This window comes from Paraburkholderia sp. RL17-380-BIE-A, from assembly GCF_046028085.1.
Lineage (GTDB): Bacteria > Pseudomonadota > Gammaproteobacteria > Burkholderiales > Burkholderiaceae > Paraburkholderia.
In genome coordinates this window covers 57,672-173,014 of the sequence record NZ_JARESQ010000013.1, presented here as the reverse complement: position 1 = coordinate 173,014, position 115,343 = coordinate 57,672, and the positions used below count along the sequence as shown (strand labels likewise).

The window sequence follows — 115,343 nt, the reverse complement described above, 5'->3', positions numbered from 1 at the left end:
CGGCTCGCTGCGCCCAGATATAGTCGGAAAGCGAAGTTCGCTCCGCAGCGAATAGACGATTGAGATGTCGCACTGAAACACCGACTTTGACCGCAACGTTCGTAGGCGTCAGTTGTGTGTCACTCAAATTCTGGGCGATATAGCCCTTCGCCTGCAGAACATAAAACACGGATGGCTCGAGTGCAGATGCTCCGTTCCTGCTCGATTTCACCATCGAGCGCAGCAGCATATGGGTGCGTGCCGGCAACGACTCCGCACTTTCGGCTGCCGGGTCCCGCAGATAGCTGGTCAGGACCCGCCGAAACTCGGCTCCCACAGCGATACCGACACCGGGCGTCGGCGCAATTTTGAGCGGTAACTCGTCAGCCCGGATGTCCCACTGTTCGGCCAGTTCGGTCACGGGAATATCCACGAGTAGCTCACGCATATCCGAGAGAAAGCCAAACGTAAAGGGACGACGTGTGTCGTAGATTATTGTGTCGCAGACGGTCAGAGACTGACTTTGGCCGCCCTGAATGAAGTATGCGTTTCCTTTAACCAGGTGACACGCAAAGATCGATTCCTTGGGAAACTCCTTCACGAGTCGCGGGTTCCGTTCGATCACATGATCGTTTCCTTCGATCTCGGCAACGCGCATGGTGTCCAGAGTACCGTTCGCCTGCCGCGCAGTCAGCCCTGACTCCGATAGCGAAGACGTGCGCAATCCGATCAGCGCCGCGGCGTTGTATTTATCCCAATATGCGAGCCTTTCTTCGATCGCCACGGGATCCGTCGATGCGTACGTGAGTAAAGGGGGATAAGTATTCACCGGTTTTGTCTCCAATTTTGCGGTCGCTTCTGCGGCGACCGTCGTCTGATTTCGGCTTTCTAGAAAGCTACCACTTATAGGGACGCCTGTCAGGCGTCGTCGAAATTGAGGTGATCTGGTGTCCCGCTCAGTCAAATCCCACGTCCTCAGGAATCAAACCGACCTCCGCCATTGACGATAAATTGTCTTCACGATTTCAAGGAGACGATGATGGTAGATAGAGCAAAGAATGAATTCTGGCGCGACCTCAGCCCGATCGCCAACCCGTTCAAACCGCACGCGTTGCCGGAGGCGTACATCGCCGGCGCGGCGTCGGAAGATGACCGGCTTTACGTGCCGTTCACCGAAACCGTGTCATCCCGTCCGTTGTGGATCTCGCCGAGCGAAAACAGGTGGTGCGACATCCTGATGGCGAAAGAAGCGGGCCTCGTCAATCGGCACTACCACCCGCATGAAGTTTTTGCATACACCATCTCCGGCAAATGGGGATACCTCGAACATGACTGGACCGCCACAAAAGGCGACTTCGTTTACGAGACGCCAGGCGAAGGCCACACACTCGTTGCCTTCGAACATGAGGAACCGATGCGGGTTTTCTTTATCGTGCACGGACCGCTGATCTGGTTAGACAAGGATGGCAAGTCCGACGGCTATTTCGATGTTCACGACTACATCGAGATGTGCGAGAAGCACTACGATGCGATGGGCTTCGGTGCTGACACGATCAAGGGCTTGTTACGCTAAAGGCGTCTGCAGAAGCCAGAGAATGCCCCTGCATAGGAGACAACAGCATGACATTCCTCAAAAACACCTGGTATGTCGCGGCGCTCGCCAGCGAAATCACCACCGCACCGATGGCTCGCACAATCTGCGGCGAATCGATCCTGATGCTTCGCAAGGAAGACGGCACTTGCGTCGCGGCGGGCAACCGGTGCCCGCATCGATTTGCGCCGCTGCATACAGGAACTGTCGTAGGCGACGGCATCATCCAATGTCCGTATCACGGCCTGCAGTTCGATGGCACATCGGGTCAGTGCGTCCACAATCCGCACGGCGACGGCAAAATTCCCCATGCCGCGCGAATCCCGACTTATTCCGCCGTTGAGCGCCACGGGTTGCTCTGGTTGTGGCTGGGCGATCCAGGCAGGGCTGACCCATCCGCCATTCCAGATTTTGGTTTCATGACGTCACCCTCGTTTCGCACTTTGTCCGGCTCCATTTATGTGCGCTCGCACTACGAGTTGATTGCTGACAATCTGATGGACCTCTCTCATGTCGAATATCTGCACGCAGGTGGCCTCGGCAGCGAAGCGATCAAGAAGGGGAAAACCGAAGTTACTCAGGACGGGGCTACAGTGCATTCGAACCGTTGGTGTCCGGACGGTATGGCGCCGCCCGTGTGGGACGCCATATTCGACAACTACGGAAAGCCCGTCGATCATTGGCTGAATATGCGCTGGGATGCGCCCGGGGTTCTGCGGCTCGATGTGGGCGTTGCGCCAGTCGGCGAGTCTCGTGAAAAAGGGGTGTGGGCGTATTTCAACCATTTTCTGACGCCTGAAACGCAGACGTCAACGCACTACTTCTGGTCGGTAAGCCGGCCGTTCAAGCTGGACGACGAGTCTGTCGACAGGAACATTGAGGAAGCCGTACACGTTGCATTCGTCGGAGAAGATGTACCGATCATCGAGCGAGTCGAGCTGATGATGGGCGGCAAGACTTTCGACCAGATGCGGCCTGTTTTATTGACCGCAGACGCCGGTGCTTTGCGGGCGAGGCGCGTGCTCAAGCAATTGATCAGTGACGAGCAGGAACCTCAGCCAGTCGTGGAGGCAGCAGCGGCATCATGACTACCGACAAGCTGCTCAACCTCATGGTTGCAAAACGCACGGATGAAACTGGGGACATTCTGTCCGTCGAGTTAGCCGATCCCGATGGCAACTGCCTCCCGCCTTTCGAGGCGGGCGCCCATATCGACATACATGTCGCTGAGGGCCTGGTTCGCCAGTACTCCATTTGCAACTCGCCATCAGACCGCTATCGATATCGCCTGGGGATTCTGCGTGCATCACAATCTCGCGGTGGGTCCTCCTCGCTACACGCAGCATTGAAGCCTGGCACACGGTTGGCCGTCGGCGCACCGCGCAGCGCCTTCCGGCTACGCGAAGGGTCAACATTCGGTGTGCTGGTCGGTGGCGGGATAGGCATCACGCCGTTGATGTCGATGGCCCATCGGCTGCACGAGCTTGGCACGCCTTTCGAGTTGCACTACTGCGTCAGATCGCAGGCGCAGGCCGCCTTTATCAGCGAGCTTGCTTCCTGCAAGTTCAAGTCGGCCGTGCAGTTCCACTTCGATGATGGTGACCCCAAGCAACGCTTCTCCCCAGCGGTTTTTGCGCAGCGAACGGCGGCGGATCTCTACCTCTGCGGGCCGGCCGGCTTTATGGAGTGGGTCACATCGTCGGCTGTTGCCGCGGGTCTGGCAACAGGACGAATCCACTCAGAGCGATTCTCGGCGGCACCGCTTGCGGGCGGATGCACCTTCACGGTCAAGGCGGCGCGAAGTGGCGTCACTGTGGACGTAACCGACAAGCAGACTATCGCCGACGCGCTGCACACGGTGGGCGTATCGGTCCAAATGTCTTGCGAACAAGGCGTTTGCGGGACCTGTCTGACCCGTGTTGTCGAAGGTGTCCCTGACCACCGCGATCTTTTTCAAAGCGAGGCTGAAAAGGCCGCTAACACTCATATCGCGCCGTGCTGTTCGCGCTCGCTATCTGGTGTGATCACACTCGATATCTGACGGATTCGCAATGGAGGTTGCGCGGCATCAGACAAAGCCTACCGCGCAGCACCCGCTCTTCGCGTGGTGACATCGGGTTGACCATGATTCAACGGGTTACGCCAGTTCGAACGGTCCGACTTGCCACGCAATCGGGTTTGACCGCAAGGACGACAAAAGAAGGCTCAGTGCGTCGCGGAATTCGGACGGGCGAAAACAGGTGTGCAGCAGATCCAAGTCTGTTTCTTTCGTTTCAACGTTCTCGTCCCCGCTCATGGGGATCATGCGTGTACCCAAAAGCCGCTCTGCCAGCCGGCCCAGCTGTGCATGTCGATCAGGGGAAACGGTCTCGTTAAGTACGCCTGCCAGCCTGCAGCATGACGCGTAGGCTTCCATGCGAAACGAAGCGGTTCCGCGCTGAGTTGGCGTGCTTTCGTTAGGTACGACCCGGTCGTTTGCGGCCGCCGCCACCATGCGCTCGGTTGCGCGGGCAATTTCTGCCAGCCCCCCCGCATGTCCGGTCTTGACCACGATCTGAAAGGCCCGTGTATAAAGGACATCGCCGAGCAGGACGCCCGCGGCCGTTCCGAGCGTCAACAATGGATTTGCTGGTGTACCGGCCGTTGCGTCGGATAGCTGCGCATGTGCCCCGAGCGACAACACCATCAACTCCATCGCTGCGGCAAACGCATAAAGGCACCCCTCCCTACCGTCCTGGACGCCGATCGCACGTGCGCAAAGCATCAGCACGCTGCTCGCGAGCAACCTTTCGTTTGCGATTGCACCGTCGATGAACGGGCGTGCAAAGGCAAGGTGACTGCTTTGTTTGTCGCCGACTTGGTTGAGAATGGCGGTGAGATCGGTGGAAATTGGGGCTTGGAAGTCGTACAAAACATCGTGTCTCATCGTGTGACTAATGGCGGTGCGATCTGTTGTCCAGCGTTGACCAGTATTTTGCCAAGCATCCCTTTGAACAGATCGATCTCTTCAACCGTGAAGCTTAGCAGGAGACCCTTCAGCGTCTCCGTAAATATGGCGGGAATCTGCGCAGCGGCGCGCTCGCCTTCCGCACTCGGCCAAAGGAGAAGTACGCGCCGGTCCGTTGGAATACGGCGGCGCACAACGAGTCCTACCTTTCCTAACCGGTCAACCAGCCGCGTTACTGCACTGGCGTCTATGCCGAGCTCGCGTGCAAGTTCTGCCGCAGAGCATTCACGAGCAATAGCAATGGCTAGCAAGATGGCGGCTTGCGATGTTGTCAGACCAAGCGTGGAAAGCGTGCGTTGCGTGGCGGCATCCCACAACACAGCACGCGCACGGCAAATTAAATTGCACAAATGTATCTTTTCGTCGGCGACGAGAGAAGGATAGGCGCTCATCGCGTCTGCTGAACATTGACCGTTAAACACTGGGGAAGAATCGCAAAGGTAACTTGCCGCACAGCGCGGAACAGTGTGCCGTGCGTTGAGGCATATTTTCTATCGGCACCAAATGGTAGGTGCAGCGCAAGTGCAACAGCTAAAGGCTGTTGTGACGCAGTCATTGGAAGGGAAACGAGCGCATTAGATTCGCTTTGCTCCTGGAAGCAATGTTACGCCACTCCTTGCGTCGGAACTGTTGCAAATCCAGCAAATTATCTTTCAAGAATCGCTGATCTCCTGCTCGGAGTCTTGTGGTTGGCCTGCCGGAAGAACGCTTTGAATCGACCCAGCAAAAATATTTCTATAGTTCTGGCAAAGGTGCATTGAAAGAAATGCGATTTCATCTGAGCACCAACAATCCTAAACTCGCTACGGCCCAACACAATGCGTTGGCAATCCAACCAGGAAGGGAAGTGCTTCGTATGAAATTGCCCGTCATATCCATCGCTATTGCAGTCATTCTGGTTGCGCCAACGACCTCCTTCGCGCAGTCCGCCGAACCAGACATGCTCACAAATTTTGAAAGCGAATCCGTCGACTCCCTAACGGTACGTCAGGGCCAACTGGAACAAACTTCCTACCCAGACAGATCAAAGGCAACCGATAGGTCCATAGCGCGGAGCGGCGCAAGCGAGCAAAGCGCGTCACCCTCGGACCTGCGAGTCAGCTCGTACTCGCCGCCTGTCCACATTGCAAGATGATATGGCGTGTCAACTTGCGGGACGGCAGACGAAACAGAGGCATATCCGGATGCAAAGGTCGCGGCGATGAATGCCAGCCTTCCTTGGCGATAGTTTGGGAGTTCAGTTTGCTGCTCGAGATGCACGGGATCTCATTCTGCGACTACTCGCTTGATCCGCATGCCGCACGCGCTTCTGTCCTCGTCAGTCAACTGCACGGCAGCATTTCGAATGACGGATTGTCGGTTCGTAGGTCAACTGGTGTGCACGAAAAATCACCTGGCGCGGCGCGCGTCGCAGAGCGACTGCTTATCACGGTCCATAACATATAGGCACAGTTCCATAGCGATACACGATTTATGTAATGTTGAGTACCGTCCAGCTTTTTTTTGCGAATTCAGTCGGTTTTCGCCAGCACACTTTCGTGTGCCGAATAGGTCGCCATTAACCAGGAAGATGGACGGCTCAAAATGTCGCGTTGACGAAAGAGGAAAGTCGTGCCTTGACGCGCAAAAAGCTGTTGGCAGCTGCGGCCGAGGTCTTCGCCCGAGAAGGATTCGGCGGTACGTCAATCGACCGCATCGTTGATGACGCCGGTTTCACTAAGGGTGCGTTCTCTTCTAATTTGTCATCGAAGGAAGACATTTTCCTTCAGCTGGTCGAGGGTCCTGCGCTCCATGCCCAGCACGATCCTGAAGAAAAGCCGATGAATTTCGATGAACCCGAGGCAATTGTCGAGGCCATCTGCGAATGGGCGACGCTTAATTCGCGCGAAGTTGACCGGCGATCGTTGATCCTGGACCTTTGTACGGCATGCTCAACGAGACGCGGTTCTCACGAAGCGACACACTGAGCTGTCCACTGCGAACTCGATAGAAGTAGGGTCGCTCGTCACGAAAAATTTTCCGGACGACAAAGCGCCGGCAACGCCACTAGAAATGGGCGCGATGGTTAGGGCGCTGACGTCTGGAGCCGCCACGCATTTCCACGGCGGACCTACGACTGGCGACTTAATACGCCTCGCCTTGCGTGGTCCGATGGCATCAGCGCGAGAAAGCGAGAAAATGCAGACTGACTCTTCAAAGCATCCAGGGCGTGCATCGCAGCGAAACCGGTGACGCCGGGCACCCAGTGTTGTTAGTTCTGAGGGCCTTGCCGGGAAGCCGCGGGCGACATCTTCCGGGCAATGTTTGAAAACCAGGACGTGGATACATTGCAATTAGACGCGCACGTCGTTGAGAGCAGAAGCTTCACCGGGACCGCGTGCATGATCCTGCACGCAGCTAGGATGACGCTCTCGTCGAGGTCGCTGCCTCTTGCGAATGCGCTAGTACGCCCGCTGAATGCCGCCGTCGTCGGCTTTACGCGATATTGCAGGCTCAGGAACGAGTATCTTCAAACGTCCGCAAAGGCCGATGACGAAGCATTCATCTTCGACAATCGGATGGCTGGTTGCGAGGCGAAGCCGACGCCTGAACGTCTGATCGACGACGCATGTGAACGGCGGGTTGTGGCCGAACCGGGTCCGATGCGAACCGAGATCGATCACCGATCGCAACGGGGGATGCGAAAGGCGGAGACCGACCCATGTGCTCGACACTGTGGGCGAGGCACCTAACACTGCCTGGCTGCGGTATCATCGCGACCCATGCTCAAGGGCTCCTGGATGCAGCCACCAATGTCCTACCAGAACTATCAAGCGATCCTCGAACAGATCCATCGCGACATCGAGCCGTGGCGCACCGCGGGCCGCGCCGCAGACTACATTCCCGAACTCGCGAATGTGCCCGCCAACAGCTTCGGCATGGCCGTTGTCACGACCTCGGGGGACGTGTATCGCGTGGGACAAGCCGATACGCGCTTTTCAATTCAGAGCATCTCCAAGCTGTTCGCGTGCACGATGGCATTCAGGCTGCTGGGCGATGCGTTGTGGCAGCGCGTGGGCCGTGAGCCGTCGGGTACGGCCTTCAATTCGCTCGTGCAACTCGAGGCCGAGAAGGGCAAGCCGCGCAACCCGTTCATCAACGCAGGCGCGCTGGTCGTCACCGATGTGCTGTGCCGCCGCTTCGTCAACGCGGAGACAGCGCTCGTCGAATTCATGCGGCGGTTGACGGGTGAATCGACCATCGACTATGACATGCGCGTGGCTCAGTCCGAATTGCAGCACGCACACCGCAATCGCGCGATGGCCCATTTCATGGCGAGCTTCGGCAACCTGGAGATGCCGCCCGAGGCTGTCGTCGATGCGTATTGCCGTCAATGCGCGATATCGATGAACTGCGTCGAACTGGCGAAGGCCGCGCTCTTTCTCGCCAACGGCGGCGTCGCGCCGATCTCTGGCGAACGTATCCTCGACGCGAGTTCGGCCAAACGCCTGTCCGCTCTTATGCTGACATGCGGCACGTACGACGCGGCCGGTGACTTCGTGTATCGCGTCGGCTTGCCAGCGAAAAGCGGCGTGGGCGGCGGCATCGTCGCGGTGCTGCCGGGGGAAATGGCCGTCTGCGTCTGGTCGCCCGGACTCGACGCGAACGGCAACTCACTTGCGGGCGTTCAGGCGCTTGAACGGTTGACCACGCTTACCGGGCGGTCGATTTTTTGAAAACACCGGAGTCCAGGTCATTCGGCAAGCGTCGACTCACACTGAGCGAGCGCCAAGTGAAAGGCTGGGACCGACCCGTTTCCGTCAGTCAGGTCATTGCATTAGTTGTGGCCGTTCTCGAATTACCAACGGTCACTTGCCCGTCGTGCGCACTGCGCATCGGCAGGCGCCGCAAACAGCGTCCCGACTGTCGGAGGAAAGCCTCTGCAAACGAGCGGGCCGGCTGCAGCCGGCCCAAGGCGGTGGTGCTATCGGCTTGCAACGGCCTGAGGATCGGCGGGTTGCCACCCTCCGCCGAGTGCCTTGAATGCAGCGACCGCTGCGCGGGCGGATTCCGTTTGCGCCTGCACCCGCTCGTCGGATGCGCGCAGCAAGTTTTGATCGGCCTGCAGGACTTCGATCAGGCTGACGACACCTTTCTGGTAGGCCGCAAACGAGGCGGCTCGCGCCCGGCCTAGCGAATTCACACCCTGCGCGAGAACGGCAGCCTGCTCCTCGCGCTTCACGAGCGTAGAGAAAGAATTCTCGACGTCCTCCGTTGCGTGCAGTGCGGCAAGCCGGTACGCGGCGAGCATCTCGGCATCCTGGCTTTTGGCCTCATTGATCTGCGCATTGATGCGGCCGAAATCGAACAGACGCCAGCGCAACCCCAGCACGCCAGCGCCCTGACTGGCACCGCTGCTGAACAGGTTGCCGCTGGCCACTGAGGTGGCGCTCCCAATCAGTCCACTGAGTGACAGCTTGGGGTAATACTCAGCGACTGCCACGCCAATACGCGCGTTGGATGCAGCAAGGCGACGCTCAGCCACGATCAGATCGGGCCGACGCCTGAGCAACTCGCGAGGCGAGCCGGCGCCCGCAATTCGCGGGGCGGCTGGGATACCAGCACCCTCGAACAGTTCCGCCCGATGTGTGCCGGGCTGTGCGCCCAGCATCACGTCCAGCGCGTTCATCGCCGCATCCAGGCCGGCCTCCAGGACCGGGATGGATGCCTGCACCTGCGCCAGCGCGCCTTCAGCCTGGCTCACCTGAAGATCGGCCGCCAGGCCTTTCCCATACAAAAGCTTGATGGTCGAGAGCAGATCCTGCTGCGTCTGAAACTGCTTGCGGGCCACCTGCAAACGAGCCTGCAATCCACGAATGGTGATGTAGATGTCGGCCGTCTGTGCTGCCACAGCCAGGCGCGTGGCCACCTCGCCGGCCTCTGAAGCCTGATAATCGGCGACTGCCGCTTCCCGCTCGCGACGCAGGCCACCAAACACATCCAGTTCCCAGCTCGCGTTGAAATTGGCCTCGTAGTCGTTGCCGTAGCGATCGAAACCAGGCGTTGAGTTCAGGACGCGTCCCAGCGGAGTTTCAACCGACTGGTAGACCCGGGCCATCTGGCCACTGACATTGCCAGAAGGAAGCAGCGCGGCGTTCGCCGCGCCGAGTCCCGCACGCGCCTGCACGACGCGAGCGGACGCCTGCGCGAGGTCGAGGTTCTGATCAAGCGCAAGCGCGATGAATCGCGTCAGTTGCGGATCGCCGAAACCCGTCCACCACGTGACCAGGTCTGCGCTCGCCGCCGCCTCCCGGTGATCTACCGCGGCCTGGCCATGGAAATGGTCCGGCATTGCCACGTCGGGCCGGACGTAATCGGGGCCCACAGCGCAGGCTCCAGAGAGGCTGGCGACAATGACCGCAACAAGGAGGTGTTTGGGTAGCATGAGCGTCTTCACAAGGTTCCTGATGTGACCATAATACCAAATGGTCACTGGTTGTCCATTCCTGTATGCTATGGCCATGAAAAACACCACCACTCCCTCCGTCCCCGTGCGCGGCCCGGTTGACCACGAGGTGCGGGACCAGATCGTTGCCGCCGCCACGGAGCACTTCAGCCGGTATGGCTACGAGAAAACGACGGTCTCCGACCTTGCCAAGGCGATCGGGTTTTCCAAGGCCTACATCTACAAATTCTTCGAATCCAAGCAGGCCATTGGCGAAATGATCTGCGTCAATTGCCTGCGGGAAATCGAAGGCGAGGTCCGGACAGCCGTCGCAGAGACCGATCTGCCGCCGGAGAAGCTGCGACGAATGTTCAAGGTCTTTACCGAAGCGAGCCTCAAGCTGTTCTTCCGGGACCGCAAGCTATACGACATTGCCGCATCAGCCGCCACGGAAAACTGGCAGGCGGTGCAAGCCTATGAAGCACGCGTGCAGAAGCTGCTCCAGGAAGTCCTGCAGGCGGGCAGGCAAAGCGGCGACTTCGAGCGCAAGACGCCGCTGGATGAAACTGCAATGGCGATCTACCTGGTGCTGCGCCCCTATCTCAATCCGCTACTCCTGCAATACAACCGCGACACCACCGACGTCGCACCTGCACAGCTATCCAGCCTGGTACTCCGAAGTCTGTCGCCCTGATGCGCCTCGCTAGTGACGCTTGACTGAAATAGTCACTAGAACCATAATGAAAGTCGTCATCACTTTATCGATGGGACTTTCATGTTCTCGCCACATCCGCACTCGCCTGTGCGCTAGCGCTTGCGCTAGCGGCCTGTGGCGAAAAAGCACCGCCCGATCCGCGCACCGAGGTCCCGCTGGTGCGCACGGCCATCGTTCACAGCGCCGTCCCCGCAGCCCGTTCGTTTACGGGGACTGTCGCGGCTCGCGTGCAGAGCGACCTGGGTTTTCGTGTTTCCGGCAAGGTGCTGGAACGGCTTGTGGATACCGGCCAAACCGTCAAACGCGGCCAGCTGCTGATGCGCCTCGATCCCATCGATCTCAAGCTTGCCGCGCAGGCCCGGCAGGAGGCGGTCACCGCCGCGCGGGCGCGGGCGCAGCAGACCGCGCAGGATGAGGAGCGCTATCGCGACCTGCGCGGCACGGGTGCGATCTCGGTTTCGGCCTACGACCAGGCCAAGGCGGCCGCCGATGCCGCCAGGGCGCAGCTCAGCGCGGCCCAGGCCGACGCCGACGTGGCGCGCAATGCGACGGACTACGCCAATCTGGCCGCGGACGGCGATGGCGTCGTGATGGAAACGCTGGCCGAACCGGGCCAGGTTGTCAGCGCCGGACAGCCCGTAGTGCGCCTGGCCCATGCCGGGCGCCGCGAGGCCGTGATCCAGCTACCGGAAACTCTGCGCCCCGCCATCGGTTCGGTCGCCCATGCGACCCTGTTCGGCAACAGCGGCGTCAGCGTGCCGGCCACGCTACGCCAGCTCTCGGATACGGCGGATCCGCGTACCCGCACCTTCGAAGCTCGTTATGTGTTGCAGGACGCGCTGGCCGGCGCGCCGCTAGGTGCAACCATCACGATCGAGATACCGGACGCACGCGTGGCGCTCCAGGGCGGCATGCAGGTGCCGATTGGCGCCGTGCTCGACGCGGGCAAAGGGCCCGGCGTGTGGGTCGTCGACGGCAAGCCGACCAGGGTTGCATGGCAGCCGGTGACGGTTCTTCACCTGGACGACGGCAGCGCGCGCGTGTCCGGTACGTTGAAGCAAGGCGATCGCGTCATTGCGCTCGGTGCCCAGTTGCTGCACGAAGGCGAACAGGTCCGCGTGTCCGGCGAGGCCGTCGCAATGGCGAACGAAGGAGCACGTCCGTGAGCGAAGGCCGATTCAATCTGTCGGCGCTCGCGGTGCGTGAGCGCTCCATCACCTTGTTCCTGATCTGCCTGATCTCGCTGGCCGGGCTCCTGTCCTTCTTCAAGCTGGGGCGCGCCGAAGATCCAGCGTTCACAATCAAGGTGATGACCATCGTCACCGTATGGCCGGGGGCCACTGCGCAGGAAATGCACGATCAGGTCGCAGAGAAGATCGAAAAGCGCATGCAGGAGCTGCGCTGGTACGACCGGACCGAAACTTACACACGACCTGGCCTGGCCTTCACGACGCTAACATTGCTCGACAGCACACCACCGTCGGAAGTGCAGGAGCAGTTCTACCAGGCCCGGAAAAAAATCGGCGACGAAGCAGCCAACCTTCCGGCTGGCGTGATCGGGCCGATGGTCAATGACGAATATGCTGACGTCACGTTTGCGCTCTTCGCACTGAAAGCCCGGGGCGAACCGCAACGGCTGCTCGTGCGGGATGCCGAGACGCTGCGTCAACGGCTGCTGCATGTGCCGGGCGTGAAGAAGGTCAATATCATCGGCGAGCAGGCCGAGCGCATCTACGTCCAGTTCTCGCATGACCGGCTCGCAACGCTCGGTGTCAGCCCGCAGGACGTATTCGCCGCGCTCAATGGCCAAAACGCCCTGACGCCAGCCGGCTCCGTGGAGACCAAAGGTCCGGAGGTGTTCATTCGCCTGGACGGCGCCTTCGACAATCTGCAGAAGATCCGCGACACGCCAGTCGTCGTGCAAGGTCGCACGCTGAAACTGTCGGACATTGCCACCGTCGAGCGCGGTTATGAAGATCCGGCGACATTCATGATCCGCAACAACGGCGAGCCCGCGCTGCTGCTGGGCATCGTGATGCGCGACGGCTGGAACGGGCTCGATCTCGGCAACGCACTGGACAGCGAGGTCGGCACAATCAACGCCGGGCTGCCGCTCGGCATGAGCCTGACAAAGGTCACCGACCAGGCCGTCAACATTCATTCGGCGGTCGACGAGTTCATGCTCAAGTTTTTTGTCGCCCTGCTGGTGGTCATGTTCGTGAGCTTCGTGAGCATGGGCTGGCGCGCAGGCCTGGTGGTTGCCGCCGCTGTCCCGTTGACGCTGGCCATCGTATTCGTGGTGATGGCCGCGACAGGCAAGAACTTCGATCGCATCACGCTGGGATCCCTGATCCTTGCGCTGGGCCTGCTGGTGGACGACGCGATCATCGCCATTGAAATGATGGTGGTGAAAATGGAGGAAGGCTACAGCCGTGTGGCCGCCTCTGCCTATGCCTGGAGCCATACTGCCGCACCCATGCTCGCGGGCACGCTGGTGACGGCCGTGGGCTTCATGCCCAACGGCTTCGCGCGGTCCACCGCGGGCGAATACACCAGCAACATGTTCTGGATTGTCGGCATTGCACTGATCGCATCCTGGGTCGTTGCCGTGTTCTTCACGCCCTACCTCGGCGTGAAGATGCTGCCCGACTTCAAAAAGGTCGAAGGCGGGCATGAGGCGATCTATGACACGCCGCGCTACAACCGCTTCCGTCAGCTGCTCACGCGCGTGATCGTGCGCAAATGGCTGGTCGCCGGTTCGGTCGTTGGCCTCTTTGCCATCGCCATCCTCGGTATGGGCGTGGTCAAGAAGCAGTTCTTCCCGATCTCCGACCGTCCCGAAGTGCTGGTCGAAGTGCAGATGCCCTATGGCACATCGATTTCACAGACCAGCGCCGCCACGCAAAAGGTGGAGGCATGGTTGTCTGAACAGAAGGACGCCAGGATCGTCACCGCGTACGTCGGACAAGGTGCACCGCGCTTCTTCCTGGCGATGGGGCCGGAACTGCCCGATCCGTCGTTCGCGAAGATTGTGATCCGCACGGACAGTCAGGAGGAACGCGATGCATTGAAGGCGCGACTGCGGCGAGCTATCGCCGACGGTCTTGTGCCCGAAGCGCGCGTACGCGTCACGCAACTCGTGTTCGGGCCATACTCGCCATTCCCGGTCGCCTATCGCGTCACCGGTCCGGACCCGGACAAACTGCGTGGAATCGCGGCTCAAGTCCAGCAGGTGATGGAGGCCAGTCCGATGATGCGCACGGTCAACACCGACTGGGGCACGCGCTCGCCGACACTGCACTTCGCCTTGCAGCAGGATCGCTTGCAGGCGGTGGGACTGACGTCCAGCGCCGTCGCGCAACAGTTGCAGTTCCTGCTCACCGGCGTGCCTGTCACCGCCGTACGTGAAGATATCCGTACCGTGCAGGTGGTCGCGCGTTCGGCCGGCGATGTGCGTCTCGACCCTGCCCGGCTCGGCGACTTCACGCTAGCCGGCGCCAACGGGCAGCGCATTCCGCTGTCGCAGGTCGGCAAGGTCGACGTGCGACTGGAGGAGCCGATCATGCGCTGGCGCGACCGCGTGCCGACGATCACGGTACGCGGCGACATTGCCGACAACCTGCAGCCGCCAGATGTATCAACGGCAATCACCAGGCAGCTTCAGCCGATCATCGCGAAGCTGCCCAGTGGCTATCGCATCGAGCAGGCGGGCTCCATCGAGGAATCGGCCAAGGCGACGACCGCCATGTTGCCGCTGTTCCCGATCATGCTGGCGATCACGCTGGTCATCATCATTCTCCAGGTTCGGTCGATCTCCGCAATGGTGATGGTGTTCCTCACCAGCCCGCTTGGCCTGATCGGCGTGGTGCCGACGCTGATCCTGTTCAGGCAGCCGTTTGGCATCAATGCGCTGGTCGGCCTCATCGCGCTTTCGGGGATCCTGATGCGCAACACGCTGATCCTGATCGGGCAGATTCACCAGAACGAACAGGCCGGGCTGGATCCATTCGATGCAGTCGTCGAGGCCACTGTGCAACGGGCGCGCCCGGTGATCCTCACGGCTATGGCGGCGATCCTGGCCTTCATACCGCTGACGCATTCGGTGTTCTGGGGAACCCTCGCCTACACGCTGATCGGCGGTACATTGGCCGGAACAGTGCTGACTCTGGTGTTCCTGCCGGCCATGTATTCGATCTGGTTCAGGATCCGGCCCGGCAGCGCCGCGGGTTCACACAAGAGCCTGGGCCACCACTCATCGCATCCCGAACTCATGACGCAGGATGCGCTCGACGCGCGTTGAAACACGATCAATTCACCAAACGGAGCTGTTCATGTCGAATTCCACGGTCGTTATTGTGACCGGCGTGTCATCGGGTATCGGACGCGCCACCGCCGAGAAGTTCGCGAGGCGAGGTTGCCGCGTGTTTGGCACAGTGCGCGGCATCGCAAAAGCGGTGCCTATCTCCGGAGTCGGGCTCATCGAGATGGATGTTCGCGACGATGCTTCGGTCCAGGCTGGAATCCAGTCCGTCATCGAACGCACCGGGCGAATTGACGTACTTGTCAATAATGCGGGAGCGAGCCTGATGGGTGCCGTGGAGGAAACGTCGACTGCCGAGGCCTTGTCGCTGTTCGATACCAACGTCTTCAGCATTCTGCGCACGACGCAGGCAGTACTTCCCCATATGCGTGCACAACGCGGCGGAAGGATCGTCAATGTCAGTTCCGTGCTCGGGTTCCTGCCAGCCCCCTATATGGGACTCTATTCGGCGTCCAAGCATGCCGTTGAAGGGCTGACCGAGACCCTGGACCATGAGGTGCGCCAGTTCGGCATCCGGTTAACGCTGGTCGAACCATCCTTTACCAGGACCAATCTGGACATCAACGCCCCTCTGGCAAGCTCGAAAATCGCCGACTATGATCGCGAGCGTGCCCTTGCATCGAGCGCAGTCGTCAACAGTGTCAAAGGTGCCCCCGCGCCCGACGGCGTGGCGAAGACAATCGTTGAAGCGGCGCTCGGCGCCTGGCGTATGCGTCGCACACCGGCCGGCGAAGCTTCCCTGTTGCGCAAATTGCGGCGCTTCATGCCCTCCGGCCCGGTGGATGCAAGCTTGAGGAAAACATTCGGGCTCGCGTGAAGTCCTCTCTCCCGCCGCAACGTACATCACGTTCGCGGGCCCGCCCCGCGCCGACGGTGGTTAGTTTCAGGCGTCCATGGTCATGACAACTTCGGCGCCTTGCCACGACCCGTCTGCGGCAGCACGGAACTCTTTGCAACCCACTCCCCACGCATCCGGAACCGCAGATATGGAAAGTCAGAATCGCGAGTCGTCGATGCCCGCGATCGGAGAGATCTCCGCGCTCGCGCTCAACCACTTTTTCGCCCAGCGCGCAATGCGAGCTTTCTGGGCTCATTTCGACGAAGCACTGCGGCATACGGAGGTGACCGAAGGCCGAAAAGCTGTGGCTTCAGCAATGATCCCCTGGATGCGTGCCTATGAGGATACCTTCGCGTTTGTGAGACTGATTGATCTCGATTCAATGCGCGATCTTTTCCACGCGATTCGGGATATGAAAAGGCTCGATGACCTGAACGACGCCAGCGGCGTTTCTGCTCGCCCGGAAGCTCGACTGCTGCTGTGCAATGACGCGTGGCCGTCCGTCGTCTCAGCGAGATGAAAGGACCGCCGTCCAAACCGGGGGCGCAGCGGTATCTTTGAGATGCAGCTTCATCAGGTTGAACTGGCCTTTGCGAATGCGATGCATGAGCTCGAAGCCGGAAATGGTTGTTGCCGCAGTCCTGAAGCCTTTAAAGCCGAGCATCACGTTCACCCGTGCTTTGAGGTTGCGATGATCCTGTTCGATCAGGTTATTCAAGTACTTCGACGATCGCAACGTTGTGCTTTCGGGCAGCAATCTATCGATCTTCATTTCGCGCACTGCGCGGTGAGACGCTGCGTAGCCGTCCAACCTGATTGACCTGGGTGCGAGCCCTTGACTCCTGATCGCTTTCTCGAAGAAGGCCTTGGCAGCAGCAACATCGCGCCTGGCGCTGAGCCGGAAGTCAATCGTCTTGCCAGCCCGGTCAACTGCTCGGTAAAGATAAACCCACTTGCCACGAATCTTCACGTAAGTTTCGTCGACTCGCCACGACCTGCAGGCTGCCGTAGCAAAGCGGTTCCAGCGCTTAACGAACTCCGGCGTGAACCGCTTCTCCCCAGCTTACTCATCTGTTTGCCCTGCGTGCGCCAAAACCCTGAGCCCAACCCATCGGCCTTCATATTTGCACCAGAGCCGCGCCGAGCAGGCCGACGCCTGTCCATCGAGCCACCATGAATCACGCCCGACAATCTGGTTCAGCTCGCGCAACTACGCGCCGCCCCTCGGCTGATCCTCGACTGTCGGTGGCGAAGGAACACACACAGCCCTCATTCGTAAATCAGCCTCTTGACCAATACTTCGCTTTACGAATGGATGGCGAATTTAATTCGTATATTTGCGAATTGAAAGATTTGCTTCGCTTTACGGCTCGCGGGCAGAAATGGGGAGATGGACTTCAAGGCGTTAGCATCCAATAAGGCCATCGTTAACAGTAGGTGGCTTTATTGGATGCTAGCGCCGTTCGCGATGCCGTTATTCAGATCCGGCGACGCTCCGGAACGATCAACCGCACGAGAAGCTGGCCGCCGAATTCGCGTCACCTCCTTTGTATCGCGCGACCTTGGGATAGGGGCACAGCGGCCGTGTACGTCCCGCGCCCCACTCCGCGGGCACTTCGCTGTTCGGAATCGCGTTGCCGGCGTCGCGTGCGGTTGCGATAATGCTGTCGGGCGCTTTGCCCTGTTCGACCCAGGCGACCAACGGCGTGAGCATGTCGAACTGGTCCGCAGTCGGCCCGCCCGAACAATGGTTCATGCCCGCCACCGTGTAAAGACGCGCGAAGTTGCTCGCATCGCCGCCGTTCGCCGTCATGAGACGCTGATACCAGTCGGTCGTATCGTTCGATGAAAACACCGGGTCGCTCGTGCCGTGATACACCATCAGCTTGGCGCCGCGCCGCTTCAACGCGCTCAGATCGGTCTCATCCGGCGGCGTCATGAACGACCACGACGCCTCGGTGTAGACGCCGCTCGTTGCAAAGATCTTTGGCGCATCGTTGTCCATGCTGAAGTTCAACGCATATGACGTCAACTGCGTAAGCAGCGAAGCGCTTTGCGGCGGCGTCGTGAACGTGAAGGCAGCGGCGGCGGGATCCAGCGTGATGGAATTGGTTTGCTTCCACAATGACCAGTTCGCGCCATTGATACCCGCATCGTACGGAAAGCTCGCGTACAGTGCCGTTCCCGCGCTGTTGCGCGCGCCGGAGAAGACGTTGCCGATTGCGTCCTTCTGCGCAGTCGTCAAGCACGAGCCATCGCGTACATTCCCCGAGCAGGTCGGCACGTCGTTGGCGAGGCTAAAGTTCGCCTGGCATGCCTTGATGTCTTGCACCATGCCGTCGGCCACGCCATCGAGCGAGTCGCACTTCGCAATGATTCGCGCCGCAACCAGCTGGCGCTCCGCTGCGGTAAAGCCCGTCTTGATGTCGGGAAGGCCGCTCGTGGTATTCGCCGTTGCCACCTTGGCGAGTTGCTGTGCGCTCCACATCTCGCTGATCGCCGCTTTCGGCAGATGAAAGCCCGGATCGCCCGCGATGATGCCGTCATACTCCGCCGACGAGCGCGCCGCCGCCACCATCGCATGCCGGCCGCCGTTCGAGCAGCCGTCGAAATAGCTCCGGTCGGGGCCCTTGCCATAGGCGGTCCTGATGACCTGCTTCGCCATCGGCGTGAGCGTCGCGACCGCGTTATACCCGTAGTCGATACGGGCCTGAGGATCGAGTCCGAACAGCGGGTTTTGCGACGACGAGTGGCCGGCGTCCGAGCTGATGACGGCGTAGCCCATGTTGAGCGCATCGTTGAGCGGACCACCGCCGCCGATCTCACCGGTCGCGGTCAGCACGTTTCCATCGAGGCCACCATTCGCCTGATAGAAGAAGCGTCCGTTCCACGCGACCGGCAGGCGCATCTCGAAGCCGATCGCGTAGGTTTTGCCGTCGACGGAACTCACTCGTTGATTCATTTTCCCTTCGATCACGCAATGTTCCGCGATCGGCTTGCCGGCTACCGTCAGCGTACCCGCCGGCACGTCCTGCACCGACGTGAACGTCGTGTTCGCAAACGAGAGCTTCGCGGCAAGCGCGGTACAGGTGCCGGAGAGATTCGCGGGCGTGGCCGCACTGAGCTGCGGCAGGGATGACGATGTGTCGTTCGGTCCGCCACCGCACGCGGCGAGCGTCAGCGAACCCAGTATTGCAATTGCGGTTCTGTTCATCTCATGTCTCCTAGAACATGTGCCGTACGCCGACCATCGCACCCGTCTGGCCCATGCCCGCGGCCGGCGTCGTGCCACCACCGCCGCCGCTGACCGAATAGCGTGCTTTCGCGCTGTTGGCGAGATAGGAGCCCTGCGCGTAGACGGCTGTGCGCTTGCTGAGCAGATAGGTGGTGCGCAGCGTGCCCATCGTGGCGCGTGTGTCGTGGTCGCTGTTGACGATGTGGAACACTTCGCCATCTACGAGAAACGCCGGTGTGACGGCATACGAAGCGCCGACGAAGAACAGATTCGAGCGCACGTTCGGCACAGCGGGAGAATCGGTGACGACGCGCCGACCGACCCAGCCGAGACCGATCTTCGCGCCGGCGTACTGCGCGTAGGCGCTCACGTGAGCGCGCGCGTCTTTGTCGGCGGCATTGATGAGCGTGGTGGGCGCAACGCCGTCGAAGAAGTTCGCCGCGGCGGTGGCGCCGCCACGCTCTTCTTCGTACGACGCCGCCACGCCGAAGTACTGCGCATCGTATTTGAGCATCACGGACCAGTCGCGGCATTCGGTGGCGTGCCCCGCCACCGAGCCGGTACAGGTGCCTTGTCCGGGCGAGTTGTTGCCGGCGTCACGTCCGAATGAATAACCGGCGCCGAGGGTGACGCCCTTGTATACGCCGATGTAGGTGACCGAGTTGTCCGCGCGGGCGTTGGGGACGTAGGCGTCCAGCGAACCGAGGCCATAAATATCCGGGCCGATGATGTCCGCGCCCATCAACGCAAGGTACGTCATCGTGTACTGGCGGCCGAACGCGACGGTTCCATACGGGCTCTTCACGCCCACAAAGGCTTGTCGGCCGAACAGGCGGCCACCCTGGCCGAGCGTTCCGTCGCGCACGTTAAAGCCGTTCTCGACGGTGAAGACGGCGCTATAGCCGCCACCCAGGTCTTCCAAGCCGCGCAGGCCCCAGCGCGAGGGCAACTCGCCCGTCACCGCGGGCATGCGAAACAGGTGGTCGCCCGCCGCATTGGCGTGCGAAACGTATTCGATACCGGTATCGACGATTCCGTAGAACGTGACGCTCGATTGCGCGGCGGCCACGGTGCTCGTTGCGCAGAGGGCGCCGCTCAGGAGAAGGCGTGTTGATGCTCGCATGATTGAAGTCTCCAAACCGTTATGTGTTTTTTTGAAAAACCATCAGTCGGTCGCGCGCGGGCGACGGATGAGCAAGAGGGCCGCGACTGCGGCGATCAGCGTCACTGGAATGCTCGCGCCGATCACGACCGACGAGCTGCGTCCCATCGCGAGCAACTGGCCTACCGCGAGCGGCCCGACAACCGAACCGATACGGCCCACGGCGACGGCGGCGCCGACGCCCGTCCCGCGCATCGCCGTCGGATAGAACGCCGCGGAGAGCGCATACAGCACCGACTGCCCGCCAATAACGAACATGCCCGCGAAGAATGCCGAGCCGGCGAGCGCGCCGAATCCCGGCGCTATCGACAGCGCTGCAAGCGAGGCGATGATCCCGATGTACATGCCCGACACGACCACGGCGCCGCGCAGCCGGTCCATCAACATGCCGATGCAAAGCGCGCCGATGCCGCCGCCGACGTTGAAGGCGATCTGCACATAGCCGATTTCCGGGCGCGAGAGACCGCGCGCGGCCATCAGCGAAGGAAGCCAGTTGAGCAGGAAATACAGAACGATCAGCGTGCAGAAATAGCTGATCCAGATCTGCGCTGTCGAAAGAGCACGATTGCCGCCGAACAGCACATTGCCCACGGCGGCGGGCTGCACGTTCCCTTCATGCGATGCGCGCCGAAATGCCTTTGATTCGGGCAGGAAAGCGAACAGGAGCGGCACCAGAAGCAGCGGCCCTGCACCGCCTACATAGAAGATATGGCGCCATTCGGTGTCTCCCATGTTCACGATGCCGATGATCGACGCGATCACGCCGCCAAACGGAATACCGCAATACATGATGCTCACGGCGGTATTGCGCGCCTTCGGCGACACCGCTTCGGACGACAGCGCGATCAGGTTCGGCAGCGCACCGCCAAGTCCGATACCGGTCAGCACGCGCACCAGCACGAGCATGTCGAAGCTGCTGACGAGCGCGGTTGCAATCGAAAGCAGGCCGAACAGACATGCCGAGAGAATCAGCACACGTTTGCGGCCAATGCGATCGGCAAGCCGTCCGCCGAACATTGCGCCGGGCAGAAGGCCGAAGGTTCCGGCACTGAATGCAAGGCCCATTTGTGTCACCGACAGGCCGAACTCGCGCGCCATTCGCGGCGCCGCGACCCCGACCGATTGAAGGTCGAGGCCTTCGAGCAAAGCGACGGCAAAGCAGAGGCTCAGGGTTACGGCGGCAGCCGATCTGGCGACTGGTTGCGTCATCACTGCGTCTCCTGGTGCTGCTGTTCTCATTGGCTTCATATCGATCACCTGGTTGTCGGGTCCGCCTGAACCACATGTCTCGCCGAGTCTTCACAATATCAGGTGCCCTGATATAAAGATCGCAGGAAAGCGCTTCAGCGAGAAAGCATAAGAGCGTAGGGGTACGGAGAAACCGAAGCTGTTATTGCCTGTTATTGCGCTATGGCGAGACAACGGCCGTTCTAATCGCGGAAGATCCTTCGCGGCAGAAGAATCGATCCGTGCAGCATTGCCCGAGCGGCGCAGTCAGTTTGAAAACATATCCGCCCGGTGATGCGTATTTGATCTCAGGCGACCTGATAAGACAAGATAAAATTCTTCGGTGAATACCCCAGGCCAAAGTCGGGTTGACCGTATCGGCCGTATTGATACACATTGCACGTGATCGAGATTGCGCCGCGCCGGAGGCGCGCCAATCCGAGTCCCTTTAGGATCACCAAGGAAAGATAATGGACATTGCGAATCTGGTTGCTATCGATACCCATGTGCATGCGGAGGTCTCCTGTTGCCAGCCGCCGGATCTGTTCGGCAAGGAGTTCGACGACGCTGCCGACAAATACTTCGGTACGGTGCTCAAGCAGGGGCGGCGGCCGACGATCCCGGAGACGATCGACTACTATCGCCAGCAGAAAATTGGCATGGTGATGTTCACGGTCGACTGCGAGGCGCAACTCGGGCGCCGCCGCATCCCCAACGAGGAGGTCGCGCAATTCGCGGCGGACAACAGCGACATCATGATTGCCTTTGCGAGCATCGATCCGCACAAAGGCAAGATGGGCGCGCGCGAAGCACGGCGTCTGATCGAAGATCACGGCGTGCGGGGATTCAAGTTTCACCCGACGCTGCAGGGCTGCTATCCGAACGACCGGATGGCCTATCCGATCTATGAAGTGATCGCCGAATACAACTTGCCGGCGGTATTTCACAGCGGCCATTCCGGCATGGGCAGCGGCATGCGCGGCGGTGGAGGGCTGCTGCTCAAATATTCGGAGCCGATACACCTGGACGAAGTGGCGGCGGAATTTCCTGACATGAAGGTGGTGATCGCGCATCCGTCGTGGCCGTGGCAGGATCAGGCGTTGTCGATTTGCCTGCACAAGCCGAATGTCTACATCGACCTCTCGGGGTGGTCGCCGAAGTACTTCGCGCCACAGCTGATTCAGCATGCGAACACGCTACTCAAGCACAAGATGCTGTTCGCGTCCGATTTCCCGCTGATTCGCCCGGATCGCTGGCTGAACGATTTCCAGACAGCGGGCTTCAAGCCCGAGGTTCATCCGTTGATTCTGAAGGAAAACGCCATCAGTCTGCTTGGATTGAGTCCGACGTGACCTGATCGAAAGTGTGTAGATTGCGCAGCAGCATGCGCAATGAAGCATGCAGCAGATCGGCGTTCGCGGGCTCGATACCGTTCATCATGCCTGCCTCGAGCCGCTCGATCGACGCTTCGCACTGGCGCACGAGCGCGGCGCCCGCGCGCGTGAGTTGCAGCACGACGATGCGGCCGTGGGAGGGGTCGGCGGCGCGTGTGACCCATCCGCGCGCGACCATCACCTTGATGACCTCGTTGGCCGCCTGAGGCGTGATCAGCGATCGCTCAGCCAGCCTGGCGTTCGACGAGTGTCCGCGCGCTTTCAACACCGACAGGGCGGTGAACTGCGGCAGCGTCACGCCATGTGGCGCGAGCGTTTCGATGAGCCGGCGTTTCAGCACACGGTCCACGCTGCCGACCAGGTAGGTGATACGCAGCGGCTTTTCGGCCATGGCGCCCGAAGGTCGGCCGGAATGATCGGTTGGCTTCATCGTATCTGATGTTCGAGGGTTTTCACTAAGCACCGGGCGCTTGTTTATCAGGCTGCTTGATAATAGACTCTGTATCAGGATGCCTGATATAAAAATCTCAGGCAAGTTGATACTACAGCAGTTCAACGGAATTTCCACCTTATCGCGCGGTCCGCGCGCAGGAGTTACGAACATGGCAAGTTACGACGGTCGCTGGAAGACGGTTGACGTGAAGGTCGAGGCAGGCATCGCGTGGGTGACGTTGAATCGCCCGGAGAAGCGCAATGCGATGAGCCCGACGCTCAATAGCGAGATGCTGCAGGTCCTGGATGCCGTGGAGCTCGACGACGACGCAAGGGTTCTGGTACTGACCGGCGCGGGCGCCGCATGGACCGCGGGTATGGACTTGAAGGAGTATTTCCGGGAAGTCGACGCGGGTCCGGAAATTCTGCAGGAGAAGATTCGCCGCGACGCGTCGGAATGGCAGTGGCGCCGTCTGCGCATGTATGCAAAGCCGACCATCGCAATGGTCAACGGCTGGTGTTTCGGCGGTGGTTTTTCGCCGCTGGTGGCGTGCGATCTGGCACTTGCAGCGGACGAAGCGGTATTCGGGCTGTCGGAAATCAACTGGGGCATTCCGCCCGGCAATCTGGTCAGCAAGGCGATGGCGGATACGGTCGGCCATCGTCAGGCGCTGCACTACATCATGACTGGTGACACCTTCACCGGCCCGCAAGCTGCGGCGATGGGCCTCGTCAACAAGAGCGTGCCGCTTGCGCAGCTGCGCGACGAGACCATTGCTCTGGCAGCGAAGCTCCTCGAAAAGAACCCGGTGGTGTTGCGCGCCGCAAAGCACGGCTTCAAGCGTTGCCGTGAACTGACGTGGGAGCAGAATGAAGACTACCTGTACGCCAAGCTCGATCAGGCGCAACTGCGCGACCCGGAGCACGGACGCGAGCAGGGCCTGAAGCAGTTCCTCGACGATAAGTCGATCAAGCCGGGTTTGCAGGCGTATAAGCGCGCTGAATAAAGCATGAGTATCGCAGCCACAGTCCGGCGAAGAGACTCGGCGGTGGCATCCGCATCAGGACACGCAGCACAGTGAGGAGACAACAATCGTGACCGAAGTGAGCATGTTGATCGGCGGCCAGGACCGTCCGGCATCCAGCGGGGCGACGTTCGAGCGCCTGAACCCGGTAACCGGCACCCTCGCCTCACGCTCGCCTGCGGCCACGCTTGCCGACGCCGATGCGGCAGTCGACGCCGCCGCCGCCGCATTTCCTGCGTGGGCCGCGCTTCGGCCCACCGAGCGTCGCGCGCGGCTGCTGAAAGCGGCCGACATGATGGATGCACGGACCGGCGAGTTCATCGCGGCCGGCGTGGCCGAAACAGGCGCGATGGCGAACTGGTACGGCTTCAATGTTCATCTCGCCGCCAACATGCTGCGTGAAGCGGCCGCAATGACGACGCAGATCGACGGCAGCGTGATTCCGAGCGACACACCAGACAATCTGGCGCTTGCCGTGCGTCAGCCGTGCGGCGTCGTGCTGGGCATTGCGCCGTGGAATGCGCCGGTGATTCTCGGCACGCGCGCACTCGCGATGCCGCTCGCGTGCGGCAATACGGTGGTACTCAAGGCATCGGAGGCGTGTCCGGCGGTACATCGGCTGATCGGCACGGTATTGCAGGAAGCCGGGCTCGGCGACGGCGTCGTGAACGTCGTGACGAATGCGCCCGAGGATGCGGCGGCAATCGTCGAACGCCTTATCGCACACCCGGCCGTGCGGCGGGTGAATTTCACCGGCTCGACGCATGTGGGCCGCATCATCGCCATGCATGCGGCGAAGCATCTGAAGCCGGCGTTGCTGGAACTCGGCGGCAAGGCGCCGGTGCTGGTGCTTGAAGACGCCGATCTGGACGCGGCCGTTGCCGCGATCGCGTTCGGCGCGTTCTTCAACCAGGGGCAAATCTGCATGTCCACGGAGCGGGTCATCGCACACCGCAGCATTGCGGATGCGCTGGTGGAAAAGCTGACTGAAAAAGCGCGCAAGCTGGTGGCAACCGCGCCGACCGACGACGGCGCGGTGCTCGGCGCGCTCGTCAACGCACAGGCCGCGCAACGCGTGGCGGCGCTCGTCGAAGACGCGCGCCGCCACGGTGCGACGGTGCTGGCCGGCGGCGCGATTGACGGTGCGATCATGCAGCCGACCATTGTCGACGGCGTGCGTCCCGAGATGAAGCTCTATGCGGAGGAGTCGTTCGCACCGGTGGTCACGGTGCAGCGTGTGGACAGCGACGACGAAGCGGTGCAAGTCGCCAACGACAGCGAGTTCGGGTTGTCGGCGGCCGTGTTCAGCCGCGACATCGCGCGGGCATTGGGTCTGGCGAGGCGTATCGAATCGGGCATTTGCCACATCAACGGGCCGACCGTGCACGACGAAGCACAAATGCCGTTCGGCGGCGTAAAGGGCAGTGGCTACGGACGTTTCGGCAGCAAGGCTTCGATTGCCGAATTCACGGATCTGCGCTGGATCACCATTCAGACCGGCCCGCGCCACTACCCGATCTAACAGCGCCGCACGAAGACGAGTGCGTCGAAACACGGCATCCTCTGTCGAATGACAGAGGGCTTGCGTTCGTCCACGAGTCGCCGCGCCGGCAGCCCATCAAGGAGACAAAACGTGAATGCAGAGCCGACTCAGCCCCGTGTCGAACCCGTGATTCGAGAGACGTCCGTGCCTTATCGCCGGGTGCGTATCGGATCGGCAGCGGCCAGCGTTCGTCGACAGGGCGACGCCTGGTACCTGCAAGCGAGCGAGCCGATCGGCGCTTATCCGGCACGTCTGACCGACCGGCTCGTGAGCGGAGCCCACGCGCATCCCGACCGGTGGCTAGTCGCACGCCGCGGTGCCGACGGCGAATGGGTGGGCATCAGCTATGCGCAGATGCTCGAGCGTGCCCGTTCTATCGGCCAGGCGCTACTCGAGCGCAAGTTGTCGGCCGAGCGGCCGGTTGTCCTTCTGTCCGGTAACGACCTCGAGCATTTCCAGCTCGCACTCGGTGCGATGTGGGCGGGCGTTCCTTATGCGCCGATCTCGCCCGCCTATTCGCTCATTTCCAGCGACTACGGCAAACTGCGCCACGCGATCGAACTGCTGACGCCCGGTCTCGTGTTCGCCGCCGACGGCGATGCGTTCGCCGCCGCAATCGACGCCGTCGTATCCGACGATGTGGAAGTGGTGACGGCTTACGGTTCCAACCCGCGCGCGCAGACATCGTTCGCGGAACTGTTGAACACGCCCGCAACGACGGTCGATGCCGTGCACGCCGCGATCGAACCCGATGCAATCGCGAAGTTCCTCTTCACCTCCGGCTCCACCAAACGTCCGAAAGCGGTTCCGACGACGCACCGCATGCTGTGCAGCAACCAGCAGATGCTACTCGAAACGTTCCCGGAATTCGCCCACGAGCCGCCGGTTCTGGTCGACTGGCTGCCTTGGAATCACACGTTCGGTGGCAGCCACAACGTGGGCATCGCACTGTATAACGGCGGCACGCTGTATATCGACGACGGCAAGCCGGTAGGCAAGAAGTTCGACGAAACGCTGCGCAATCTTCGCGAGATCGCGCCGACCATTTATTTCAATGTGCCAAAGGGTTGGGAGGAGCTGGCGAGCGCGCTCGAAGCGGACGCGCAGCTTCGCGCAACCTTCTTCTCTCGTGTCAAAGTCTATTTCTTTGCTGGCGCGGGACTCTCGCAAGCGGCGTGGGATCGCCTGGAGCGGGTGACGGAGCAATACTGCGGCGAGCGCATTCGCATCATGGCCGGATTGGGTATGACCGAAACATCGCCCTCCTGTCTGTTTACGACCGGGCCTGTCATGGGTGCGGGCTATGTCGGAGTGCCCGCACCCGGCTGCGAAGTGAAGCTCGCGCCCGTATCGGGCAAGCTCGAAGCCCGCTTTCGCGGGCCGCACGTGATGGCCGGTTACTGGCGGATGGACGAGGAAAACGTCGCCGGGTCGTTCGACGACGAAGGTTACTACTGCAGCGGCGACGCGTTGAAGTTCGTCGATCCCCGTAAGCCGGAACTCGGACTGTTGTTCGATGGCCGGATCGCCGAAGACTTCAAGCTGAGCTCGGGTACGTTCGTGAGCGTCGGGCCGATGCGTGCCCGGGTGGTCTCCGAGGGCGCGCCGTACGTCCAGGATGTGGTCGTGACCGGTATGAATCGCGACGATGTCGGTGCGCTAGTGTTTCCGCGCCTCGACGATTGCCGGCGGCTGGCGGACTTGCCGGCATCGGCGAGCGCCGCTGAGATCGTCGCGGCGCCTGCTGTGCGCGCGTTCTTCACCGGCTTGCTGGCCCGTCTGAACCGCGAGTCGACCGGCGGCGCAACGACGATCGCGCGCTTGCGCCTGCTCGACGTGCCCCCCTCCCTCGATCTGGGCGAGATCACCGACAAAGGCTCGATCAACCAGCGCGCGGTACTGACACATCGCGCGAATCTGGTGGAGGCGATGCATGACCCACGTCAGGCCGATCCCGCGGTGATCTATGCGTGCAATGACGGGCTCTGACATGTCTGCTTGCTACGTGGCTCCACTGCGCGACATGCGCTTCGTGATGGAAGAATGGCTCGACGCCGAAGCGTTCTGGCGGCAGATTCCGGAATGGTCCGATATCGATGCGACGACCGCGCGAATGGTCCTCGAAGAAGCCGGCCGCTTTGTGTCGGAGCAGCTAGCGCCGCTCAATGCCAGCGGCGACCTTGAAGGCTGTCAGTTCGTCGATGGCGAAGTGCGTATGCCGCGCGGCTTCAAGGCAGCGTATCGCGCCTATGTCGACGGCGGCTGGCCGACGCTCTCGGCAAGTGCCGGCCATGGCGGCCAGGACTTGCCGCAACTGCTGGAAGTGGCGCTTCACGAAATGCTGGCGGCGGCGAATCACGCGTGGCTCATGTCACCCGGATTGACGCATGGCGCAAGCGTCTGCTTGCAGACGCATGGGTCGGAGAAGCTGAAAGCCGACTACCTGCCAAAAATCGCGAGCGGCGAGTGGCTCACCACCATGTGTCTGACCGAGCCGCAGGCAGGGAGCGACCTCAGTCTGCTGCGCACGACCGCCATCCCGGACGAGTTGAGCGAGGGTTATCGAATCACGGGCAGCAAGATCTTCATCAGCGGTGGCGATCACGATCTGACGGACAACATCGTCCACCTGGTACTTGCGCGTTTGCCCGATGCGCCTCCCGGAACGCGCGGACTCTCGATGTTCCTCGTGCCGAAGTGGCGACCTCACAGCGGGGTGGCGATTCGCAATGGCGTTCATTGCGAGGGCATCGAAAAAAAGATGGGGCTCAAGGCAAGCCCCACATGCACGATGCGTTTCGAGGACGCGTTAGGTTGGCGAGTAGGCGAGCCGCATCGCGGGCTGGCGGCGATGTTCGTGATGATGAACGCCGCGCGCTTGCAGGTCGCAATGCAGGGATTGGGTCACGCCGAGAGTGCCTGGCAACGCGCAACGATCTATGCGCGCGAACGGGTGCAAATGCGCGCGCCCGGTCTGGAGGCGAAAACGCAGGGGGCGTCGCCCATTTCGCTGCATCCCGCGATACGGCGCACGCTGATGGATCTGCGTTGCGTCGTCGAGGGCGAGCGGTTGATCGGCTATTGGATCGGCCAATGGCTCGACATCGCCGCACGCCATCCCGATGAAGCGAAGCGTGCCGAAGCAGATCGTTTCGCCGCGCTCCTCACGCCGGTGGCGAAAGCATTTTTCACGGCCAACGGCTTTCTTGGGGCTTCGAGCGCGCTCCAGGTGTTCGGCGGCTACGGTTACATACATGAATACGGCATCGAACAAACGGTGCGCGATAGTCGTGTCTCGCTCCTGTATGAAGGCACAAACGAGATTCAGTCGATCGACCTGCTGGTTCGCAAAGTAATCGGCGACGGCGGAGGCAAGCTGCGAGCATTGCTTGCCCATATTCGCGCGGAAGCCGCGGAGCACGCCAATGCCGCACCGGATTTGCCGCAGGTCGCGGCGCAACTCGAGACATTGTGCGCGGATGCGTGGCATACGACCGCCGCGATCATCGAAGAGAGCGCGCGCGACGTGGAGTTGCCTTATCGCGTCGCCGACGATTACCTCGCAATGATCGGCTGGCTGCTCCTCGCCTATGCGTGGGCGCGCTCGCTTCGGCTTGCCGCTCCGAAGGCGGATGAAGAAGATTTCTATCGTCAGAAAGTGGCCACGGCCCGCTATTTCTTCGACTACCGATTAGCCGAATTCACGCACCGCAGGCGCCTGGTCGATGCCGGAATTCATGCCGATCTTCCTTTCATCGGAGCGACAGCGGGCACTTCGTAGCTGTTCGATGCTCCATGCACTGCAACCTCATTGGATAACGCAATGAAAAATCTGCTCAGGCTTTTTCTCGTCTCGACATTTGCGGCACTGGCTTTCAATCATGCTCTCGCCGTGGAACCGGAGGCGGCGGCCCACACCGAATTCGAGCCGCCCAAACCGGAACTCGCCTACATGGGCCGCTTCTCGGTCGACCTGACCGCGCCGATCTGGGAGTTGGGAAAGACCGCCGATGCCGGTAAGCGTCGGATCATTCCGATCACCGGCGGCAGTTTTCACGGTCCCATGCTGAACGGCGAGATTCTGAATAACGGTGCTGACTGGCAGGTCGTCACACCCGACGGACTGGCGATTATCGACACCCGATATCTGCTGAAGATGGATGACGGCGAGCTCGTGTATCTGCAGACGAGAGGGTTGCGGTACGGCCCCGCGGATGTGATGGCGGACGTGGCGAAGGGCAAATCCGTGGACCCGGGGAAATATTACTTCCGCCTCTACATGACCTTCGAGACCGCCTCGAAGAAATACGCGTGGCTGAACCGGGCAATGGCCGTTGGCTACGCGATGCGGCTCGGCAACGCCGTGGTCTACGACGCCTACTTGCTGAAGTGAGTGAACGTGGCGGACGGGGGGGCGTAGCGTGCCGCCTCGCGGTTTGGCGGACCGACGGTGAGATGGTCGCGGGAAGCGCGGATGAACGCGGTAACATTGCTGCTTTCCGACGAGCAAAGAGCCGACGCGATGACGAGCAAAGCCCCAAAAATGACGACCCCCGGCACCGCGCGCCCCGCCCGCGCGCCATCGGCGCGGCGCAAGGCCACGCCTGCGCCACGTTTGACCTACGTCATTGGGAGCCTCGACAGAATCCTGCGGCGAAAAATGACGGAGGCGCTGGCGCCTCTCGGCCTGACGCTGGCGCAATTCACCGCGCTTTCCGTGCTCGATGCGCGTGGACAGGCGTCGAATGCCCAGCTTGCGGAATGGTCGTTCATCACGCCGCAGTCCGCCAACGAGGTGATGATTGTCATGTCATCGCGCAACTGGATCACGCGCGAGCCCGATCCGAATCATGGACGCATTGTCGTGCTGCAACTCACTGACGAAGGCCGCGACGTCCTGCGTCGGGGCATGGATATCGTGCGGCTGCTCGAAGAACAGATGCTTGCAGGTATCGATGCTGATAATGCCGCTACTGTGCAAGCCCACCTCGAATTGTTTGTACGTAATCTGCGCAGCTGATTGGCTATTCGGGCGCGAAGGCGGGAGAAGCTGCGCCCGCCGTATGGAATGCGGTCCTGTCAATTCGATAAATGATCCTTCCTATAGGCAACCTCTCAAGCTGCCTTCCTATTTGCACCAGAACCGATTGGAACATCAACGGTACTGGTAACAGAAACATTTCTGAAAATCGGGCACTCCGAGACGATCTATACGGTGGTATCGTCAGGTCATGCTTTCTTTCATCTCGCTCCTCACGGGCCCTGTCGACGTGTCATCGCCTGATTGCGCCACTCGCGCGGCGACGTCTCGAACCGCTCCCGAAACGCGCGGCTGAAATGCGACATGTCGTTAAACCCCCACCGTAACGCGACATCGGAAACCCTCAGCACCGCGCAGTGCGGATTTACCAGATCCTCCGCGCAGCGTTCGAGCCGCAGGTTCCACACATATCGCATCAGCGACGTGCTCTCCGCCTCGAAAAGCTTGTTGATATACCGCGAAGAAATCCCGATCGCCTGCTCGATCAACGTCGGATTCAGATCCGGGTCGCGCAGGTGCTCGAGCAGATGTCGCTTCACGCGCGTCAACGTTAGCGCCTTCATCCTCGATTGCGCGACGTCGTTGCGCCGCAGGTTCCCAAGCGTCATCGCAATCAACGAGATCGCCGTGTCCGACAGTTGCAGCATCTCGTCCTCGGAGACATGGCGGATCTGTGACGACATCTGCTCGAGGAAACCGCGCATCACGCTGCCGACGCCCTGCGCCGTTGGAATTGGACTCGCGGTGCGGTGCTCCATGCCGACGACGAGCTGATTCAAAGTCGTGCGCGGAATGCTGACGACGATCTCGCGCCACGGCTGGCCGAACTGCAGGTGGTGCGGCCGTGTCGCGTCGTAGATCGCAAAATCCCCGGGACGCAGCGTGACGATCTTGCCGTCCTGCTCGACCGATTGACTGCCCTCAAGCATCAATACCGCAAAATACTTATCCTCATACTCGCTCCGCGCTTGGCGATAACGCCGGATCACTGCCTGCTCGCTTGCGTGGATTTCTGAGATCCGCATCTTTTCGCATTTGCGTTGCCGTACCCGCCCGAAGAAATCAGCCTTCTGCACGTCCGCTATCTGCACGTCCGCGAACAAACGCAGAATCGTTTCGCGCCAAAACTCGATGCGCTGGCTGACCGAGCCGTCGGTCGCCACCTCGATCGCCGAATTCGTCCATTCGGCCGGCGGGTGATCGGACTCGAAGCCGGAAAAATCTCCGCTCGTGGCGCGAGGAAAAAGTTGCGTCGTCATTATCATGTCCCAAATGGATTGCGAACGAGCAGCCAGTACCCTGCACGGGAAAAAAGGCGTTGTCCAATCGACTCTACCGCTTGCACCGCGAGACCTGTCGGACAGACTCGCGGCGCAGCGGCAGCCCGCTACCGTTCCGGGCAAGTCATGCGAATGACGTCTGACGCCAATCGGATGATTGTTCATAAGCATACGCGCAGCGGTAGATCGTGGCCTCGTCGAAGCGGCGGCCGACCAGTTGCAGCCCGATCGGCAGATCCTCCGCTACCCCGCACGGGAGCGACATTGCGGGATGCCCGGACACGTCGAACGGTGCGGTGTTCGCGAGCATCTCGAACGCGCGCGTCAGCGATTCCGACATGGTGCAACCGGGGTCCGGCAGCTTCGATGCGCGCATCGGCACCGTCGGCATTAACAAAAGATCATACGATTGAAGCGCCGAGTCGTAATCCGCCCGCAGCCGCCGCGCGAGGTTCTGGCTTTTCGCGTAGTAGCGACCACGATACCGGCTAGTGAAGTATTCGCCGAGCAGCATCGTCACCTTCACGGTGTCTGGCAGTTCGTCGGCGCGCTCACGCCAACCCGCATGGTGATCGATCATCCCGGTCACGTACAGACCGCCCCAGTTGAAGCCGTGGCTATTGCCCTTCATCATCTGCTGCGTCGCGCCCTCGGCTGCGATCGGCAGCCAGATCGCGGTACCGGCTGCATGCAGGGGTACCGACACCTCGTCGACGCTCGCGCCGAGCTTGCGTAGCCGATGCGCGGCGACAAGTACCGCCTCATCGACGACCGATTCCGAGTTCGCGAGCCCGAAGCCTTCGCGCAGGATCCCGATCCGCAACCCTGCTATGCCGTCGCGAATCGCGCCAAGAAAGTCGGCGCGCGGCGGCAGCGCGCGTTGGCGCGGATCGAGCCCGTCGTCGCCGGCGATCACGTCGAGCAGCAACGCGTTATCGTGCACACTGTTCGTCAACGGTCCGAGGTGATCGACGGTCGCCTCGATCGGCATCGCGCCGGTGTATGGCACGAGCCCGTGCGTCGGCTTCATCCCGTAGACACCGCAATACGCGGACGGAATCCGCACCGAGCCGCCCTGATCGCTGCCCAGCGCCATATCGACCTCGCCGCTCGCGACGAGCGCACCGCTGCCGGACGACGAGCCGCCCGTTGAATGTCCTGGCTTGCGCGGATTCTGCACCGGCCCGGACGCACTCGTATGCGAGCCACCGGAAAAGCAGTAGTACTCGCAGGTGGACTTGCCGGCAATCGTTGCGCCGGCATCGAGCATGCGTGAGATGACAGTCGCGTCGACGTCCGGCACGTAGCCCTCGAACGTGCTCGCGCCGTTACGCATCGGCACGCCGGCCACGCAGATGTTGTCCTTCACGGCGACCGTCTTGCCGCTTAGCTTGCCGTCGGGCGCACCGCGAATCGTGCTCTTGCGCGCCCATGCGCCGTAGCGATTCTCGTCACCTTCCGGGCGATAGCCGGGCGTGCGCGGGTAAGTGACAAGCGGCAGATAGTCAGGCAGTGCGTCGATCGTATCGTATGCGTCGAAGTTCGCCTGCAGCGCTTCGTCGTAGTCGGCGAGTTGCCGTTGGTCGACATGAAAGCCGAAACCGGCTGCGATGCCGGCGAGTTGTTCACGGGTCGGGCGCTTGATCGCCATCGATTTTCTCCAGTTCGGTAAGACGGCGCCGCACGTGCGGCGCGCGGATCATTCAGCGGGCGGCGTCGCGCATCATCCCGGTTTGGGGGTGGCAGTTCACGTACTCGTACACCTGATGTTTCGCGTCGAATACGGACACCTCGTGGTACAGCCGCAGCTTCGACAACCCGGCGACAACGCGGAAGAACGTGACGAAGATCCGCAGATGCGTAGGGTGCGACTCGGCCCAGCGTTCGAGCCGCTCGAGCGAGCGCCAGTGACCGATGTTGTAGCTCTCGTCGAGCAGGTTGCCGTCCAGATCGATCGACTGCACGTAGCGGTTGCTGTAGCAGCCGGCGGCGGCGCCGTTGTCGCGCAGGAAGTCCATGCCCGCGCGCAACGTCGGTTCGATCTCGTCGAGATAGAGACGACGCTCGTCACTTTCGGCCGCGCGCCAGTCCTGCCCGGATCGGATCAGCGCGATGTTGTCATGCGCGTGCACCACGACGCGGCCGCCTTTCGACGGATCGCCATGCACGATCCTCAACTCGCCGTCCGCCTGCATCCAGTCGATCTGCGAGATCGGAAAGCGGTCGCGCATCGATCCCCAGTAGCCATGTTCCTCGACCTCGCCGCTGACGCCGTCCATGATCGCGCCGACGCCCGGAAAAGCGTCGGTGAACGCGTACAGCGTTTCGAACTGCTCGGCACGCGGCGCCACGATCTCGCGGAAATAGCCGACTCCGTCGGTGAGACGTTCTTCGGATTCCCACCATTCGGCGAGCGCGGGCGACGTGACCCAGCGTTGGTACGCAGCCGGGTCGCGCCAATAGCCAACGACGATCAGGTTGTCATAGCCCTCGTTGTCGGTATGCTGCGTCAGATCGTGATTCGCGGGCCCGTCCACCGCGCCGAAATCGGCGACTATCCGGCGCAGCGCGGCCAGCGCGGCGGTACGCTTGCCGGCGCCGCGATACTGCACACCGAAGTAGCCCATTACGACCTGCTGCAGGTCCTCGGCCGCGCGGGCGACGTACATAGGGAACGGCGGCTGGTAATCGTCGTCGACGCGGCGCGACAATCTACGCGGACAGACCAGGTGTTTGTCGATGGCGGATTCCATGAGTGACCTCGCTATAAAATGAAGGACATGTTGAGAAACAAAAGGTAAGGATGGCGAACAGGTGTGACCCGAACTCGACGTCAAAAGATATGGGCGTAGCGCAGCCCGACAAGGAGGCTATCCTTCGTCCCGTTACGCACGCTCAAGTCAGTGCCGAGCTGAATCTGCACCTGGTCAGCCTTGGTCACGAACTTCGCCGCGGTCAGCCGCAAGCGCGTCGTGCGCAGCGCGTCGTGGCTGTCGATCCCGTCAACGCTGGTCTCACCGCCCCAAAACTGCGTGACGCCAAGTCCGAGTGACGTGCCCGCATCTGGCATGTAGCGAACCATTGCCTGTGCGCTGTAGCCCATGCGCTGATGCAGCGTCGCACCGCTCGGGCCATACGACGTGTTGTTGCCATACCAGATCGCGTCGCCGACGAGATCGAGCGCCCAGTGCGGCGAGAAGTGCTTCACATATGCAGCCTGGAAGTCGAGCGACCAGCGGTTCGCGCCGAAGTTGAGACTGCGGTTCTGGTCGTAGCTGCCGGTAGGCGCGTACAGATAGACGGTTGCGGCCGCAACGTCCTTCGCGTCGTTCAGGCGAAGCTTGAGCGGCGCAGTCAGGATCACATCGCCGACACCCGTTGTGGTGCCGAGCGCGCTCGCGTTGCCAAAGCCGCTAATGTGACCGAACGGCAGCAGGATCTGCGGATCGATCGTCAGGCGGTCGGTCAGCTGGAACACGTGCAGCAGACGTGCGATACCGACGTTCGACTGCAGGTCGAAGTTCGAGGTCTTGCTGCCGTTCGAATAGACCGCGTTTGTCGTCGAGTAGTTGTAGTACAGCACGCCGATCGTCGCGCCGACCGGGTACTGCTCGTAATCGCCGGGATCGACCTCGACCGCCCCCGCATAGTGCGATGCAACCAGTATCAGCGAGGCGCCGATCCAGCTCGCGATCCGCTTCAGTTTCGTTCTGTTGCCGTTGTCCATCATTCCCCTCCCCTGGATGAGCAGACACCATCGCACCCGACGTGCGAGGAACGTGCGCCGTTGCCGGGCGCCGGTATCGTGATGTACTGCGTGGTTTCTATCCAGCGGCGCGTGGGCTGCGCCGCCGATTCGCGACGACCCGTCGGGCCATCGCTCGAGAGAGAGAATAGGAAGGCAAAATCCGCGGTTCTGTCTTCTGACGGAACAAGAAGTTGGCTGGGGCGGGCTTGCGCGCCTGGCGTCACGCGCCAGCAACATAACGGATGCCATTCGCCGTCATTTGCTGCCGATGTAAAGCCGGCGCATAAGCGGGTCAGCCCCGTACACAGCAGGTTTCGCCGCCCACGTCACGATCTGCGGCCGATCGCGCGCGCGGATCCGTCCCAGCACAGTTTCCGATCCGCGCGGACAAAGCACCGCGCTTTTTCTCTTCTTACCCTGTTCGTCAGGACGTGACCGGAAATGCCGGCGTCTTCGCCCGGACACGGCGGCGGCATCGACGCCGCGACGGTCAGTTATCCCCTATCCATCACAAGGAGTCCCACCATGAGCGCGAACCCATTCGCGGAAACAACCTCGACGCCCGGCGAACGTGCCCGGGCACTATTCCGGGTCATGAAGGAAAAGAACCTGATCCCGGACGGCTATATCGAGGGCCTGACGGAACTGATGTCGACGACCTGGGATCCGGCCAACGGCGCGCGCATCGTCGCGCGTGCGTGGGTTGATCCGACGTTTCGCGAACTGCTGCTGAAGGACGGCACGGCCGCGTGCGCGCAGTTCGGCTACACGGGCCCGCAGGGCGAATACATCGTCGCGCTCGAAGATACGCCGACGCTGAAGAACGTGATCGTCTGCAGTCTGTGCTCATGCACGAACTGGCCGGTCCTGGGTCTGCCGCCCGAGTGGTACAAGGGCTTCGAATACCGCGCCCGGCTCGTTCGCGAAGGGCGCACCGTGCTGCACGAACTCGGCACCGATCTACCGGGCGACGTCGTGGTCAAGGTCTGGGACACCACGGCCGAAAGCCGCTATCTGGTGCTGCCGGTGCGCCCGCAAGGCAGCGAGCACATGAGCGAGGCCGAGTTGCAGACGCTTGTCACCAAGGACGTGCTGATCGGCATCGCACTGCCGCGCGTGAGCTGATTCGCGCCGGGCTCTCCCATCGACATTCATTTCGGAGTAAACACATGGACGGCTTTCACGACCTCGGCGGCTTCCAGGGCTTCGGCCGGGTTCCGCATTCGATCAACAGCCTCAGCTACAAGCCGGTTTTCAAGGAAGACTGGGAACATCTCGCGTACAGCCTGATGTTCGTCGGTGTCGATCAGCTGAAAAAATTCAGCGTCGACGAAGTGCGGCACGCGGTCGAGCGGATCGATGTGCGCCAGCACGTCGGCACGCGCTACTACGAGCGCTACGTGATCGCGACGGCGACGCTGCTCGTCGAAACCGGCGTGCTGACGCAAGACGAACTTGACCGCGCGCTCGGCTCGCGGTTCAGACTCGCGAATCCACCGCATTCGCCGGGGCGCGCCGCCCGCGCCGGCTCGACACAGTTTGAAGTCGGCGACCACGTGATCGTCCGCGACGAATACGTGAGCGGACACGTCCGCGCGCCGGGCTACGTGCGCGGAAAAGAAGGTGTCGTGCTGCACCGGACAAGCGAATCGTGGCCGTTCCCGGACACGATCGGCCATGGCGATACTCAAGCCGTGCACCAGCCAACCTATCACGTCGAGTTTCGCGTGAAGGATCTGTGGGGCGATGCGGCGGACGACGGCTACGTGGTTGTCGATCTGTTCGAAGGCTATCTGGAGCGCGCGCCGGCACGCGCCGAGGCCGCCGCCGTGCGGGGCGGGAAACATGCCGATGGTGTGCCCGCATGAACACGCTTGCGTCATTACGCGCGCCGGACGACCCGGCGGCACGGATCCCGGTCACCGTGCTGTCCGGGTTCCTCGGTGCGGGAAAAACGACGCTGCTGAACTACATCCTGCACAATCGCGCGGGGCTGAGGGTCGCGGTGATCGTCAACGACATGAGCGAAGTGAACATCGACGCAGACGACGTGCGGCGTCACGTCGAACTGCATCGCGGCAATGACGAACTCGTCGAGATGAGCAACGGCTGCATCTGCTGCACGCTGCGCGCCGATCTGCTCGAGCAGATCAGCGTGCTCGCGCGGCGGCGCCGCTTCGATTACCTGCTGATCGAATCGAGCGGCGTCTCGGAGCCGATGCCGGTCGCGGAGACGTTCGCGTTTCTCGACCAGCGCGGCTTCTGCCTCAGCGAACTCGCGCGACTCGATACGCTCGTCACCGTCGTCAACGGCGAGACGTTCGAGGCGATGCTGGCATCGACGGAGCCGGTCGCAGCCGGCAACGAAAACGGCGCCGAGACGCGCAAGCTCTCGGATCTGCTGATCGAGCAGGTCGAATACACGAACGTCATCCTGGTCAGTCGGCTCGACCGGATCGGTGCAGCGGGTTTCGACCGGCTGCGTGCGGCGCTCGCGTTGCTGAATCCGTCCGCGCGGATACTGCCGATGGCGAACGGCAACGTCGATCCGTCGGAGGTACTGAATACCCGCCGGTTCAATCTGCCCGCGCTCGTCGAATCGCCGGGCTGGATGCAGCGGATGCAAGCCGACGAGCGGCCCTCGGAATCAGAGTCGTATGGGATCGCGTCATGGGTCTATCGCGAGCGCGCGCCGTTTCATCCGGCGCGTCTCCTCGCCTGGTTACATCGAACGTGGAGCAACGGCCGCCTGCTTCGCTGCAAGGGCTATTTCTGGATCGGGCATTGCCATGTCGATATCGGCATGCTTGTGCAGACCGGCGGCCGCTTTCAGTGGGGCTACGTCGGCCGTTGGTGGCGCTTCGTTCCGCAACCGGACTGGCCGCGCGATGACTATCGCCGTCAGGGCATACTCGACAAGTGGGAGGAGCCGGTCGGCGATTGCCGGCAGGAAATCGTGTTTATCGGACAGGCAATCGACCACGACCGGCTGCGGCGGGAACTCGATGCATGTCTGATAAGCGTTTCCGAAATCGACGCGGGCCCGTATGAATGGGCGCGTCTGCCGGGTGCCGAGGCGTTCGACGCGCAAGCGCTCGCGGGACAGCTATGACGTTTGGCAACACCGGCCCTTCACGCGGCGCCGCCCTTTCGCGATCCGTACCGATACGAGGACATGTTTCGCGCAGTACTTGAACACGCCGAGAAGCAAAAGCGGCTGCGGGCAAAGGGAAGCTGAGTGAGCAGCGGATCTGGCGCGTCTTCACCGTGAATTGGCGACAGTCACGCTAAAAAGCGACATGCCAATCGCCAATCCGTTGCTATTCTCTGCCGGCGATCACGCCAGCTCGACAGCCAGCGCGGTGGCCTCACCTCCGCCGATGCAGAGTGACGCGACGCCCCGCTTCGCGCCATGTTTTTTGAGCGCTGCGAGCAGCGTCACGATGATCCGTGCGCCCGATGCGCCAATCGGGTGACCTAAGGCACACGCGCCGCCATGAACATTGACCTTCTCGTGCGGCAAGCCGAGATCACGCATGGCGATCATCGTCACCACGGCGAATGCTTCGTTGATCTCCCACAGGTCGACCTGATCCGGCCTCCAGTCAAGCTTTTCCAGCAATCCCTTGATTGCTCCAACCGGCGCGGTGGTAAAGAGGGACGGCAGCTGAGCAAAGGTGTTATGCGCCCGAATCGTGGCGATGGGACTCAAGCCGCGTTTCTCGGCTTCCGAGCGACGCATCATCACCAACGCAGCGGCGCCGTCCGATATCGAAGACGAATTGGCCGCCGTCACCGTACCGCCGTCCCGGAAGGCCGGCTTCAAGTTCGGTATCTTGTCCGGCTGGGCCTTGCCGGGTTGTTCGTCGACGGCAACCACGGTATCGCCCTTGCGCCCTTTCAGCACGACAGGTGCGATCTCATGGACGAAGCTGCCGTCGGTACTGGCCTTCAATGCCCGCGCCAGCGAGGTCGTGGCAAACGCGTCTTGCTCCTCACGGGTGAACTGATAGGTCTGCGCGCTATCCTCGGCAAATGTACCCATCAGACGGCCCCGATCATAGGCATCCTCCAATCCGTCCAGGAACATATGATCGATGAGCTTGCCATGACCCATGCGATATCCGCTACGCGCTTTGTCCAACAAGTACGGGGCATTGGACATGCTTTCCATGCCGCCCGCCACCATCACACGGTTAGTCCCGGCCAGCAGCAGATCGTGTGCGAACATCGCCGCCTTCATGCCCGAGCCGCACATCTTGTTGACAGTTGTGCATCCCGCCGAATCGGGAATGCCAGCGCCGCGCGAAGCCTGGCGCGCCGGCGCCTGGCCGAGGCCGGCCGGCAGCACGCAACCCATAATCACTTCCTCGACCTGATCAGCCGCGAGGCCGGCACGCTCGATTGCGGCGCGAATGGCGACAGCGCCGAGTTCCGGCGAACTGAGCGATGCGAAATCTCCTTGCAGCGCGGCCATCGGCGTGCGCGCAGCTCCAACTATCACGACAGGATCTTGTGTAGACATTGCTTCTCCGTAAGTGCTCGAGTTCGAGTGCCGGTAGCAACTTCATCAACGCGGCGCCAGCCGCAGAGCGCCGTCCAGACGGATGACTTCGCCGTTCAGCATGGTGTTTTCGCAAATGTGCATGACGAGCGCGGCGTACTCGGATGGGCGGCCCAGCCGCGCAGGGAATGGCACGCTTTGGCCGAGGGAATCCTGAACCGCTTGCGGCATGGCCGTCAGCATGGGCGTCTCGAAGATACCTGGCGCGACGGTGACGACCCGCACCCCGTGCCTGGCGAGTTCGCGCGCAACCGGCAAGGTCAGGCCAACCACGCCGGCTTTGGAGGCGGCGTAGGCTGCCTGGCCGATCTGTCCGTCGAATGCAGCGATAGAAGCCGTATTGACGAGGACGCCCCGTTCGCCGTCGGGACCAGGCGCTTCTTTCACGATGGCCGCGGCGGCGAGGCGGATCATATTGAAGGTCCCAACCAGGTTGATTCCAATCGCCTTGACGAAGCTGTCGAGCCGGTGCGGTCCCTCCCTGCCAAGCACTTTTTCGCCGGGCGCCACGCCCGCGCAATTGATCAAGCCGTGAAGATGTCCGAAACTTTCAAGCGCTGCGTCGACTGCGGCCTGGCCGTCGGCCTCGCTGGTGACATCGGTGGTGATGAAGCGAGCCTGGGCGCCCAATTCCGACGCGACGCGCTCTCCGGCCGCCTTGTTGATATCCGCGCAGACAACATAAGCGCCGCTGGTCACGAGCTGGCAAGCCACGGCAGCGCCCAGACCGGACCCTGCGCCAGTCACCAGAAAAACATGGTCCTTAACCTGCATATTCCACTTCCGTATTCTCAAAGCATTGATCGAACCCGCACGGCGTAACAACTCACTCCGCGGTCTTTACGGCGGCTTGAGCCCTCTCGTTATTGCGGAGAATGAAGCGCTGGATCTTGCCGCTGGGTGTCTTGGGCAATTGCTCCACAAACGAAATCTCGCGCGGATAAGCATGCGCCGACAGCCGTCGTTTGACGTGCTGGCACAATTCGTCCGCGAGGGAGTCGGACGGCTCGATGTCGGCTCTCAGCACCACGAAGGCCTTGACGATCTCCGTGCGTTCCGGGTCCGGCTTGCCGATCACCGCTGTCTCCACCACCGCCGGGTGCTCTATCAACGCGCTCTCGACATCGAACGGACCGATTCGGTAGCCAGACGACGTGATGACGTCGTCGTTGCGTCCAACGAAGCTGATATGTCCATCAGCTTCCAGTTCGACTGTATCGCCCGTCCGGTAGTACCCGCCTTCAATCGCGGGGGTCGGCTGATTCAGGTAGCCGGTAAACCACATAAGCGGCGAGCGCGCGATATCCAACGCAAGAGTGCCCGGCACGTTGGGCGGAAGCTCGCGGCCTTCGTCGTCGAGCACCACAACGTGATGACCGAGCAAAGGCAAGCCGGTCGACCCCGGATGGACGGCATGGTGCAGACCGTGATGGTTGCTCACCACCATGCCCAGTTCAGTCTGGCCGTAATGATCGTATATCGGCGCTGCGAGATGTTCGTCGAACCAGCGGATCACTTCCGGGTTCAGCGGCTCACCCGCGCTGCTCACTGCGCGCAGGGTTCCTTTCACGGCGGCTGCGGCCGCCTCGCCTGCCGCGATGAGCAGACGGTAGGCAGTCGGTGCGCCGGCAAGATTCGTTATTTCGTGATTCTTGATGATCCGATAGGTGCTTTCAGCGGAAAAAGGACCGTCGTAAAGCGTGGTGGCATGCCCCAGCAGCAATGGTCCGGTCACCGCATAGTAAAGACCGTAGGCCCAACCCGGATCGGCAATGTTCCAGAATTTGTCGCCCGGCCGCAGGTCGACTGCATCGCGCATGTAGACATAGAACGCGAGCAACGCCCGCAGTGGCACCGGCACGCACTTGGGCAAGCCGGTGGTGCCCGAGGTCGACATCATCATGAACAGGTCCGTGCCGCGCCGCATGACCGGTTCGAAATCTTTGCCCTGGCGCGCCAGTTCCGCATGGAAATCGGCGTCGCCCGACCGCACAGTCTCGTTGCCGTCCAGACGAGTCACGACGGCGGCCGCAGGCGCGTCGGCGACTTCATCCAGTTTTAGCCGGTTGTGTGGATCGGTAACGACCAGCCTGGCCCCACTCATCCGCAATCGATGTTCAATGGCCTTGGGCCCGAATGCGGTGAAGAGCGGTTGATAGACAGCACCGGCCCGCCACGTTCCCAGGATCGTGATCACCAACTCAGGGGTGCGAGGCAGCAACCCCGCGACCACGTCACCGGCGCCTATGCCGCGAGAGGTCAGGAAGCCGGCGAACCGGGCTGAGTGTTCCCGCAGTTGCTCAAACGTATAGGTCGCGCGGCGGCCATCTTCGCTTTCCCATTCCAACGCTATGCGCCCAGGCGCGACGTGCCGGTCGCAGCATTCAATGCAGGCGTTGATTCCGTCCTCCAGACTCCCTTCCAGTGCAGCCGCCATGTCTTCGACCCGAAAGCCTTCTCGTGCGTCAGCGTAGGCGGTCAGGCTTTCGCTCCATCCGTCTTTGCAATCACTCATACCGTCTCCTTCATACCATCTTTCGAATTTTTGGGCGTCACGCCTAGCCTTCAAATCCACTATACAGCGGCAAGATATGGCAATCTATGACCAAAGAGGCCGAGTTTTTCGGCCGATATTGCCATGTGACCCAAATACGAAATAAGGACGGCATGAAACTGCGCACCATCTCAGCGTCGTTTGTCCACGAGGCACTGGAATGCGCACGTAGCTACGGGACGCCCACCGAACCGTTGCTAGCCGCGGCTGGCCTGCCACCTTCGGTGCAGGAGCCCGTGTCAGCCGAACACTACGGTGCCCTCTGGTTAGCCATTGCGCGGGCGATGGACGACGAGTTTTTCGGATTGGGCGAGCGCCCAATGCGGGTCGGCAGCTTCACGCTGCTGTGTCATTGCGTGCTGCACGCCGGCACGCTGCAGCAGGCGCTGCAGCGTGCGTTGCGCTTTCTTCGCGTGGTACTGGACGATCCGTTCGGCAAGCTGGTGACGGCAGATGGTCTTGCGCAAATTGTTCTGACCGATTGCGGTGCGGCACGTTCGGCTTTCGCCTATCGAACCTACTGGATCATTCTGCACGGCATAGCGTGTTGGCTGGTTGGGCGCCGGATCCCGTTACGTCTGGTCGATTTCCGTTGTGCCGAACCGGGTCGTAGCGCTGACTATCGCGTATTTTTCGGCGCACCTGTCCGGTTCGATCAACCAGTGAGTCGCCTCACCTTCGACACGGCTTTTCTTAAACTGCCGACTATCCGGAACGAGCGCGCGTTGAAGCAGTTTCTGCGCGGTGCGCCGGCCAACATCCTCGTGCGGTATCGTTATGACGCGGGTCTTGTCGCCGACGTTCGCGGGCGTCTGCAGCAGCTATCGCCCGCCGCATGGCCAAACTTCGAGGAAATGGCGCGGCAAGTGCGCTTACCGGAATCCACGTTGCGTCACCGCTTGCAGCAGCAGGGGCAAACGTACACCTCGATCAAAGATGAGATCCGCCGGAGTCTCGCGATCGACTGGCTGGTGCATAGCACGCGAAGCGTCAGCGAAGTAGCCAGCGAACTGGGCTTTACCGAGCCAAGCGCGTTCCATCGCGCCTTTAAAAAGTGGACGTCCAGAAGTCCGGGTGCGTACAGGCGTGATGCCGGTCGTGCGTCATGACCTCGACTGACAAGGGTCCGTAGGCGCTAGGCCGTCACAGCATCGGCTTGGCCGCGAGCGGGCCGATGTTGCCGAGGCTAAGCACGGCCGTGCCGTTCGTCACGACGCCTACGAGGTTGGCGCGCGAGGTGTACTGCTACGCAAGATGTCCATCACGCAGGGCGTGGATGCCGGCGGCGAGAATCTAAACGTGCAGCAGAAATTCGCCTGCCGAAAAGACGGATGCGGGATCTCGGCATGCCATGCGCCGGACCCTGAGATACAACTTCACGGCCGGCGAGTGCGAATCAAGCGAACATCGCTGCTGCTTCATTCAATGGGTTCATATGGCAAACCAACGTAGTTTTCCGCGATCGTCTTGAGCCCTGCGTCGGAAGTCGTATAGTAGTCGTAGTCGGTACGCTGCATGCGCTTGTCGAAGGCGTCGCGCTCTGAAAACTCGTGCAGGAGGTTGGTCATGAACCACGAGAAACGCTCCGCCTTCCACACGCGGCGCAGCGCGATCGGCGAATACTTTTCCAGTAGATCGGTACGGCCGTCGCGGTAGACACGACTCAAAATCCGATACAACGTGCTCACGTCGCTTGCGGCGAGATTCAAGCCCTTCGCGCCGGTCGGCGGCACGATATGCGCCGCGTCGCCAACGAGAAACAGCTTGCCGTACTGCATCGGCTCAACCACATAGCTGCGCAGCGGCGCGATACTCTTCTCAAGCGACGGGCCGGTGACAACCTTCTCCGCCACGTCCTGCGGCAGGCGCGTTTTCAACTCTTCCCAGAAACGTTCGTCGGACCAGTCTTCGACTTTCTCGGTCAACGGCACTTGCAGGTAGTAACGGCTGCGAGTCGTCGAACGCTGGCTGCACAGCACAAAACCGCGCTCGTGATGCGCGTAAATCAGTTCGTGATTGACAGGCGGGGTATCGGACAGCATGCCGAGCCAGCCAAACGGATAGACGCGCTCGTAATGCGTGAGCACTTCCGCAGGGATCGTCTTGCGCGAAACGCCATGAAAGCCATCGCAGCCCGCGACGTAATCGCAATCCAGACGGCATGTCTCACCGTCCTTTTCGAATGTGACGTAAGGCGCTTCGCCTTTCACGTCGTGCAACTGAACATTAGCCGCTTCGTAGATCGTGGTCGCGCCGCTTGCCTCGCGCGCCGCCATCAAATCGCGCGTCACTTCGGTCTGGCCATACACCAGCACCGACGAGCCGCCAGTGAGCTGCTTCAGGTCGATCCGGTCACGTCGCCCACCGAACACCAGTTCGATGCCGTCGTGAACCAACCCTTCCGCGTCCATACGCTCGCTCACGCCCGCTTCGCGCATCAGGTCGACCATGCCCTGCTCGAGCACACCCGCACGGATTCGGCCGAGCACGTATTCGCCGCTTTGACGCTCAAGAATGACGTTGTCGATGCCCGCCTTGTGCAACAACTGTCCCAAAAGCAGGCCGGACGGCCCGGCGCCGATAATCGCTACTTTGGTCTGCATAACCTATGTCTCCTGTTTCCTCTACACCGTGACTTCTAATTTACTCTTTGAGCCCCAATAACTGGCGCTACGGTTGAATTGCATTTTTCTAGAAATACGCAGCGCTGATAAGGCAATTTTTTCGATTAAAATTGGACTTTTAGAAAGTCCTATGCGGGCCGATACCTCGGGGATGAATTCATGAAGCATCCGGCGCAGCACGACATCCCCGTCTTCAATTTATACGGCGAAGGGCCTGACTGGAGCACGCTCGATTTGCTGCACTGCGAGTCGATACCCGAGCGAAGCAGTTTGCACGACTGGGAAATCCGGCAGCACCGGCACGCGGACCTCGCCCAAATCCTGTACGTTCAGAAAGGTGTGGCACAGCTCGACATTGAGGGCGAGAGGACAACGATAGACACGCCATCGGTCCAGGTCGTCCCGCCGATGTGCGTGCATGGCTTCCATTTCTCTCCGGAAGTCGACGGATACGTGGTTACTATCGCCGCGCCGCTGATGAACTGGCTTCAGCAGCAGATCGATGCGCCGCGCCGCGTGCTTGAGCGCCCCGGCTGTTATTCGGTCGGCAACGACCTGCCTTACATGAACACGCTATGCGACCGGTTGAATCAGGAATACAGCCTTCCCGCGCCCTCAAGGGACCTGATGCTCCGGTCTCTCGTGAGCGCGCTCGTCGTATGGGTCAGTCGTCAGGATCAACAAGGCGAGGAAAGGGGCGAACCTCAGGATCGTGGCCAAGCCTATGTGAGGGCATTCTCCGGCCTGATCGAAAAACATTACCGCGAACATTTTCCAATCAGCCGCTACGCCGAACGCCTGGGCGTGACGCCGGTGCATCTGAATATGGTATGTCAGCGAATAGCCGGCAAAAGCGCGCTCGCCCTCGTCCATCAACGATTGCTGCTAGAGGCCAAGCGCAGTCTCACCTACACCGCACTCAATATCAATCAGGTATCCGATTTTTTGGGCTTTACGGAGCCCGCGTATTTCACCCGGTTCTTCAAGCGATTCACTGGCGTGACGCCAAACGCTTTTCGCAAGCGAAGATGATTTCACCGTTGCCAGCATCCGGCTGCTGCACGGCAGGAAATGAACCAACGTTGTCCAAGCGCCTCCGAAAGCGTCGTGCCCCTTGTCTGCACCCGACGTAATTTCTACGTTCGCCCCCTGTGGCATGATCCTCGGCCGTCCACCTTCTATGTCCGCTTCGTACATCTGGTCGAACAGTCGATCCATCTTCGCGAGCGCTTCATTCGCCATCACGCGGATCGAACGTAGTGGATGCGGCTTCGGGACGAAGTCGTCCAGCTTGCGCAGTAAAAACAGACTCTCGGTCAACGTATCGCCGCCGCGCATATTCTCGATCGGGCAAGTGATAGGCCATCTATCAAGCCTCGATAGCTCTGCGCGACGACGTGTTTCAGCGATACTTCAGCAACCTCCAGCAAGCAAAGACGCTGATGAAGCCGCACATCTTTATGGGGCCGCGCCAAAGCCGGGGCTCTATGCCGCGATATGGCACGCGTGATCGTTGACCGCGAGCGCCGGATAGCTGTCCCCGCCGTTGCGATAGCGCAGGTCCGACAGATCGAGCCGTCGCTGGTTCGCGAATGCATTGCGCTCTAGCGCTGCGATCTGCTGGTCGTACAGCAGGCAATCTGCGAGCAAGCAATGGGGAAGAATGAATAGAAATTCAGCGAATCTCATGCAGGTCCGTCAGCTCGCTCATTCGCGCTCCCGCCTCCTGCATCTCAAGCGCGTTGACTGTCGGCCAACCGCGTACCGACAACGCAATTCCGGCCCATGGCTTTTGCGGCGTATAGCGCGGCATCCGCTTTTCCCAACATGTTCGCCAATGTGTCGCCTTCCTGGTACTCATCGACGCCGGCACTGAAGGTGTAGGTGACTTCGCCTGACGCAACAGCCAGACGTGATGCTGCAATACGGACGCGAAGCTGGTCCATCAGGCGAAAGGTGTCGACCTGCCCGGTGGACTGAGACAGGATTGCGAATTCCTCTCCGCCGAGGCGGCCGAAGACGTCCCCGCGGCGCAAGCCGCTTGACACGGTGGAAGCGAAATGCGCAAGTACCTGGTCGCCGCCGGCATGCCCGTGTTCGTCATTGATTGCCTTGAATTTGTCGAGGTCCAGAATTGCAATAGACAGCCGCAAGTTCGAGTTCCTGGCTTCAGCCAGCAATGACTCCGCCCGGGCAAGGAAAGCACGGCGCACAAGCGCACCCGTGAGCCCGTCGACATTTGCCAGGCGTTCCATACCCTCAGCCATCCGGTCGTGAGCAAGCATGACCACGCCAATCGAAAGACACGGCAGCGCTAATATGGCAAGACCGATGAATGCAATGTTTATCGGCGTCGGCGCCAGAAAGGCGGTCTGATGCTCCCATCCCACTACACAGGCGATACTGCGTGATGCGTGGACAGCCGCGCCGAGGAATGCCGCACCCGCCAAAAACTGATAGCAATATTTCGGTCTGCCCGGCGGCCGCAACCTGAACACAATCCAGCCAATGGCGAGACGGGCATACGCAAGAAACGCCGATAGCAAAGCAATTCTGGCATTGACGTCTGGCGACAGGTATCCCCAATAGATAATACCGAGCAGCACCACACCGTACGCGACGTACTCCAACGAGTGGGCAGGCCGAAGACCAAAGAACTGCCGACAGCCTTGCAACATCAAAAGCGCCGCGGCCCCGAGCAATGCACTTGCGACAACTATGGCCAGCTGTGCAGGCGCGGGTGCCTGCAGTGCGAGAAGGACGAGCGCTACGACTACGACGGCGTTTGCGCCAATCCAGCGACGCAACCCTTGTATTCCCACGTGCAGCAGCGAACCAAACACCGCCATGCTCACCAAGCAGGACATGATTGCAACAACCAGGAGGCTGACGAGGCTGAACATACCTATTGGCGCGAAGTCGAAACTCACAGCGATATGGATTAGAGGGCATCAAAGCGCGCGGCCATGTAAAAGCGCTCCACGGGGCTTTTCGCCTTGAGTCGCAGAGCAAGGGCCCCCTCATGCGTTTACGGCAGGCGGCTGGCGTTCTTGAATCCTCCGCGGATTTCCATATCGGCGAACAGACTTCCCACGGGGTGAAACTTCATGGATACGGGCATCTTCCGCAGCACACTAGCCGTCAACGCTCTTTAGCGTATCGCAGCTTCAAAATCGACGAAATGTCACATTGGAAAGAGCGGCGCAGTTGCCTTCACAAAGCTCGGCACGACGTATGTCGCGGCGATAGTATGGAATGCCGCTCAACGTCGGGAAAGTTTTCCTGAGGCACCGGCGAAGCAGCGACGACATCCGAAAAATCACCGCCAGCGGTCAGCCATGCCGGCCGGGCGGGCCCAAGTGCAGCTATGCATTGCGTGTCGGGCGGCCGCGTATCGGCTCTCCCTCGGGGATAACGGCTCGCGAAATTCGCCATGACCCTCGGTTCGCAATTCGCACGGGGTTAGAACCACCCCAAGCTTGTCAGGACGGTGCCTCCTGGCGGTTTCGCCGGTAGCGTTCAATCGTCTCCAACAGAGTTTCGAATAGCATCGCATCGGAGTTGGAAATCGAACCCGTGCGCGTGTGCAGCACCAGACCGGAGCGCTCTACCTCCGCGAGTACGAGGAGTATGAACGGCATGTCACTCATAGCCAGGTCGCTGTAGGACCCAAGATTCAGCACGTCGGCAATTGATACGAGGTTGACGAAGCGCTCGACGGAAAGCGTCTTGACCTGGTCAGCCATGACGGCGAAGTAAGTCCGCCAGTTCGCAATGAAAGTATCGCGATTCCTGCCCTCAACTTCGATATTCCGTATCCCTCATGCGAAGAGTACTGGGGGCTGAATATTGCTCGTCGTGAGTGGGCACGGTGATAACGAGAAATGCTGTCGATGGAGAAACTGAAGTCCCTGCTCCCCTGCATCTTCCACAATCATCATCTCGCGACGACAGAATGGGCATCGCGCCATTTGCCCGTCAGCATCGTGTAATTTGAGTTCCTCCAGGTACGAGGCAGCATCCACATATCGTTCCTCCTGATGATGCACTGCAAGTGACAAGTGAATCTTTGGAATTTTCAAAGTTGGGGGCTGCGGCAGCATCGACGCAGCCCTTATGTTCCACAGCGTTGTCATGTCACCTACTGCGCACCGACCCGGTATCCGTCGTTCAGCGTCTTCAGAAAAGCGATGATGTCGTGAATATCGCTGTCAGTCATCGCCGGCTTGTCGCCAGGTTTCCGGTCGAAGGGGGCGTCCTTATCGTCGATGTTCGCATGAAACCGCATCGGCAAGTCATCGTACTGACGAGTCTTCCCATCCGCGCCGCGCGGATAAAACTTCTGCGGAGCGGTATTACGTTCGTTGTAGAACGCCATGACGTCCTCAAGCGAGGTATACACACCATTGTGGAAAAATACCTTGCGCGTCGACACGTTCCGTAGCGTCGGCGTGAGGAACATCCCGCAATATTGCGTCTGGTCTTTCAGGTCCGTTCGGAAAGGACCGCAGATGCCCATGTCGAAGAAACTCTGGTCTTTGTTGGCCGCAAGATGGACGTTGCGGGGCACACCGAGCGCTTCATACTGGTAGTCGGTAAACATTGGCGGCAGGCCGTCAGCGCCCGGTTTCGAGAGGTGGCAACCCGCACAGTTCGCCTTGTCCGGGTCGTTGAACAGACGCAGTCCATGCAGTTCCGCCTGACTCAGCCGAGCCTTCCCTTCCAGCCAATAGTCGTACTTGCTGGTGTACGGATGAAACGACTGCTCTTCAACCTGATAACGCGCTACTGCAAACATCGCCTCGGACATCGCAAGCGTCGTGTTCTCAAACACATGCGCGCCGAAAAGCTGGGTGAAGTCGTCCTTGTACGGCGTCCGCTCGAGCTTCGCCATGACATCGGCGATGTTCGCGTTCGCCATCTCGACCGGATTAAGCAGTGGGCCTGATGCCTGCGCCTGGAGCGTATCCGCGCGGCCGTCCCAGAACATCCCGCCCTGCGGAACCATCGCTGGCGCCGCCGGAGCAACACCCGCGTTCTTTTGCGCCCGCGCGACGCCTGCAGCCTGACTCGCAATCTTCGCCAGGTCGGGAGCGTTGTCCGCGTCTCCGGCGTCGGGGCCGATGCTGAAATTCGGCTGCCGGTAGAGGTACATGAGCGACTGTGGCGGCCGGTAGCCTTCCTGCGACAATGAGGCACCACCTAACTGGACAGCCAGGTTATTGGCGGGCCCGTATGCATGCTCCGGGCTATGGCAGGAGGCGCATGACTGGCGGCCCGACGCGGAAAGTGTCGGGTCGAAGAATATCTTCTTCCCAAGTTGCGCCGCTGCACTCAATTGAGGTGGCGCAACAGGACGCTGAAGCTCGATGGGATTCGGGTTCGCGCCAGTGAGGTTTTCCACAACCAAGCCGACTGCTGCAGGCACGCGTGACGGATACAGCAGCGCCCAGCCGCAAAAACCGACTGCGGCGACAGCCGCCGCTGCGACAACCCGTTTAAGCGTGCGTCGAATGCGGAACTGCGGCTGTCTCTGAGGACTTGTTTCCGTAGAAGGAACTGAGGAGGCGGGCATATGAGCAACGACGAGGAAATCTGAAAATGAAAAATGTTGCCAACCCAAAGGGCTGGCAACACCGAAGTACTCTTCCGTTTCGCATCGGTGCCAGGCACCGATGCGAAGGGCGGAGTTCAGATGGCAGGTACGGAGGAGACGACCGAGCCCAGGTTCGGGTCGACGAACACCGTCGGGTTGTTACCCGCGCCGCTGAAGTTGAACAGACCCATGATGCTGCCGGCCGTCGCATCGAACGAACCGCCGCCGATGCGTTGGCTGCCCAGCCAGTTGTCTTCGATGAAGCGAACCACGGATGCCTGGCTAATCGGCGTGTGGTCAACGTAGTTCACCTTTGCCCACGGCGAAATCACGAGGAACGGAATACGCGTGCCCGGGCCGCAGCGTCCATTGACCGCCGCACCATTCACGCCGTTCGGAGCCGTTCCCGTACCGCACTTGCCGGCGCCGTTCAACTGGTCCGCCTGAGCGTCGAACGACGGGCTCGTGGGATTCGCATAGGCATGGTCGTACCAGCCATCCGAATCGTCCCACGCTACGATAACCGCCGTGCTCTTCCAGTCAGGCTGCTGCTGCAGGAAGTTGACTACCTTTGCCGTGAAGGCCTGTTCGTCGAGCGGGTCCGAGTAGCCAGCATGGCCATCCTGGAATGCCGGGGCCTTGATGAAGCTGACCGACGGATAGTTCCCGGCCTTCACCGCGGCGAAGAAATCGTCAGAGTCGTACTGGTGGTTTGCCGGGTCAACTGTCTTGCCGTCGGACTGGAGCGTATAGCCGATGGCTGCTGTCGCGCTAGGACGCAAATGCTGCGGGTTTGACGTCGACGCGTAGTACTGGAACCAGTTGTGGTGCGGGATGTAATCGGCAGTCGCTTGACCGACCGCCGGGGTCACTGTACTGCGTTTGCAGCCGGTCGTACCGTTGCTGTTGGTCGTCGACAGGTTGAAGCCGCCCATGAAGCCGCCCCACGTGATGCTCCTGGCGTTAAGCAGGTCGCCGATGTTCTTGCCAGACATCAGAATCTGGTCGGTCGTGCTGGAGCACAGGTCGTTTGCCGGGTCGACGTCATTGATGAGGGTAATGCCCCCTTGACCGTCGTTGACGTAGTAAGAATGCGAAGCCGTCGTGAGATTGAATGGCTGCTGGCTTGTCTTGACCAGTTGCACGCCGTTGGTCTGGCCGGCGATAACTTCCAGTGCACCCGGCGTCGACGGTCCGAACGTATCCGTGTAAGCGTTGTCGCTCATCGCAAAGTGCTGAGCATAGTTCCACATGGCAGTAACGGTGTTGCCATCGTAGTAACCCATTACCTGTCCAGTTGTACCGAAGGCGCCTGCGCCACCACTCGAACCCTTACCCGTGAACTTCGGGAACAGGTCCGCCGCGCCATTGTTATACGCTTGCTGTTCCGCCGTATAAGCGTGGTTCTGGTCGGCCGTTGCCGCCTGCGTCCGGTCCAGCCGGAACGGATTCGCAGCGCCCGTGCCGTTCAGTGTATTGATGAAGTTGGGGTTATTGGTCAGCAGTGTGCCGCTCAGACCATTCACCGACGGCGTGCCTGCGGCAGCCGTGAACGCGGGTTCACCCGACGGATTAGTCGCATTCGGGTAGGTTGCGAAGTAGTGGTCGAAAGAGACGTTTTCGTTGTAAATCACAACGACGTGCTTGATGGGTGTTGCCGTCGTCAACTGATTTTGTGCGCTCACGGGCGTCAGCCCATTCGAGCCGCTGCCACCGCATGCGTACAGTGAGACCGCCATTGCGATGCCTGATACACCAAACAGGAAAGCTCGGGTAAACATTCGAGTTAACTCCGGATATCGTTTTGCTATTTATTTTTCGTCCGCTGTTTCATCGCGAAATAAGCGGGCGCGCGGGGAACGTCAAAAACCACGCTTATTGAAACATCCAGTCGTTACCGGGAAATGGCGTTTTATTTACCCAACCCTTACGCCTTGGCAGCAGCGAAAGAGTATTGAATGGTTCCTTGCGCACGGCGGAGAACGACGCTCGGGTGGTCAGGTTCATCGCGGAATTGCGCTCAGCTTTCGCAGACAAGACCGTTGACGACGAAGCAGGCGCAGTAAAGCTGGCAACCCGGGTTTTATGCCAAAGAAAACGGCCGCGCTGATGGCGCGGCAAGCCCAGTGACCGAAAATGCCTGGCGCGTCACCGATGACATACCGGACAGGCGATATTGCGGCGGCTGCGATGGTGGATGCGTCGGACAGGGTGTTGGTTGCAAAGAGTGGCTGCAACGAAAGGCATCAGGGAGAACTTGTGAAGAGAATTGGATTGGCAGTTAACGATGATGCTCGCGCCGCCGCGTTTGCGGCCGGAGTCTATACCGAGGTTTGGAATCCGCCAGAGGCACGTGCGACAGCCCCACACAGGGTCAGTGCTGCACACAAGGTCGCAGTTCATCGTCATGCCGTTTCCCGTGCAGTGAAAGTGCACACGCGGCGGATGCCTACATCTGCACCTGGGCTCGTGGCGAAGCAAAACAATATGCAAAAGACTGTGCGAGCAGACGAACCAGACATTGCGGAGATTCCGCGGCAAATAGCGCCTGAGGGCAATGTGCTTCGCATTGATTCCCGCGGCATTTCCGCCGAGGTAACACGCTAATCGAGTCGGCGAGCCATAGTTGTTAAACGGAGTGGCGGCACGCAATCCTTCCACAGGAAGACATTTGGGCGCCGGAACGTCATGCGACAAGCGGCGAAGGTCGCCGGGTAAGTCCGCTCTTCGCAATTTTTTGCGGTGCCAACTAGTCGTCGGGACCAAGGATGACGTCGATTGACGCCTGACCAGCGATCTCCGCGACGAAGTAAGCCCAACGGCGCGAAAACGGTCCACCGCGAACCTTGATACGCACGCCTAGCGCCGCTACTCCGCGGGCGGGCGTCGGTCCCTGTATGCGAAACCACGCGTCAAACATATCTTCGGAAGTCGGCACCAGGTCAACGTCGATCTCAAACCCGCGATAGTTCACCGTTCTCTGCATACTGATCCTTCACATTCCACAATACGGCTCAGTCTGCTGCTTCACAGGCTCTGCACCGCACCCACGTAGCTCTTCGTCGCGTCTTTCAGTTGCTGTGCCGCGGCCTGCACAGGCGTTGGCAACTCGCTCAGCGCAAGTTGGGTGACAACACCATCCAGCCTCCTGCGAAGCTCTATCACGAGATCCATGACACTGGCGTCGCCGACACGGCGACGATTGCTCTGCCGGGAACCTACCAGCGAGCAATCGACAAGACGGTCAACCTTGCGAAAGTAGGCTTGGGCTGCCAGACGGTGCCTTGCATGGAGCGATGCGATGTTCGACTTTGAAAGGCAATCTCTCACGACATCGACATGCATGCCGAAATGAATCTGCAAAGCGTCCGAGGCATCCGCCCGGTGAAAACATGCCACCTGGTCGAACAGCGTTTCGCCATCTCCGTCGATCAGATCAATCCAGACCTCACCGTCTTCGAGTGCCTGTCCCGAGGGATGAATCACCCGTTCGTCCTCATTGGCGGCGGCGAGCATCCGGTGGCCGTCGACATCATCAACCGTCATTTCGAAAACTTCGACCAGCTCCCCGCTTACCGCGACCTGCATGACCAATAACGCCATCTCTGCTCCTTGTGTTGCGATTGACGGGAATAGCGTTGTGTCGATCAGGCGACCGAATCCCGTGATTCGGTCGAGTGGCGCCCTGACGGGCGCGAGCTTGAGCAGCCTTGAGGCGCTTCATTGCGACGTTGTGTGATGAGTATGATTTGCGCAGATGCGACAGGCATGGCGTGCTTTCACGCATCATGCGGTGGGCATCCGTACGACATCTATATCGTACAAGCGAAATAAACTGAAAATGAAGCGAGACGGATCGTGTCGAAAAGACAAATGACGCGCACGTTGAAACGCGGCGATCAGATCGGGAGCGCATGGCTCCGCGAGGATACTAGTCAGGCAGACATGCAAAGGGCCGGTAGACCGGCCCTTGAAATACGTTACTGCGGCGAGATATTTGCGGCCTGCATACCCTTCGGGCCGCGCTTTGTCTCGTAGCTCACCTTCTGATTTTCCGCGAGCGTCTTGAAACCGTCGCCGCGAACTTCCGAGAAGTGAGCGAAGAGATCGTCGCCGCCAGCGTCAGGAGTAATGAAGCCAAAGCCTTTGCTATCGTTGAACCACTTAACAGTACCGGTATCCATGAGAATTCCCTGAGATAAAAACAACAGCTCCATTGCGGAGCGACATAAACTTCAAGGAAGAAGAGAGGATAGCGAGTACCGCGCAGAAGAGGCGGAAAATGATGATCAGCAATCGAGCTTCTTGAATATTTCGAGGCCCACGATACCTCGGCAAGCCGGTACTGTCAACGCATATCGTGAAGCGCGCTCGCTATCGAGCGACGCGTCCACTTGTCGCGAGGTCCGTTCGGTAAGGTTGTGATTAAGATTACTAACGTGTAAGTGCTGCGTCCGTCCGTTGGCCCAAGCCCATCGGCGGGACCTTACCACTTAGCGGCCATCCAAAGTGAAATGCAATGAATGACCGTAACGGGTCGAGGTCGTGTGAAAACGTATCGCTGGCACGACTGCCCAGACAGGGTGCGGAGAGGAACGTGGCGGCGATGCCACGTTTCATCCAACTGCATTGATAACACCTGAACATCAATGCTTCAAGAAAATGCACTTATCGCGTAGTTCCTTTTGCGTGAGTATCTGTATTCAAGATTCCAGCGACATTGGAACGAAAGTAAAACGCATTGGAGACACGACTATGCACAACGCACGGCGCAACTTGCGCGGCTGACGCGCTGCAAGACATTCCTGCGACCCGCCTTGTTAGGCCGTGCAGTTCCGCGGTCCAGTCGGTTCAGGCATCCGACAAAAAAACACGCCATAGCCCGGCCAAGCCGAACTCCAACGGCGTTACGGCAGCGTTTCACACCTATCGCTTACGACTGAAGCGCGTCAGCGTTGAGTCGACAGCGCCGATCGGCCTGTTTGTTTTCTATCGCAATGACCTTCAGGAGCCATTTCCATGCAAATCACCGGTATGTTGTACGGCGCACGCCTGTTGCAATTCGTCGGATTCCCAGCGAGTGAGATCCTCGGCCCGAGCGCCAGCGAGGACGAAATCAAGACGATGATTGATCGTCATCGTCAGGTTTTCATCAAGCCCGTCTTCAAGGGTGGAGTCGGAAAGAAGGGGAAGGCGGGCTTGCTCGGCCGCGCGGCCGATCTCAAGACAGCGTTGGCCGAAAAAGAGCGGTTGTACTTTGCCGAGCATACCGTCGGCCACCTGAAGGCCAAGGCAAATGGCGTGACGTTTGAAGCCGGCGTTCCGGCCCAGCATGAGGTGTACTTTTCGATCACCGATTCCACCCGCTTTCGTGCGCCCATGATGACGCTCTCGCACAAGGGCGGCATCGATATCGAAGAGGTCGACCCGAAGCATGTGGCGATGGTGCCCTTCGACGCGTTGACGGGGCTCAAGGCGTTCGTCGTGGCGAACGCGCTGAGCGAAATCGGTGCGCCGAAGGAGATCATCTCGCCGCTCGTGCAGCAGTTGCCGAAACTCTGGGAGCTCTTTCACGATTTCGGCATGACGACACTGGAGTTGAATCCGATCCGCATGCGCGAGGACAGGAACGGACGACTCACGCCGGTTGCCTGCGACTTCAAGTGCGGCTTCGATCGCGATGATCCGCGATGGACGCGCCTCGGACTGCCGCCACACCTGTTCGCGGCGGATTACTCCGATTTCGAGCAGGAGATCAATCAGTTGCGCACGCACCAGGGCCAGAGCGACGTGTATGTGATCAACGAGAAAGGCACGATTCTCGCACCCACGTTCGGCGGCGGCGCCAACTCGCTCGTCACCGAAATGCTGGGCGACGCCGCGATCATCTCGTCGGATTTCGGCGGCAATCCGCCTTACGCGAAGATGAAAGAAGTGGCCCGCATCTGCTTCAGGCACTGGCTCAAGCAGTCGAATGTGCTTTTCATCATCGGCGGCAAGTCGAATAACACCGACATCTTCGAGACGCTGCGCGCGATGGCCGATGCTCTTCGCGAACACTTCAGCGAGCATGGGCCGACGCCCCTTTACGTGGTGCTCGGCCGCGGAGGGCCGAACCTCGTGCGAGGGATGGCCGCGCTGAGAGATACATGCGATTCGCTCGGCCTGCCCTACCGGCTGTTCGGATTCGATTCCGACATCAGTGAGGTCATCCAGTACGCACGGCAGGCGGATACGTGGATGCGCGCCGGTGGCCGAGCCGAGGTCGCAGCACGGATCGGTGCATCCGCGACCGAAGCCGAAATGGCTCAAGCCTGAGGAGAGCGACATGTACAAGCAAACCAGCAACCCGTTCAAGTATTTCGTTGGCGTCAACTCGCTCGCGCAGATAGCCACGCGCGACGATCGAGTGTGCGTACTTAACATCCTGGGCGGTGAGTCCTCAGACGTGACGCCCGTCAGTCACGCGTTCTCGGGCGGCAATATTGTCTTCGGCACGGCGCCGGGCAAGGGCGGCCAGGTGCTCGCCACATCTATCGGCGATATCGCGGTGTACAACAACGTCCGCGAGGGGCTGGAAGCGGGACACCGCTTCAACTGCGGCGTAGTTTATCTACCGCCATCGGCGGCTCGCGACGGCGTCGCCGAACTGATCCGCGTCAATCCCGATCTGACGAAGATATTCATCATCACCGAGAAGATCGCCGTGCACGACGCTCGCGAAATTCGCGCGATGGGGCAGCAAGCGGGCATCGACATCTTCGGTGCGAACGGGCTCGGCGTCGCCGACTCGTGGAATCGCGTGAGAATCGGCGGAGCACTCGGCGGTGATAGTCCAGACGATTCATTGCGCAAGGGATCCATCGCCATCTTCTCGAACTCCGGCGGCTTCAGCACGACAATCGCGCAGTACCTGCGCATGAGCGGCTGGGGCACGTCGACGGTCATCTCAAGCGGCAAGGACGTGTACATCCACTACGCCGCACCGGAATTTGCGTTTGCGCTCGCCAATGATGCGCGCAGCAAGGCTGCTGTGCTCTATTGCGAACCTGGTGGCTACTACGAAGCCGATGCGGCCTTCACGAAGCCCGTGGTCGCCTGCGTGGTGGGCCGATGGAAGAGCTGCCTGACGCGAGCGGTCGGCCATGCGGGCGCGATGGCCGGCGGCTCCGACGACGCGCAAGCCAAGGAACGCTGGTTCATGGACCAGTTCGGCGTGGACCGGCTCTTCACACCCGAGGATCCATGCTGCTCGGCCAAAGGCGCGGTCGTCACGAACATCGCGCATATCCCGGCGGCGCTGACCGCCGTGATGCGCGCCAACGCGACGATGCCCGACTTCGCGCCCGAAGGCAGTCTCGCGCTCAAGCCGTGGTTCGGCTCCGACCAAGGTATCCGGCTTCCGTCCGGCCTGGCGATTCCTGTGGTCGGTGCGGTTGCCCCCTATGACGAGCAGGTCTTGCAGGTCAATCGGCAAGTCGGGTCGATTGCGCCGCGTCAGGCGCTCAAGGACGCATCGGGCGCTTCGCAGATGGATGCGAAAACGCAAGTCAGCAGCCTGCATGGCGCCTCGATGCTCGACGCAGCGACGCGTTCGCTCGAAGCGAACGTCAGCCTTGCTCTGCTTCACGAGTTCGGCGGCGAGAACGACGAGAAGCTCATTAATGTCGCGATCGCCTCGTTCGTCAATCTGCACGGAACGCCGGAACTCGCGGCGGCGCACGCCGCTCGCGAGGCCGGAAACGCGCCCAACGCGATCCTGGCCGCCGCGGCGTCGATCATCGGCCCGAATCGCCAGCGAGCGGCTCGGGATGCCGTGAAATGGATGATCGATCGCTTCTCGGCAGCCGGCCTGACGAGCGCGCTCGATGAGAACTTCGACATCGCCAGGATCGACGCGGGCGGCAGCGAGCCGTTTTTCGCAGACTCAAGCGATCCGCGCGCCGAGGCGATGCTCGCGGGACTCGCCGAGCGTGGGGCCCAGTCGGTCCTCGTCCGCTGGCTCGCGTCTCAGCCTGATCACCCGACGGCCGACGCGGTGCTGGCCGCGATCACCACGACGCTCGCGTGGGGACCGCTGATGCGCAAGCGCATCTCGCGCGTTACGGCCGAGAGCCTGCCCTGGTGGACCATGCTGTTCGGCACACTGATCGGCGCATCGGCGGACGCCTCGCGGCACCGTCCAGACGGCTTCTGCGGCTTTACCACGCAAGCTTTGCTGAACGAACTCAGCCTCACCGAAATCTGCTTTGCCGCGCTGCTCAACCTCGAGCCCGGGCCCGACGATCTGTTCGCCTTCAAGACGCTGGTCGGTCTGCTGCTCACCAACGGTCCAGGAGCCATCTCGGCGCAGGGTGCGAAAGGCGCGGTATCGGCCGACGGTCCGGAAAGTCCAGAGCGCGTGCAACTCAACAAGGCGCTGGTCGGCTTTCTCACGCATACCGGCTATACGCATGGCGGCAACGGCTATGAGGGCATCGCGTTCCTGATCGAAGCGTTCCGGGACAGCGGCCTCGCCGATCCGTCCGACCCTGTACATGGGGTTGACCTGCGCTCGCTGGCCGAGCGCTCGGTCGAGCGGTATGCGCAATACAAGGCCCGGCAGAAGCATGCCGGCAGCCTCGACATCGCGAAGCTGCCGGGCGTGAACCACCCGGTCTTCAAGGACAGGCCGGTCAACCACGATCCGCGCGAAGTGTTCATCGCGGACCTGTGCGAGAAGCGCGGCGAATACAACGTGTTCCATACGTTCTATCGCGAACTTGTGCAGGCGTTGTTCGATGCCGGCGTGTCCCGCAACGTATATTGCGTCAACGTCGATGCGGTGATTGCAGCGCTGCTGCTGAAGATGCTGTGGCAGCCGCTGCGACGTGGTGAATTGACCGAGACCGATCTGGAAACCGCCGCGTTCACGATCTTCCTCTATCCCCGCATGCTCGGATGCGCGGCGGAAATCGACGATCACCTGAACCGGGGACGCAACATGGATACCCGCACGCCTGCCTCCCAGTGCCGGTTTGTGGCCTGAGCGATTCGCCGGCTGATAACCAGAGGACATCAATCGTTCCGAAAATTGCACTTATCGTTTCGTGCCGTTCGGGCGAGTATTCGACAAACAATGATCCGCCCGAACATCACAAAGTTCAAAATTGTCAGGAGACACCTCGATGCATCCCTCCTCAAGCACCCTGCCCCCTGGGCAGTCCAAGACAACCGCCGTATTACGCGTAACGGCAGGCAACTTCCTGGAGCAGTTCGACTTCTTCCTGTTTGGCTTCTATGCAACGCAGATCGCCGCTGTTTTTTTCCCGGCAGCGAGCGAGTTCGCATCGCTGATGATGACCTTCGCCGTCTTCGGCGCGGGTTTCCTGATGCGGCCGCTCGGTGCGATCATCCTCGGCGCGTACATCGACGATGCCGGCCGCCGCAAGGGCCTGATCGTCACGCTGTCGATCATGGCGAGTGGCACCATCCTGATCGCGTTCGTGCCCGGCTATGCGACGATCGGACTCTTCGCCCCGGCGCTGGTTCTCATCGGTCGTCTGCTGCAGGGCTTCTCGGCGGGAGCTGAACTCGGCGGGGTTTCGGTGTATCTCGCCGAAATGGCGACGCCGGGCCGCAAGGGCTTCTTCACGAGTTGGCAGTCGGCGAGCCAGCAAGTGGCTATCGTCATCGCCGCCGCGCTCGGCTTCGCGCTCAATCAGTGGCTCGACACGGCGGCGATCGCCGCGTGGGGATGGCGCGTGCCGTTCTTCGTAGGTTGCATGATCGTGCCTTTCATCTTCATCCTGCGGCGCAATCTCGAGGAAACAGAGGAGTTCAAGCAGCGCCAGCATCGCCCGAGCATGAAAGAGGTCTTTGCTACACTCGTGCAGAACTGGAGTGTCGTGATCGCTGGCGTGCTGCTGGTGGCGATGACCACCACGACTTTTTATCTGATCACGGTATATGCGCCGACCTTCGGCAAGACGGTCCTGCATCTGAGCACTGCCGACAGCCTGCTCGTCACGCTGTGCGTGGGTGTCTCCAATTTCATCTGGCTGCCGATTGGTGGTGCGCTGTCGGACAGGATCGGACGCCGTCCGCTCCTTCTCGCGATGACGATCCTGGCAATTGCGACCGCCTACCCGGCGCTGTCGCTGCTGGCCCACGCACCGAGCTTCGTCAACATGCTGCTTGTGCTGCTCTGGCTCTCGTTCATGTACGGCATGTACAACGGCGCGATGGTCGTCGCGCTCACCGAGGTGATGCCAGTGGAGGTACGCGTCGCCGGATTCTCACTCGCCTACAGCCTCGCGACGGCGGTCTTCGGAGGTTTTACGCCCGTCATCTCGACCGCGCTCATTCATATGACGGGTGATAAAGCCGCGCCAGGCTACTGGATGAGCTTCGCCGCGGTGTGCGGACTCGGTGCAACACTCGCACTGTACCGGCGCCGTCGCGTTCCGCTGCACGCGGCTCCCTGAAGCATCGCACGCTTCCTCGAACATTAGACTGACATTCTATCGCCCCATGAAATCCTTTCTTCTGAAACTCTGCACCGCGGCGCTGCTCGGCTCCTGCGCCGCGGCGGCGAATGTGCAGGCCGCAGATCTGCATGTGATGAGTTCGGGCGGCTTTACCGCCGCCTACAAGCTGCTCGGCCCGAAGTTCGCGGCGTCCACCGGCAATACGCTCGATACCGCGCTCGGCCCGTCGATGGGCAAGTCGCCGGAGGCCATTCCGAACCGGCTTCAGCGCGGCGAACCTGCCGACGTGGTGATCATGGTCGGCTATGCACTCGATGATCTGATCAAGCAGGGCAAGGTGATCCCCGGTTCGCGCGTCGAGCTTGCGGATTCGCGGATCGGCATGGTGGTGCGCGACGGCGCGCCGAAGCCCGACATCGGGTCCGAGGCGGCGCTCAAGGCAACCTTGCTGCATGCCCGGTCGATCGCTTACTCGGATAGCGCGAGCGGCGTCTATATCGAGCGCGAGTTGTTCAAGCGGCTCGGCATCGAGGAGCAGGTCAAGACCAAGGCGAAGATGATCCCCAAAGTTCCGGTGGCGTCCGTTGTTGCGACGGGCGACTACGAAGTGGGATTTCAGCAGGTGAGTGAGCTGCTTCCAGTGAAGGGCGCGGCGTATGTCGGCAAGATTCCGGAGTCGATGCAGTCCGTCACGCGCTTTGCGGCCGGCATTCCCGTCGGCGCACAACACCCCAAGGAAGCCAAAGCGCTGCTCGACTATCTCGCGTCACCCGCCGTGCAGCCGGAGGTGACATCGACCGGGCTCGATTCCGTCGCCACGCATTGAGACGAAGGCTACGATTCAGCCCGTCAGGTCTACGGGCTGATCGAATGCATCCTCACGCTCATGCGCGAGGCTCAATGCGTTCTTCAGGCGCACCCGGTCGCAGGAACGCTCCCACATCGATACGAAGATCACCGCGCAGGCATTGCTGATCACACTCGTCAGGGCGCGCGCTTCGGACATGAAGCGATCGATGCCGACCAGCAGCGCGACACCTGCAGGCGGCAAGTCGGGAATGACGGCCAGCGTCGCGACGAGCGCAACCAGTCCGCTGCCCGTTACGCCCGCCGCGCCCTTCGACGTGAGCAGCATGACCGCGAGCATGGTCGCGATCTGGCCGCCCGAAAGGTGAACATCGCACGCTTGAGCGATGAACATGGAGGCGAGCGTCAGGTAAATCGCCGTGCCGTCGAGATTGAACGAATAGCCGGCAGGCAGCACGAGTCCCACGATGCCCTTGTCGCAGCCAAGCGCTTCGAGCTTGATGATGAGGCGCGGCAGCACCGGTTCGGTCGACGACGTCGCGAGTACGATGACGAGTTCTTCGCGAATGTAGCGCAGCAGTCGCCAGAGCGAGAAGCCATGCAGCCGTGCGAGTGGACCGAGCACGCAAACGATGAACAGCAGGCACGCCGCGTAGAACGCCACCATCAGCATGCCGAGCGAGCCAATCGAACGAATGCCGAAGCGGCCCACCGTGAATGCCATCGCGCCGAATGCGCCGACGGGCGCAAGACGCATGATCATCGCAAGGATGCGAAACAGCACGTGAGCGATGCCGTCGATGAATTCCTGTACCCGCCGCCCGGCGCTTTGGTTGGCATTCAATGCGAAGCCGAACAGAAGGGCAAGCAGCAGCACCGGCAGCACCTCGCCTTTCTCGAAAGCGCCGACGAGCGTCTCAGGGATCACATGCAGCGCGAATTCGACGAATCCGTGCGACTGCGAGCGCGTCGAATACTGCGCGAGGACCGCCGCATCCAGATGATGCGCGTCGATGTGCAGGCCCGCGCCCGGGTGCAGCGCAAACGCGGTCGCCAGCCCCAGAACGAGCGCAACAATGGTGAGAAAGTAGAACAACGCCAGCGCCTTCAGAATCGTCCGCCCGATCTTCGAGCCGCTCGCAAGCGACGTGATGCCGGTGACGATCGTACAAAAGACGATCGGGGCGATCATCATGCGCACCAGGGCGACGAAAGCATCGCTGAGTGGTTTGAGCGACGCGCTGGCCTGCGGCCACAAGTAGCCAACGGTCATGCCGAGCCCCATTCCAAGCAGGACCTGCACGTAGAGCAGCCTGAACGGCCTCGCCAACGTCATTTCGGCGCCTTCTTTCCCGCGGCGCCGACCGTGCCGCTGCGCTTCGTGTCGAGGATCGTCTGATAGAACTGTTGTGCGGCCGGTGCGAGCGGACGTCCGCGGCGCCTGACTATGCCGACGCGTCTCGTCACGACCGGATCGACGAGCGGCACGCTTGTCAGAATCGGATGGTCGCGCATGGGCATGGCCATTGAAGGCACGGCGGCCACACCGAGTCCTGCTTCGATCAGGCCAAGCATGGTAGTGACATGACGGGTCTCGCAGACGCTAGGCATTCTCGGCGCCACGGCGGTCAGCGCCTGATCGAGCAGCAGGCGGTTGCCAGAAGTCTTGTCGACGGAAACGTATTCGTGTTCATAAAGCTCGCTCCAGGTCACCTGCTTTTTCCGAGCAAGGGGATGATCGCGGCGGCACGCGGCGACGAACCGTTCCTGCAGCAAGATCTTGAACTCGACATCGGTCTCCTGGCTGCCCATGAAGCTGACGCCGAAATCGGCTTCGCCGCTGATCACCGCGCCGAGCACTTCGTTGGCGCTCGAGTCGAGGAGCTTGACCCGGATGCGCGGATAGCGGCTGTGAAAGGCTGCAATGACGCTCGGCAGGAAATAATAGGCAACGGACGGCACACATGCGATGGTCACATGACCCAGGCGGCTCGTGGAGACGTCGCGGATACCGAGCAAGGCGACATCGAGATCGTCGAGCAGTTGTTCCGCGCTCGGGGCGAAAACGCGCCCTACGGTCGTGAGCGTAACGCTTCGCGTTGTTCGCTCGAACAGGCGCACGCCGAGCGCCGCCTCGAGCTTCTCGATGCGGCGACTCAATGCCGGCTGCGAAATGTTGACCGCCTCCGCGGCTTTGCGGAAGCTACCCAACTCCACGACAGCTCGAAACGCCTGCAAATCGTTCAGGTCGAAGTTAACGCCCACGAACCATCCTCCGAATTTTAGTGCGGCTATTTTGCATGATGCGGGCGAAAGCGCCCATCGAGAGCAACACTCGGTAAATTCAGCCCAAGGGATCGCACCGAAGTCGGGGGGCGGTTCCGTGGTGTCAGCGGTCATTCATGGCCGAGAGGTGGGTGTCGCTTTATGGCCGACGACCAGTCGCACACAACAAGAGAGCTCATTCGCCTTAGCCCAAAAGTTCGACGATCATCACATCCGTATCGTCATGCGCTATCAAATCTAGCTTCGCCTCATCCCGGACGGCTGCACCGTCGCGCGGAGCGAGCTGGATAGATCCCACATTGAGCCGCCCGTGATCCGCAACAAGATACGCTGAGGCGGGCATCGGCAACTCGTGCTTTATTGTCATGCCTTCGTGCAGCGTCGCGATACGCACGCGTGCGTCGGCATTGATGGGCAGCGCGCGCGGACGTCAGCCGTGCATATACGCCGGCTTGTAAGCCGCTCGCAATTTGCTGAGGAACACGGTAAAGCATTGGTGCACCGACTGTTCCGGGCAACCCTGGCGATGGCGATACTGCGGGATAGCGTGAACTCAGCACGTTTTCCGCAGCGCAGTTTTTCCAAAACCACAAGATCGCATCGTATTTTCGGCGGTCTAAGGACTATCCCCAGGACAAGGAGTCCGATATGAAGAATCGATATTTGACCTTGGCGCTGATTGCCGTCGCGGCATTCTGCAACGCCGACGGCTGGGCCGCACAGCCCGATTATGCGTATTCGACGACTGTGCAGCTTTCCAACGGCAAGACACTACGCTGCGCGGTCAACGAGCCCGCGAGCGTGCTGCAAGGCGCCAACATGACCCTGAGTATCCGGGAGCAAACGGAAGCCGACGTGCTGGCGACGCAGCCTCTGCGCCTGCTAAGCGGTCCCTCGTCAGACTATCCGACCCCGTATACCGCACCTAACGTGACATGCGGCGCTGTCGGCTGATGCCGCTTCACCGCCTGATTACCACCGCTGCCGCGCCCGGGGTGCAATGAAGCAAGGAGGGACCCGGGGAAGTCGGCAAATTTGGGCGGCACTTTTCGCAGTTCTCTTATCTGGACCGCTGACCGTTCGACGGGTTGCGTGGCGGCGGCATGGAAGATCAGCTGGTCCAGTTGTTCGGCACGTGCCGGCTCCACCACCGTCCACTGCGGATCAACCGTTCTGGCGTGCTCACTCCGAAAAATAGGCGGCAAGCGGATTGTTACGCCGCCGCCAACCGCCATACCTCGATCAGAAGATCCGCTACTCGGATCTGATACGCCGATCAGAAGCGCGTGCGGATGCCCGACGTCACTTCGATCTGATTGGTCGCACCAAAGGTCGATCCCACCGTGTAGCCGCCATGCAGTTTCATATAGTCACCGGCCAGGTACACTTCCGTGCGCTTCGACAGGTGGTAGAAAATCGAGCCGTACAGGGTTTCCTTAAAGCCATTGTGCAGGCCCGACGTCGGGTCAAAGGCACCAAGGTTGGCGTTCGGGATATCCCCGTCGGCGTTGTACGCGGCGTTGTGCACGCGCATTTGCTGATAGCCCAGCTCATAGTCGAGCGCACCCTTCGGGGATAGCTTGAACGACACGGTCCACGCATTGTCCTGGCGTTGACCTAGCGAGCCCTGGTTGCCCAGATAGCGGAAGTAACCGGCGTTGGCGCGCAGGATGCCGAACGAGTAATTGCCACCGACCGAGAACGACTGGTTGGTGTTGCCGACGCGATTTACATGGTTATAGAAGCCCGAAATCGTGAACGGGCCGCCGTTATAGCCGAGGGCTGCCTGGTAGTTGGCGTTGTTACCGAAGCTCGTCGAGTTGCCGAATGCATAGCCCGCAGCAGCAAAAATGCCGTTGTCGAACACCTTCTTCCACGCCAGACCATTGTTGTACCGCGTGCCGGTCGCGCTGGCTGAGTAGAAAATCATCTGCTTGAAGTTGTTCGCATTGGTCCAGCCGCCTTCCTCAGTGGTCAGCCTCGCGTTGCCATACGGGTCGCCGTAAATCGCAGAGGCGTCGCGCGCAATCGTGTTCTGGAAGCCTGCGGTGAACTTGCCGAATGTGTCGTTATCGATTCCAACCCACGCGTCGCGGTCGAAGATCTGACCCGGGTCTTCCATCTGGCCGTTGGCAACCACGTATTCACTCTCCAATCTGAAAATGATCTTGGAGCCGGCGCCAATGTCTTCCGCGCCCTTCAATCCCCAGCGGCTACCGCTAAACCAAGGTTCACCTCCCAGCCCCATGCCGATGACGTGATTACCGTTCGCGTCGGCGTGCGACTGATACGTAGGCACGCTCAGGTCCATCAGGCCGTACAGCTGGACGCTCGACTGAGCGTGTGCACCGGTCGCTGCGAACGCACTCGCTGCTACAGCCAAGGTCAGGTATTTCTGCTTCAAGATTGTCTCCTCAGAGTTGTGTGATGAAATTCCGATTTTTTTCCGCGACCGGTTCCTGAGTTCTGAAAACCCAGTTACTGTTTAGGTCCGCGGCTGAGAACAATCCTAATTACCTCAATCCTTCACGCTCCTTTCGCGCATCCGCTGTACAACTAAGTGAAACCACCGATATCCGTCATTTAGTCGTTTTTTTCCCTATTGCGACGCTTCCCTGCTCTTCAGGATGTAGCCGAGCCCGCGCAGCGTCATGATCTGCGCACTCGAAGTAGCCAGGTGCTTGCGTAATCGATGGATGTAGATGTCGATCGCATCCGCGCTCGGCTCGTCGTCGAGACTGAAAACGCTGTCCATCAAGGCAGCCTTGGAGACTGTCTTGCCCTGTCTCAGCATCAAGGTCTCGAGAATCGTATGTTCGCGGCGCCGTAATGCCAGCGGCGTGTCGTTGTGGCGAAACTCGCGTGTGTCGGAGATGTAGTGCAGATCGCCGCAATTGAGCGAAATCGACTTGCCGCTCGACTGCCGGCGGATGAGCGCCTTAATACGCGCCACCAGCTCGCGCGTGTCGAATGGCTTGACAACATAGTCGTCCGCGCCTGCGCTCAAGCAGTCGACCTTATCGTCGATCGAACTGTGCGCCGTCAGCATCAACACCGGCACGTTGTCGCCGCGACGACGAATTCTCGCGAGAACGTCTTTGCCGCTCATGCGCGGCAATCGCATATCCAGCAGGACCACGTCGTAGCGGTGCGTGGTTAGCACTGAATCCGCACTTTCTCCGTCAGGAACGCAATCCACCGCGAAATTCTCGCCGCGTAGCAAGTCGACGATCCAGTGTGCAAGTTCAACATTGTCTTCCACAAGCAGCAGCTTCATCGTCCTCTCCTCAACCGCGCCACGACCGCATGCGGAACGTGGCAACGAGGCCAATACGTCCCGCACCATGCGCCAGGCTAACCGTTCCACCATGGGATTGTGCAATCTCCCGGACGATGGACAAGCCAAGCCCGGTCCCCTCGACATCCGTTGGCCCGCGATAGAAGCGCTCGAACACATGCGCGCGTGTCTCCGCGGGAATGCCCGGACCGTTGTCGACCACCTGCAGCACGACGTCACCCCCCTCCTGCCGGCAAATTGCTGTTACACGCCCGCCGTCCTGCGTATAGCGGATGGCGTTGTCGACCAGATTCGTCACGAGCGCGGTCAGAAGACTCTCACTGCCCGTCACGTGGACGTCGTCGGCCACTTCGGCGCCAAGATCGATCTGGCGCCGCTGCGCGGCCGTCACCAGATCCTCCAGCACCGACGAAACAACCGCGGCCATGTCGACCCTGACCTGCGCACGTTGTTGCGGCGCCGAGCCTGCCTGGGCAAGCAGTAACAACTGGTTCGTCATCTCGGCCATCTTGCGACTGCTGCGGTGTATGCCCGCCAACGCCTCAGCCATCGACGCATCGCAGTGCTCTCGCCGGTACGCGCACTGAATCTGCGTGTCGAGCAACGTGAGCGGCGTGCGCAACTGATGCGCTGCGTCCGTAATGAATTGACGCTGAGTCGCAGTGTGCAGCTTGAGCCGCGCAATACATTGATTGATCGCGTCCACGATGGGCCGCAATTCAGTAGGCAATCGATCCGCTCGAATCGGCTCGAGTTCCATCGGCTCACGGTCGGCAACATCGTCCTTGAGCTTTATCAACGGGCGCAATTCGAAAGTCAGGCCGAGCGGGACGAGCGCCACGGCGAGCGCTAGCATTAGCCACTGACGAATCAATTGCGGGCGCCACAACTGTGCAAGCATCGCCTGTCGAGATGCCTGCGTCTTGGCCACCACGACGGTGACCGTTTCCTCCCTGCCGGAGTCGTACAGTTGCCGCTCATAAGCTATCGCACGGATCGGCTGGCCGGCAAGCGTCGTGTCGTAATACGCCGGGAGCTTCGATATGCGCCCCGGCAGCGGCAGATCGGGGTTGCCGCCGAGCAGTCGTTCGTGGCCAGCGATGACCTTGTAGAACACCTGGTCCCGGTACGGCGACTCGAATATCTCCAACGCGGCTGGTGGAATGTTCGCGATCAGCGCGCCGTTTTCCCAATCGACATCCTCGACAATCGTTCGCGCCGACGACAACAACGCATTGTCCTGCACCAGGTCGGCCGTCTCCCGTGCCGTATCGTACGCACTCAGGCCGGTGAAAAACACAAACGCAGCGAGTGGTAGCAGTAACCACCAAAGCAAGCGTGCACGCAAACTAAGCGGCATGGCGGTGTCCCTGATATGTGCTCGTTAAGTGCAGACGGAGTGCAACGGCTATCGCGTTGCACTCCGTGCGGGCATGGTCTCGCTGGTCCGGGTCTTCGTTATTTCCGTCGACCCTCAGAGCGCGGTCGGTCTCCACTTGAGCAGACGGCTTTCCACTGTTGTCAACAGATAGTCCGCCGCCAGGGCCACCACCGCCAGAACGATCATCGCTGCAAACACGCCGCTTGCATTGAACGCGCCCTGCGCCGTCGAGATCAGCAGGCCGATGCCCTGCTTCGACCCCAGGAACTCGCCCACCACCGCACCGACCAGCGCGAAGCCGAAGCTCACATGCAGGCTCGCCAGAATCCAGCTCAGTGCCGACGGGATCACCACCGAGGTTGTCACCTGACGGCGCGACGCACCCAGAATCTGCGCGTTCGCGATCATGTAGCGATCCGCTTCACGCACACCCTGGAACGCATTGGCGAACACCACGAAGAACACCATTACCACCGCCAGCGCCACCTTCGAGGCCATCCCCAGACCCAGCGCGATTACGAACACCGAACCGAGCACCACGCGCGGAATCGAGTTGGCGATCTTGATGTACAGGCTGAACACATCTGAAAGCATCTTGTTGCGCCCCAGCAAGATGCCGGAGAACACCCCTGCCACTGAACCGATGATGAAGCCCATGCCGGTCTCTTCGAGCGTCACCCACACTTGCGTGAGCAGCGGTCCCTGCGCGGTGCCGTTGACGAACCAGTCGACGATCTGCGCGAAGATCGCCGAGGGCATCGAGAAGAAAAACGGATCGATCCACTTGAGCCGCGCGGACAATTCCCAACCGCCGAGCACCACGACTAACACCACGATGCGCAAGCCAACCACCAGCGCCTGACGCTGACGGATGCGCTTTTGCGCCACACGCTCGACCTGCGCGAGCGTGGCGGGATCGATACCTGAAGAAGTACCCGCTGTGTCTCGCGGCATTGTTTGTTGAGGGGTAGACATGAATCTCTCCGCTTTGCCTGATTAACCGATCTGCACTTCTTCACGCAGGTCGTGCCAGATGTCGCGCGAGATTTCGATGAAGCGCGGATCGATGCCGTCGACCGGCGCGCCCATCACCCGCACCTCGCCCTTCGCAACCGACATGCTGAAATCGCGCAACGCAACCGTGGCCTTGCCGTCCGGGCTGACAAAACGGCACGACACGGAGCGGAACTCAATGGCCGGCGTGCCTTCGGAAACAACGTGGTTCATTAATTAACGAACATCCATGGAAGTGGCCGAGGCTGCTAAAGCGGCACCGGAAGCGCAACGAATTCAGGCTAAGCTGCGCCGCGAGGTCCGCGCGGTGGCCTATTTCGAATTCACGAAGTCGTTGGTGTAGGTCTTCGCGAGGTCGATATGCTTGCCCTTCACCGAAGGATTGAAGGACGACAGCACCTTCAGCACCGTCTCCGGACCTTCGGCCGGCATCTTGCCGTCCGCCGTGAACATCGGCAATGACGCTTTCAGCGCGCTCACGTAGAGCGGTTTGTCTTTCTGATAGTCGGCGGGCATCTTCGCGGCGATCTCTTCCGCGCTATGCGTGTGGATGAACTGCATCGTGCGAACGAACGCATGCGCAAGCTTTGCCGCGTCAGCTTTGTGCGCATCCGCCCATGCCGCCTGCACATATAGGCTCGACGCCGGATAAACGCCCCCCAGAGCCGCCCGCGTGCCGTCGACCGAACGCATGTCTACCAGCACTTTGGCATCGCCGGCGTTCTGCAACGCGGACACCGTCGGTTCGGTCGTCATCCCCGCGTCAATCCGTCCCTGTTTGATCGCCGCAATGAAACTGGCGTCGGCGCCCACTGGCAGCATCGTGTATTCCGTCGACTGAATGCCGTGCTGGCCGGCAAGATATTGCGTCAGGAAGCTCGTCGACGAACCGAGGCCGGTCACGCCGAGCGTCTTGCCTTTGACGTCGGCCATGCTCTTCAAGCTCGGGGCAGCCTTGGTCGAGACCATTTCAACCTCGCCGGGCACCTGGCCAAACACGACGATCGCCTTGACCTCCTTACCCTTGGTCTGCAGATCGATCGTGTGGTCATAGAAGCCCACGACCGCCTGCACGGCGCCGGCCAGCAACTCGTTTTCGGCATCTACGCCAGCGGGCTGCGACAACAGTTCGACGTCAAGCCCTTCGTCCCTGAAATAGCCAAGCTGTTCCGTCAAGCGTGCCGGCAGATAAATCAGTTTCGTAATGCCGCCGACCATGATCGTGATCTTGCCGCCCTCCGCAGCCGTCACCCGCTGCGATGCAGCGCAGAACAGTAGGCTGGAAGTAAGAACCATATGCCCTATGGCGCGAAAGGTCGGTTTCATCGATTGTCTCCGTTATTGTCGGCGGCAGCGGGATGCCGCCGGTCTGGATCGATGGCGCGATTTTATGAGAAACAACCCTTCTCCCGGCTTTCACGGCAGTGTGTACACCATACGGGATTTCCATGAGAGGAGTGACCGCTCGTGGAACCGTCCGGCTGCCGATATTCCGGAGGGCAATCCGGATTGACAACGTGTCTGTAGCAGGTACTTCCATTCACCCCGAACCTTCACATCGTGGTGAGTAGACCTTGGGAATTGGGCCCGAAGTCTCTCGCTGAACCACACGTGACAGGCGCTTCTCCGCTGCCGTCAACTACTCCCTTCGACGCCCTTCTAAGGGTTAAGTAGCAATTTGAATCTGCGCGATCTGGCGGTTTCGCTGCCGAATGAAGTAGTAGACCTCCAGGGCGATATAGCGCTTGAGACAACGAATCGCTTCAAGCTCGGAGTGTTCCTCGCTGACGCGTTCGGCGGCATACGCCTTTCTACGCGCGTCAGTTCGAAGTCGACCGATGGCAATGACGTGCAGTGCACTATTGGCAGCGCGGTCGCCGCCGCGATTCAGCCGATGCCACGTTGCCTTTGCCAAAGGCGCCGAAACGGGGCTGATGCCGCACAATGCAGCGACGCTGGCCTCAGACTGAAGCCGGCTGCTGTTGTCGCCAGCTGTCAATGACAGCTGCGATGCAGACTCATAGCCGATTGAATTGCGCGAGACCAGATCAGGCGCGAGCTCGTCGACGAGCGCCGCTATCATGACATTGAGGATGGCAATTTCGTCATGCAGTTCCAGATAGCGACGTCCCAAGCGTGATCGGGTAAGCAGTAGCCGGGTTCCGGTAGTCGAGAGATCCGGCCGCCACGCACCCAACGTGTGAATGAGCCGCACACGGGTCATTGCGCGTAGTGATTCACGCAGTTCGTCGGGTGCGCAGACAATCGTATGGTGGATCAGCTATAAGGCAATTCGACGGGCGGCAATCGCCGTCTTGCGACACAGTTTCAGCACGCGCAAGGATTCGATCATGCCGTAGCGGCTTTTGCGAGAGACTGTGCGGACACCAGCGAAACCAGCGTGGGCGGCGGTCTGTGAATCCAGCGTATCGTCTCTTCCGCGCTTGAGCCGGTCGCTCTTATCCGGCGTGGCACCCTCCAGCACTGTCACATGAGCCTGCTGCAGGTAGCGAAGCAGCCCCGCGCCGTAACTTCCAGTGCATTCGACGCCGTCCCGTGTCAGTTCGCCAAATGACCGCATCTACAACAACATCTGTTTATTGCCGTGCCGGGTAATCGGGAAGCATTCATTACCCGCGCGCGATCATCATGCGCGTCGACGACACCCACGACATGCAGATCCTTGTGGGTATCAACTTCGCCCCTGACACTGCGGCGGCCAACTGTAGCCTGTTCGTCTCTCATAAGCCTCGCTCCGGTTGTCGATATTGGTTTGGGTGATTTCACCGGCATCGCGTACACGGACGAGACAGCAAATTGACAGAGCGTCGGGCCCTTCTCGAATCACACGTATCGACCAGGCAAAATCTCGTCGTTCGACAGTTCCGGATGACTGACAGGTCAGGCGAAAGACAGTCAGTCGATCGGAGTGCGGGTCAGGTCGCCCGGAACGCTTTACCGCACGAGCGCCACCGCAAAAGCCTGTCGTCATCACCACAGATAGGCCGGAAACAACTGATACCTATACTCTTACTGTCAGAGTGCGCGGCCTCTACCCCCGCTGAAAAGGCGCAGGATGGCAAGCAGAATAACGGCCCCAATAAGAGCTGTAATCAGTGACCCGATTATGCCGCTACCCAGGTGTAATCCTAGCGCTCCACCCAACCAGCCCCCGATGAATGCACCCACAATTCCCACGATGATATCGACCACAATCCCGAAGCCGCCGCCGTCGACGATGCGACCCGCCAAAGCGCCGGCAATGCCACCAATAATCAGCCAGAAAATAATTCCATGCGAAACCGGGTCCATATTCCTTCTCCAGTGAGGTCGAGTCCGCGTTAGCGGCGTGCAAGCATTCCGATGATGAGTCCGCCGATGAGCGCCATCGTGACCGCTTTCCATGGCGCTTCATGAACGTAATCGTCGGTCGATTCAGAGACGACGCGGTACTTCGTTTTGACCGCCTCCTGTGCAGAGGCAATCTTGTCCTTCAGGTCTGTTAGCGTCCGGGTGGGCGCTTCGTCGTTGCCCTGCTGGGATGACCCAGAGGAACTGGGCCGGTCAGATGCGACCGGTGGGGGTACCGCTGCGGCAGCGGTGGGTTGCTGGAACTCGGTCATTCGAACCTCCAATTTTGTTTGAATGCCAAGAGGTCGAGCAAGTCTCGTGCCTCACAAAAACGGGGAGTCGATTGAAGTCATCAGCCCGAGGGTTCTCGGCAATTCGGACTTGCGCAGAGTTGAGGCGTTGCTCGCAACGACGCCGGAGACACTCGAAACAACCCAGGCGATGGCGGAACCGGCCGGCGAAAAGTACGCTCAACCGCGGCCATCACTCCAGGCCGAAACGATGGGTCGACAGTCCGATGCGGCCGCGCATTTCCCGCCGAAAGAGCACAACGGACCAAGGGTGCACTATGGCCTCAGTCTGTTAATCAGGTCGATCGGTCCATTCGTGCCTGATTTCTTGCGCAACTATCGGTGCACCGGCAGGTTGCGCAGCACATGAACGACGGAAAGAAATCACGGGAACGTGGGCTAGCCATGGTGCTGCGCAAAGGGCGCTCGAAAGCCACATGCGGTCGATGGGGGCATCACGACATCGACCACGGCAATGTCCGTGTAGAGGAACTCGATTAACTGCCGGAAAATCAACCAAACAACTTCCGGGATCGGCCACTTTGAAACCATAAAACTTCCGCCGTGCCGGAGAACGCCCGACCTGGCGATCAGCCTTATCGCCGTCGCCATGCATCAGCGCATCCGAGCTCGCAGCGTCACTGCGCGCTTCGCCACGAATCATGCGTAGTACCCAAGGATCGACTTTACCTCCATGTACTCTTCCATGCCTTCGATCCCGTACTCGCGTCCATTCCCAGACTGCTTGTACCCGCCGAACGGCGCCTGCGGATCCCATGCCGGGTAGTTCAGATGCACCTGGCCTGACTGGATGCGAGCGGCGACCGCGTGCATGCGTTCCCTGTCCTTGCCCTGGATATGCGCGCCGAGGCCATACACCGTGTCGTTCGCGATGGTGATCGCTTCTTCGACCGTATCGTAAGGAAGAATCGCGAGAACCGGCCCGAAGATCTCCTCCTGTGCAATGGTCATATCGGCGCGGACATCCGAGAAGATTGTCGGGCGCGCGTAAAAGCCTTTGCTGAATCCGACCGGTCTTCCGGTGCCGCCCACAATCAGCTTTGTTCCTTCGTCGATACCTGCCTCGATCATCTGCTGCACCCTGCCGAACTGCGCGCGATTGGCGAGCGGGCCGTGGGTCGTCGCTTCGGCGAACGGATTACCGACGATCATCTGTTCCGTCGCCGCGACCGCCAGCGTTTCGACCTCGGCCGCGATGCTGCGCGGCACGATCATGCGGGTCGGCGCGCTGCACGATTGCCCCATATTGCGGAATGCCGCTGCGACGCCAAGCGACACGGCACGCGGCAGATCGGCATCCGGCAATACGATGTTGGGGGATTTGCCGCCAAGCTCCTGGGCCACGCGCTTGACAGTAGGCGCGGCTGCCTGGGCGACCAGCACACCCGCCCGCGTCGAACCTGTGATCGACACCATATCGACTTGCGGATGGGACGCGAGCGCCGCTCCCACTTCAGGGCCCGTGCCGCTCACGAGGTTGAATACGCCAGCGGGAATGCCCGCGTCGGCGATGACCTCCGCAAACAGCAAGGCGCTCAGCGCAGACAACTCGCTGGGCTTCAGCACCACGGTACAGCCGGCTGCAAGCGCCGGTCCCACCTTGGCCGTGATCTGATAAATCGGCCAGTTCCACGGCGTGATGAGCGCGCACACGCCGATCGGCTCGCGCACGACCGCAGTCGTTCCCCGCTGGACGCGGAAAGGGTAACTTGCCAGATTATCCCGCGCGACACGGATATGTTCGGCCGCGAGCGGCACATGCGCGCCGCGCGCGTAATTGATCGGCGCGCCCATTTCCATCGTCAGCGCCTGGGCGAACAGTTCGGCACGCTCGATGATCAACGCATGAACGCGGTCCAGCAGCGCAGCGCGCTCCTTCGGTGACGTCACGGACCATCGCACGAACGCTTTGCGCGCGGCTTGCACGGCGCGGTCGACGTCACGTGCGTCGCCAAGTGGAATCTCGCAGAGCGTGTCTTCGGTAGACGGGCACACGACCGCCGCATGCGCAACACCTGCGGGGGCAATCCATTCGCCGTCGATAAAGAGCCGGTCCAGCCGGCCTGCTTGCTTCAGGTGAAGAACAGGTGAATTCATTGCAACGTGTCCTTGAGTAGTACCGTGCGCTCACAAAAAGGCTAAAGCCGCGGCTTAACGAGGTGGCAAGGGATGGCAGCCTGATTAACGTTCGTGGCTGCGGTCCGAGCCGGTTTACTCCGTCGGGCAGGTGATAAATCCGTTCTTAAAAGTCGGCGACCTTTCCCCACACCGACTCTTCGAATCGCTCCGGACGATAGGGTTCGGGATCAACGATCGGCGGCGCGCCTGTGACCATATCCGCGACGAGATGACCGCACCCGGGCCCAATGCCGAAGCCGTGGCCGCTCAGGCCAGCGGCCAGCACGAACCCCGGCAGTTTCTTCGCTTCGCCGATAGCGGGAACGCCGTCCGGTGTCATGTCAATGTAGCCTGCCCAGGATGCGGTGACCCGGCTCTCTCGGATCACCGGACACAGATCGATTGCCCGCTTGCGAATCTCCTTGAGCGTGGCTTCATCGACGCAGGGGTCCAGCACCCGCATGTTTTCCATAGGGCTCGGGCAGTCGAGTCGCCAGCGCCCGGCTCCTTCATGACCGGAGCGCACGCCTTCCAGATTACCCGGACTGAGGCTGCGCCAGCGGCGTCCGAACATCGGCATGAAGTCCTTTGCGTAGCGGATCTTCTGCAGCGTGGGATCGAGCTTTGCCAATCCACTGATTGCGAGCGAATACGCTTCGTCACCGCGTCGCGTGACGGTAATGCCCGATGTGTGCAGCGCATCCGGCAACGTGCCCCGGCGCAGCGAGACCGCCATGACAGAAGATCGAATGGTCGCCTGCGGCAGACGGATGCCCAGTTGCCGGCAAAACGTGGAAGCCCATGCGCCGCCGGACAGCACCGCGATCTTCGTGCGTATCGTGCCATGCTCAGTGACCACACCGCTGACCCGACCGCCTTCGGTTTCGATCCCCCGCGCGGCGCAGTTCTGATGAACCGTTCCGCCCAGCCTCATGATGCTGCGAGCCACCGCCGGCGCAGCGTTGGCCGGATCGGCGGTGCCGTCGGTCGGCGCGAACACGCCGCCTTTCCAGTTGCGTCCGGTCGCAGCAGCCCGTTCGGTTGCCAGTTTACTGCCGAGCACCTCCGTCCTGACACCCGCCGTGCGTGCGAATTCGCACCAGCGCGTCCAGGTGGCGAGTTCGCTGTCATCGTTGCTCAGATACAGCAGGCCGCTGCGGCGAAAACCGGTGGTCTCACCAGACTCGGCTTCAAACTGCTCCCATAGCCGCAGGCTTTCGGTCGCAATCGGCAATTCGCGCGCATCGCGGTTTTGTTGACGGCACCAGCCCCAGTTCCGGCTGGACTGCTCGCCCCCGACTATGCCTTTTTCGATGAGCGAAACCTTCACGCCCCGCTTCGCCAGAAACCATGCTGTGAATACACCGACGATGCCCGCACCGATCACGACAACATCAGCGCTGTCGGGCAAGCTCGGGGTGGTATCGACGCGGGTCAACGGTACGCGCATCTGCTAGAGCTCCTTCCTGAGTCGTATATTCGGTGAATCGTATATTGGCGAGTGTCGAACACCACAAAGCTCAGGTTGTCGAATGTTGAATTGCTGGTCGCTAAAGCAGACTTAACGGTCAGCGGCGCGAGGCGGCAAGCGGGCTCATCTGCCAAGCATGTGCGTTCGCAATCGAGCCGCTTATCGAGCCAGCCCGGTGGCTGCATGCCGGGGTTGCTATCCATTCCCAGCGCAGGCTCGTGCTACGCCAAGCTGTTGCGGCGAGGCCTAGAACATCGCCTGACTAATGAGGCCATACAGTCGCCATACCGGATCGGGCTCACCTGTATGCATGTCAGCAGGCGCATTGCGGACCATCTTCACGACGGTATCCACCCGCTTCAATCCCTGTCCGATCAGCCAGTCGGGCAGACTCGTTCCCGAGGGGACATCGACACGAACGAACTCGCCTGCGCGACCCGCCAGCCAGTAGCCGATCAGCGCTTTCGCCCGAAGGTCGTCGTGAGAACGGAGTGCGAGCACAGGACCAATCACGTAGCCCCGGCCAAAACGACGGAGCACCGAGAATCCGGTAATTTCGCCGTCGCATTCGAGCACCACGCTTTCCCCGAGCTTCAGCAATGCGGACATCATCGCGTCGCGCTGCAGCCCGCAAGCACGCGAACACAGTTCAATGAGAGCGGGGTAGTCGGCAGGAGTCGCCGCCCGCAATCTTTCGCCGTCGGGCAACGCAAGCGGCGAAGTCTCGCCGACGTACGCTTGAAACTGGTCCAGCGACCCACACACGTCAAACCCCAGCTTTTCGTAGAGCGGCTGACCGGCTGGCGTCGCATGCAGGAAAGTGATGCGTGGCCCGAGTTCTTCGAGCAGCATTTCCATCAGCCTGCGGCCAATGCCACGCCCCTGATGCTCGGAAGACACAATCACGAGACCAAGAGACGCGCGCTCGATTCCGAATTTCCAGCACAGCGCAGTGCCAATCACGGCACCGTTTTCTTCCGCGACGAAGCCCGTACCCTCGTCAGCGGCAAATTGCCAGTCCTCCGGCCGATGCGGCCAACTGACTGCCATAGACAGGCCATGAGCCGCCGGTATATCAGTCGAAGTAAATCTCCGATAGCGAAGATTTGTCGTTGACGATAAAGCGCTCATAAGAGAATCCAGTTTCATTAGGTTGCCTTAAGACATGCCCTGACCCACTGCCGTGCCGATCCGAATCCACGCTATATCAATGCGACCGCTTCGATCTCGATCTTCAGATCGAAGTGAAGCGCCGGAACCGGTACGACGGCGCGAGCGGGTTTCGCGTCGCCGGCCCAGCGCGCATCGATGGCGTTAAAGCTCGGCCAATGCTCGACATCGACGATATAAACACGGACCTGAGCTAGTTTCGACACGTCGCTGCCCGCACCAACAAGCGCCGCCTCAAGATTTGCCAATGCCTGCTCTGCCTGGTCTTCGAAAGGACGATCCGCGAGCTTTCTGCCGTTCAGATCGATCGGTAGTTGACCCGACACGAAAATCAGGCCATTTGCGATCGCAACGTGACTGTAATGCCCGCCCGGCATCGCCAGTCCGGCGGGATTCATCGTCTGGGGGAAGTGGGCACCGTGTTCCTGTTGATCCATGAAGGCCACTCAAGTTTGAAAAGGCTCGCCCCTCACACCTCAGTGAAGTAGACGCGCGAGCCGGGTCACGTTTGCCCGACGGGCGACGCCGCCGGCATGTTCGCGAGTTCATCGCTAAACCCAAGTCCATACGCAGCACTATAGAAAGAAAACTTTTTGTCGTGTTTAATATCCGATGAACTCATCGTTAAAGGCTGTTTAATGATCGAACTGGAAGACATGCGCCTGTTCCGCGCGCTCGGCGTGGCACACTCGCTTGCTGCAGCCGCCAGGCTACTGGATCTCACGCCTCCCGCTGTCACGGTGCGTCTTCAGCGCATCGAAGAGCGTATGGGAGTTCGTCTGGCCACACGCGCCGCCAGAGGCATTTCGCTGACGAACGAAGGCCAGCGGCTTGTCCAGGAAGCGATAGAAATCCTGGAGCGGATCGAGTCGATTCCTTCGCGCGTCTCCAGTGAGTCGGCAGGTGTAAGCGGTCATTTGCGCATAGTCGCGCCGTTTGGTTTTGGCCGCGCGCACGTGGCGCCGCTGGTTCGCGATCTGCATCTCGCACACCCGAATCTCGCGATTTCGCTCATCCTGTCCGACAGCCCGCTCACGGCAGCGGCTGGTGCCGACGCGGTCGTGTCCATCGGCAACATTAAGGGGTCGTCCTGGATAGGACACTATCTCGCCCCAAACGACCGCTTCCTGTGCGCGAGCCCAGCCCTTGCGCGTCGCCTGTCGAAACTGGAGCATCCATCCGAACTCACGCAATACGAATTCCTGACGTTGCGCGAAAACGATGAAGACGTTACGCGCCTGCGTTTCACCCGGCCGAATGGCACGGGCAAACGCGGGGACCAGGCCGTCACGATTCGGCTAGCCGGCGCTTTGTCGTCGAATGACGGTACGGTCGTTAGCGACTGGGCGGTCGACGGCCTCGGCATTGTCGAACGATCCGAATGGGACGCCGCGCGGCTGATCGCAGCGGGAAAGCTGAAGCGCGTATTGCCGGCATGGCGCCTCGAACCGGCGCCGGTAATGGCCCTGGTGCCCACGCGTCATGGCCTGACGATCCGCCAGCGTGTGTTTCTCGAGGCCGCGAAACGAGCCTTCGACCCAGTACCCTGGCGTGCCTGACGTGATATTCAATGGGGCTTAACGGTCGGTTTATCCTTCGTTAAACACAAGGGAACACGAAGCTCCTACCGTGGCGGCACTTTCCTCACGGCGCCATGCTGATGCCGGGAGACCACTCGCGCAAACAATCGCAAGGAGTCGCAGATGGAATTGCAGTCGCTGAACACACCCGCAGCATTGATCGATGTAGAGCGGTCACAGCGGCGTGACGCTGGCCGACGCGCACGCGACGCGCATCGCGCCGTTGATCGTCGGCGCACCAATACCGGACGAACTGCCTGCATTTTCCGGCGACGTGGTCGTCTCCTCGGCAGGGCTTGCCGAGTTGATTTGCTGAGCTGGAGTTCGACTCTCCAACGCAGTCGGGTTGCGACCTAGAAATCAGCAACCTTGCCCCATGCGGAGTCGCTGAATCGGCTGGGCCGATACGGTGTGGGATCCACGATAGGTTCGGCCCCGGTGGCGAGGTCCGCGATCAGGTGGCCTGCGCCGGGGCCGATGCCGAAACCGTGTCCGGAAAAGCCTGCTGCCAGAATCAATCCCGGCATACCAGGCATTTCGCCAACACCGGGAACACCATCCGGCGTGCTGTCGACGAAGCCGGCCCACGCGTGGGTGATCTCTGCCTGGCCGAGTTCGGGCAGTAGTTCGACGGCGCGGCGGTGGGTCTCCTCAATGGTCGGCAGATCCGGCTTCGGATCGAGAATGCGCACCCGCTCCATGGGTGTCGGCGCGTCGAGCCGCCAACGCTTCAGCGTTTCGTGCCCACCGCGAATGCCCTCCAGACCACCGGGAAGAAGGCTGCGCCAGCGCCTGGCGAACATCGGCACGAATTGTGGGGCGAATCGCATGAACTGCGGCGTGACGTCTACGCGTGCGCGGCCGCTAATGGCCAGCGCATAGCGTCCATCGTTGCGGCGTGTGATGGACACGCCCGAGGTGAACAAGGCATCGGGCAACCGATGTCCTACAGGAGACACGCTAAGGATGGATTGGCGGATCGAGGCTTGGGGAAAACGGATACCAAGCTGGCGGCAGAACGAGGATGCCCAGGCGCCACCCGCCAGGATCGCCGTTCTGGTCTTGATGACCCCCGCTTCCGTGACGACGCCGCTGACCCGCCCGCCTTCCAATTCAACGCCGCGGGCCGCGCAGTGCTGGTGGACGCTGCCACCGAGCTTCATGAGCGCAGTGGCCACTGCCGGTGCGGCCTTGGCAGGATCAGCGGTGCCATCGCTGGGCGAGAAGACGCCGCCTTTCCAGGCGCGGCCGGTCGCCTGCCCCCGCTGGCCGGCTTGCCGACTATCGAGCATGTAGGTTGTCACCCCGGCGGTCTTCGCAAAGTCGCCCCAACTGGACCAGCGAGACAGCTCGGCCTCGTCGTTACTGAGATACAACAGCCCGCAGCGATGAAAGCCGGTGTCTTCACCGGTTTCAGCGGCAAATCGTTCCCACAGATCAAGGCTTTTGCTCGCCATCGGCAATTCGCGAGCGTCGCGGTTCTGCTGCCGGCACCAGCCCCAATTGCGGCTCGACTGTTCGGCGCCGATCCGTCCCTTCTCGACGAGCGCGACTGAAAACCCGCGCCGGGCCAAGTAGTAGGCGGCAAAGACGCCGATGATGCCACCGCCGATCACGACCACGTCGGCCGCGGCCGGCAACGTGGGCGAAGTCTGGATGTGGTTCAGCGGAGGGGACATGATCAATCTCGCTCGATTGAAGTCTGGACGCTTTGAACAACGTAAAACTTCGCCACCCGTTCACTGCTTTCCCACCCGATCGGTGCGCCCCGGGGCACGAAAAGCGCGTCGCCGGCGCCTAGCGACAGCACGCTGCCATCAGGCGCCGCGAACCGCACGCTGCCGGCCAGCAGTTGCATGAACTCGTTCACGCGATGCGGGCGAACAACCCGGTGATAAGGCGTCGAATCCCACGTGCCCGCGAGGTACTCCGCGCCGTCGTCGGTAAAGACGTTGTCGCTTCGGCATTGCGGCGCCGGGCCCAGCAGCACCTCCGCCGGTAGCGAAGCGGACGGTCTGAAGTTGGCGTCGGCACGCAGGGGGATAAGTCCGCGCTTTGTCGGTTTCTCGCAGGCAGCCGCACAGAACACGAACCGCACGCGGGATTCGGCGAGGACGCGAAGCGCCGTACCGGCCCCGATGACAGCACCCGCTTGCGGACCGAGCATTAACGGCGCCTCACCGGCCGCTTGCAGAGTGAGCTGTCCTTCCACCACGACGATGGTTTCAATGTGGGGAAAGCTCGCGACGTTGAGCTCACCAATAAAGCTGGCCCGACCCGCGACCATCGAGTCCGGTCCTTCCCACGCGATTTCGCGATGTCGTGCAAAGGGGTCGTCCTTGCCGAACGCCGCCCTGCGGAACGAGGTTGACAGAGGTGCGCCGTCGGCGCGATGCAGCACGAGGGCCACGGTCATTTTTTGCTCCTGCGCATAGCGCGATGATTTCACTGAAAAACCCGAAAGGCAGTGCACGCGCGGCGCACCGAAGTCACGACCACGTCGCGATACGGCTTCCGTACACCGAGCACGTGATCAGGCCGATAGCCGGAGAAGAACGCGACGAACCTTCCCAGTTCCACGCCGTGCAAACCGAAGCCGTAAATTTCGCGAGCCATCTCGGCCATGCGGAACTTCGTGGGCGTGCCATGGCAGTCAAAAGCGATGTACGTTGGCTCGAAAGCGACCATGGTAATAGTCTCCTCGTAACGGTGAACCCTTAAGTTCCGTAGGGAGAAAAGGAAACTTCTTGTCGAGTATTTAACCAGCGCAAAAAGTCAGGATGTCGTTGATTTGAGCGGGTAAAAAGCGCAACCCACCCATTATTAGCAACGCTAACGGCATGATCTGCGGTGAATGGCCCAAGACGATTGCCAGATCAATGAGAATTCGAGAACTGTATTCGCGGCTGCCGAAACAGCTAGCCGTCTGCAGCGGAGTTGAAAGACTGAACGCGCGCAGTTTCAGCCGGTCCGCGATGACGTCGCGCTCGGGGGACTGCTTACAAAGAACAGCGCGCGTTAGAGGCGCCGCAGGAGCCGGCGAGTGTCAGCAATTGCAATCACCCTTGCCGCCCCAGGATTTTGCGTGAAGAAATTATCCGGACGCATGTGTGCAAATACGCTCTCAGGGCATCATCCCGTCTCAGTCCACCGTATCTCAGATGCCTTCAGATGGCTGCGCATCGCAGATTGAGCAGCGAGCGGGTCGCGCTCCTCGAGCGCGCGATAAATCGTCTCATGTTCCGCGAGTGCCGCTGCCCAGGTTTGCCCCGTCTCCGCGTGACCGCTAAGGCGCGCTGAAATCGGACTGTGACGCTCGTCGAACAATTCGGTCACCATCCGGACCAGCACGAGATTGCCGGTCATCTCTGCGATACCCACGTGGAACGCGCGATCATGGTCGAGCGGAGAGCGCCCTGCCTTGATCTGCGAGCGCATCCCATCGAGCGTCTCGCGCAGGCGGGTCAACCGCTCCGGCGTAATCAGCGCGGCAGCCAGCACGATCAGCGAGCCTTCCAATACCGCGCGTGCCTGCATCAACTCGGACGGACTTTCGCCCAAGGCGACGGTTGCATTCGGCGAACGCTCGGGCGTCCGGCACACGTAGACACCGGAGCCCTGGCGAATCTCAACGGAGCCCGCAATCTCCAGTGCGATCAGCGCTTCTCGCAGTGAGGGCCGCGAAACGCCCAGTTGCTGGGCGAGATCACGCTCGGGAGGCAAACGTGCGCCCTGGGCGAAGCCACCCGACTGGATAAGCGCCCGTATCTGGTCGGCGATGTGCTGATAGAGACGTTTCGTCTCGACCTGTTTGAGTTGGGTGCCTGTCAAATGTCCTCCCTAGAAACCGTGTGTCGCCCACCGTGCGATTGGCCGCGCCGCCTTTTTGGTCAGGCCAATTAGCCTAGATTTGACTTGATAGAGATTATAGGCCACCCGTCTGCTTGACCGTCAACTAGCCACCAGCGCTGGCTTCTGACGTGGGAGCCATGGGCCTATCGCGGCCAGCACCAGCCGCGAATACAGCTTGGTCTATCCATCCAAAGCAAAAGTGGCTTGACCAATTCTCGCTGCGTACCTATGATTAATTTGCCCCCGCCGTTCGCTGCCGCACCGGTTAAGGGTTCGTTTCGCGAAGAACAAAACCACGTACCCGCCCACCGGCGGCGTCACGAATTGGAGACAGCCTTGCTGGAATTCTCGACACGGCCCGCGCCGCGCCGCGCTCTATTGGCGCGCCCGCATTCTGGTCATGCCCGCCTCGCAGTTGCTCCGGGCGAACATCGTACGTCCGCCCCGTCCGCCCCTGTTTCGGCGTCCGAACCGGCAAACGCGCCGCCTGCCGATGCGCCCGCTCGCGCCTCACGGCCCGACGAGAACGGCGAGTTGTTGCGGCTCACGGGCGTGACCAAGCGCTTCCCGGGCGTCGTCGCACTGGACAGCGTCAGTTTCGACTTGCGGCGTGGTGAGGTTCATGCGGTATGCGGAGAAAACGGCGCGGGCAAATCCACGCTGATGAAAATCATCAGCGGCCAGTACCCGCCCGACGATGGCTCCATCATCTACAAGGGCAGCGAATGCCACTTCGCTTCGTCGCTCGACGCTCAAGCCGCAGGCATCGCCATCATTCACCAGGAGCTGAACCTGGTGCCGCACCTGTCGGTGGCTGAGAACATCTTTCTCGCCCGCGAACCGCGCCGTGGGGTATTCGTCGACCGGGCGCGTCTGCGCGCCGATGCGCAGCGCTGCCTCGACCGGCTCGGGGTCGACATCGCACCGGGAACACTCGTGCGCACGCTCCCGGTCGCGCAACGGCAAATGGTGGAAATCGCCAAGGCGCTCTCGCTGGACGCCGAAGTGCTGATCATGGACGAGCCCACGTCGTCCCTCACGGAGACGGAAACCCGCCAGCTCTTCAGGATCATTCACGAGCTGAAGCGCGCCGGCGTCGGAATCATTTATATCTCGCACCGGCTCGATGAAATGACCGAGATCGTCGACCGCGTCACCGTCATGCGCGACGGACGTTATGTGTCGACAGACGTGTTTCGCGAAACCACCATCGATAAGGTCGTCGCACGCATGGTCGGCCGTTCGCTCGAAGATAAGTTTCCGCCGCGCACGTCCGTTCCGACCGGGGAGGTCTTGCTGTCGGTCGATCAATTGACGCGCGCGAATGTCTTCGGACCCGTCAGCTTCGAATTGCGGCGCGGCGAGATCCTGGGTTTCGCCGGCTTGATGGGTGCGGGCCGAACGGAAGTGGCACGCGCGATCTTTGGCGCCGATCTGCCCGACAGCGGCACGATCAGGCTAGGTCACGAGACCCTTGCGATCCGCTCGCCGATCGACGCTATCCGGCACGGCATTGCGTACCTGTCCGAAGACCGCAAGGCCAACGGCCTGTCGCTCAACATGCCCGTCGCCAGCAATATCACGCTGGCCAACATGGATGCGGTCTCGAACCGCCTGGGATTTATACGCTTCGCAACCGAGGCCGCTGTTGCGAAACGCTACGTGGACGCACTGGGCATACGCACGCCAAGCGTCAGGCAGATCGCACGCAACCTGTCAGGCGGCAATCAGCAGAAGGTTGTCATCAGCAAGTGGCTGTTCCGCGATTCACAGGTGCTGTTCTTCGACGAGCCCACCCGCGGCATCGACGTCGGCGCCAAATTCGCGATCTACGAACTGCTCGACAAGCTGGCGGCGCAAGGCATCGGCGTGGTCATGATCAGCTCCGAACTGCCCGAGATTCTCGGCATGACGGATCGCGTGGCTGTTTTTCATGAGGGCGACCTCGTAACGATCCTCGAGACCCGTCAAACGAGTCAGGAAGAAATCATGCATTACGCCTCGGGACGCCAAGGCGCTTCGGACACCTCGGGAGCTTCGCAATGAGCACGCTTACACGTCCCAGCCCCTCGCTTGCCAGCGAACGGCGCAAGGATCTGATCCAGAAGTTTGCCGCCTTCGCCAGCCTGATTGTGATGATCCTTGTGTTCTCGTCCACGAGCGAGGCCTTCCATACCGTAGACAACGCGATGACCGTCGCGCTGCAGGTGACCTCGATTGCCTACCTTGGCGTCGCCGCGACCTGCGTCATCATCACGGGCGGCATCGACCTGTCGGTCGGCTCGGTGCTCGCGCTGTCCGGTGTCGTGGCGGCCCTCGCGGTGAAGGCCGGCATGCCGGTCACCGTCGGCATGCTGCTCGGCATCGTGGTCGGCGCGCTGTGCGGCGCAGTGAACGGTCTGTGCGTCACGCGCATGCGCCTGCCGCCGTTTATCGCCACGCTCGGCATGATGCTAGTGGCGCGTGGCCTGGCACTGCAAATCACCGGCGCGCGCCCCGTGTCGGGGCTGGGTGAAGCCTTCGGCGTGCTCGGCAACGGCGCGTTGTTCAGGATCGAGACGATCGGGGCGGACGGCTTTCCGGACGTGAAGTTTCCAGGCATCCCCTACCCCGTGTTGCTGATGATCGTCATCGCCGTCGCCGTGTCGATCATGCTAAGCCGCACCACGCTCGGCCGGCATATTTACGCGGTCGGCTCCAACGCCGAAGCGGCCCGGCTGTCCGGCGTCAATGTCGCGCGCGTGACGATGTTCACGTATGTGCTCTCCGGTGCGCTTGCAGGCGTGACCGGCTGCGTGCTGATGTCGCGACTGCTCACCGCGCAGCCGAATGAAGGCGTGATGTACGAACTCGACGCGATTGCCAGTGCGGTGATCGGCGGCACCTCGCTGATGGGCGGCGTCGGCACGATTTCCGGCACGGCGATCGGTGCATTCGTGATCGGCATTCTGCGTAATGGGTTGAACATGAATGGAGTGTCGAGCTTCATTCAGCAAATCATCATCGGCCTGGTGATTCTGGGCACTGTCTGGATCGACCAGCTCCGCAATCGCCGGTGACATCCATCGGCGCTTCGGACCGGCTGGTCTGCAGCGCCGAGAAGTCCATGTACGACAACAAATCCTCACAGGAGTAGAGACATGCGCACATTCCAACTGAGCCTGCTGGCCGCCACCCTGATGCTGGCCACCGGACTTGCTCGCGCCGCCGGCGGCGAGATCGCGGTAATCGTAAAGACATCGAGTTCCAACTACTGGCAGAACGTCCAGAAGGGCGCGAATGCGGCAATGGGTCAACTCAAGGGCTACACGATGACTTTCCAGGGCCCGGCGGCGGAAACCGCCATTGCCGACGAGGTCAACATGGTCGAGAACGCGGTGAATCGCAAGGTGGCCGGTATCGTGCTCGCCCCGTCCGATCCGGACGCGCTCGTGCCCGCCGTCAAGAAGGCGTGGGAAGCCCATATCCCGGTCGTCATCATCGATTCCGCGCTCTCCGATTCCGGCAAGCAGTACTACCAGTCATTCCTTTCGACCGACAACAAGAAGGCGGGCGAACTGTGCGCCAAAGCGCTGATCGACCGCGTGGGCCAAAGCGGCAAGATCGCGATCATGTCCTATGTCGCCGGCGCAGGCTCGGAAATCGGCCGGGTGGGCGGATTCCGCGACTATCTGAAGGCACATTCGCAATTGCAGGTGGTGGGACCTTTCTATTCGAACTCGCAGATGGCGACGGCGCTCAACCAGACCACCGACACGTTGACCGCCAATCCCGACCTCAAAGGCATTTTCGGCGCGAATGAGCCAACCGCGGTCGGCATGGGTCGCGCGCTCGAACAGTCCGGCAAAGCCGGCAAAGTGGTGGCGATCGGCTTCGACGGCAATCAGGATCTGCAGGGTTTCATCAAGGACGGCACGCTTGCCGCCACCGCCGTGCAGGGCTCGTACCAGATGGGCGAGCTAGGCGTGAAGACGGTGGTCAATCTGATCGAGAAAAAGCCGGTGTCGAAGAACCTCGATACCGGTGTGGTGATGGTGACCAAAGGCAACATCGACAAACCTGAAGCGAAGAACGTGCTGTATTGATCATCCTGGCCGACCGGACGGCTCGATATAAATCTCGCCCGGCCGCCGCTGCAAGACGTACTCGAACTAACGCTGCGCCGCTCGAAACGGCGACGAAATAAGGATTGCTATGCTTACGGTAATATGCGAGACGCCAGGAAAGCTGAGCGCACAGGAAAGGCCTAAACCCGAAACGGGAAAAAACGACGTGCTCTTACGCGTCAAGCGTGTTGGCGTATGCGGTACGGACTTGCATATTTTCACGGGAAATCAGCCTTATCTGGCCTATCCGCGCGTGATGGGCCATGAGTTGTCCGGCATCGTCGAACAGGCGCCGCCCCACAGCGGACTCGTTGCTGGCGATCAGGTCTTCGTGATGCCGTATCTGTCGTGCGGCCAATGCATTGCGTGCCGCCGCGGCAAGACCAATTGCTGCGTGAATATCCAGGTGTTGGGCGTGCATCGAGACGGCGCGTTCACCGAGTACCTGAGCGTTCCCGCGCAGTTCGTTCACAAGGCCGAAGGCATCACGCTCGATCAGGCGGCCATGGTCGAATTCCTTGCGATCGGCGCGCATGCGGTCAGGCGTGGCGACGTGAAGCAGGGTGAACGCGTGCTCGTAGTCGGCGCGGGGCCGATCGGCATGGCGGTTCTTACCTTCTGCAAACTGCGCGGTGCGACGGTGACCGTCCTCGATACGCGTGCGGACCGGCTAGATTTCTGCGTCAAACATCTAGGCGCCGCCGCAGCCGTGCAGATTGGCGACGGCGATCACGCGCAATTGTCGGAACAGACAGACGGCGACTTCTTTGATGTGGTGTTCGACGCAACCGGAAACCCCAAAGCAATGGAACGCGGCTTCCAGTTCATCGCCCATGGCGGCCGGTACGTTCTGGTTTCCATCGTGGCTGACACGATCACTTTTTCGGACCCGGAATTCCACAAGCGCGAAACCACCCTACTCGGCAGCCGTAACGCTACACTCGAGGACTTCGAAACCGTCATTAAGGCCATGCGGGCAGGCCATATCCCGGACCGCGCACTGAATACGCATCGACTGGCGTTAGCCGATGTCCCCGCTCAATTTGCGACACTGCTCGATCCTGCCGGCGGTGTCGTCAAAGCTATTGTGGAATGTTAGCGATGCGCCCTTCGCATGAGGAAGCACCAACCCTTGCCGCACCGCTCACGCAACCCATTCTGCAATTTGGCACAAGTCGTTTCCTGCAGGCACATGTCGATTTATTCGTCTCAGAGGCGCTCGAGTCGGGCCAACCAGGTGCGGCGCCAGGCGGCATTGCCGTAGTTCAGACCACAGAGAGCGCCGACAGCGCCGCGCGCGTCGCCGCGCTCGCGAACGGTCGCGGCTATCCGGTTCATATACGTGGACTGCATTCGGGCCGATTGATTGACCTAACACTCACAGGACGGGCGATTCGCCAGGCGGTACATGTGCGCAGGGATTGGGCGCGGATCCGCCAGACGATCTGCGGTCCGGTGCAGATCGTTGTCTCGAACACTGGGGACCAAGGCTATCAACTCGATGAACGCGATAACGCCAGCGATTTCGCGGACCCGAGCCGCGTACCACACAGTTTTCCTGCCAGACTGCTGTCCTTGTTGCACACTCGGTGGCAAAACCACCCCGAGGCGCCGCTATCACTCTTTCCCTGCGAGCTGATCGAAAACAACGGCGAAGTGTTAAGAGGCATCGCCGTGGAATTGGCGTTGCGGTGGCAGATGCCCGAAGAATTCATCCGCTATCTGATTGACCATTGCGTATGGGCCAATTCGCTGGTCGACAGGATCGTGTCAGAGCCGATCCGGCCTGTGGGCGCGATCGCGGAACCGTATGCACTATGGGCGATAGAACAGCAGCCACGGCTGCAGATACCGTGCGTACACCCTTCGATCGTGCTCACTCAGAATCTCCAGCATTTCGAGCGGCGCAAGCTGTTCCTGCTGAATCTCGGGCATACCTTTCTTGCCGAGCGCTGGTTACGCGAAGCTCGCGCAACTGACGAGACAGTCTGCGCTGCGATGAACGACCCTGTCCTACGCGCGGAACTCGAGACGGTCTGGCAACAGGAGGTCTTGCCGGTATTCGATCTCCTCGGTGAAGGGGATGATGCGTTGGCCTACGTCGCGCAGGTCCGCGAACGCTTGCTGAATCCGTTTCTCGCGCACCGCCTCGCCGATATTGCACAGAATCACGCGCAGAAGAAGCAGCGTCGGATTGCCCCATTGTTGGCGTTGGCGGCCTCCCTGATGCGAGCTACAGGCACGATAGTCGATCAACCACTTCTTACAGAAATGATGGCTGGCGACATCTGACGTTATCGGTATTGGCTGTTCGTGTTCCAGATCTCGCTTCAACGCATCTTCTCCGAGGCCCGATCGGTGACGATCTTGCGCGGCATATGCTTGAAAAACCGTTTGGCGGCGGCCTTGTCGTGCCGCCTTGTAGCAGGAGGTTGAGTTCGGCGCCCCGCTCGTCGACCACGCGGCACAGCAGGCACGGTTCACCACGCAGCGTAACGGACATCTCGTCCAGGTGCCACGTACCGCGCGACTTGCAGCGGGCTGCGTTCACCCTATCGGCAAAGCGTGCGCCGAACTTCTCGTACCAGCGGTGAATTGTTTCGTAGCTGACCGCCACGCCGCGCCCGAACAGCAACGCTTCAATGTCGCGCAGGCTGGACCGGTACCGGAAATACCACCGCACTGCATGGCTGACAATCGACGCCGGGAACCGGTGGCCGCATAAAGCGATTTCGTCATCGCATCATGTTACGTGAACGCCCCGCCAACGTGCCAGTACCGAGCGCCCCCTCAGTGCGAAGAATCAAAATGTGTGACCATCGGCATTTCCGTATTCGATGCCATCGTCCGCCTACAATCTGATGATGAGTCTCTTGCGTAACCATACTGGCGTGCCAGATTGATTTGCTCACGAGCCGTTTGTCTTGATGGTTGCCCCGGATTAAGACATTGCCGCTTCGCCTGGTCGCCGCGATCAATTCGCGTATGTGTCTCGACGCGCCAACTGCGCACCTGACTTGGCAGGGCCGCGTTGCAAATGGATCGAATGACCTGAACGCCGACCTATATCCGTCGCGTCAGCCGCGCGTCCCCACTTCATTCTGACGTTGAGCGAGAACGACGCGACCGTCGCCGACATGCTAGCCACCTACGACAGTCTGCGCGACAGCCCGTTCGCTACGTCTGCTTCAAGAACATTGGCCTGCCGATCGCGGCGCTGAAGCAGCTTGCTCAGCGCATTCGCGCCGACGGCCGCAAGGTCATGCTCCAAGTCGTGGCGACGAGCCGCGAGGCCGAACTGGAATCGATCCGGGCCGCGTTCAAGATCGGCGTCGACTATCTGCTCGGAGGCCGTCACGTCGAAGACGCGCTGTTGCTTCTGCGCGGCTCGCAGGTGCGGTATTTCCCGTTCGCGGGTCGCACTGTCGCGCATCCGACCGTGCTTCAAGGAAAGATGGACGAAATCGTCGAGGACGCGCGCCGCATCGCATCGATTTCCGGTGTGCACGGGCTGGACCTGCTTGTGTATCGCTTCGCAGGCGAGGGCGATCCGGCCGAACTGACGAGGCACGTCGTCGAGGCCGTCGACGTGCCTGTCATTGCCGCAGGCAGCATCGACGGCGAAACGCGCGTGAAGGCGATGATTCATGCAGACACTTTGGGCTTCGCCGTCGGCAGCGCGCTGTTACGCAAGCCTTAGTCGATCGCCGCCTGTCCGCCCAGATCGATACGATCTTCAAAAAATCGAGGGCGCGACCTGATGACGGGCGACCACAGCCTCACTTCGCGGTAAAGAGCGCCTCGAGACGATAGCGCCGCTTGACGATGGGCGATTCGACGATCACGTAGCTGAAGTACGTCTGGATGCCGACGTCGCGCTCGAGCAGCCCCTCGATCACGCTGTGGTAGTGCGCGATGTCGCGTGTCACGAACTTGAGCAGATAGTCGTAGCCGCCCGTCGCGTGATGGCACTCCATGATCTCGTCGATGTCGCGAATGGCGTCGATAAAGCGCACGAAGTCTTCGCGGCGGTGGTCCGCGAGCGTGATCTTGGCGAACACGATCTGGATGTCGCCGAGCTTCTCGATCTTCAACACCGCCCCGTAACCCGCGATGAAGCCGGCCGTCTCGAGCCGCCTGACGCGCGTGAGGCACGGGCTGGGCGACAGTCCAACGGCGTCGGACAGTTCCACGTTGGTCATGCGGCCACGCATTTGCAGCTCGGCGAGAATGCGCAAGTCCAGCCGGTCGAGTGTGCAATCCGTTTTCATCCCCGCCTTGCCTCCTTGCAATCAGGCGCCTCCATACGGGCGCCTCGGAGTGGTTCACGAGCTCAATAGTAGCCCGACACGCACGCCCGACGATAAGACGATCCTGCTATTTTTCCCGATTGTGCATCGCGTCACTCTCGCCGCAGGAACTGCCGTGAATCCCCTCGACAACGAGTAAAAACCTGTCTTTTCCTGTCATCAATTCGGTGTAACAGCGAAGTCGTTCCCGTTTAAATTTCATCCACTGACATTTCCATCGGTGCTTGCCCGAACTGGTGTGCGGCAAGCCCTTCATTCAAGAGTCCCTTGGGATTCGTTACGCATCGAGACTGAAGACATGATCGACTTCGAGCCAAAATTTATCACGTTCGACTGCTACGGCACCCTTGTCAACTTTCGCATGGCCGAAATGGCGCGCGAAATCTACGGGAACCGCCTTCACGGGGACGCGCTGGAGAACTTCGTCAAGCTGTTCGCCGCCTATCGCCGCGACGAAGTGCTCGGCGCCTGGAAACCCTACCGCCAGGTCGTCCTGAACGCCGTGCGCCGCACCTGCGAACGAACGGGCGTAACGTTCGCCGAAAGCGAGGCCGAAAAATTCTACCTGGCAGTGCCGACGTGGGGACCGCATCCGGACGTCCCCGAAGGTCTCTCGCGCCTGGCGAAGAAATACAAGTTGGTGGGCCTCACCAACGCGGACAACTCGCAGATCGCGAGCAACATCGAAAAGCTCGGGGCTCCATTTCACGCCGTCATCACGGCCGAAGATGCCCAGGCCTACAAGCCGCGTATGCAAGGCTTCGAATACATGTTCAAGAAGCTTGACGTGCAGCCTCACGAAATCCTGCACGTCTCGTCGAGCCCGCGCTACGACCTGATGACAGCGCACGATCTCGGCATCGTGCACAAGGCGCACGTGCTGCGCGGCCACGAACCCGAAGCGCCGGAATACGGTTATACGGCCGTCAAGAGTATCGTCGAATTGGCCGAGCAGCTTGGCCTGTAAGCGACTTGCGTCTCCTTGACCGCCGTGTTCGACGGCGGCCAGGGATTCGCATCGCGCGACCGATGTGACGTCTGTCCGCAGGTCGACAGCGCGTCGGAAACGTCCAGCTCTACTGCAGTCCACCCTTCTCGCGTCGCATTGCCCATGTTCACGCCCAGCACTTCCGCAAGCTTATGCACAACCTCCGCCGTTGCGCTGGATACCCTGTTGGCGAGCGGCCTGTCGGTTAGCTTCCCACGCTTGAATGCATTCGACGCGCTCGCGATCATGCGCCGTGTCTATGGCATCGACGGCGCGGCGACACGATTTGCCACCGAGAAGGACGACACGTTCCGCATCGACGCAAGCGACGGCGCGCGGTACGTACTGAAAGTCTCGAATCCCGGCGAGACGGCCGAAGAGCTCGATTTGCAGGTCGCTGCGATGCGCCACGTTGCCGCCGTCGCGCCCGACTTGCCGGTGCCCCGCGTGCTGCCGGGTATCGGCGGACGATTCGTCGTACCCGTGGGGTCACCCCCGCAGCCGCCTCGTACGGCGAGGCTCTATAGCTATCTCGAAGGTCTGCCGCTGGACGCACTGCACGGCATCGCGGTCGATCATTACGAGATCGGTACGGTGCTGGCGCGGCTGCAACGGGCCATGGCCAGTTTTCGCCATCCGCACCAGCACCGCGTGCTCGCCTGGGACGTGAAGCATCTGGCAAGTCTCGCCGGCTTGCAGACCCATATCGCCGATCCCTCGCATCGTTCCCTCATCGGGGAGGCGTTCGCGCGCTTCGCCGAGATCGAGCCGGCACTGCGCCACTGTCCCGCGCAAGTCGTACACAACGACTTCAACCGCTCGAACATCGTCGCGACCCCGGGCGGCCGGAGCTTCGTCAGCGGAATCATCGACTTCGGCGACACTGTGCATACCGCGGTAGCGATCGACGTGGCCACGGCGGTCATGAACCAGTTCCCGATGGACTTCGATGCCGACGGCCCGCACGACCTCTTCGATCAGGCCCGCGAACTCCTGCGCGGCTATCTCGCCCATGCACAACTGAGCGCCGACGAATTGCGCCTGATTCCGCACCTCGCCATGGCGCGCGTCGCGGCGCGGGCCTTACTCACGTCATGGCGAGCGATGCTGTTTCCGGAGAACGAAGCGTACATCCTGCGTTTCACCCGGCCCGGATGGGAGCATCTGCGCTGGTTAGCGCAGCGCGACCCCGAGACGGTTTCCAACGCCTTGCTCTAGTTCTTCCATCGCCCCGCTCACCTCACCGATCCTGACCGCCCCATGAATACCACCACCACGTCGCAGCCGGCCGCTCAAACCGAGGCCCTCGGTACCAGCAAAACCCACGACGCACTGCGCGGCGACATGCCGAACGGCTTCGATCCGGCGTCGCTCGACCACCTCGACGCCGCCGCGCAACGGCACATCGCGCGCCGCTTGCGGCTGCTCAGTCCGTCGTATCGATTGTTCTACGCCGAGCCCGTCAAAATCGTGCGCGGCGAGAAGGTCTATCTGTACGACGACCAGGGGAACGACTATCTCGATGCCTACAACAACGTTGTCTGCGTCGGGCATGCCAATCCGCGCATCGTCGATGCCGTCACCCGCCAGCTCTCGACGCTCTGCACGCATACCCGCTATATGCAGGAGCCGATCCTCGACTACGCCGAGGACCTGCTCTCGACGTTCAACACGTCGATCCGCGCAGGCCAGATGATGTTCACCTGCACCGGCTCCGAGGCCAACGACCTGGCCACGCGCATCGCGATGCAGTACACCGGCAAGACCGGCGTGATCGTGACCAGCGAGGCCTATCACGGCAACTCACACCTGACCTCGAGCTTTTCACCGTCGCTGGGTCGGAGGGCCTTGCTGGGTCCCTACGTGCGCACGGTGCCGGCTCCCGACTCGTACAGGATGACGCCTTCGGAGATCGGCCAGCGCATGGCCGGACAGGTCGAGATGCAGATCGAGGACATCCGACGTCACGGCGGCGGTCTGGCGGCGTTCATCGCCGATTCGTTCTTCTCGTCGGATGGCGTGTTCGCCCACCCGACCGATGTACTCGCACCGGTAGCCGAGGTGGTGCGCCGCGCCGGCGGGCTGTTCATCGCGGACGAGGTGCAGTCCGGCTTCGGGCGCAGCGGTACGCATATGTGGGGGCATGAGCGCCATGGAGTCGTGCCCGACATTGTCACGCTCGGCAAACCGATGGGCAACGGCTATCCGGTTGCGGGCCTGGTCGTGCGCCCCGAAGTCGTCGCAGGCTTCGGGCAGGACATGCGCTACTTCAACACCTTCGGCGGCAATTCGGTCGCGATCGCGGCCGCGCAGGCCACGCTCGACGTGCTGCGCGACGAGCACGTGCTCGACAACGCGCAGCGGGTCGGCGCGATCCTGCTCGAGGGCTTGAACACACTGGCAAGGAAATATGAATGCATCGGCGACGTGCGCGGCACGGGCCTGTATTTCGGCGTCGAGATCGTGCACGATCGCGCGAAGAAGGACACCGACATCGCGACGGCGCTCAAGATCGTCAACGGCTTGCGCCAGCGGCGCGTGCTGATTTCCGCGACCGGGCCGGACGCGAGTGTGCTGAAGATCCGCCCGCCGCTGGTCTTTGGCGCTAACGATGCCGACCGCCTGTTGACGGAGTTGGACACGGTGCTTGCCGCACTGTGATCGTCGCTGACTGGCCGTGTGAACGTGTCCGATCGTCGGCAAGCGGCCCGACGAGCGCAATTAGGCCCACGCGGAAGTCTCCGCGGTCGGGTGGGCTCCGACAGGCTTTCGGCCAGTAAGCGGAATTTAACGCCCACGTGTTGGACGTTTAACCATCTGGAGACGGTTCGCGCCGCATAATTAGCTGGGCGAATCATCATCCAAGCCATTCATGGGAGCAAAAGTGACCGCAGTATTCGTATTGCACCGCGCCGACGGTGCGCCTGCTTCGACCGCCTTCCGCAGGGGAGCTTTCGGCCAGAACGATCCGTTCGCACGTAATCGCGAGATCGCGTGGGAAGGACCGGACGCGATGGCCACCGGCCGCGTCAGCTTCATCGGCGAGCTCGACGTGGCGAGTTTTCCCCACATCGAAACGATCGTCGTCATGGAAGGCTCGCTCACACTGGAAGCGGCCGGCATGGCGCCGCTGGTGCTGGGCCCGCAAGAGGGTGCGGTGATCGGCAAGGGTACTGCGCTTCGCTTCAGGGCGCGAGCGCGCTCGCTTTTCGTGTTCTGCGCCGCGGCTTGCAGGAGGCCGACAACGACAGGCCTCGTCCCGTTGCGCGCGCAAGCCGACTTCAAGCCATCTGCAACGCTTCCTGCAGAGGTACTACTGGGCCCGGCTCCCGAATGCCGTAGCGACAACGTGTTCACCGACGACGACGCGCAATACAAAGCGGGTACATGGGATTCGACGCCTTACCATCGGATCGTTCGCCCGCATCGCGTCAACGAATTCATGCATCTCCTCGCCGGCGGCGTGCGATTCGCCGCGCCTGACGGCAGCGTGCTGTCCCTCGGCGCCGGCGACGCGCTCTTCGTGCCGCAGGGTGCGTCGATCGGATGGGAAAGCAGCGAACGCGTGGCGAAGTTCTACGTTACGCAAACCGTCGAGGCCGTCATTTCCTCGACATTTCGCAAGCTCAACGAGTAGGCCACATACCACCGCACGCACAGAAGTATCACGTCCAGAGGATAGTGCAGGCTTCCTGTTGCGGGCGCATCGCGACAAGGCGGCAGCACGCCGTTACTTCGAGAAAGCCATCGATGAGAACGGAACTCCCGAGACCGTGACCATCGATAAGAGCGGGGCGAATCTGGCCGCCCTCCAGTCCATCGACGCCGAGCGGGAAACGCCCATCAAGGTCCGGCAGGTCAAGTATCCGAACGACGTACGCGACGCGCGGTCTCCGCCTTTTTCGTCCAGATCGGCTGGAGAATCCGCACGATCATCGCGGTATCGATGTCACGCACCCGGACTTCGCCAATCACAGGGTACGCGCATGTGCTGAGTGTGTTGCGCCACTGCTGGACATGCTCGCGATTGCGCCACTGAGCTTCCTGTACACGGATAAACGCTTCGGCTGCCTCACGGAACGTCACGTTGGCATCCGATTAGATATCGAGCAACTGTCTACGCTGCTGCCCTCGCCGCGCAAGGATGGGATCAATCAGGTCTCTGACCATGTCACGGTATCCGGCGGCCAGTTTCCGCGCCTCGCCAAGCGAGACGCGCGAACGCGGTCCGAGGCCCATCTCCCGCACGCGCCCGCTAAGCTTGAACCGAAACACCCATGAACGCGCACCGCTGTCAGCGATCTGCATATAGAGACCTCCGCCGTCCGCATAATGGCCCAGGGCCACCTCCTTCGCGACCTCTATTCCTACCCACGAAACCCATCCCGCTACCCATACTTCGTGAGGAAATTGTGCGGGACGTTACCGGTAGCCGCAAGCGTACCACTACCCATAAACGGCTTTAAAATCAGCAACCTGGAGGATGTCTGCGGAAGTGTAGAGGAACCCGATTGATTTCCGGAAAACCAACCAAATAACTTCCGTCTTGGGTCGTTCAAGCGATCAAACCTCCATAATTTCACTGGCCCGTTACCCAAATAACTTGCGCGATTGAATGCGTTTAACCATAAAATTTCCGCCATCGCAGAAGCGTGATCGAGCCAGCAGTTTCAAGACGGCTTTGAACAGTCCCAGTCAACAACGTCGAGGCGAGCGTCCCGAATTCGGCCTTTGCTGCCGCTGGGACCGGACGACCGCTACGTCAGCAATGTGGCGGACTGCAGCAGGTGGTTTGGCGTCGCCGCCGAGTGCCAGCTTTCTCGATCAGCGAACTCACACTCCCGACCCATTTCGGTCAGTTGACCTTCTCCGAACCGGTCAGTCGGCTGAAAGCAGTTTGAGAACCGGAGTGCTCATAAGCGGACGTTGGCGACTTCACACAATTGGCCACAAGCGGCTGGTCACGTATACCGTTGATCGGACATTCAGGCGTCGGCTCTGGCCTCCGTAACCGGCCATTCGACTATCAAAGACGAACGCTTCGTCACTGGCCCGTTCGCTAGTGCGGTGGGTATGCCGCTCAAAAAGGACCAGGAGGCCAACGCCGTTGACACGGCATCACAGTGTTCGTCGGTAGCTCAGTGCGGAGTGCTGGAGTGGCTTCAGACATGACTGATCCTCCTCGCCGTATCATGCTTCGGTCTCGTAAAGCAGACCGTAGCTCTGGCCTGTTCGCTTTATTCGCGCGAAGCCGAGTTCCCCCAAATGCATACCGGCGATCAACAGTCCCTCCGAACTGACCAGGTCCAGAAGCCGTGATCGTGTGGCGACTGCCAGGGAAGGGTCTTGATCGAATGCAATCGATACGTCTGGCCGTTCAATCTGGATGTGAGGAAAATGAACAGTATCTCCCCAGACAAGCAGGCTCTGATCGCGGGATTCGAGCAGATATCCGGAGTGTCCATCTGTGTGTCCCGGTAGTGGCATCGCTCTGATACCGGGGAGCACTTCCCCTTCATCGAAAGTACGGAGCTTGTTGCGGTAGCCGTCGAACACTTGACGCGCTATCAGGAAGTTACCGCGGGCACGCTCGCTGGCGCGGCTTAGATTCCCGTCATCCTGCCAAAATTCGACCTCTCGATGATGAGCAACAAGCTCCGCATTCGGAAAGGTAATTTGTCCGGCCGCGTCCACTAGCCCTCCGACATGGTCGGGATGAGCGTGCGTGAGCAGGATTGTGTCGATCTCGGATAGTTCGACGCCAGCAAGCGATAAATTGGTTCTCAGGCGACCTCCCCATTGCTTGATGCCTCCAGCCCCACCGTCGATGAGAATTGTGCGACCCGCTCCGCGTACAACGTAGCAGTTGATATGCACGGCGGCAGGCTCCTTCTGGCCTGCATCACTTTGTATTCTGGAGGCTTCGGACGGGGCGATATTCGAGAGGAACTCCAGGCTAGCGGTGAGGTAGCCGTCGCTGATTGCGGTGATCGTGAAATCCCCGGCTCGCTGACTTGGAAACGTGATGGTGGACACAACTCTTCTCCAGAAGACTTCCTAATTGCGGGCGTGAATGTTCGACGCGGCATAACCAAAACAACGGATGCGCGCCGTGAGACCCGTGCAGCGCGCAATGGCGTCGTCCAGGGCTTCCATGAACTGGTTCATTACCGAAGGCGTGCGAAACGTCTCAAGGCGATATTGGACTTCCGCGAAGACGGGATGTCCGTGCCCATGGCGAACGTCGACATGGATGACATGAACGTTTTCGAGCGCTGCTTCAAGGACACTCGTACAGAGTTCGACGCAGTCGCGGGAAAGCTCGGCAAGCCTCTCATCAGACGGCATTTGCCCCGTAGAAATATAGAAAGTGACATTGGGCATCGCGGACCTATTTTTCCTGTCCGGTCGAAACGGTGCAGGAGCGTGTCAGTTGTCCCGTCATCGGCGAATAGAGGTGGACACCTTCGGGCATGCTCCCGACAAGCTGAGTGTTTCGCCGAGGCAGTTTTGCGAGCCAACGGTGTTCCGGAAATTTCTCCAACGCAACTGCTCGCATGGCCAACGGTGTGAGACCCATCTGGATCAGCGGTTCGGGGCCGTTTGCACAAAGCACGAGGAGTTCGTCTGCATTTACCGCTGGCGCAAGGCCGATATCGCTGTAGAGATTTCGGTGCCATTCGACGATGTGTTGCTGCCACCTTGCAAAATTGCCGCCGCCTTTCTGGCGATAATCCTCTCCCGTCAGGACATCGAGACCGTCGATCGTGTGGACGGCAAGGTAGACCGGGCAACCATCGCTTAACGCCTTGAAGCGCTGTGACGTGTGAAAGCCAGTCACCGAGATGAGGGCGGGCAGCTTTTCAAGGCTGTAGAAGTCGTTCCATTCGGCTTCGCTGCTTGGATCGGCGAAGCTGCATTCCACCGTGTAGATCATCAGATTATCCTTCGTGGCGCGTTAGCAGATTACTGCAAACGATCCATGTTCATTGCGATAACGTAATGCTAATCTGAGATTTTCGGCGTATATAACGATATAAAGTCAGCCTTCAGTGACATTTACTCAAGCTGGCGTCGAAGGCAAATCAATCGGCGAGACCCCAATGCGACGTAAGATCCCAAGCAATTCCGCACTCCAGGCTTTTGAGGCCGCCGCTCGACACGGCAGCTTCGCCCGCGCGGCCGAAGAACTGGCGCTGACCGAGGGCGCCGTTAGTCGTCAGATCGGTCGCCTGGAGGCATTTTTGGGTGTTGCGCTGTTCGAGCGCGTTGGAAATCGGGTACGGCTTGCTCCGAACGGCACGCGATACGCGGTGCAGGTTCGCGGGATTCTGGATCGGCTGGAGCGGGACAGCCTATATCTGATGGGGCAGCCGATCGAAGGCGCGAGCATTGATATCGCCGCGATTCCGACCTTCGCCACCCGTTGGCTTATCCCCCGCCTGAAACGGTTTCAAAATATGCATCCGACCATCACCGTGCATATCGCCGAACGAATGGAACCGTTCATTCTTTCCGGAAGCGGTTTCGACGCAGCGATCCATTTCGAGCATCCGGCATGGGCGGGTATGCATCTGCATCGACTGCTGGAAGAGGTGCTTGTACCGGTCTGTAGTCCGGCGCTCCTCGCGGACGCAGGCGCGAAGCCGGCGCTAGACGAATTGCCGCGCCTTCACAGGCGGCAAAATCCGGACGCGTGGCAGCTTTATGCACACGAGGCCGGCATCGCGCTGACCAATTCGGCGGTCGGGGCACGTTACGATCTCCATTCCATGCTGATAGAGGCAGCGGTAGCTGGTCTGGGCGTCGCGTTGGTGCCGCGTCTTTACATCGGGGCAGAGCTCGAACAAGGGCGCCTGGTTGCGCCCTGGCCGGACCGCGAAGCGATTACCAAAAACTTCTGCCTTGTTCTTCCTGAACCGCTCGAGTTGAGTGCACGGCCACTACAGGCATTTGCGAAATGGGTTCTTGACGAAGCCCGGGGCACAGCGCCTTAAAGCCGCGCCCGACACGCGTCACAAAATAGCGATCCGGCAGGGTTGCCATCCCTAGGCGGTCGCTTCGCTTCGAATGAACTGTCGCCAGTCGACGAACGGCCGTTGGAGCTTTGACAGCCGCCATAGTTGTGACGCGGGGGTCGACGGGCCGTAACGGGTCGGGCTGAGTCCATCCGCGCTTCGAACTCATCGTCGCAAACCCGTCATTGGTGTTTCGCTTCCCGTAAACGGCCGGTCGCCAACGCGCACTCCCGAGCCATTCCGGTCGGCCAGCCGCAGAATTCGAACGGCGGTTATTCGAGGATGAGCTGCCGCACATGGCCACAGGCATTCCCCATTCAACCGCCTCGCGCAGGCAGGATTCCCGACGCTCGCCCCTCATCCGCAGACGCGATCCCGGTCATGGAAGCGTTGCATCCAGTAGGGGAAGGGAACTGACGGTTCAGATACTTTATCGAGCCGCGCGCACTGTTCGGAGGTTAGTGCGAGATTCTGTGCATCGAGGTTAGCTGCGAGTTGCTCGCACGAGCGGGCTCCGATAATGACAGAAGTGATCTGCTCGCGCGCAAGCAACCAACCCAATGAGACTTGAGCCGGCGTGGCCGCCAGTTCGTCGGCGACTTCACGCAATACTGCGAGGATCGGCTCCGCCCTGACTGTATCAACCGGCGGAAAGTCGAGCTTCGCACGCCGCCCGGCAGCTTCGCCATTCTGCGAGTACTTGCCGCTCAAGTAGCCACCTGCGAGCGGACTCCAGACCAGAAGGCCCATTCTGTTTGTGGCTGCAACCGGCATGATCTCGAGTTCGATATCGCGGCTCGTCAGCGAATAGTGCACCTGATTGCTCACGACATGAGCCCGATCGGTACGGGACGTTATCCCGACGGCCCGCTCGAGATCGCCTGCGCTGAAATTGCACACGCCAATATGGCGGATTTTGCCCTGCGTGACGAGGTCGTCCAGCACACGAAGCGTCTCGTCGAGCGGAAGAAGCGCGTCACGGTCATGCAACTGGAACAGGTCGATGTGATCGCGACCGAGTCTCTTCAGGCTTGTCTCGACCGAGCGCATGATGTGTGAGCGGCCCAATCCCACTTCGTTCTGGCCGGTGCCGGTACGTAGCCGAACCTTGGTCGCGACGAGCATTCGATCTTCGTCCAGCCCCTGCGCTTTCAGCACATGGCCCACGACCTCTTCTGAGCGACCTTGCGAATAGGCGTCCGCCGTGTCGATCAGGTTGACTCCACGTTCCACGGCCATCGCGACGAGCCGGGCGGCCTGATCGCTATTCAAGCCGGCAATATTGCCCCAGATGCCCGAGCCAGCACCGAACGTCATTGCGCCCAGGCTCAGCCGTGAGACGCGTAGCCCGGTTCTGCCAAGTGTGCTGTATTCCATCGTGTATTCCTTGTTTGAACGAAAATCTGATGCATCGGTAGAGTAAAACCTGGAGTCCACGCGTCGCGCCCTCGGCTCTGGTCAGATTCGACGCAACACAAGCTCGCGCAGAACGGTCTCCAGTTCGACGTGGCCGCGCAAGATTTCGTCAGAGCTGCTTTCGAAATCGATCCAGTCTTCGTTGAAGCCGTCCAGCATGCGCATGCGAGGTAGAGGATGCTTCATGCCCTGCTTGCGGAACAGCGCTTCCCACGTCTGCCTTTCGACAACTTCCGCACGCACCTGACGACGCAGCACGCCGGCGAAAGCGACTGCGAGATCGTTAGGACTCACCCGGCGTGGGCCCTCAAGCTCGACGATGCGCACACCGCGCCACGTCTGCTGAAGCAGTTCAGCAGCAACGCGGCCTACGTCCGCGGTGGCGACCATCGGCACCGGCTTGTCGAGCGGCTGCAGGTAACTGGCAACGACGCCATCGTCGCTTGCAGACGCAACATCCCATGCGGCGTTCTCCATGAACCAGGCAGGCCGCAGGAAGGTCACAGGCATCGGCATCTCGCGCAGCGCCTGCTCCATCAGCGTGCGTTGAGTGAGCAGGTTGACCTCGTCGGCCTGTGCGCCGATCGTCGAGAGGCAAACGACCTTGTCCGGCCGCGCGCTCAGGAGTGCGGCGGACACAGCCTCAATCACTGTGCGCGCTTCAGGAAACCCGGGCTCCGGATCGAACTCCGAAGGCGGCAGGATGAAAGCGCCTGTCGCGCCTTCGAACGCGGCGGCGAGCGACGAAGGGTCTTCCATGAAAGCCGTCGCGATCTCGCAACCTCGCTCTGCCCACGCCTCTGCCCGCGTCGCATCGCGTACGACTGCGCGCACCGGCTGACCAGTAGCCAGCAGTTCGCGGGCCAGTGCGCCGCCCACCTTGCCGGTGATTCCTGTGATTGCATACATTGCTCGTTCTCCATGTGTGGATATATCGGGTGACGCAGCGTGGATGTGCCGACGGTCAATCGCTCAGGCGCGACCCAAACCGTCGTAAAAGGCCTGCTCGAACTGTCCGTATAGGTTCACGACGCGCGCATCGTAGAAGGGCAGCATCTGCGTAAAGAGTGATCCGGCGACCCGATTCACCGGATCGACCCAAAAGTAGGTGTTCAACAACCCGGCCCAGCTCACGCTGCCAGCGCTTCGTCCGTGGGGTCCTTGCTCTGTATTGATGTCGAACGACAGCCCCCACTTGTGCGCGGTCCCCGGAAACTGATCGAAGCTGTTCGACCACGACGGCTGCGCGGTCCTCATTTCCGCGACCTGCAGATCGCCAATGTGATTGCGGAACATCGTCGCGACGGTGTCGGCGCGCAGCACGCGTTCGCCGCCATACGTGCCGCCGTTCAACAGCATCTGCAGAAACGCCATGTAATCGCGCGGTGTGCTGAAGAGTCCGCCTCCGCCCATGAAAAATTCGGGGCGCTGGTTGATCTCGAACGGCTCGGGCGCAAGTGAGCCGTCCGCCTGACGCCTGTGCATGGTCGCGACGCGCTGCTTCTGCTTGCTACCGATGAGAAAGCCCGTGTTGCGCATGCCCAGTGGATCGAAGATGTGCTCGCGGAAGTAGACTTCCAGCGACTGATCGGTCACGGCCTCGACCAGTTTGCCGACCCAGTCCATGCTGATGCCGTACTCCCAGCGCTCGCCCGGCTCGAACTCGAGCGGCGCCGCGAATGCACCGTTCATCGAATAGCCGATGTCCGGCATGCCCGTTACCGTCTCGTACCGACTGAGCTTGTCGCTCCAGATGCTGTAGGTAAAGCCGGAGGTATGCGTGAGCAGATGACGCACCGTAATCGCGTTGCGCGCAGGACGCAGCTTCGACTGCCCCGAGACGTCGAATCCATCGAGGATTTGAGGCGACTTCAACTGCGGCAGGATCTCGCCCGCAGGTTGATCCAGCCGCAGTCTGCCCTGTTCGATGAGCTGCATGCACGCGGTTGCGGTAATCGCTTTTGTCATCGACAGGAGCCAGAAGACTGTGTCAGGACTAATAGCCTCGCCGGTGCCGGCGTTCGCTCGGCCACATGCTCCCTCGTAGACCAGTCCGCGGTCGGTTGCGCCCATGGCGACAACGCCGGCAACCGTGCCGTCGTGCACCGCCCTCTGCAGGCATTGATCGATCGAACTGTAGGCCGGGTGATGGGCCAGCGCGGCGTCGCCACTCGCGCGCGGCGATACTGCGCGCGCGTCGCGGCTTGCGACGGCACCAAGTGTCGCAAGAGCCAGCAGGCTCGACGCACCCTTCAGAATACGACGACGATCTGTTTGAACTGCCATTTTCCGTTTCTTCCCGAAAGAATGAATCGCGGCATTACAGTGCTTCAGTGATGGGCGAAAAACGCGCGCCGCGAGCGGTTCGCCGTTGAAGCGTCCAGCGGATGTCTCTGTGCGACGTATTCTGGCCAGGCACTTAACGAAACAAAATGACATGGATGTCATCAGATAAGTGACAACGCGTTACCGATTTGGCATGATCAACGGACACGTCCACTGCTGCGCGGCGCAGCGTTCGCTTTCACGCGATCGATCGCGCTCCGCCACACGTCTTAACCCGAGCAACCATGAGATCCAGTAGCGAGAAGCTTTCCGGCAGCATTAGCGTGTTCGCCGCCGTAGTGGATGCGGGAACGTTTGTGGCCGCTTCGGAGGTAATAGGAATGACGCCGCCCGGCGTCAGTCGGGCAATTGCGCGGCTGGAAAAAAGGTTGAACATCCGGCTCTTCAGCCGAACAACGCGCTCCGTCTCCCTGACTGAAGAGGGCCGCCGCTTTTACGAGCAGGTCATGCCCCATCTCGCCGGACTTGAGGAAGCAGCGGCCGCTGCGGCAGGCGGCGCGTCCGCTGTGCGTGGAAAGCTGAGAATCAATCTGGATCCTGTCGTCTACCGGACCATCCTCGGGCAACAACTCGATGCGTTCATGGACGCACACCCCGAACTCGAAATCGAGTTCATCGCGCGAGACAGTCTTGGCGACCTCGTCATGGACGGCTTCGACCTCGCCGTGCGATTCGGCGAACCCAAAGCGTCTACCCTGATCGCGAGAAAGCTGCTCGACACCCGCATCGTGACGGTCGCTGCGCCCTCGTACGTTGCTCGCTGGGGACGGCCGGCAAAGCCCGAGGACCTGCAAGGTCGAAGCCACAGATGCCTTGAATTTCGCAACCCGGAGACAGGCAAGCCGTTCCAGTGGGAATTTCATCGCAAGCGAAGGCGCATTGTGGTCGACACTCAGGGACGACTCACGGTCAATGATCCGGGTGCCCTGCTCAACGCATGCCTCGCCGGTTCAGGAATTGCGCAGATGTTGCGGCTCGGTGCCGAGCCTCTGATTGCTGATGGCCGATTGATCAATCTCTTTCCCGAATGGGTAGACGAACGGTATCCGTTATACGTCTACTACGCGTCCCGGCACCACGTGCCGGCAAAGACCCGCGCTTTTCTTGACTTCGTGGTGGAACTGACAGGCAATCACGAGCGCGCCGGGACGCGCTAATGCTGTCGCGGCGGACTGGCGAGGCCATATCGAATGGCCGGTTACGTATGGGTTGCGGTCTGCCATGATCAGGTTACGAACGTCCAGTGCTGGCCGAACCGTGCCTCATGCAAACCGCATGGACTTCCGAATCCAGAACGGTTGCGATCGGCAGCACGCGCCCCCTTGCTGCCGCTCGCGGCGTCACTCGCGTGATGTCGCGTTTCGAATGGACAGCAGTCATTCGCCAACAAAGCTTGCCGATAGGCATTCGCCCTTTTGTACAAGTGGACTAACTGCCGAAGGGCGCTCAAGGTGCCGGACGGTGTGGCGCTTCGGGCAGCGATGAATTTCGTTAGTAGACGGCCTTGTCCGATGCGCGCAGGCTCGTGTGCATGGATCGCTGCGCATCCGAACCATGGCGTTCACTCCGAAAGATGGGATGTGGGTTATCTGAGCGACGTTGAAGCGGCCTAACTTACCGCGCTATATGCCTCCAACATTTGCTTGAGACGACACAGATCGCTACTCGCACGAGGGCGAAACCACACCGCCGGAACCGGCAAGTGTGGTCAGCCCTAAATACCACATCTACTCGGTAAGTTCAAAGAAAGCCGATTGAGATCCAAGGAACGAAGGCTATCGCCATTAGCCCGAGAAGCAGCATGCCGAGATAGATCCATATCCGCCTGAGCCCCGCTTCAGGCGATACCTCGCCGATGATGCATGCCGCGTAATAACACAGGCCGAATGGCGGCGCGAAGACCCCGAGTCCCATCGCGAGCACGACGACCATCGCATAGTGCACTTCGTGGATGCCGAGCTGATGCGCAACCGGAAACAGCAGCGGCCCGAACAGAACGATGGCCGGAATGCCCTCGAGCACGCTGCCAAGCACGATGAACGCGACGATCGACACCAGCATGAAGCCAGCGGCACCGCCTGGGACTCTCGCCATCATGCTGGCGAGGTCGTGCGAGAAACCCGACTGTGTCAGCGCCCAGCCCATCGCACTCGCCGCCCCGACGATGAACAGGATCGCGCCGGAGAGAGCCGCCGTCTGCAGCAGCATCGGCATGATGGCTTTCCACTTGAGGCCGCCGCGATAGATCAGGAGACCGATGACGAGCGAATAGGCGATACCGATAGTCGATACCTCCGTTGCGGTCGCGATACCTTCGACCACCGCGCTGCGAATCAGGAACGGCAGCAACAGCGCCGGCAAGGCGATCACGAACGTGCGACGTACCTGCGACCATGGTGCCCTCACCGCTCCCGCGCGGCTCTCATCCGTTTCTTCCTCGCGTCCCGCACGCCACCACGCGACGACCCCGAGCACCAACGCGAGCACGATCGCCGGCAAGATGCCCGCGGTAAACAGCGCCGCGATCGATATGCCGGTCACCGACGCGATCGCGATCAGCACCAGCGACGGCGGAATCGTCTCGCTCATCGCGCCGGACGCGGCAAGCAGCGACACCAGTTCGCCATCCTTCATCCCGCGCTTGCGCATCTCGGGGAAGAGCACAGGCGCGACAGCCGCCATATCGGCCGTCTTCGATCCAGAGATGCCCGAGATCAACAGCATCGCGCCGAGCAGCACATACGACATGCCGCCCCGCACGTGACCGAGCAGCGACGCGAGAAACGCGACCATCACGCGCGCCACGCCCGTCACATGCACGAGTTGCCCGAGCAGTACGAACATCGGCACGGCGAGCAGGATCAGCGTGCTCATGCCTTCGTCCATGCGTCCGACGACGACGCTGAGCGGCGTCGACGTCGTCGTCAGCAGATAGGCGCTCGTCGCGAGCGAGAACGCGAAGGCGATCGGCACGCCCGCCATCACCGCCGTGCCAAGCACGCCGACGAAGAACACCAGCAACGCGCCCTGCCCCATATGCGTCAACGGCGCCCTGACGAGATAGCAGGCGACCGCGATCAGCGCAATCAGCGCAACCGCACCGACGATATGTCGCCGGTCGTGCCGCGCCAGACGCAGCCCGCAACTCACCAGTGCAGCCGCACAGCCGAACGGAATCGCCAGTGCTCTCACCGATCCCGACCAGCCGAGTGCCGGCGTTTCGACGAAAGCCTGATCCTGCACATAGTCGAATGCGGGATGCATCACGAGCGCGAAGAAAGCAGCCGCCGCAGCGACCGCCAGCGTCTCCGCCCACGCCTGTGCGCGCGGTGTCATGTGTGATACGAAGAACGTCAGCCGCATGTGACACGAACGCTGCACCGCGAGCGCACTGCCCAGCATGGCAAGCCAGAGGAACAGGATGGACGCGAGTTCGTCGGACCAGATCAGCGGATGATGAAACACAGCACGCGCCACGATGCCGACGAACAGCAGCACCACCTCGCCGACGACCGCCGCCGCCGCGAGCACCTCGATCCCGCGACGCAACCAGCGTTCGATGACGCTCTCGCCGTGCGCGTCGCGCACGAACGACGGTCCCGGCACCTCCAGATTGTGCGCGGCGCTCATGATATTTTTCCCGTCACCGCTTCGAGGGCGCTCCACGCGCTGGCGCCGAACTTGTCGCGCCATTGAGTATAGAAGCCGGACTTCGAGAGCGCTGCGCGGAACGCGTCCCTGTCGGCGGGAACGAACGTCAGTCCCTTGCCGGAGAGTTGCGACTTCAGCGATGTATTCAGCCGCGCGACGTCCGCGCGCTGCTCGACACTCGCCCGGTCGAATTCGCGTCTCACGATCGCCTTGAGATCGTCGGGCAGCGCGTTGAATGCGCGCGGGTTGCCAAGCAGCCAGAACGGGTCCCAGATGTGATTGGTCTCGGCGACGTACTTCTGCACTTCATACAGCTTGCCCGCTTCGATCGTGACGAGGCCGTTTTCCTGACCGTCCACGAGATGCGTCTGCAACGCGGTGTAGAGCTCGTTGAAGTTGATCGACGTAGGGTTCGCCCCTAGCGTCTGAAAGAGCGACGTGAAGATCGGCGAGACCGGCACGCGGATGCGGTAGCCGCGCAGGTCGTCGGGCGCCTTGATCGGTTTCGTGGCGGAGGTGATTTGCCGGAAGCCGTTGTCCGCCGCCTTCGACACAGAGACGTATCCGCTCTTGTCGATCTGCGCGCGGATGATCTTGCCGAGATCGCCATCGACGCCGCGCCAGACCTGATCGTAGTCCGAGAACGCGAAGCCGAGATTGGTGATGGCCGCGAGCGGGATCACGGTCGACATCACCGAGCCCGAGATGTTGAGGAATTCGACGGCGCCCGAGCGCGTCTGCGAAAGCAGGTCCGTGTCCGAGCCGAGTTGCGATGCGGGGAAGAAACGGATCTCGAGCCTGCCGCTGCTCGCCTCGCGAATGCGGTCGATGGCTTCCTTGAGTCGCGCATTGATCGGCTGATTAAGGGATTGCCCGGTAGCGAGCTTGTAGCTGAACTCCGCCGCGCGTGCAGGCCGGGTCCATATCGTTACCAGCGGAAGGGCGGCCGCAGCCTTCAACACCGCGCGTCGCGAGATGCGGCGCGGCGAGTTCGACGTGCTCATGATGCTGTCTCCTGTTATATGGACTTACGTGCACGCGCGCCACCTTGTCGGTATGGCGTCGCGGCACGTTGCGGCGCTTGTTCGACTCTTGTCGAGGCGCTGCCGGCCCTGCGTGTGCAAAATATAAGAGGCTTGTTGGTGAAGGACAATTCAATTATTTTGCGCAAAGGTGTAGCCAAACTAAAGGGTGATTATGTATCTGCCATTGCGGGCCATCAGTGTTTTTCATGCTGCGGCGAGTTCGGGGAGCATCTCTCGCGCAGCCGCGGAATTGAACGTCACGCCATCGGCCGTCAGCCAGCAAATCCAGTCGCTGGAGACTCACCTGGGCACGGCGTTGATGACGAAGGTCGGACGGGGTGTGGCATTGACCGAAGCCGGCGAGCGCTACTTCGCGATGATTTCAGAGGAGATCGATCGCATCGCGGATGCGACTCAGCGTATACGCGGGTTGCGCTCCGTCACGCTCCTGACCGTACGCGCGACTCCGACGCTCTCCACCAAGTTTCTCTTGCCGCGTCTGCGCTCGTTCCTCGACGGCCATCCCGATCTGGAGGTGCGCCTGAACGGCACCAACGAAATGACCGACTTCGCGCAGGAAGCAGTCGATATCGAGATCCGTCACGGCACCGGACAATGGCCGGGCGTCTACGTCGAGGCGCTGACCGAGGAGTCGTTCCTGCCGGTATGCTCGCCGGCGTACTGCGCGCCGTCGAGTCTCGATGCCGCCGATCTTCAGCGGCATCGGCTCATCTACTCGATCAAGTCGCAGGTCCAATGGCCACACTGGTTCTCGGTGGCGCGCGCGGCGCCGCTCGATCCGGGGCAGCGCGTGCTGTTCGATCGCAGCCATATGGCGATCGATGCCGCCGTGGACGGCATCGGCATCGCGCTCGAAAGCACGCTCATGATGTGGCGCGAACTGCGCGACGGCACGTTGATCTGCCCGGTGCGCAAGCCTCCGGCGATCCGCCTGACGACGCAGTGGATCGTCTGCCCGTTCGAGCATCTGCACAAGAAGAAAGTGATCCTGTTCCTCGATTGGCTGCGCGCCGAACGTGCCGCCTGGCAATCGGCGTCCCAGCTTCCCGCCGCCCGCTGATGTTGAAGCCTGGCTAACAAATCGCCTCGGAAATGTTAATTGTTCTGTCAGAAGCCCCTGACTACACTTGCTCGCAAGTAAGGCGCACCGCTGTCATGCCTTCGATCACGCCACTCCGGCCAATCACCGCGCGCCGCGTTCGCGGCCACGATCCATAGTCTCGACCACAAAGGATTGCACATGAATCTCTCCAGTCTGCTCCAGGCACGCAACGCATCCGGACGCCCCGTTCGCGTCGGCCTGATCGGCGCCGGCAAGTTCGGCTCGATGGTGCTGTCGCAGGCCCGTCATATCGAAGGCCTGCATGTCGTGGGCGTCGCCGATCTCGACGTCGGCAAGGCGCGCGCATCGCTTGCGCGAGTTGGCTGGCCGGCGGAGCAATACGGCGCACGTACCCTCTCCGATGCCGTCAAGACCGGCGCTACGTGCGTCCTCGACGATGCCGCCGCGCTCGCCGCGTGCGATGAAATCGAATGCATCATCGAAGCGACGGGCCATCCGATTGCCGGTGTGCGTCACGCATTGGCCGCGATCGAAGGTAACAAGCACGTAGTCATGGTCAACGTCGAGGCCGACGCGATGTGCGGCCCGCTGCTCGCCGCGCGCGCTCGCGAACGCGGCCTCGTCTACAGCATGGCGTACGGCGACCAGCCCGCGATCATCTGCGAACTCGTCGACTGGGTGCGCTCGTGCGGATTCGAGCTGACCTCCGCCGGCAAGGGCATGAACTTCGAACCGCGCTATCGCTATTCGACGCCGGACACCGTGTGGAGCTTCTTCGGATGGACCGATGAGGAAGTGGCCAAGGGCGACTTCAACCCGAAGATGTACAACTCCTTCACCGACGGCACCAAGGCCGCGATCGAGATGGCGGCGGTCGCGAACGGCACGGGCCTCGATTGCCCGGACAACGGCCTCGCGTTTCCTCCCGCCGGCCTGCACGATCTGGCGCGCGTATTCCGGCCAGCGGAAGATGGCGGACGCTTGTCGCGCAGCGGTCTCGTTGACATCGCCGCCAGCCAGGAGCCGGACGGCCGCGAAGTGTTCAATAACATTCGCTACGGCGTGTTCGTCACGTTCAAGGCGCCGAACGAATACGCGCGCGCTTGCTTCAAGCAATACGGCCTGCTCGTCGATCCGACCGGCTGGTACGGCTCGATGTGGCGCCCGTTCCACATGATCGGCCTCGAAACCAGCGTGAGCGTACTGTCGGCGGTACTTCGCGGCGAAGCGACGGGGTCGTCGAAGGAATTCCGGGGCGACGCCGTGGCGACCGCCAAGCGCGACCTCAAGCCAGGCGAGATGCTCGACGGCGAAGGCGGCTACGCGGTCTGGGCCAATGCAATCCCGGCGTCGAAGAGCCTGGCCATCGGCGGCCTGCCGATCGGGCTCGCGCACAACGTTAGGCTCAAGCGTCCGGTCGCCAAGGACACCATCGTGCGATTCGAGGACGTCGAACTGGAACGCGATCTCGATGTCGTCGCGCTGCGTCGCGAGATGGAACAAAGTGCGCTCGGCAAGCCGGCGAAGGCAGCGTGAGGCGCGCACATCATGGCATCGAATGGAGAGTCCAGCATGGATAGCGGAACCGAAGCGTTCGTGGTCGTCGCGGAGTTCGAAGTGAAGGCCGATTGCGTTCGCGACTTCCTCGCGCTTGCGCGCGACGACGCCCGGCACTCGCTCGCCGACGAGCCCGGCTGCCGGCAGTTCGATATCGTCCAGCTCGACGAGACGCCGGCGCGCGTCATGTTCTACGAAGTCTACGACGACCGCGCCGCGTTCGACACGCACTTGCAGACGCCGCACCTCGATCGATTTCGTGCCGGCTTTCCAGCGCTGATCGTGGCGGAGCGCCCCGTGCGCTTCGGCCGCCGCGAGCCTGCATGATGCGCGCGAGCCTCGCAGTAGGCTTCATCGGCACGGGCATCATGGGCTTGCCGATGGCCCGGCGCATCGCTGGCGCCGGCTACCGGGTCGCGGCGTGGAACCGTACTCGCGAGAAGGCGGCGCCGCTCGCCGGGGCGGGCATCGAGGTAGTCGGGCACTCGAGCGAAGCCGCGCGCGATGCGGATGTCGTGATCTGCATGCTCAGCTCCGGCCCCGCATGCGACGATATCCTGCTCGGTGACGACGGCATCATCGCGAGGATGCGCGCGGGCAGCGTGCTGATCGTGATGAGCTCGATTCCCGTCGATACCGCGCAGCGCCATGCGCAAGCCGCGACTGCGCGCGACATCGGCTATCTCGATGCGCCCGTCTCCGGCGGCGAGAAAGGCGCGCAGGATGGCACGCTCGCGATCATGGCAGGCGGTGAAGCGCCGGTCTTCGAAGGCGTGCGCGCCGTGCTGCAGACGATGGGCCGTCCGACGCGCATCGGACCGGCCGGTACAGGGCAGCTCGCGAAGCTCGTCAACCAGATGATGGTCGCGAGCACGATCGCGACGGTCGCCGAAGCGATGCTGCTTGCGGAGCGCGGCGGCGCCGATCCTGCGCAGGTTCGCGCGGCGCTGCTCGGCGGATTCGCCGACTCGACCATCCTGCGCCAGCACGCGGCGCGCATGATCACGCGGGATTTCGCGCCGGGCGGCCCAGCCAAGTATCAAATCAAGGATACGAAGACGGCGCTCGGTTTCGCGCAAAGCGTGGGGCTGGAGTTGCCGGTACTGGGGCTCGTCGATGGCCTCTTCACCGACATGGTCGAACATGGCGACGGGGAGTTGGACCACAGCGCACTGATTCGGGAACTGCGCAGGCGCAACGGCTTGCCGGTGTCATGACACTGGACCGAACGGATTTTTGATTCAACACGCACCACGCGTCGTTCCACGCTCTCTTCCGGGAGGCCGTAAGAGATTACGGCCGGTATTGATACATACATGCCGTATGCGCACGCTTGCGCCACGTACCACACGCGGTTTATATCGCGTCTGTAGAACGAAGCGGCGAAGCCGAATTTGGCGTAACTTGCCATGCGCGCGATTTCTCATCGCGGATTTGAAAAAAATCGGTAGCGACGTCCGTCACGAAGCCAGCCATCCACAACCCGACTCGCTTTACGGCTCGTTGGATGATCGCCACGGCCATGAAGTAACCCCGTCAATCGCGCGGCCGCTTACGGGGCGGAAGCGACTTCTGAGCGTCCGAGCGGCGCGTCGGACGAACGTCGGTTTATGGCCGACTGTACTCGTTCAGCAACCGGCACGGTGAGCAGCCATTCGCAGGTTCGCTCGACGCCAACGGCCGCTTTGTGGCGTCCTCGCCGAACGGATACCGGTCCTTTCCATCGTGCAGTTGAATGACCGCATAGCTGTATGTAAGAGACATCGCTCTCCGTGTCAGCTCGAAGCGCGCTCTTTCAGAATTTCATTCGGAACAGATAGTGCTGAGCCGGCCCCAGGGGATCGGTCCATACCTCACTTGCGACATTGGCGTTGCAATCGCGCGTTGCTTCGACGACGGTCGATGCGCGCCCCGCACAACGTGCTGCGCCAGGGCATCAACATACGGCGCTTGCCTGCCGGCAAGACACTGCAAGATTATCGGTCACTTGCTGACAATCCAGCGCGTGTTCGAGGTCACACCTTGAAGCATCGCGGCAGACCATGTCCGTACTTCCGGAACAGCCGGGCGAGATACGACGGCGAATCGAGCCCGACGGCTGCCGCGGCCATAACGACCGTCACGCCGGGTGTTTGCAACAGAAGCGAAGCGTGACGCACACGTTGCTGCGATTGATAGTCGACGATGGATTCGCCGGTCACGTCGCGAAACATTCGCGTCAACGTGCGTCGCGGCAGGCCGAATTCACAAGCGATGCGATCGAGGCTGATGGATTGATCGAGTGTCGAATCGAGAAACGTCTGGATGTCTTTCACGAGTTCCCGGCGTGCGTCGACGGCCGTCAAGGGCACATGTTTCGGGGTAAGTCCCGCCTCGACGCATGTGGCGGCCACCATCCTCGCAGTCAGATCCCTGCGATAGGCAGCGAGTTCC

Annotated in this window: 98 protein-coding genes and 7 pseudogenes (1 of these 105 only partly in view); 46 read left to right on the top strand and 59 right to left on the bottom strand. The window is 61.0% G+C overall.

Annotated features, from left to right (window positions below; all coding sequences use genetic code 11):
- Positions 1-763, bottom strand: partial view of a helix-turn-helix domain-containing protein gene (locus tag P0D68_RS22650; RefSeq protein WP_408468753.1) — the 5' portion only. It extends 185 nt beyond the left edge of the window; the window shows 763 of its 948 coding nt (coding positions 1-763); its start codon is at positions 761-763; its stop codon lies off the left edge, out of view.
- Positions 764-1,018: 255 nt separating this feature from the next.
- Here P0D68_RS22650 and P0D68_RS22645 point away from each other — a divergent pair, with 255 nt between their 5' ends.
- From P0D68_RS22645 to P0D68_RS22635, 3 genes are read left to right on the top strand one after another with little or no spacing between them, the layout of a single operon-like run.
- Entirely contained in the window at positions 1,019-1,552 is a 534-nt protein-coding gene (locus P0D68_RS22645; RefSeq protein ID WP_091808477.1) for a 2,4'-dihydroxyacetophenone dioxygenase family protein, read from the top strand.
- A 47-nt stretch (positions 1,553-1,599) separates the two neighbouring features.
- A complete protein-coding gene (locus P0D68_RS22640; RefSeq protein ID WP_408302345.1) occupies positions 1,600-2,658 on the top strand; it encodes an aromatic ring-hydroxylating oxygenase subunit alpha in 1,059 nt (352 codons plus the stop codon).
- Positions 2,655-3,611 carry a PDR/VanB family oxidoreductase gene (locus P0D68_RS22635; RefSeq protein WP_408302347.1) on the top strand — a complete coding sequence of 319 codons (957 nt, stop codon included), beginning with the start codon at positions 2,655-2,657 and terminating at the stop codon, positions 3,609-3,611. Before P0D68_RS22640 ends, P0D68_RS22635 begins: the two co-directional genes overlap by 4 nt.
- A gap of 96 nt (positions 3,612-3,707) precedes the next feature.
- On the opposite strand, the gene P0D68_RS22630 is transcribed toward P0D68_RS22635, so the two are convergent.
- A complete protein-coding gene (locus P0D68_RS22630; RefSeq protein ID WP_408302349.1) occupies positions 3,708-4,481 on the bottom strand; it encodes a hypothetical protein in 774 nt (257 codons plus the stop codon).
- 11 nt (positions 4,482-4,492) lie between these two features.
- Positions 4,493-4,969: a MarR family winged helix-turn-helix transcriptional regulator gene (locus P0D68_RS22625; RefSeq protein WP_408302351.1), complete on the bottom strand. Its 477-nt coding sequence runs from the start codon at positions 4,967-4,969 to the stop codon at positions 4,493-4,495.
- Positions 4,970-6,193: 1,224 nt separating this feature from the next.
- Between P0D68_RS22625 and P0D68_RS22620 the strand changes: the two genes are divergently transcribed.
- Both P0D68_RS22620 and P0D68_RS22615 read left to right on the top strand, forming a co-directional pair.
- Entirely contained in the window at positions 6,194-6,544 is a 351-nt protein-coding gene (locus tag P0D68_RS22620; protein WP_408302353.1) for a TetR/AcrR family transcriptional regulator, read from the top strand.
- A gap of 825 nt (positions 6,545-7,369) precedes the next feature.
- Positions 7,370-8,293 carry a glutaminase gene (locus tag P0D68_RS22615; RefSeq protein ID WP_408186733.1) on the top strand — a complete coding sequence of 308 codons (924 nt, stop codon included), beginning with the start codon at positions 7,370-7,372 and terminating at the stop codon, positions 8,291-8,293.
- 248 nt (positions 8,294-8,541) lie between these two features.
- Here the strand turns inward: P0D68_RS22615 and P0D68_RS22610 are convergent, their stop codons facing one another.
- A complete protein-coding gene (locus P0D68_RS22610; RefSeq protein WP_408302408.1) occupies positions 8,542-10,002 on the bottom strand; it encodes an efflux transporter outer membrane subunit in 1,461 nt (486 codons plus the stop codon).
- 76 nt (positions 10,003-10,078) lie between these two features.
- Here P0D68_RS22610 and P0D68_RS22605 point away from each other — a divergent pair, with 76 nt between their 5' ends.
- The 5 genes from P0D68_RS22605 to P0D68_RS22585 all read left to right on the top strand — a co-directional run bounded on the left by P0D68_RS22605 (position 10,079) and on the right by P0D68_RS22585 (position 16,396).
- Complete coding sequence (locus P0D68_RS22605) at positions 10,079-10,696, top strand: TetR/AcrR family transcriptional regulator (RefSeq protein ID WP_408302355.1); 618 nt, start codon at positions 10,079-10,081, stop codon at positions 10,694-10,696.
- A 179-nt stretch (positions 10,697-10,875) separates the two neighbouring features.
- On the top strand, positions 10,876-11,883 hold the full coding sequence (locus P0D68_RS22600; RefSeq protein WP_408468752.1) for an efflux RND transporter periplasmic adaptor subunit: 1,008 nt from the start codon (positions 10,876-10,878) through the stop codon (positions 11,881-11,883).
- The gene (locus tag P0D68_RS22595; protein ID WP_408302359.1) at positions 11,880-15,017 is read left to right on the top strand and encodes an efflux RND transporter permease subunit; all 3,138 of its coding nucleotides are present in this window, start codon (positions 11,880-11,882) and stop codon (positions 15,015-15,017) included. The genes P0D68_RS22600 and P0D68_RS22595 overlap by 4 nt, the downstream gene beginning before the upstream one ends.
- A gap of 31 nt (positions 15,018-15,048) precedes the next feature.
- Entirely contained in the window at positions 15,049-15,855 is an 807-nt protein-coding gene (locus P0D68_RS22590; protein WP_408302361.1) for an oxidoreductase, read from the top strand.
- A gap of 169 nt (positions 15,856-16,024) precedes the next feature.
- The gene (locus P0D68_RS22585) at positions 16,025-16,396 is read left to right on the top strand and encodes a hypothetical protein (protein WP_408302363.1); all 372 of its coding nucleotides are present in this window, start codon (positions 16,025-16,027) and stop codon (positions 16,394-16,396) included.
- Here the strand turns inward: P0D68_RS22585 and P0D68_RS22580 are convergent.
- The 4 genes and pseudogenes from P0D68_RS22580 to mhpT all read right to left on the bottom strand — a co-directional run.
- Positions 16,385-16,873, bottom strand: a pseudogene (locus P0D68_RS22580) (IS6 family transposase); the annotation flags it as partial. The gene P0D68_RS22585 and the pseudogene P0D68_RS22580 overlap by 12 nt on opposite strands.
- Positions 16,874-17,380: 507 nt before the next feature.
- Positions 17,381-19,090, bottom strand: a complete 1,710-nt coding sequence (locus P0D68_RS22575) for a tannase/feruloyl esterase family alpha/beta hydrolase (RefSeq protein ID WP_408302365.1) — start codon at positions 19,088-19,090, stop codon at positions 17,381-17,383.
- Between the two features lie 10 nt (positions 19,091-19,100).
- The gene (locus P0D68_RS22570) at positions 19,101-20,234 is read right to left on the bottom strand and encodes a porin (RefSeq protein ID WP_408302367.1); all 1,134 of its coding nucleotides are present in this window, start codon (positions 20,232-20,234) and stop codon (positions 19,101-19,103) included.
- A gap of 42 nt (positions 20,235-20,276) precedes the next feature.
- On the bottom strand, positions 20,277-21,482 hold the full coding sequence (gene mhpT / locus P0D68_RS22565) for a 3-(3-hydroxy-phenyl)propionate transporter MhpT (RefSeq protein WP_408468751.1): 1,206 nt from the start codon (positions 21,480-21,482) through the stop codon (positions 20,277-20,279).
- A gap of 488 nt (positions 21,483-21,970) precedes the next feature.
- Here mhpT and P0D68_RS22560 point away from each other — a divergent pair, with 488 nt between their 5' ends.
- Positions 21,971-22,852 carry an amidohydrolase family protein gene (locus P0D68_RS22560; protein WP_091803926.1) on the top strand — a complete coding sequence of 294 codons (882 nt, stop codon included), beginning with the start codon at positions 21,971-21,973 and terminating at the stop codon, positions 22,850-22,852.
- Here the strand turns inward: P0D68_RS22560 and P0D68_RS22555 are convergent.
- Entirely contained in the window at positions 22,824-23,462 is a 639-nt protein-coding gene (locus tag P0D68_RS22555; protein ID WP_408302370.1) for a MarR family winged helix-turn-helix transcriptional regulator, read from the bottom strand. The genes P0D68_RS22560 and P0D68_RS22555 overlap by 29 nt on opposite strands.
- A gap of 34 nt (positions 23,463-23,496) precedes the next feature.
- Here P0D68_RS22555 and P0D68_RS22550 point away from each other — a divergent pair, with 34 nt between their 5' ends.
- The 6 genes from P0D68_RS22550 to P0D68_RS22525 all read left to right on the top strand — a co-directional run bounded on the left by P0D68_RS22550 (position 23,497) and on the right by P0D68_RS22525 (position 30,914).
- On the top strand, positions 23,497-24,333 hold the full coding sequence (locus tag P0D68_RS22550; RefSeq protein WP_091803933.1) for a p-hydroxycinnamoyl CoA hydratase/lyase: 837 nt from the start codon (positions 23,497-23,499) through the stop codon (positions 24,331-24,333).
- Between the two features lie 103 nt (positions 24,334-24,436).
- Positions 24,437-25,873 (top strand): aldehyde dehydrogenase, encoded by a 1,437-nt coding sequence (locus P0D68_RS22545; RefSeq protein ID WP_091808932.1) that lies wholly within the window; start codon positions 24,437-24,439, stop codon positions 25,871-25,873.
- Between the two features lie 111 nt (positions 25,874-25,984).
- Positions 25,985-27,883 (top strand): feruloyl-CoA synthase, encoded by a 1,899-nt coding sequence (locus P0D68_RS22540; RefSeq protein WP_408302372.1) that lies wholly within the window; start codon positions 25,985-25,987, stop codon positions 27,881-27,883.
- A gap of 1 nt (position 27,884) precedes the next feature.
- On the top strand, positions 27,885-29,675 hold the full coding sequence (locus P0D68_RS22535; RefSeq protein WP_408468750.1) for an acyl-CoA dehydrogenase family protein: 1,791 nt from the start codon (positions 27,885-27,887) through the stop codon (positions 29,673-29,675).
- A gap of 42 nt (positions 29,676-29,717) precedes the next feature.
- Positions 29,718-30,287 (top strand): DUF3237 domain-containing protein, encoded by a 570-nt coding sequence (locus tag P0D68_RS22530; protein ID WP_408302376.1) that lies wholly within the window; start codon positions 29,718-29,720, stop codon positions 30,285-30,287.
- Positions 30,288-30,416: 129 nt separating this feature from the next.
- On the top strand, positions 30,417-30,914 hold the full coding sequence (locus tag P0D68_RS22525; protein ID WP_091808933.1) for a MarR family winged helix-turn-helix transcriptional regulator: 498 nt from the start codon (positions 30,417-30,419) through the stop codon (positions 30,912-30,914).
- 233 nt (positions 30,915-31,147) lie between these two features.
- On the opposite strand, the gene P0D68_RS22520 is transcribed toward P0D68_RS22525, so the two are convergent.
- From P0D68_RS22520 to P0D68_RS22505, 4 genes are all read right to left on the bottom strand, one after another.
- Complete coding sequence (locus P0D68_RS22520; protein WP_408302379.1) at positions 31,148-32,098, bottom strand: AraC-like ligand-binding domain-containing protein; 951 nt, start codon at positions 32,096-32,098, stop codon at positions 31,148-31,150.
- 241 nt (positions 32,099-32,339) lie between these two features.
- Complete coding sequence (locus tag P0D68_RS22515) at positions 32,340-33,866, bottom strand: amidase (RefSeq protein WP_408302381.1); 1,527 nt, start codon at positions 33,864-33,866, stop codon at positions 32,340-32,342.
- A gap of 52 nt (positions 33,867-33,918) precedes the next feature.
- Positions 33,919-34,968: an aliphatic aldoxime dehydratase gene (oxdA, locus tag P0D68_RS22510; RefSeq protein ID WP_408302383.1), complete on the bottom strand. Its 1,050-nt coding sequence runs from the start codon at positions 34,966-34,968 to the stop codon at positions 33,919-33,921.
- A gap of 80 nt (positions 34,969-35,048) precedes the next feature.
- Positions 35,049-35,945, bottom strand: coding sequence for a transporter (locus P0D68_RS22505; protein ID WP_408302385.1), 897 nt, complete (start codon positions 35,943-35,945; stop codon positions 35,049-35,051).
- A 543-nt stretch (positions 35,946-36,488) separates the two neighbouring features.
- Here P0D68_RS22505 and nthA point away from each other — a divergent pair.
- Genes nthA through P0D68_RS22490 form a run of 3 tightly spaced genes read left to right on the top strand, consistent with a single transcriptional unit; the run spans position 36,489 to position 39,075 of the window.
- Entirely contained in the window at positions 36,489-37,088 is a 600-nt protein-coding gene (nthA, locus tag P0D68_RS22500) for a nitrile hydratase subunit alpha (RefSeq protein WP_091803958.1), read from the top strand.
- Positions 37,089-37,132: 44 nt separating this feature from the next.
- On the top strand, positions 37,133-37,831 hold the full coding sequence (nthB, locus tag P0D68_RS22495; protein WP_408302387.1) for a nitrile hydratase subunit beta: 699 nt from the start codon (positions 37,133-37,135) through the stop codon (positions 37,829-37,831).
- Positions 37,828-39,075 carry a GTP-binding protein gene (locus tag P0D68_RS22490; protein ID WP_408302389.1) on the top strand — a complete coding sequence of 416 codons (1,248 nt, stop codon included), beginning with the start codon at positions 37,828-37,830 and terminating at the stop codon, positions 39,073-39,075. Before nthB ends, P0D68_RS22490 begins: the two co-directional genes overlap by 4 nt.
- 225 nt (positions 39,076-39,300) lie before the next feature.
- Here P0D68_RS22490 and P0D68_RS22485 read toward each other — a convergent pair whose 3' ends face one another.
- From P0D68_RS22485 to P0D68_RS22475, 3 genes are read right to left on the bottom strand one after another with little or no spacing between them, the layout of a single operon-like run.
- Positions 39,301-40,488: an acetyl-CoA C-acetyltransferase gene (locus tag P0D68_RS22485; protein ID WP_091803968.1), complete on the bottom strand. Its 1,188-nt coding sequence runs from the start codon at positions 40,486-40,488 to the stop codon at positions 39,301-39,303.
- A 45-nt stretch (positions 40,489-40,533) separates the two neighbouring features.
- Positions 40,534-41,301 carry a 3-hydroxyacyl-CoA dehydrogenase gene (locus P0D68_RS22480; protein WP_177205127.1) on the bottom strand — a complete coding sequence of 256 codons (768 nt, stop codon included), beginning with the start codon at positions 41,299-41,301 and terminating at the stop codon, positions 40,534-40,536.
- A gap of 52 nt (positions 41,302-41,353) precedes the next feature.
- Positions 41,354-43,042, bottom strand: coding sequence for an acyl-CoA synthetase (locus tag P0D68_RS22475; RefSeq protein ID WP_408302411.1), 1,689 nt, complete (start codon positions 43,040-43,042; stop codon positions 41,354-41,356).
- Positions 43,043-43,194: 152 nt separating this feature from the next.
- Here P0D68_RS22475 and P0D68_RS22470 point away from each other — a divergent pair, with 152 nt between their 5' ends.
- Entirely contained in the window at positions 43,195-44,190 is a 996-nt protein-coding gene (locus tag P0D68_RS22470) for an AraC family transcriptional regulator (protein ID WP_218157146.1), read from the top strand.
- A 309-nt stretch (positions 44,191-44,499) separates the two neighbouring features.
- Here the strand turns inward: P0D68_RS22470 and pobA are convergent, their stop codons facing one another.
- Positions 44,500-45,684: a 4-hydroxybenzoate 3-monooxygenase gene (gene pobA / locus P0D68_RS22465; protein ID WP_408302392.1), complete on the bottom strand. Its 1,185-nt coding sequence runs from the start codon at positions 45,682-45,684 to the stop codon at positions 44,500-44,502.
- A gap of 180 nt (positions 45,685-45,864) precedes the next feature.
- Between pobA and P0D68_RS22460 the strand changes: the two genes are divergently transcribed.
- Positions 45,865-46,737, top strand: coding sequence for a helix-turn-helix domain-containing protein (locus P0D68_RS22460; RefSeq protein ID WP_408302394.1), 873 nt, complete (start codon positions 45,865-45,867; stop codon positions 46,735-46,737).
- A gap of 117 nt (positions 46,738-46,854) precedes the next feature.
- Here P0D68_RS22460 and P0D68_RS22455 read toward each other — a convergent pair.
- The 8 genes and pseudogenes from P0D68_RS22455 to P0D68_RS22420 form a co-directional block, all read right to left on the bottom strand.
- A pseudogene (locus P0D68_RS22455) lies at positions 46,855-47,043 on the bottom strand (IS5/IS1182 family transposase); the annotation flags it as partial.
- A gap of 147 nt (positions 47,044-47,190) precedes the next feature.
- Positions 47,191-47,394, bottom strand: a complete 204-nt coding sequence (locus tag P0D68_RS22450) for a hypothetical protein (RefSeq protein WP_408302415.1) — start codon at positions 47,392-47,394, stop codon at positions 47,191-47,193.
- Positions 47,395-47,438: 44 nt separating this feature from the next.
- Complete coding sequence (locus tag P0D68_RS22445) at positions 47,439-48,608, bottom strand: GGDEF domain-containing protein (protein ID WP_408302396.1); 1,170 nt, start codon at positions 48,606-48,608, stop codon at positions 47,439-47,441.
- A gap of 579 nt (positions 48,609-49,187) precedes the next feature.
- A complete protein-coding gene (locus P0D68_RS22440) occupies positions 49,188-49,451 on the bottom strand; it encodes a hypothetical protein (RefSeq protein ID WP_408302398.1) in 264 nt (87 codons plus the stop codon).
- A 395-nt stretch (positions 49,452-49,846) separates the two neighbouring features.
- Positions 49,847-51,280: a cytochrome-c peroxidase gene (locus P0D68_RS22435; RefSeq protein WP_408468756.1), complete on the bottom strand. Its 1,434-nt coding sequence runs from the start codon at positions 51,278-51,280 to the stop codon at positions 49,847-49,849.
- Positions 51,281-51,396: 116 nt separating this feature from the next.
- On the bottom strand, positions 51,397-53,082 hold the full coding sequence (locus P0D68_RS22430; RefSeq protein WP_091803992.1) for a phospholipase C: 1,686 nt from the start codon (positions 53,080-53,082) through the stop codon (positions 51,397-51,399).
- Between the two features lie 1,246 nt (positions 53,083-54,328).
- Positions 54,329-54,904, bottom strand: coding sequence for a hypothetical protein (locus P0D68_RS22425; RefSeq protein WP_091804001.1), 576 nt, complete (start codon positions 54,902-54,904; stop codon positions 54,329-54,331).
- 377 nt (positions 54,905-55,281) lie between these two features.
- A complete protein-coding gene (locus tag P0D68_RS22420; RefSeq protein WP_025527573.1) occupies positions 55,282-55,485 on the bottom strand; it encodes a cold-shock protein in 204 nt (67 codons plus the stop codon).
- A gap of 835 nt (positions 55,486-56,320) precedes the next feature.
- Here P0D68_RS22420 and P0D68_RS22415 point away from each other — a divergent pair.
- From P0D68_RS22415 to P0D68_RS22400, 4 genes are all read left to right on the top strand, one after another.
- Positions 56,321-57,619, top strand: a complete 1,299-nt coding sequence (locus tag P0D68_RS22415) for an ATP-grasp domain-containing protein (RefSeq protein WP_408302987.1) — start codon at positions 56,321-56,323, stop codon at positions 57,617-57,619.
- A gap of 10 nt (positions 57,620-57,629) precedes the next feature.
- Positions 57,630-60,329 (top strand): CoA-binding protein, encoded by a 2,700-nt coding sequence (locus P0D68_RS22410; protein ID WP_408302985.1) that lies wholly within the window; start codon positions 57,630-57,632, stop codon positions 60,327-60,329.
- 139 nt (positions 60,330-60,468) lie between these two features.
- On the top strand, positions 60,469-61,767 hold the full coding sequence (locus P0D68_RS22405) for an MFS transporter (protein ID WP_091804008.1): 1,299 nt from the start codon (positions 60,469-60,471) through the stop codon (positions 61,765-61,767).
- 46 nt (positions 61,768-61,813) lie between these two features.
- On the top strand, positions 61,814-62,596 hold the full coding sequence (locus P0D68_RS22400) for a substrate-binding domain-containing protein (protein ID WP_408302983.1): 783 nt from the start codon (positions 61,814-61,816) through the stop codon (positions 62,594-62,596).
- Between the two features lie 15 nt (positions 62,597-62,611).
- Here the strand turns inward: P0D68_RS22400 and dctA are convergent, their stop codons facing one another.
- The 3 genes from dctA to P0D68_RS22385 form a co-directional block, all read right to left on the bottom strand.
- Positions 62,612-63,913, bottom strand: a complete 1,302-nt coding sequence (dctA, locus tag P0D68_RS22395; RefSeq protein WP_408302981.1) for a C4-dicarboxylate transporter DctA — start codon at positions 63,911-63,913, stop codon at positions 62,612-62,614.
- Positions 63,910-64,842, bottom strand: coding sequence for a LysR family transcriptional regulator (locus P0D68_RS22390; protein ID WP_408302979.1), 933 nt, complete (start codon positions 64,840-64,842; stop codon positions 63,910-63,912). Before P0D68_RS22390 ends, dctA begins: the two co-directional genes overlap by 4 nt.
- 205 nt (positions 64,843-65,047) lie before the next feature.
- Positions 65,048-65,275, bottom strand: a complete 228-nt coding sequence (locus P0D68_RS22385) for a pirin family protein (RefSeq protein WP_408302997.1) — start codon at positions 65,273-65,275, stop codon at positions 65,048-65,050.
- 236 nt (positions 65,276-65,511) lie between these two features.
- On the opposite strand from P0D68_RS22385, the gene P0D68_RS22380 reads away from it, so the two are divergent.
- Positions 65,512-65,817 carry a hypothetical protein gene (locus P0D68_RS22380; RefSeq protein ID WP_408302977.1) on the top strand — a complete coding sequence of 102 codons (306 nt, stop codon included), beginning with the start codon at positions 65,512-65,514 and terminating at the stop codon, positions 65,815-65,817.
- Between the two features lie 322 nt (positions 65,818-66,139).
- Here P0D68_RS22380 and P0D68_RS22375 read toward each other — a convergent pair whose 3' ends face one another.
- The 13 genes and pseudogenes from P0D68_RS22375 to P0D68_RS22315 form a co-directional block, all read right to left on the bottom strand.
- Positions 66,140-67,267: a porin gene (locus P0D68_RS22375; RefSeq protein WP_408302974.1), complete on the bottom strand. Its 1,128-nt coding sequence runs from the start codon at positions 67,265-67,267 to the stop codon at positions 66,140-66,142.
- Between the two features lie 195 nt (positions 67,268-67,462).
- Positions 67,463-68,140 (bottom strand): response regulator, encoded by a 678-nt coding sequence (locus P0D68_RS22370; RefSeq protein ID WP_408184719.1) that lies wholly within the window; start codon positions 68,138-68,140, stop codon positions 67,463-67,465.
- Between the two features lie 10 nt (positions 68,141-68,150).
- Complete coding sequence (locus P0D68_RS22365; protein WP_408302972.1) at positions 68,151-69,521, bottom strand: sensor histidine kinase; 1,371 nt, start codon at positions 69,519-69,521, stop codon at positions 68,151-68,153.
- 114 nt (positions 69,522-69,635) lie between these two features.
- Positions 69,636-70,517: an ABC transporter permease gene (locus P0D68_RS22360; RefSeq protein ID WP_408302970.1), complete on the bottom strand. Its 882-nt coding sequence runs from the start codon at positions 70,515-70,517 to the stop codon at positions 69,636-69,638.
- Positions 70,518-70,598: 81 nt separating this feature from the next.
- A pseudogene (locus P0D68_RS22355) lies at positions 70,599-70,769 on the bottom strand (ABC transporter ATP-binding protein); the annotation flags it as partial.
- 99 nt (positions 70,770-70,868) lie between these two features.
- On the bottom strand, positions 70,869-71,882 hold the full coding sequence (locus tag P0D68_RS22350; RefSeq protein ID WP_408302968.1) for an ABC transporter substrate-binding protein: 1,014 nt from the start codon (positions 71,880-71,882) through the stop codon (positions 70,869-70,871).
- 340 nt (positions 71,883-72,222) lie between these two features.
- Positions 72,223-73,301: pseudogene (locus P0D68_RS22345) on the bottom strand (transposase).
- Positions 73,302-73,592: 291 nt separating this feature from the next.
- Positions 73,593-73,868 carry a GlsB/YeaQ/YmgE family stress response membrane protein gene (locus P0D68_RS22340; RefSeq protein ID WP_408184180.1) on the bottom strand — a complete coding sequence of 92 codons (276 nt, stop codon included), beginning with the start codon at positions 73,866-73,868 and terminating at the stop codon, positions 73,593-73,595.
- Positions 73,869-73,897: 29 nt separating this feature from the next.
- The gene (locus P0D68_RS22335) at positions 73,898-74,179 is read right to left on the bottom strand and encodes an ElaB/YgaM/YqjD family protein (protein WP_408184723.1); all 282 of its coding nucleotides are present in this window, start codon (positions 74,177-74,179) and stop codon (positions 73,898-73,900) included.
- Positions 74,180-74,857: 678 nt separating this feature from the next.
- The gene (locus P0D68_RS22330; protein WP_408302966.1) at positions 74,858-76,315 is read right to left on the bottom strand and encodes an aldehyde dehydrogenase family protein; all 1,458 of its coding nucleotides are present in this window, start codon (positions 76,313-76,315) and stop codon (positions 74,858-74,860) included.
- A gap of 145 nt (positions 76,316-76,460) precedes the next feature.
- On the bottom strand, positions 76,461-77,786 hold the full coding sequence (locus tag P0D68_RS22325) for an NAD(P)/FAD-dependent oxidoreductase (protein WP_408302964.1): 1,326 nt from the start codon (positions 77,784-77,786) through the stop codon (positions 76,461-76,463).
- A gap of 267 nt (positions 77,787-78,053) precedes the next feature.
- On the bottom strand, positions 78,054-78,956 hold the full coding sequence (locus P0D68_RS22320; protein ID WP_408302962.1) for a GNAT family N-acetyltransferase: 903 nt from the start codon (positions 78,954-78,956) through the stop codon (positions 78,054-78,056).
- Between the two features lie 53 nt (positions 78,957-79,009).
- Positions 79,010-79,414: a RidA family protein gene (locus tag P0D68_RS22315; RefSeq protein ID WP_408302960.1), complete on the bottom strand. Its 405-nt coding sequence runs from the start codon at positions 79,412-79,414 to the stop codon at positions 79,010-79,012.
- A 201-nt stretch (positions 79,415-79,615) separates the two neighbouring features.
- On the opposite strand from P0D68_RS22315, the gene P0D68_RS22310 reads away from it, so the two are divergent.
- Together P0D68_RS22310 and P0D68_RS22305 are read left to right on the top strand one after the other, a co-directional pair.
- A complete protein-coding gene (locus P0D68_RS22310; RefSeq protein WP_408302958.1) occupies positions 79,616-80,536 on the top strand; it encodes a LysR substrate-binding domain-containing protein in 921 nt (306 codons plus the stop codon).
- A 205-nt stretch (positions 80,537-80,741) separates the two neighbouring features.
- Complete coding sequence (locus tag P0D68_RS22305) at positions 80,742-80,873, top strand: hypothetical protein (protein ID WP_408302956.1); 132 nt, start codon at positions 80,742-80,744, stop codon at positions 80,871-80,873.
- Positions 80,874-80,910: 37 nt separating this feature from the next.
- Here P0D68_RS22305 and P0D68_RS22300 read toward each other — a convergent pair whose 3' ends face one another.
- From P0D68_RS22300 to P0D68_RS22285, 4 genes are all read right to left on the bottom strand, one after another.
- The gene (locus tag P0D68_RS22300; RefSeq protein WP_408302954.1) at positions 80,911-82,236 is read right to left on the bottom strand and encodes an NAD(P)/FAD-dependent oxidoreductase; all 1,326 of its coding nucleotides are present in this window, start codon (positions 82,234-82,236) and stop codon (positions 80,911-80,913) included.
- Positions 82,237-82,238: 2 nt separating this feature from the next.
- The gene (locus P0D68_RS22295) at positions 82,239-82,973 is read right to left on the bottom strand and encodes a cupin domain-containing protein (protein ID WP_408184730.1); all 735 of its coding nucleotides are present in this window, start codon (positions 82,971-82,973) and stop codon (positions 82,239-82,241) included.
- 29 nt (positions 82,974-83,002) lie between these two features.
- Positions 83,003-83,245, bottom strand: coding sequence for a hypothetical protein (locus P0D68_RS22290; RefSeq protein ID WP_408302952.1), 243 nt, complete (start codon positions 83,243-83,245; stop codon positions 83,003-83,005).
- Between the two features lie 444 nt (positions 83,246-83,689).
- Positions 83,690-84,388, bottom strand: a complete 699-nt coding sequence (locus P0D68_RS22285) for a FadR/GntR family transcriptional regulator (RefSeq protein ID WP_091804037.1) — start codon at positions 84,386-84,388, stop codon at positions 83,690-83,692.
- A 555-nt stretch (positions 84,389-84,943) separates the two neighbouring features.
- Between P0D68_RS22285 and P0D68_RS22280 the strand changes: the two genes are divergently transcribed.
- The 5 genes from P0D68_RS22280 (at position 84,944) to P0D68_RS22260 (ending at position 90,807) form a co-directional block, all read left to right on the top strand.
- Positions 84,944-86,455: a sugar ABC transporter ATP-binding protein gene (locus tag P0D68_RS22280; protein ID WP_408302995.1), complete on the top strand. Its 1,512-nt coding sequence runs from the start codon at positions 84,944-84,946 to the stop codon at positions 86,453-86,455.
- Complete coding sequence (locus tag P0D68_RS22275) at positions 86,452-87,468, top strand: ABC transporter permease (protein WP_408302949.1); 1,017 nt, start codon at positions 86,452-86,454, stop codon at positions 87,466-87,468. Before P0D68_RS22280 ends, P0D68_RS22275 begins: the two co-directional genes overlap by 4 nt.
- Positions 87,469-87,549: 81 nt before the next feature.
- Positions 87,550-88,494, top strand: a complete 945-nt coding sequence (locus P0D68_RS22270; protein ID WP_091804046.1) for an ABC transporter substrate-binding protein — start codon at positions 87,550-87,552, stop codon at positions 88,492-88,494.
- 109 nt (positions 88,495-88,603) lie between these two features.
- Positions 88,604-89,614 (top strand): zinc-binding alcohol dehydrogenase family protein, encoded by a 1,011-nt coding sequence (locus tag P0D68_RS22265; RefSeq protein ID WP_091804049.1) that lies wholly within the window; start codon positions 88,604-88,606, stop codon positions 89,612-89,614.
- 2 nt (positions 89,615-89,616) lie between these two features.
- Positions 89,617-90,807: a mannitol dehydrogenase family protein gene (locus P0D68_RS22260; RefSeq protein WP_408468749.1), complete on the top strand. Its 1,191-nt coding sequence runs from the start codon at positions 89,617-89,619 to the stop codon at positions 90,805-90,807.
- A gap of 59 nt (positions 90,808-90,866) precedes the next feature.
- Here P0D68_RS22260 and P0D68_RS22255 read toward each other — a convergent pair.
- Positions 90,867-91,246, bottom strand: a pseudogene (locus tag P0D68_RS22255) (IS6 family transposase); the annotation flags it as partial.
- Between the two features lie 531 nt (positions 91,247-91,777).
- Between P0D68_RS22255 and P0D68_RS22250 the strand changes: the two are divergent.
- On the top strand, positions 91,778-92,215 hold the full coding sequence (locus P0D68_RS22250) for a hypothetical protein (protein WP_408302945.1): 438 nt from the start codon (positions 91,778-91,780) through the stop codon (positions 92,213-92,215).
- Between the two features lie 79 nt (positions 92,216-92,294).
- Here P0D68_RS22250 and P0D68_RS22245 read toward each other — a convergent pair whose 3' ends face one another.
- Positions 92,295-92,786: an Lrp/AsnC family transcriptional regulator gene (locus P0D68_RS22245; protein ID WP_408302943.1), complete on the bottom strand. Its 492-nt coding sequence runs from the start codon at positions 92,784-92,786 to the stop codon at positions 92,295-92,297.
- Positions 92,787-93,123: 337 nt separating this feature from the next.
- Here P0D68_RS22245 and P0D68_RS22240 point away from each other — a divergent pair, with 337 nt between their 5' ends.
- From P0D68_RS22240 to P0D68_RS22225, 4 genes are all read left to right on the top strand, one after another.
- A complete protein-coding gene (locus P0D68_RS22240; RefSeq protein WP_091804062.1) occupies positions 93,124-93,792 on the top strand; it encodes a haloacid dehalogenase type II in 669 nt (222 codons plus the stop codon).
- Positions 93,793-93,999: 207 nt separating this feature from the next.
- Positions 94,000-95,031, top strand: a complete 1,032-nt coding sequence (locus P0D68_RS22235) for a phosphotransferase (protein WP_408302941.1) — start codon at positions 94,000-94,002, stop codon at positions 95,029-95,031.
- 126 nt (positions 95,032-95,157) lie between these two features.
- Positions 95,158-96,474 carry an aspartate aminotransferase family protein gene (locus P0D68_RS22230; protein ID WP_177205191.1) on the top strand — a complete coding sequence of 439 codons (1,317 nt, stop codon included), beginning with the start codon at positions 95,158-95,160 and terminating at the stop codon, positions 96,472-96,474.
- 223 nt (positions 96,475-96,697) lie between these two features.
- Positions 96,698-97,450 carry a cupin domain-containing protein gene (locus tag P0D68_RS22225; RefSeq protein ID WP_408302939.1) on the top strand — a complete coding sequence of 251 codons (753 nt, stop codon included), beginning with the start codon at positions 96,698-96,700 and terminating at the stop codon, positions 97,448-97,450.
- Here P0D68_RS22225 and P0D68_RS22220 read toward each other — a convergent pair.
- Positions 97,411-97,539: pseudogene (locus P0D68_RS22220) on the bottom strand (IS6 family transposase); the annotation flags it as partial. The gene P0D68_RS22225 and the pseudogene P0D68_RS22220 sit on opposite strands and share 40 nt — an antisense overlap.
- Here P0D68_RS22220 and P0D68_RS22215 point away from each other — a divergent pair.
- Positions 97,500-97,691: pseudogene (locus P0D68_RS22215) on the top strand (DDE-type integrase/transposase/recombinase); the annotation flags it as partial. The pseudogenes P0D68_RS22220 and P0D68_RS22215 sit on opposite strands and share 40 nt — an antisense overlap.
- Here P0D68_RS22215 and P0D68_RS22210 read toward each other — a convergent pair.
- The 5 genes from P0D68_RS22210 to P0D68_RS22190 form a co-directional block, all read right to left on the bottom strand.
- Positions 97,672-97,899 carry a phage integrase central domain-containing protein gene (locus P0D68_RS22210; RefSeq protein WP_408302937.1) on the bottom strand — a complete coding sequence of 76 codons (228 nt, stop codon included), beginning with the start codon at positions 97,897-97,899 and terminating at the stop codon, positions 97,672-97,674. The pseudogene P0D68_RS22215 and the gene P0D68_RS22210 overlap by 20 nt on opposite strands.
- A gap of 12 nt (positions 97,900-97,911) precedes the next feature.
- Positions 97,912-98,160, bottom strand: a complete 249-nt coding sequence (locus tag P0D68_RS22205; protein ID WP_286162122.1) for an Arm DNA-binding domain-containing protein — start codon at positions 98,158-98,160, stop codon at positions 97,912-97,914.
- Between the two features lie 843 nt (positions 98,161-99,003).
- Positions 99,004-99,849, bottom strand: coding sequence for an MBL fold metallo-hydrolase (locus tag P0D68_RS22200; protein WP_408302934.1), 846 nt, complete (start codon positions 99,847-99,849; stop codon positions 99,004-99,006).
- 21 nt (positions 99,850-99,870) lie between these two features.
- Positions 99,871-100,197, bottom strand: coding sequence for a hypothetical protein (locus P0D68_RS22195; protein ID WP_408184740.1), 327 nt, complete (start codon positions 100,195-100,197; stop codon positions 99,871-99,873).
- 7 nt (positions 100,198-100,204) lie between these two features.
- Entirely contained in the window at positions 100,205-100,750 is a 546-nt protein-coding gene (locus P0D68_RS22190; RefSeq protein ID WP_408302932.1) for a sugar ABC transporter, read from the bottom strand.
- Positions 100,751-100,916: 166 nt separating this feature from the next.
- On the opposite strand from P0D68_RS22190, the gene P0D68_RS22185 reads away from it, so the two are divergent.
- Positions 100,917-101,810 carry a LysR substrate-binding domain-containing protein gene (locus P0D68_RS22185; protein ID WP_408302990.1) on the top strand — a complete coding sequence of 298 codons (894 nt, stop codon included), beginning with the start codon at positions 100,917-100,919 and terminating at the stop codon, positions 101,808-101,810.
- A 378-nt stretch (positions 101,811-102,188) separates the two neighbouring features.
- Here P0D68_RS22185 and P0D68_RS22180 read toward each other — a convergent pair whose 3' ends face one another.
- The 3 genes from P0D68_RS22180 to P0D68_RS22170 form a co-directional block, all read right to left on the bottom strand.
- Positions 102,189-103,208, bottom strand: coding sequence for an aldo/keto reductase (locus P0D68_RS22180; protein WP_408158149.1), 1,020 nt, complete (start codon positions 103,206-103,208; stop codon positions 102,189-102,191).
- An 81-nt stretch (positions 103,209-103,289) separates the two neighbouring features.
- Positions 103,290-104,156, bottom strand: a complete 867-nt coding sequence (locus P0D68_RS22175; RefSeq protein WP_408184744.1) for an NmrA family NAD(P)-binding protein — start codon at positions 104,154-104,156, stop codon at positions 103,290-103,292.
- 63 nt (positions 104,157-104,219) lie between these two features.
- Complete coding sequence (locus P0D68_RS22170) at positions 104,220-105,533, bottom strand: serine hydrolase domain-containing protein (protein ID WP_408302930.1); 1,314 nt, start codon at positions 105,531-105,533, stop codon at positions 104,220-104,222.
- 284 nt (positions 105,534-105,817) lie between these two features.
- Here P0D68_RS22170 and P0D68_RS22165 point away from each other — a divergent pair, with 284 nt between their 5' ends.
- Complete coding sequence (locus tag P0D68_RS22165) at positions 105,818-106,750, top strand: LysR family transcriptional regulator (RefSeq protein WP_091801194.1); 933 nt, start codon at positions 105,818-105,820, stop codon at positions 106,748-106,750.
- Positions 106,751-107,333: 583 nt separating this feature from the next.
- Here P0D68_RS22165 and P0D68_RS22160 read toward each other — a convergent pair.
- Together P0D68_RS22160 and P0D68_RS22155 are read right to left on the bottom strand one after the other, a co-directional pair.
- On the bottom strand, positions 107,334-109,223 hold the full coding sequence (locus P0D68_RS22160) for a TRAP transporter large permease (RefSeq protein WP_408184747.1): 1,890 nt from the start codon (positions 109,221-109,223) through the stop codon (positions 107,334-107,336).
- Entirely contained in the window at positions 109,220-110,248 is a 1,029-nt protein-coding gene (locus P0D68_RS22155; protein ID WP_408184748.1) for a TRAP transporter substrate-binding protein, read from the bottom strand. The genes P0D68_RS22160 and P0D68_RS22155 overlap by 4 nt, the downstream gene beginning before the upstream one ends.
- Positions 110,249-110,441: 193 nt before the next feature.
- On the opposite strand from P0D68_RS22155, the gene P0D68_RS22150 reads away from it, so the two are divergent.
- The 4 genes from P0D68_RS22150 to P0D68_RS22135 all read left to right on the top strand — a co-directional run bounded on the left by P0D68_RS22150 (position 110,442) and on the right by P0D68_RS22135 (position 114,127).
- A complete protein-coding gene (locus tag P0D68_RS22150) occupies positions 110,442-111,350 on the top strand; it encodes a LysR substrate-binding domain-containing protein (protein ID WP_408184749.1) in 909 nt (302 codons plus the stop codon).
- A gap of 180 nt (positions 111,351-111,530) precedes the next feature.
- A complete protein-coding gene (locus P0D68_RS22145; protein WP_112008907.1) occupies positions 111,531-112,889 on the top strand; it encodes an NAD(P)H-dependent oxidoreductase in 1,359 nt (452 codons plus the stop codon).
- 36 nt (positions 112,890-112,925) lie between these two features.
- A complete protein-coding gene (locus tag P0D68_RS22140) occupies positions 112,926-113,237 on the top strand; it encodes a putative quinol monooxygenase (RefSeq protein ID WP_408184750.1) in 312 nt (103 codons plus the stop codon).
- Positions 113,234-114,127 (top strand): NAD(P)-dependent oxidoreductase, encoded by an 894-nt coding sequence (locus P0D68_RS22135; protein ID WP_408184751.1) that lies wholly within the window; start codon positions 113,234-113,236, stop codon positions 114,125-114,127. Before P0D68_RS22140 ends, P0D68_RS22135 begins: the two co-directional genes overlap by 4 nt.
- A gap of 798 nt (positions 114,128-114,925) precedes the next feature.
- Here the strand turns inward: P0D68_RS22135 and P0D68_RS22130 are convergent.
- Complete coding sequence (locus tag P0D68_RS22130; RefSeq protein ID WP_408302924.1) at positions 114,926-115,306, bottom strand: helix-turn-helix domain-containing protein; 381 nt, start codon at positions 115,304-115,306, stop codon at positions 114,926-114,928.
- Positions 115,307-115,343: the final 37 nt, after the last annotated feature.

Coding starts and splice junctions, on each gene's coding strand:
- P0D68_RS22295 (WP_408184730.1), bottom strand. CDS start 82,973: ATGACCGTGGCCCTCGTGCTGCATCGCGCCGACGGCGCACCTCTGTCA.
- P0D68_RS22460 (WP_408302394.1), top strand. CDS start 45,865: ATGAAGCATCCGGCGCAGCACGACATCCCCGTCTTCAATTTATACGGC.
- mhpT (WP_408468751.1), bottom strand. CDS start 21,482: ATGACGCAACCAGTCGCCAGATCGGCTGCCGCCGTAACCCTGAGCCTC.
- P0D68_RS22400 (WP_408302983.1), top strand. CDS start 61,814: ATGAAATCCTTTCTTCTGAAACTCTGCACCGCGGCGCTGCTCGGCTCC.
- P0D68_RS22325 (WP_408302964.1), bottom strand. CDS start 77,786: ATGCGCGTACCGTTGACCCGCGTCGATACCACCCCGAGCTTGCCCGAC.
- P0D68_RS22150 (WP_408184749.1), top strand. CDS start 110,442: ATGTATCTGCCATTGCGGGCCATCAGTGTTTTTCATGCTGCGGCGAGT.
- P0D68_RS22185 (WP_408302990.1), top strand. CDS start 100,917: ATGCGACGTAAGATCCCAAGCAATTCCGCACTCCAGGCTTTTGAGGCC.
- P0D68_RS22405 (WP_091804008.1), top strand. CDS start 60,469: ATGCATCCCTCCTCAAGCACCCTGCCCCCTGGGCAGTCCAAGACAACC.
- P0D68_RS22335 (WP_408184723.1), bottom strand. CDS start 74,179: ATGACCGAGTTCCAGCAACCCACCGCTGCCGCAGCGGTACCCCCACCG.
- P0D68_RS22130 (WP_408302924.1), bottom strand. CDS start 115,306: ATGGTGGCCGCCACATGCGTCGAGGCGGGACTTACCCCGAAACATGTG.
- P0D68_RS22475 (WP_408302411.1), bottom strand. CDS start 43,042: ATGAGTGATTGCAAAGACGGATGGAGCGAAAGCCTGACCGCCTACGCT.
- P0D68_RS22320 (WP_408302962.1), bottom strand. CDS start 78,956: ATGAAACTGGATTCTCTTATGAGCGCTTTATCGTCAACGACAAATCTT.
- P0D68_RS22155 (WP_408184748.1), bottom strand. CDS start 110,248: ATGAGCACGTCGAACTCGCCGCGCCGCATCTCGCGACGCGCGGTGTTG.
- P0D68_RS22330 (WP_408302966.1), bottom strand. CDS start 76,315: ATGAATTCACCTGTTCTTCACCTGAAGCAAGCAGGCCGGCTGGACCGG.
- P0D68_RS22380 (WP_408302977.1), top strand. CDS start 65,512: ATGAAGAATCGATATTTGACCTTGGCGCTGATTGCCGTCGCGGCATTC.
- P0D68_RS22450 (WP_408302415.1), bottom strand. CDS start 47,394: ATGAGATTCGCTGAATTTCTATTCATTCTTCCCCATTGCTTGCTCGCA.
- P0D68_RS22135 (WP_408184751.1), top strand. CDS start 113,234: ATGATGCGCGCGAGCCTCGCAGTAGGCTTCATCGGCACGGGCATCATG.
- P0D68_RS22505 (WP_408302385.1), bottom strand. CDS start 35,945: ATGATGGACAACGGCAACAGAACGAAACTGAAGCGGATCGCGAGCTGG.
- P0D68_RS22645 (WP_091808477.1), top strand. CDS start 1,019: ATGGTAGATAGAGCAAAGAATGAATTCTGGCGCGACCTCAGCCCGATC.
- P0D68_RS22175 (WP_408184744.1), bottom strand. CDS start 104,156: ATGTATGCAATCACAGGAATCACCGGCAAGGTGGGCGGCGCACTGGCC.
- P0D68_RS22485 (WP_091803968.1), bottom strand. CDS start 40,488: ATGTCTACACAAGATCCTGTCGTGATAGTTGGAGCTGCGCGCACGCCG.
- P0D68_RS22170 (WP_408302930.1), bottom strand. CDS start 105,533: ATGGCAGTTCAAACAGATCGTCGTCGTATTCTGAAGGGTGCGTCGAGC.
- P0D68_RS22415 (WP_408302987.1), top strand. CDS start 56,321: ATGCAAATCACCGGTATGTTGTACGGCGCACGCCTGTTGCAATTCGTC.
- P0D68_RS22640 (WP_408302345.1), top strand. CDS start 1,600: ATGACATTCCTCAAAAACACCTGGTATGTCGCGGCGCTCGCCAGCGAA.
- P0D68_RS22420 (WP_025527573.1), bottom strand. CDS start 55,485: ATGGATACCGGTACTGTTAAGTGGTTCAACGATAGCAAAGGCTTTGGC.
- P0D68_RS22585 (WP_408302363.1), top strand. CDS start 16,025: ATGGAAAGTCAGAATCGCGAGTCGTCGATGCCCGCGATCGGAGAGATC.
- oxdA (WP_408302383.1), bottom strand. CDS start 34,968: ATGGAATCCGCCATCGACAAACACCTGGTCTGTCCGCGTAGATTGTCG.
- P0D68_RS22290 (WP_408302952.1), bottom strand. CDS start 83,245: ATGGTCGCTTTCGAGCCAACGTACATCGCTTTTGACTGCCATGGCACG.
- P0D68_RS22625 (WP_408302351.1), bottom strand. CDS start 4,969: ATGAGCGCCTATCCTTCTCTCGTCGCCGACGAAAAGATACATTTGTGC.
- P0D68_RS22515 (WP_408302381.1), bottom strand. CDS start 33,866: ATGGCGATCAAGCGCCCGACCCGTGAACAACTCGCCGGCATCGCAGCC.
- nthA (WP_091803958.1), top strand. CDS start 36,489: ATGAGCGCGAACCCATTCGCGGAAACAACCTCGACGCCCGGCGAACGT.
- P0D68_RS22425 (WP_091804001.1), bottom strand. CDS start 54,904: ATGGCGTTATTGGTCATGCAGGTCGCGGTAAGCGGGGAGCTGGTCGAA.
- P0D68_RS22360 (WP_408302970.1), bottom strand. CDS start 70,517: ATGTCTACCCCTCAACAAACAATGCCGCGAGACACAGCGGGTACTTCT.
- P0D68_RS22310 (WP_408302958.1), top strand. CDS start 79,616: ATGATCGAACTGGAAGACATGCGCCTGTTCCGCGCGCTCGGCGTGGCA.
- P0D68_RS22440 (WP_408302398.1), bottom strand. CDS start 49,451: ATGGCTGACCAGGTCAAGACGCTTTCCGTCGAGCGCTTCGTCAACCTC.
- P0D68_RS22525 (WP_091808933.1), top strand. CDS start 30,417: ATGACGAGCAAAGCCCCAAAAATGACGACCCCCGGCACCGCGCGCCCC.
- P0D68_RS22635 (WP_408302347.1), top strand. CDS start 2,655: ATGACTACCGACAAGCTGCTCAACCTCATGGTTGCAAAACGCACGGAT.
- P0D68_RS22140 (WP_408184750.1), top strand. CDS start 112,926: ATGGATAGCGGAACCGAAGCGTTCGTGGTCGTCGCGGAGTTCGAAGTG.
- P0D68_RS22195 (WP_408184740.1), bottom strand. CDS start 100,197: ATGCCCAATGTCACTTTCTATATTTCTACGGGGCAAATGCCGTCTGAT.
- P0D68_RS22265 (WP_091804049.1), top strand. CDS start 88,604: ATGCTTACGGTAATATGCGAGACGCCAGGAAAGCTGAGCGCACAGGAA.
- P0D68_RS22260 (WP_408468749.1), top strand. CDS start 89,617: ATGCGCCCTTCGCATGAGGAAGCACCAACCCTTGCCGCACCGCTCACG.
- P0D68_RS22575 (WP_408302365.1), bottom strand. CDS start 19,090: ATGAACAGAACCGCAATTGCAATACTGGGTTCGCTGACGCTCGCCGCG.
- P0D68_RS22610 (WP_408302408.1), bottom strand. CDS start 10,002: ATGCTACCCAAACACCTCCTTGTTGCGGTCATTGTCGCCAGCCTCTCT.
- P0D68_RS22590 (WP_408302361.1), top strand. CDS start 15,049: ATGTCGAATTCCACGGTCGTTATTGTGACCGGCGTGTCATCGGGTATC.
- P0D68_RS22240 (WP_091804062.1), top strand. CDS start 93,124: ATGATCGACTTCGAGCCAAAATTTATCACGTTCGACTGCTACGGCACC.
- P0D68_RS22365 (WP_408302972.1), bottom strand. CDS start 69,521: ATGCCGCTTAGTTTGCGTGCACGCTTGCTTTGGTGGTTACTGCTACCA.
- P0D68_RS22470 (WP_218157146.1), top strand. CDS start 43,195: ATGAAACTGCGCACCATCTCAGCGTCGTTTGTCCACGAGGCACTGGAA.
- pobA (WP_408302392.1), bottom strand. CDS start 45,684: ATGCAGACCAAAGTAGCGATTATCGGCGCCGGGCCGTCCGGCCTGCTT.
- P0D68_RS22315 (WP_408302960.1), bottom strand. CDS start 79,414: ATGGATCAACAGGAACACGGTGCCCACTTCCCCCAGACGATGAATCCC.
- P0D68_RS22350 (WP_408302968.1), bottom strand. CDS start 71,882: ATGAAACCGACCTTTCGCGCCATAGGGCATATGGTTCTTACTTCCAGC.
- P0D68_RS22490 (WP_408302389.1), top strand. CDS start 37,828: ATGAACACGCTTGCGTCATTACGCGCGCCGGACGACCCGGCGGCACGG.
- P0D68_RS22370 (WP_408184719.1), bottom strand. CDS start 68,140: ATGAAGCTGCTGCTTGTGGAAGACAATGTTGAACTTGCACACTGGATC.
- P0D68_RS22535 (WP_408468750.1), top strand. CDS start 27,885: ATGTCTGCTTGCTACGTGGCTCCACTGCGCGACATGCGCTTCGTGATG.
- P0D68_RS22160 (WP_408184747.1), bottom strand. CDS start 109,223: ATGAGCGCCGCGCACAATCTGGAGGTGCCGGGACCGTCGTTCGTGCGC.
- P0D68_RS22275 (WP_408302949.1), top strand. CDS start 86,452: ATGAGCACGCTTACACGTCCCAGCCCCTCGCTTGCCAGCGAACGGCGC.
- dctA (WP_408302981.1), bottom strand. CDS start 63,913: ATGACGTTGGCGAGGCCGTTCAGGCTGCTCTACGTGCAGGTCCTGCTT.
- P0D68_RS22480 (WP_177205127.1), bottom strand. CDS start 41,301: ATGCAGGTTAAGGACCATGTTTTTCTGGTGACTGGCGCAGGGTCCGGT.
- P0D68_RS22340 (WP_408184180.1), bottom strand. CDS start 73,868: ATGGACCCGGTTTCGCATGGAATTATTTTCTGGCTGATTATTGGTGGC.
- P0D68_RS22190 (WP_408302932.1), bottom strand. CDS start 100,750: ATGATCTACACGGTGGAATGCAGCTTCGCCGATCCAAGCAGCGAAGCC.
- P0D68_RS22165 (WP_091801194.1), top strand. CDS start 105,818: ATGAGATCCAGTAGCGAGAAGCTTTCCGGCAGCATTAGCGTGTTCGCC.
- P0D68_RS22145 (WP_112008907.1), top strand. CDS start 111,531: ATGAATCTCTCCAGTCTGCTCCAGGCACGCAACGCATCCGGACGCCCC.
- P0D68_RS22530 (WP_408302376.1), top strand. CDS start 29,718: ATGAAAAATCTGCTCAGGCTTTTTCTCGTCTCGACATTTGCGGCACTG.
- P0D68_RS22270 (WP_091804046.1), top strand. CDS start 87,550: ATGCGCACATTCCAACTGAGCCTGCTGGCCGCCACCCTGATGCTGGCC.
- P0D68_RS22560 (WP_091803926.1), top strand. CDS start 21,971: ATGGACATTGCGAATCTGGTTGCTATCGATACCCATGTGCATGCGGAG.
- P0D68_RS22615 (WP_408186733.1), top strand. CDS start 7,370: ATGTCCTACCAGAACTATCAAGCGATCCTCGAACAGATCCATCGCGAC.
- P0D68_RS22410 (WP_408302985.1), top strand. CDS start 57,630: ATGTACAAGCAAACCAGCAACCCGTTCAAGTATTTCGTTGGCGTCAAC.
- P0D68_RS22545 (WP_091808932.1), top strand. CDS start 24,437: ATGTTGATCGGCGGCCAGGACCGTCCGGCATCCAGCGGGGCGACGTTC.
- P0D68_RS22230 (WP_177205191.1), top strand. CDS start 95,158: ATGCCGAACGGCTTCGATCCGGCGTCGCTCGACCACCTCGACGCCGCC.
- P0D68_RS22550 (WP_091803933.1), top strand. CDS start 23,497: ATGGCAAGTTACGACGGTCGCTGGAAGACGGTTGACGTGAAGGTCGAG.
- P0D68_RS22245 (WP_408302943.1), bottom strand. CDS start 92,786: ATGAAAACGGATTGCACACTCGACCGGCTGGACTTGCGCATTCTCGCC.
- P0D68_RS22570 (WP_408302367.1), bottom strand. CDS start 20,234: ATGCGAGCATCAACACGCCTTCTCCTGAGCGGCGCCCTCTGCGCAACG.
- P0D68_RS22435 (WP_408468756.1), bottom strand. CDS start 51,280: ATGCCCGCCTCCTCAGTTCCTTCTACGGAAACAAGTCCTCAGAGACAG.
- P0D68_RS22430 (WP_091803992.1), bottom strand. CDS start 53,082: ATGTTTACCCGAGCTTTCCTGTTTGGTGTATCAGGCATCGCAATGGCG.
- P0D68_RS22605 (WP_408302355.1), top strand. CDS start 10,079: ATGAAAAACACCACCACTCCCTCCGTCCCCGTGCGCGGCCCGGTTGAC.
- nthB (WP_408302387.1), top strand. CDS start 37,133: ATGGACGGCTTTCACGACCTCGGCGGCTTCCAGGGCTTCGGCCGGGTT.
- P0D68_RS22250 (WP_408302945.1), top strand. CDS start 91,778: ATGCTCCAAGTCGTGGCGACGAGCCGCGAGGCCGAACTGGAATCGATC.
- P0D68_RS22300 (WP_408302954.1), bottom strand. CDS start 82,236: ATGTCCCCTCCGCTGAACCACATCCAGACTTCGCCCACGTTGCCGGCC.
- P0D68_RS22445 (WP_408302396.1), bottom strand. CDS start 48,608: ATGTTCAGCCTCGTCAGCCTCCTGGTTGTTGCAATCATGTCCTGCTTG.
- P0D68_RS22180 (WP_408158149.1), bottom strand. CDS start 103,208: ATGGAATACAGCACACTTGGCAGAACCGGGCTACGCGTCTCACGGCTG.